Annotated in this window: 94 protein-coding genes (2 of these 94 cut by a window edge); 52 read left to right on the top strand and 42 right to left on the bottom strand. The window is 72.0% G+C overall.

The window, feature by feature from the left end; all coding sequences use genetic code 11:
- Nucleotides 1–873 carry the 5' portion of an NAD(P)H-dependent oxidoreductase gene (locus tag WMF12_RS43795; protein ID WP_437854632.1) on the bottom strand. The gene continues 150 nt to the left of window position 1, outside the view, so 873 of the gene's 1,023 nt are visible here — the first part of the coding sequence; it begins with the start codon at nt 871–873; its stop codon lies off the left edge, out of view.
- 547 nt (nt 874–1,420) lie between these two features.
- Between WMF12_RS43795 and WMF12_RS43790 the strand changes: the two genes are divergently transcribed.
- On the top strand, nt 1,421–3,073 hold the full coding sequence (locus WMF12_RS43790; protein WP_437854631.1) for a ricin-type beta-trefoil lectin domain protein: 1,653 nt from the start codon (nt 1,421–1,423) through the stop codon (nt 3,071–3,073).
- A gap of 76 nt (nt 3,074–3,149) precedes the next feature.
- Nucleotides 3,150–4,403: a trypsin-like serine protease gene (locus tag WMF12_RS43785; protein ID WP_437854629.1), complete on the top strand. Its 1,254-nt coding sequence runs from the start codon at nt 3,150–3,152 to the stop codon at nt 4,401–4,403.
- On the opposite strand, the gene WMF12_RS43780 is transcribed toward WMF12_RS43785, so the two are convergent.
- The gene (locus tag WMF12_RS43780) at nt 4,384–8,163 is read right to left on the bottom strand and encodes a S8 family serine peptidase (RefSeq protein WP_437854628.1); all 3,780 of its coding nucleotides are present in this window, start codon (nt 8,161–8,163) and stop codon (nt 4,384–4,386) included. The two genes, WMF12_RS43785 and WMF12_RS43780, sit on opposite strands and share 20 nt — an antisense overlap.
- Nucleotides 8,164–8,724: 561 nt before the next feature.
- On the opposite strand from WMF12_RS43780, the gene WMF12_RS43775 reads away from it, so the two are divergent.
- Entirely contained in the window at nt 8,725–10,026 is a 1,302-nt protein-coding gene (locus WMF12_RS43775) for an L-fuconate dehydratase (RefSeq protein WP_437854627.1), read from the top strand.
- Between the two features lie 82 nt (nt 10,027–10,108).
- Here WMF12_RS43775 and WMF12_RS43770 read toward each other — a convergent pair whose 3' ends face one another.
- Entirely contained in the window at nt 10,109–10,675 is a 567-nt protein-coding gene (locus WMF12_RS43770) for a YaeQ family protein (protein WP_437326062.1), read from the bottom strand.
- 2 nt (nt 10,676–10,677) lie between these two features.
- Between WMF12_RS43770 and WMF12_RS43765 the strand changes: the two genes are divergently transcribed.
- The 4 genes from WMF12_RS43765 to WMF12_RS43750 all read left to right on the top strand — a co-directional run bounded on the left by WMF12_RS43765 (nt 10,678) and on the right by WMF12_RS43750 (nt 14,749).
- The gene (locus tag WMF12_RS43765; RefSeq protein ID WP_437742644.1) at nt 10,678–10,809 is read left to right on the top strand and encodes a hypothetical protein; all 132 of its coding nucleotides are present in this window, start codon (nt 10,678–10,680) and stop codon (nt 10,807–10,809) included.
- 167 nt (nt 10,810–10,976) lie between these two features.
- Complete coding sequence (locus tag WMF12_RS43760) at nt 10,977–13,190, top strand: CotH kinase family protein (protein ID WP_437854626.1); 2,214 nt, start codon at nt 10,977–10,979, stop codon at nt 13,188–13,190.
- 94 nt (nt 13,191–13,284) lie between these two features.
- On the top strand, nt 13,285–13,848 hold the full coding sequence (locus WMF12_RS43755; protein ID WP_437854625.1) for a deaminase: 564 nt from the start codon (nt 13,285–13,287) through the stop codon (nt 13,846–13,848).
- Nucleotides 13,849–13,879: 31 nt separating this feature from the next.
- Nucleotides 13,880–14,749, top strand: coding sequence for a phosphodiester glycosidase family protein (locus WMF12_RS43750; RefSeq protein WP_437854624.1), 870 nt, complete (start codon nt 13,880–13,882; stop codon nt 14,747–14,749).
- A 379-nt stretch (nt 14,750–15,128) separates the two neighbouring features.
- Here the strand turns inward: WMF12_RS43750 and WMF12_RS43745 are convergent, their stop codons facing one another.
- The 3 genes from WMF12_RS43745 to WMF12_RS43735 form a co-directional block, all read right to left on the bottom strand.
- Nucleotides 15,129–15,656 carry an RDD family protein gene (locus tag WMF12_RS43745; RefSeq protein ID WP_437854623.1) on the bottom strand — a complete coding sequence of 176 codons (528 nt, stop codon included), beginning with the start codon at nt 15,654–15,656 and terminating at the stop codon, nt 15,129–15,131.
- A 121-nt stretch (nt 15,657–15,777) separates the two neighbouring features.
- Nucleotides 15,778–18,945: a hypothetical protein gene (locus tag WMF12_RS43740; RefSeq protein ID WP_437854622.1), complete on the bottom strand. Its 3,168-nt coding sequence runs from the start codon at nt 18,943–18,945 to the stop codon at nt 15,778–15,780.
- Nucleotides 18,903–19,340: a transposase gene (locus WMF12_RS43735; RefSeq protein WP_437854621.1), complete on the bottom strand. Its 438-nt coding sequence runs from the start codon at nt 19,338–19,340 to the stop codon at nt 18,903–18,905. The genes WMF12_RS43740 and WMF12_RS43735 overlap by 43 nt, the downstream gene beginning before the upstream one ends.
- Nucleotides 19,341–20,388: 1,048 nt before the next feature.
- On the opposite strand from WMF12_RS43735, the gene WMF12_RS43730 reads away from it, so the two are divergent.
- Complete coding sequence (locus tag WMF12_RS43730) at nt 20,389–21,051, top strand: hypothetical protein (protein ID WP_437854620.1); 663 nt, start codon at nt 20,389–20,391, stop codon at nt 21,049–21,051.
- Entirely contained in the window at nt 21,027–21,650 is a 624-nt protein-coding gene (locus WMF12_RS43725) for an RNA polymerase sigma factor (protein ID WP_437854619.1), read from the top strand. The genes WMF12_RS43730 and WMF12_RS43725 overlap by 25 nt, the downstream gene beginning before the upstream one ends.
- Nucleotides 21,651–21,734: 84 nt before the next feature.
- Here the strand turns inward: WMF12_RS43725 and WMF12_RS43720 are convergent, their stop codons facing one another.
- The gene (locus WMF12_RS43720) at nt 21,735–23,345 is read right to left on the bottom strand and encodes a hypothetical protein (protein ID WP_437854618.1); all 1,611 of its coding nucleotides are present in this window, start codon (nt 23,343–23,345) and stop codon (nt 21,735–21,737) included.
- 480 nt (nt 23,346–23,825) lie between these two features.
- Between WMF12_RS43720 and WMF12_RS43715 the strand changes: the two genes are divergently transcribed.
- Together WMF12_RS43715 and WMF12_RS43710 are read left to right on the top strand one after the other, a co-directional pair.
- Nucleotides 23,826–24,260 carry a VOC family protein gene (locus WMF12_RS43715; protein ID WP_437854617.1) on the top strand — a complete coding sequence of 145 codons (435 nt, stop codon included), beginning with the start codon at nt 23,826–23,828 and terminating at the stop codon, nt 24,258–24,260.
- Between the two features lie 396 nt (nt 24,261–24,656).
- Nucleotides 24,657–25,430 carry a hypothetical protein gene (locus WMF12_RS43710; RefSeq protein ID WP_437854616.1) on the top strand — a complete coding sequence of 258 codons (774 nt, stop codon included), beginning with the start codon at nt 24,657–24,659 and terminating at the stop codon, nt 25,428–25,430.
- Here WMF12_RS43710 and WMF12_RS43705 read toward each other — a convergent pair.
- Nucleotides 25,427–25,834, bottom strand: a complete 408-nt coding sequence (locus WMF12_RS43705) for a transposase (RefSeq protein WP_437873952.1) — start codon at nt 25,832–25,834, stop codon at nt 25,427–25,429. The two genes, WMF12_RS43710 and WMF12_RS43705, sit on opposite strands and share 4 nt — an antisense overlap.
- Nucleotides 25,835–26,126: 292 nt before the next feature.
- On the opposite strand from WMF12_RS43705, the gene WMF12_RS43700 reads away from it, so the two are divergent.
- From WMF12_RS43700 to WMF12_RS43685, 4 genes are all read left to right on the top strand, one after another.
- Nucleotides 26,127–27,068: a DUF3829 domain-containing protein gene (locus WMF12_RS43700; protein WP_437742632.1), complete on the top strand. Its 942-nt coding sequence runs from the start codon at nt 26,127–26,129 to the stop codon at nt 27,066–27,068.
- Nucleotides 27,069–27,553: 485 nt separating this feature from the next.
- Nucleotides 27,554–27,949 carry a GFA family protein gene (locus tag WMF12_RS43695; RefSeq protein ID WP_437873951.1) on the top strand — a complete coding sequence of 132 codons (396 nt, stop codon included), beginning with the start codon at nt 27,554–27,556 and terminating at the stop codon, nt 27,947–27,949.
- 675 nt (nt 27,950–28,624) lie between these two features.
- Nucleotides 28,625–29,395, top strand: coding sequence for a hypothetical protein (locus tag WMF12_RS43690; RefSeq protein WP_437854615.1), 771 nt, complete (start codon nt 28,625–28,627; stop codon nt 29,393–29,395).
- A gap of 66 nt (nt 29,396–29,461) precedes the next feature.
- A complete protein-coding gene (locus WMF12_RS43685; protein ID WP_437854614.1) occupies nt 29,462–30,112 on the top strand; it encodes an NAD-dependent epimerase/dehydratase family protein in 651 nt (216 codons plus the stop codon).
- Between the two features lie 21 nt (nt 30,113–30,133).
- On the opposite strand, the gene WMF12_RS43680 is transcribed toward WMF12_RS43685, so the two are convergent.
- Nucleotides 30,134–30,355: a hypothetical protein gene (locus tag WMF12_RS43680; RefSeq protein WP_437854613.1), complete on the bottom strand. Its 222-nt coding sequence runs from the start codon at nt 30,353–30,355 to the stop codon at nt 30,134–30,136.
- A gap of 547 nt (nt 30,356–30,902) precedes the next feature.
- On the opposite strand from WMF12_RS43680, the gene WMF12_RS43675 reads away from it, so the two are divergent.
- The 4 genes from WMF12_RS43675 to WMF12_RS43660 all read left to right on the top strand — a co-directional run bounded on the left by WMF12_RS43675 (nt 30,903) and on the right by WMF12_RS43660 (nt 35,220).
- Nucleotides 30,903–31,490 (top strand): hypothetical protein, encoded by a 588-nt coding sequence (locus WMF12_RS43675; protein ID WP_437742628.1) that lies wholly within the window; start codon nt 30,903–30,905, stop codon nt 31,488–31,490.
- 65 nt (nt 31,491–31,555) lie between these two features.
- Nucleotides 31,556–33,124, top strand: coding sequence for an MYXO-CTERM sorting domain-containing protein (locus WMF12_RS43670; RefSeq protein WP_437854612.1), 1,569 nt, complete (start codon nt 31,556–31,558; stop codon nt 33,122–33,124).
- Nucleotides 33,125–33,249: 125 nt separating this feature from the next.
- Nucleotides 33,250–33,939, top strand: a complete 690-nt coding sequence (locus WMF12_RS43665; RefSeq protein ID WP_437854610.1) for a helix-turn-helix domain-containing protein — start codon at nt 33,250–33,252, stop codon at nt 33,937–33,939.
- Between the two features lie 120 nt (nt 33,940–34,059).
- Nucleotides 34,060–35,220 carry an epoxide hydrolase family protein gene (locus tag WMF12_RS43660; RefSeq protein WP_437854609.1) on the top strand — a complete coding sequence of 387 codons (1,161 nt, stop codon included), beginning with the start codon at nt 34,060–34,062 and terminating at the stop codon, nt 35,218–35,220.
- A 179-nt stretch (nt 35,221–35,399) separates the two neighbouring features.
- Here WMF12_RS43660 and WMF12_RS43655 read toward each other — a convergent pair whose 3' ends face one another.
- Nucleotides 35,400–35,885, bottom strand: coding sequence for a hypothetical protein (locus tag WMF12_RS43655; protein WP_437854608.1), 486 nt, complete (start codon nt 35,883–35,885; stop codon nt 35,400–35,402).
- Nucleotides 35,875–36,018, bottom strand: a complete 144-nt coding sequence (locus WMF12_RS43650; RefSeq protein ID WP_437854607.1) for a hypothetical protein — start codon at nt 36,016–36,018, stop codon at nt 35,875–35,877. Before WMF12_RS43650 ends, WMF12_RS43655 begins: the two co-directional genes overlap by 11 nt.
- A gap of 167 nt (nt 36,019–36,185) precedes the next feature.
- Between WMF12_RS43650 and WMF12_RS43645 the strand changes: the two genes are divergently transcribed.
- Nucleotides 36,186–38,291, top strand: coding sequence for a phosphorylase family protein (locus tag WMF12_RS43645; RefSeq protein ID WP_437854606.1), 2,106 nt, complete (start codon nt 36,186–36,188; stop codon nt 38,289–38,291).
- A 467-nt stretch (nt 38,292–38,758) separates the two neighbouring features.
- Here the strand turns inward: WMF12_RS43645 and WMF12_RS43640 are convergent, their stop codons facing one another.
- The 11 genes from WMF12_RS43640 to WMF12_RS43590 form a co-directional block, all read right to left on the bottom strand.
- Entirely contained in the window at nt 38,759–39,256 is a 498-nt protein-coding gene (locus tag WMF12_RS43640; protein ID WP_437854605.1) for a hypothetical protein, read from the bottom strand.
- Entirely contained in the window at nt 39,246–41,594 is a 2,349-nt protein-coding gene (locus WMF12_RS43635) for a glycosyltransferase (protein WP_437854604.1), read from the bottom strand. The genes WMF12_RS43640 and WMF12_RS43635 overlap by 11 nt, the downstream gene beginning before the upstream one ends.
- Complete coding sequence (locus WMF12_RS43630; RefSeq protein ID WP_437763236.1) at nt 41,591–42,007, bottom strand: hypothetical protein; 417 nt, start codon at nt 42,005–42,007, stop codon at nt 41,591–41,593. The genes WMF12_RS43635 and WMF12_RS43630 overlap by 4 nt, the downstream gene beginning before the upstream one ends.
- Before the next feature lie 14 nt (nt 42,008–42,021).
- Entirely contained in the window at nt 42,022–42,531 is a 510-nt protein-coding gene (locus WMF12_RS43625; protein WP_437742615.1) for a hypothetical protein, read from the bottom strand.
- Between the two features lie 75 nt (nt 42,532–42,606).
- Nucleotides 42,607–44,016, bottom strand: a complete 1,410-nt coding sequence (locus WMF12_RS43620) for a hypothetical protein (protein ID WP_437854603.1) — start codon at nt 44,014–44,016, stop codon at nt 42,607–42,609.
- An 80-nt stretch (nt 44,017–44,096) separates the two neighbouring features.
- On the bottom strand, nt 44,097–44,582 hold the full coding sequence (locus WMF12_RS43615; RefSeq protein ID WP_437547197.1) for a DUF4150 domain-containing protein: 486 nt from the start codon (nt 44,580–44,582) through the stop codon (nt 44,097–44,099).
- 12 nt (nt 44,583–44,594) lie between these two features.
- Complete coding sequence (locus tag WMF12_RS43610) at nt 44,595–45,656, bottom strand: hypothetical protein (RefSeq protein WP_437854602.1); 1,062 nt, start codon at nt 45,654–45,656, stop codon at nt 44,595–44,597.
- Nucleotides 45,653–46,672 carry a DUF2169 family type VI secretion system accessory protein gene (locus tag WMF12_RS43605; protein WP_437854601.1) on the bottom strand — a complete coding sequence of 340 codons (1,020 nt, stop codon included), beginning with the start codon at nt 46,670–46,672 and terminating at the stop codon, nt 45,653–45,655. Before WMF12_RS43605 ends, WMF12_RS43610 begins: the two co-directional genes overlap by 4 nt.
- Nucleotides 46,673–46,674: 2 nt before the next feature.
- Nucleotides 46,675–48,675 carry a DUF2169 family type VI secretion system accessory protein gene (locus WMF12_RS43600; RefSeq protein WP_437854600.1) on the bottom strand — a complete coding sequence of 667 codons (2,001 nt, stop codon included), beginning with the start codon at nt 48,673–48,675 and terminating at the stop codon, nt 46,675–46,677.
- Nucleotides 48,672–49,913: a TIGR02270 family protein gene (locus WMF12_RS43595; protein WP_437854599.1), complete on the bottom strand. Its 1,242-nt coding sequence runs from the start codon at nt 49,911–49,913 to the stop codon at nt 48,672–48,674. Before WMF12_RS43595 ends, WMF12_RS43600 begins: the two co-directional genes overlap by 4 nt.
- A gap of 31 nt (nt 49,914–49,944) precedes the next feature.
- The gene (locus WMF12_RS43590) at nt 49,945–52,122 is read right to left on the bottom strand and encodes a type VI secretion system Vgr family protein (protein ID WP_437854598.1); all 2,178 of its coding nucleotides are present in this window, start codon (nt 52,120–52,122) and stop codon (nt 49,945–49,947) included.
- 218 nt (nt 52,123–52,340) lie between these two features.
- Here WMF12_RS43590 and WMF12_RS43585 point away from each other — a divergent pair, with 218 nt between their 5' ends.
- The 8 genes from WMF12_RS43585 (at nt 52,341) to WMF12_RS43550 (ending at nt 62,173) form a co-directional block, all read left to right on the top strand.
- Complete coding sequence (locus WMF12_RS43585; protein WP_437854597.1) at nt 52,341–53,813, top strand: hypothetical protein; 1,473 nt, start codon at nt 52,341–52,343, stop codon at nt 53,811–53,813.
- Nucleotides 53,814–53,970: 157 nt separating this feature from the next.
- A complete protein-coding gene (locus WMF12_RS43580; protein WP_437854596.1) occupies nt 53,971–54,942 on the top strand; it encodes a hypothetical protein in 972 nt (323 codons plus the stop codon).
- A 29-nt stretch (nt 54,943–54,971) separates the two neighbouring features.
- On the top strand, nt 54,972–55,919 hold the full coding sequence (locus WMF12_RS43575) for a glycosyltransferase family protein (protein WP_437854595.1): 948 nt from the start codon (nt 54,972–54,974) through the stop codon (nt 55,917–55,919).
- A 206-nt stretch (nt 55,920–56,125) separates the two neighbouring features.
- A complete protein-coding gene (locus WMF12_RS43570) occupies nt 56,126–58,534 on the top strand; it encodes a glycosyltransferase (protein ID WP_437854594.1) in 2,409 nt (802 codons plus the stop codon).
- A 197-nt stretch (nt 58,535–58,731) separates the two neighbouring features.
- Nucleotides 58,732–59,652, top strand: coding sequence for a LysR family transcriptional regulator (locus WMF12_RS43565; RefSeq protein WP_437854593.1), 921 nt, complete (start codon nt 58,732–58,734; stop codon nt 59,650–59,652).
- A gap of 98 nt (nt 59,653–59,750) precedes the next feature.
- Entirely contained in the window at nt 59,751–60,677 is a 927-nt protein-coding gene (locus WMF12_RS43560; RefSeq protein WP_437854592.1) for a pirin family protein, read from the top strand.
- A 67-nt stretch (nt 60,678–60,744) separates the two neighbouring features.
- The gene (gene ycaC / locus WMF12_RS43555) at nt 60,745–61,368 is read left to right on the top strand and encodes an isochorismate family cysteine hydrolase YcaC (RefSeq protein ID WP_437854591.1); all 624 of its coding nucleotides are present in this window, start codon (nt 60,745–60,747) and stop codon (nt 61,366–61,368) included.
- A gap of 328 nt (nt 61,369–61,696) precedes the next feature.
- The gene (locus WMF12_RS43550; protein ID WP_437873950.1) at nt 61,697–62,173 is read left to right on the top strand and encodes a glutathione peroxidase; all 477 of its coding nucleotides are present in this window, start codon (nt 61,697–61,699) and stop codon (nt 62,171–62,173) included.
- A gap of 40 nt (nt 62,174–62,213) precedes the next feature.
- On the opposite strand, the gene WMF12_RS43545 is transcribed toward WMF12_RS43550, so the two are convergent.
- Nucleotides 62,214–62,771, bottom strand: coding sequence for a hypothetical protein (locus WMF12_RS43545; RefSeq protein WP_437854590.1), 558 nt, complete (start codon nt 62,769–62,771; stop codon nt 62,214–62,216).
- Nucleotides 62,772–63,056: 285 nt separating this feature from the next.
- Complete coding sequence (locus WMF12_RS43540) at nt 63,057–64,106, bottom strand: endonuclease/exonuclease/phosphatase family protein (RefSeq protein WP_437854589.1); 1,050 nt, start codon at nt 64,104–64,106, stop codon at nt 63,057–63,059.
- Nucleotides 64,107–64,388: 282 nt separating this feature from the next.
- Here WMF12_RS43540 and WMF12_RS43535 point away from each other — a divergent pair, with 282 nt between their 5' ends.
- A complete protein-coding gene (locus WMF12_RS43535; protein ID WP_437854588.1) occupies nt 64,389–65,210 on the top strand; it encodes an aldo/keto reductase in 822 nt (273 codons plus the stop codon).
- 191 nt (nt 65,211–65,401) lie between these two features.
- On the opposite strand, the gene WMF12_RS43530 is transcribed toward WMF12_RS43535, so the two are convergent.
- The 3 genes from WMF12_RS43530 to WMF12_RS43520 form a co-directional block, all read right to left on the bottom strand.
- Nucleotides 65,402–66,589, bottom strand: coding sequence for a hypothetical protein (locus WMF12_RS43530; protein WP_437854587.1), 1,188 nt, complete (start codon nt 66,587–66,589; stop codon nt 65,402–65,404).
- A gap of 288 nt (nt 66,590–66,877) precedes the next feature.
- Entirely contained in the window at nt 66,878–69,616 is a 2,739-nt protein-coding gene (locus WMF12_RS43525) for a Kelch repeat-containing protein (RefSeq protein ID WP_437854586.1), read from the bottom strand.
- Nucleotides 69,617–69,909: 293 nt separating this feature from the next.
- Nucleotides 69,910–70,053 carry a hypothetical protein gene (locus tag WMF12_RS43520; RefSeq protein WP_437854585.1) on the bottom strand — a complete coding sequence of 48 codons (144 nt, stop codon included), beginning with the start codon at nt 70,051–70,053 and terminating at the stop codon, nt 69,910–69,912.
- 334 nt (nt 70,054–70,387) lie between these two features.
- Between WMF12_RS43520 and WMF12_RS43515 the strand changes: the two genes are divergently transcribed.
- From WMF12_RS43515 to WMF12_RS43460, 12 genes are all read left to right on the top strand, one after another.
- Nucleotides 70,388–70,885, top strand: a complete 498-nt coding sequence (locus WMF12_RS43515) for a DUF2505 domain-containing protein (protein ID WP_012240946.1) — start codon at nt 70,388–70,390, stop codon at nt 70,883–70,885.
- On the top strand, nt 70,882–73,590 hold the full coding sequence (gene sppA / locus WMF12_RS43510; protein WP_437854584.1) for a signal peptide peptidase SppA: 2,709 nt from the start codon (nt 70,882–70,884) through the stop codon (nt 73,588–73,590). The genes WMF12_RS43515 and sppA overlap by 4 nt, the downstream gene beginning before the upstream one ends.
- A gap of 4 nt (nt 73,591–73,594) precedes the next feature.
- A complete protein-coding gene (locus tag WMF12_RS43505) occupies nt 73,595–74,593 on the top strand; it encodes an ABC transporter ATP-binding protein (RefSeq protein ID WP_437854583.1) in 999 nt (332 codons plus the stop codon).
- A gap of 30 nt (nt 74,594–74,623) precedes the next feature.
- On the top strand, nt 74,624–75,277 hold the full coding sequence (locus tag WMF12_RS43500; protein WP_437296130.1) for a hypothetical protein: 654 nt from the start codon (nt 74,624–74,626) through the stop codon (nt 75,275–75,277).
- Nucleotides 75,270–76,433 carry a glutamate 5-kinase gene (gene proB, locus WMF12_RS43495; RefSeq protein ID WP_437854582.1) on the top strand — a complete coding sequence of 388 codons (1,164 nt, stop codon included), beginning with the start codon at nt 75,270–75,272 and terminating at the stop codon, nt 76,431–76,433. The genes WMF12_RS43500 and proB overlap by 8 nt, the downstream gene beginning before the upstream one ends.
- 244 nt (nt 76,434–76,677) lie before the next feature.
- Nucleotides 76,678–77,214 carry a hypothetical protein gene (locus WMF12_RS43490; protein ID WP_437742592.1) on the top strand — a complete coding sequence of 179 codons (537 nt, stop codon included), beginning with the start codon at nt 76,678–76,680 and terminating at the stop codon, nt 77,212–77,214.
- 313 nt (nt 77,215–77,527) lie between these two features.
- Complete coding sequence (locus WMF12_RS43485) at nt 77,528–78,355, top strand: trypsin-like serine peptidase (protein WP_437854581.1); 828 nt, start codon at nt 77,528–77,530, stop codon at nt 78,353–78,355.
- A 72-nt stretch (nt 78,356–78,427) separates the two neighbouring features.
- Nucleotides 78,428–79,066, top strand: coding sequence for a signal peptidase I (lepB, locus tag WMF12_RS43480; protein ID WP_437742590.1), 639 nt, complete (start codon nt 78,428–78,430; stop codon nt 79,064–79,066).
- Between the two features lie 228 nt (nt 79,067–79,294).
- Nucleotides 79,295–80,353 (top strand): FHA domain-containing protein, encoded by a 1,059-nt coding sequence (locus tag WMF12_RS43475; RefSeq protein WP_437854580.1) that lies wholly within the window; start codon nt 79,295–79,297, stop codon nt 80,351–80,353.
- Between the two features lie 30 nt (nt 80,354–80,383).
- A complete protein-coding gene (locus tag WMF12_RS43470; protein WP_437854579.1) occupies nt 80,384–82,210 on the top strand; it encodes a DUF2169 family type VI secretion system accessory protein in 1,827 nt (608 codons plus the stop codon).
- Nucleotides 82,211–82,237: 27 nt separating this feature from the next.
- Nucleotides 82,238–82,789: a DUF3540 domain-containing protein gene (locus tag WMF12_RS43465; protein WP_437742587.1), complete on the top strand. Its 552-nt coding sequence runs from the start codon at nt 82,238–82,240 to the stop codon at nt 82,787–82,789.
- A 14-nt stretch (nt 82,790–82,803) separates the two neighbouring features.
- Nucleotides 82,804–83,928: a hypothetical protein gene (locus tag WMF12_RS43460; RefSeq protein WP_437854578.1), complete on the top strand. Its 1,125-nt coding sequence runs from the start codon at nt 82,804–82,806 to the stop codon at nt 83,926–83,928.
- 18 nt (nt 83,929–83,946) lie between these two features.
- On the opposite strand, the gene WMF12_RS43455 is transcribed toward WMF12_RS43460, so the two are convergent.
- The 5 genes from WMF12_RS43455 to WMF12_RS43435 all read right to left on the bottom strand — a co-directional run bounded on the left by WMF12_RS43455 (nt 83,947) and on the right by WMF12_RS43435 (nt 90,957).
- The gene (locus tag WMF12_RS43455) at nt 83,947–84,654 is read right to left on the bottom strand and encodes a hypothetical protein (RefSeq protein WP_437854577.1); all 708 of its coding nucleotides are present in this window, start codon (nt 84,652–84,654) and stop codon (nt 83,947–83,949) included.
- A 148-nt stretch (nt 84,655–84,802) separates the two neighbouring features.
- Nucleotides 84,803–85,765, bottom strand: a complete 963-nt coding sequence (locus tag WMF12_RS43450) for a S41 family peptidase (protein WP_437854576.1) — start codon at nt 85,763–85,765, stop codon at nt 84,803–84,805.
- Between the two features lie 19 nt (nt 85,766–85,784).
- Nucleotides 85,785–87,524 carry a pentapeptide repeat-containing protein gene (locus WMF12_RS43445; RefSeq protein ID WP_437854575.1) on the bottom strand — a complete coding sequence of 580 codons (1,740 nt, stop codon included), beginning with the start codon at nt 87,522–87,524 and terminating at the stop codon, nt 85,785–85,787.
- Complete coding sequence (locus WMF12_RS43440; protein WP_437854574.1) at nt 87,521–89,758, bottom strand: pentapeptide repeat-containing protein; 2,238 nt, start codon at nt 89,756–89,758, stop codon at nt 87,521–87,523. The genes WMF12_RS43445 and WMF12_RS43440 overlap by 4 nt, the downstream gene beginning before the upstream one ends.
- Nucleotides 89,758–90,957, bottom strand: coding sequence for a hypothetical protein (locus WMF12_RS43435; protein ID WP_437854573.1), 1,200 nt, complete (start codon nt 90,955–90,957; stop codon nt 89,758–89,760). The genes WMF12_RS43440 and WMF12_RS43435 overlap by 1 nt, the downstream gene beginning before the upstream one ends.
- Nucleotides 90,958–91,010: 53 nt before the next feature.
- On the opposite strand from WMF12_RS43435, the gene tssI reads away from it, so the two are divergent.
- Nucleotides 91,011–93,026, top strand: a complete 2,016-nt coding sequence (gene tssI, locus WMF12_RS43430) for a type VI secretion system tip protein TssI/VgrG (protein ID WP_437854572.1) — start codon at nt 91,011–91,013, stop codon at nt 93,024–93,026.
- A gap of 12 nt (nt 93,027–93,038) precedes the next feature.
- Here tssI and WMF12_RS43425 read toward each other — a convergent pair whose 3' ends face one another.
- The 5 genes from WMF12_RS43425 to WMF12_RS43405 form a co-directional block, all read right to left on the bottom strand.
- Nucleotides 93,039–93,737: a GbsR/MarR family transcriptional regulator gene (locus WMF12_RS43425; RefSeq protein ID WP_437854571.1), complete on the bottom strand. Its 699-nt coding sequence runs from the start codon at nt 93,735–93,737 to the stop codon at nt 93,039–93,041.
- A gap of 100 nt (nt 93,738–93,837) precedes the next feature.
- A complete protein-coding gene (locus WMF12_RS43420) occupies nt 93,838–94,488 on the bottom strand; it encodes a TlpA family protein disulfide reductase (RefSeq protein WP_437713126.1) in 651 nt (216 codons plus the stop codon).
- Between the two features lie 76 nt (nt 94,489–94,564).
- Nucleotides 94,565–94,813: a glutaredoxin family protein gene (locus WMF12_RS43415; RefSeq protein ID WP_272101817.1), complete on the bottom strand. Its 249-nt coding sequence runs from the start codon at nt 94,811–94,813 to the stop codon at nt 94,565–94,567.
- 38 nt (nt 94,814–94,851) lie between these two features.
- Entirely contained in the window at nt 94,852–96,327 is a 1,476-nt protein-coding gene (locus WMF12_RS43410) for a B12-binding domain-containing radical SAM protein (protein ID WP_437742577.1), read from the bottom strand.
- A gap of 98 nt (nt 96,328–96,425) precedes the next feature.
- Entirely contained in the window at nt 96,426–98,957 is a 2,532-nt protein-coding gene (locus WMF12_RS43405) for a DNA internalization-related competence protein ComEC/Rec2 (RefSeq protein ID WP_437854570.1), read from the bottom strand.
- A gap of 270 nt (nt 98,958–99,227) precedes the next feature.
- Here WMF12_RS43405 and WMF12_RS43400 point away from each other — a divergent pair, with 270 nt between their 5' ends.
- The 6 genes from WMF12_RS43400 to WMF12_RS43375 all read left to right on the top strand — a co-directional run bounded on the left by WMF12_RS43400 (nt 99,228) and on the right by WMF12_RS43375 (nt 105,380).
- Entirely contained in the window at nt 99,228–100,409 is a 1,182-nt protein-coding gene (locus tag WMF12_RS43400) for a trypsin-like serine peptidase (protein WP_437854569.1), read from the top strand.
- Nucleotides 100,402–101,475 (top strand): ABC transporter substrate-binding protein, encoded by a 1,074-nt coding sequence (locus WMF12_RS43395; protein WP_437854568.1) that lies wholly within the window; start codon nt 100,402–100,404, stop codon nt 101,473–101,475. Before WMF12_RS43400 ends, WMF12_RS43395 begins: the two co-directional genes overlap by 8 nt.
- Nucleotides 101,472–102,218 carry a TlyA family RNA methyltransferase gene (locus tag WMF12_RS43390; protein ID WP_437854567.1) on the top strand — a complete coding sequence of 249 codons (747 nt, stop codon included), beginning with the start codon at nt 101,472–101,474 and terminating at the stop codon, nt 102,216–102,218. The genes WMF12_RS43395 and WMF12_RS43390 overlap by 4 nt, the downstream gene beginning before the upstream one ends.
- A 330-nt stretch (nt 102,219–102,548) precedes the next feature.
- On the top strand, nt 102,549–103,748 hold the full coding sequence (locus tag WMF12_RS43385; RefSeq protein ID WP_437854566.1) for an ABC transporter substrate-binding protein: 1,200 nt from the start codon (nt 102,549–102,551) through the stop codon (nt 103,746–103,748).
- Nucleotides 103,749–103,821: 73 nt separating this feature from the next.
- Nucleotides 103,822–104,706, top strand: coding sequence for a branched-chain amino acid ABC transporter permease (locus WMF12_RS43380; RefSeq protein ID WP_437742571.1), 885 nt, complete (start codon nt 103,822–103,824; stop codon nt 104,704–104,706).
- Nucleotides 104,707–104,819: 113 nt separating this feature from the next.
- Nucleotides 104,820–105,380: a hypothetical protein gene (locus tag WMF12_RS43375; RefSeq protein ID WP_437854565.1), complete on the top strand. Its 561-nt coding sequence runs from the start codon at nt 104,820–104,822 to the stop codon at nt 105,378–105,380.
- Between the two features lie 12 nt (nt 105,381–105,392).
- Here the strand turns inward: WMF12_RS43375 and sdhB are convergent, their stop codons facing one another.
- Genes sdhB through WMF12_RS43360 form a run of 3 tightly spaced genes read right to left on the bottom strand, consistent with a single transcriptional unit; the run spans nt 105,393 to nt 109,120 of the window.
- On the bottom strand, nt 105,393–106,214 hold the full coding sequence (gene sdhB / locus WMF12_RS43370; protein ID WP_437325993.1) for a succinate dehydrogenase iron-sulfur subunit: 822 nt from the start codon (nt 106,212–106,214) through the stop codon (nt 105,393–105,395).
- A gap of 1 nt (nt 106,215) precedes the next feature.
- Nucleotides 106,216–108,249 (bottom strand): succinate dehydrogenase flavoprotein subunit, encoded by a 2,034-nt coding sequence (sdhA, locus tag WMF12_RS43365; RefSeq protein ID WP_437742568.1) that lies wholly within the window; start codon nt 108,247–108,249, stop codon nt 106,216–106,218.
- 55 nt (nt 108,250–108,304) lie between these two features.
- Nucleotides 108,305–109,120, bottom strand: coding sequence for a succinate dehydrogenase (locus tag WMF12_RS43360; RefSeq protein WP_437854564.1), 816 nt, complete (start codon nt 109,118–109,120; stop codon nt 108,305–108,307).
- A 59-nt stretch (nt 109,121–109,179) separates the two neighbouring features.
- Between WMF12_RS43360 and WMF12_RS43355 the strand changes: the two genes are divergently transcribed.
- The 4 genes from WMF12_RS43355 to WMF12_RS43340 all read left to right on the top strand — a co-directional run bounded on the left by WMF12_RS43355 (nt 109,180) and on the right by WMF12_RS43340 (nt 114,059).
- Entirely contained in the window at nt 109,180–111,228 is a 2,049-nt protein-coding gene (locus WMF12_RS43355; protein WP_437854563.1) for a hypothetical protein, read from the top strand.
- A gap of 148 nt (nt 111,229–111,376) precedes the next feature.
- Nucleotides 111,377–112,516 (top strand): hypothetical protein, encoded by a 1,140-nt coding sequence (locus WMF12_RS43350; protein ID WP_437854562.1) that lies wholly within the window; start codon nt 111,377–111,379, stop codon nt 112,514–112,516.
- Between the two features lie 3 nt (nt 112,517–112,519).
- Nucleotides 112,520–113,071: a tRNA (adenosine(37)-N6)-threonylcarbamoyltransferase complex ATPase subunit type 1 TsaE gene (tsaE, locus tag WMF12_RS43345; protein WP_437854561.1), complete on the top strand. Its 552-nt coding sequence runs from the start codon at nt 112,520–112,522 to the stop codon at nt 113,069–113,071.
- 187 nt (nt 113,072–113,258) lie between these two features.
- Entirely contained in the window at nt 113,259–114,059 is an 801-nt protein-coding gene (locus WMF12_RS43340; RefSeq protein ID WP_437296096.1) for an MlaE family ABC transporter permease, read from the top strand.
- Nucleotides 114,060–114,197: 138 nt separating this feature from the next.
- Here WMF12_RS43340 and WMF12_RS43335 read toward each other — a convergent pair whose 3' ends face one another.
- Together WMF12_RS43335 and WMF12_RS43330 are read right to left on the bottom strand one after the other, a co-directional pair.
- Nucleotides 114,198–114,644, bottom strand: a complete 447-nt coding sequence (locus WMF12_RS43335) for a hypothetical protein (RefSeq protein ID WP_437854560.1) — start codon at nt 114,642–114,644, stop codon at nt 114,198–114,200.
- A 484-nt stretch (nt 114,645–115,128) separates the two neighbouring features.
- Nucleotides 115,129–115,343 carry the final stretch of a GNAT family N-acetyltransferase gene (locus tag WMF12_RS43330; protein WP_437854559.1) on the bottom strand. The gene runs 265 nt beyond the window's last position, so the window shows 215 of its 480 coding nt (coding positions 266–480); its start codon lies off the right edge, out of view; the stop codon is at nt 115,129–115,131.

Below are 115,343 nucleotides of genomic sequence, written 5' to 3'. Positions count from 1 at the left end.
GTCGCCGCTCCGCTCGATCCGCTCCGGCGTCTTCCTGAACGACGCGAAGCTCGCGCTCCGGAAGAGCTCCGCTTCGCACGCGAGGAACCGCTCGCGGCCGGAGACGACATCATGCCCCGGGATCAGGAGCTGGATGTCGTCGGTGCAAAGCGCCGCGTAGGCCTCCGCGTCGCCCCGCTGGATGGCAGCGGCCTGCGCAGCCCGCAGCCCGCCGATCTCCCGGCGATCTTCCTCGGTGAGCGGCCCGAGCCACACCGGCTCTCCAGGAGAGGCGAAGAGATGGTCGATCTCGGCCCGCGCGCACGCGACGCGACGCGACCGAGAGGCCTCGTCTCCGCTCATCCCATCCAGCGAGATCACGTCGACCTTCGTGACGCCGATGAAGGCCAGTATCGCCCGCAGCGTGCGGGTCTGAAGCTCGTCCTCGGCGGCGGGCGAGGCGACGCCGCCGCGCGCCGTCACGATGGACGCCGACTTGCTTGTAAGGAGGCCCACATAGCGCCCTTCTACCTGTGCAAACGTACGGTCATTGCGGATGACGTGATCGAAGTAGGCCTTGAGGGTCGATGGCAGCGTGAGGTTGTACAGCGGGCTGCTGATCAGCAAGTGATCGGCCGAGCTCAGCTCATCGATCAAGGCGTCGGACAGCACGAGGCCCTCGGGCGGCGGCCCCCCGGAAGGCGGCGTGGGCGCGAGAAACGCAGCGATGGTCACGGCGTCGAGGTGCGGCACCGGATACCGGGCGAGGTCGCGAACGATGACGCGGCCGCCCGGATTCGATTCTGTCCAGCGTACCTGGAAATAGTCCGCCACGCTCCGCGAGATTGACCCTTGCGTACGGGCGCTTGCATCGATTCTGAGCAGTCTCTTCATGTCCTCTCCGGGTGGGGTCCGCTCCCAGGACAAGGCAGCCCCCCGGAATGTGACCGCCGGCGCAGCCCGGACGCAGGCGCTCACGCCCGAGCGCTGCGGCGATGGACTGCCGAAGGGGGCCAGCGGGCGATGTCACGTCGAGCCGCTGCTGCCGCCGGGCGCCGCGCGGGCGTCGGCTCCTTGCCCCGAGATCTCCCCGGAACGCGCTCCAGAAGAAAAAAAGATGTGCCCGTCTTCGAATCCATGAAGGCCGGCCGGGCTCGGCGGCATTCAAAGGGCACAGGTTGACGATCGCACAGAGGAGGGTCCCAGGGCGGGCTCGCGCTCGAGCGGGGCATCGCCGTGTCTCTCGAGGTCCTCCCGCAGGGAACCCCCCGCGGACGCGACGAGAGGGACGACCGATGATCCGCAGCCAGCGCCGCAGGCCTCCGCGGGCGCCTCCGGGCTCGCCGGAGCGCCGCTCGGATCCGAGGGCCGGGACGACGTGGCTGCGCGAGGGCGGAGATCTCTCGATCTCGGCGCATCGCTCGCCCATGGAGGAAGACTCATGATCATGCGGAGCAGGTTCGGTGTTCAGGCGATATTCGGTCTCGGGCTCGCGCTCCTCCCGGGGTGCGTCGGAGAGCCCGGCGCGGACGGGGAGGGCGCCGGGAGCTCCTTCGACGCGCGCACGGAGCTCGCGTTTCCCGGCGTGCGCGGCCGCGTCGAGGAGCGCATCGTCGATCTCCCCGGCCTGGGGCCGCGGAAGGTGGTTTACGAGCGGATCGGCGGCGTGGCGGTGCTCGAGGGCGATATCCTCCTCGACGAGCGGGACCGGCAGGCGCGCTCCGCGGCGCGGCTCGTCGGCGCCTCCCGGTGGCCGGGCGGGGTCGTCCCGTACACGATCGACGCGAGCCTGCCCAACCAGGCCCGGGTGAACGACGCCATCGCTCACGTGCAGTCCGTGACGCCGCTCCGGTTCAAGCTCCGCACGACGGAGGTCGATTACGTGACGTTCCGGCCGAGCACCGGGTGCTCGTCCCTCGTGGGGCGGAGCGGCGGCCAGCAGTTCATCGACCTGGCCACCGGCTGCTTGACCGGCAGCACCATCCACGAGATCGGGCACGCCGTCGGCCTGTACCACGAGCAGTCGAGGGCCGATCGCGACGAGACGATCACGGTGCACTTCGAGAACATCGATCCAGGCCACCAGCACAACTTCTTCTCGTACGTCGATAGCAACAGGGACGGCGTGGACCTCGGGCCATACGACCTCGGCTCGATCATGCACTACGACGCCTTCGCGTTCTCCGCCAACGGCCAGCCCACGATCACGAAGAAGGACGGGTCGACCTTCACGTCGCAGCGCGTGGGGCTGTCGAACGGCGACATCAGGGCGCTGGAGGCGATGTACGGCCGCCGCGTGCGGCTCCGGACCGGGGTCGCCTCGAACCGCTGCCTCGACGTGTCGAACAGCGGCACGGAGGAGGGGGCGACGGTGCAGACCTGGGAGTGCAACGGCACGAGCGCCCAGGAGTGGCTGCTCACGCCGAGCGGCGAGCTGCGGAGCAGCGTGGCCCCGAACCGCTGCCTCGACGTGTCGGGCGGCGACACGACGCCCGGCGCGCAGGTGCAGACCTGGGAGTGCAACGGCACGGACGCCCAGAAGTGGACCCGGAGCGCGAGCGGCGAGCTGCGGAGCGCGCTGGCCGCGAACCTCTGCCTCGACGTCGCCGGCGGCAGCACCGCGGAGGGCGCGGCCGTGCAGACCGGGACCTGCAGCGGCTCGAACGCCCAGAAGTGGAGCGACTACGTCGAGATCCAGAGCGACCTGAGCTGGAACCGCTGTCTCCACGTCGCCGGGGCCAGCTCGACCCCGGGGACCAACGTGGCCCTCTGGGATTGCGACGAGAGCAACGGGCAGCAATGGTTCTACTCGCCGAGCTTCGAGCTGCGGAGCGCCATCGCCGACGACCGCTGCCTCGAGGTCGACGCCACGGGCGCCGTCCAGTCCGGCACCAACGTCCAGATCGGCGTGTGCAACGGCAGCAACGCCCAGAAGTGGCTCTGGACGGCGGCGGGCAAGGTGCTGACCTTCCTCAACAGCGGGCTCTGCCTCGACGTGAGCGGCGGCGCGATCGATCTCGGGACGAACGTCCAGATCTTGCAATGCAACGACACGCGCGCGCAGCGCTGGATGAGGCCCAGCATCAGCTTCTGAGACGGTGAGAGGCGGTGAGGTGCCGAGGCGGCGAGAGGCGGTGCGGTTCATGATGTCGCGAAGGCGCCTTCGGCCCGTGTCGCTCCTCGCCCTCGCCGCCCTCTCCGGCTGCGCTCCCCGGGACGCGCTCGAGGGCGCGGCGGAGCGCGTCGGCGAGCATCGGGCCGCGATCCTCGGCGGCGCGCTCGACGCGGCGCGCGACTACGCGGTCGGCGTCGGGGACGAGGGCGGCGCCTCCTGCTCCGGCGTCCTCGTCTCGCGCCGCGTGGTGCTCACCGCCGCGCATTGCCTCGATCCCTCCGCCGGGCCCGGCGGAGGGATCACCCGGATCTACTTCGGCGAGGATCTCCGCCCGGGCGCGGCGCCGCTGCCGGCGGTCGTCCGCGCGGTCGCGGCGGTGCGGCACCCGGGCTTCGACGAGGCGACCTTCTCCAGCGACCTCGCGATCGTCGAGCTCGCCGCCGCGGCGCCGGTCGCCCCGGCGCCGCTCCTGCGCGAGGCCATGGACGGCGGCCCGCGGTACGTGGGCCCGCGCCTCGCGTTCGTGGGGCACGGCATCGACGAGGCGGGCACCTCGCTCGCGCGCCGCGTCGCCGTGTTCCCGATCGCCGCCGTGGGGCCCGCGGACGACGTCGGCCTGGACACGGACAGCGGCCCCATCGACGCGACCCAGCTCTACGCGCGGAGCGCCGGCGGCAACACCTGCTTCGGCGACTCCGGCGGCCCCGCGCTCCTCGCGCGGGGGGGCGTCGAGCGCGTCGCCGGCGTGAGCTCCTACGGCGACCCCCACTGCGAGATCGACGGCGTGAGCGCCCGCGCGGACGCCCCGGCGATCGAGGCGTTCATCCAGCCCGAGATCGACCGCATCGAGGCGGGCGATCCGTGCCGCGGCGACGGGATCTGCGGCGCGTCGTGCGATGTCGGCCCGACGCTGACCGATCCGGACTGCGCGGAGGCGCATTGCGGCAAGGATGGGATCTGCGCGGTCGCGTGCGTCGATCCCGTCGATCCCGACTGCGCCGGCCCGGACCGCTGCGGCCCCGACGGGGCCTGCGACCCAAGTTGCCCGGACATCGACGCGGATTGCGTGCCGCCGCCGGACGGCGAGGCCGCGGCGGGCGGGCGTGAGTCTGGCGCGGCCGGGGAGCCCGGTGGATGCGCGCTCCGGCCGTCCGATCGCGACGGCGAGGCCGCGCGCCGGCGGCGCGGATGGCTCGTCGTGGCGGCGCTCGGGGCGTGGGCGAGGCGGGCGGCCGGCCGACAGCGCCGCTGCCTCTTCTTGTTGTGCCTTCTCCCTGACAGCCTCTCGCTCAGGGAACCGTCGTGTTGAGCAGGAGCTGATTCGCCTGGCTATAATTCCCCAGCATGAGATCCAGGTCCCCATCGCCATCCATGTCGCCGACGTCCCCGTCGGCCGTCAAGAGGAGGGTCTGGGTGAGCCAGGGGGCGTCGATCTGGGCGAAGTAGCCGCCGGCGTTCGTGTACAGCGAGTGCTTGCGCGATAACATCGAGGGGATGTTGCCCCGCAGCATGACGATGTCCACGTCGCCGTCCATGTCGAAGTCGCCGAGCTCGACCTCGCGAGCGTCGGCGTCGTAGGCGTGCGCGCTGATCCGGCTCGCCGTCACGTTGGCGAAGTACCCGGTCCCGTTGTTCGAGAGCAGGACAGTCTGACCCCCGCTTGCGGGGGCGAACACCAGATCCAGGTCCCCATCGGTGTCGAGGTCCGCAGCCTCGACGTCGACCGACTTGAACGTCGTCACCGGCGAGCTAGCGCCCAGACGACCGTTGGCGTTGACGAACGGGCCTCCCTGGGTGTTGCGCAAGAACATGGTCGTGGTGCCGGCCAGGATGAGATCGGGATAGATGGCTTGACGGATCGCGAGGCAATCCGCCTGCTGGGCCGGCGTCACCGCGCCGCTCGCCACGAGCCCGGCGACCGATCGCTTGGGATCCGAGCAGATCCCACACAGGGCAGCAGGGCGGCCAGCGCACGCGGAAGCGTTGACGTCCGCGATCTCCACGCACAGCGCCTTCTCCACCGTGATGTTCTGCGTCGTGGTGCCGAACCAGAAGCTGCTCTGGTCGGTGAACACGCCGTTGCCCCCGTTGATGAGCAGCGTCGAGTTGCCCGGCGAAACGTTCCCGAAGAACGCGTCGAGATCGCCGTCGGCGTCCACGTCGCAGAGCTCGACCGCGCGATCCGACATCGTGGTCGATGGCAGGCGCCCGGTCGTGGCCACCGCGAAGGTGCCGCCGGAGTTGAGGTACAGGGCGGCCTGCTTCGACGCCGTCGTGCCCGTGACGGAGTCAGCTGCCGCGATGATGTCCATGTCGCCGTCGCCGTCCACATCGCCGGAATCCACATCGGTGTGAATGACCAGCACGCTGGGGAACTGCAGCGCCGTGACGTCCACGAGGTGGCCGCCGTCGTTCCTGAGCAGGCGCGGCTGCATGAGAGCGACCGAGTAGGGCGTGATGAACACGTCGAGATCACCGTCGTTGTCGATGTCGATCAGGTCGATGTCGCTGGTCGCGGTCGTCGTGCCCAGCGGGACGCGCCCCACCGTGCCGTCGGTGAACAGCGGCTGCGGAGGCAGCGGCGCGGTGAGCGCGGCGTGCGCGTCGACGATGCCGCCGGTGCGGGTGAGGCCGGCGAAGGCGGGCAGCGGCGCGGCGGTCTGCTCGATCATCTTCACCACGCGCACGGGGTCACCCCGCAGCTCGCTGTGCTGGGACAGGAGCAGCCCGGCAACGCCGCTGACCATCGGGGTGGCGAGGGACGTGCCGTTGGCGCCGAGGAAGGTGTTCGTGCCAGGCGCCGCGACCGAGACCGTCTTCGCGCCATAGGCGGACGATTGGCCGCCCGTCCAGACGGAGCGGTTGCCGGACTGGTCGCTCGCCGCGACCACGATCTTGTTGGGCAGCCCGAGATGAGCGGGGAAGTCGGCGACGAGCGGATTCCCAAACGAATCGACTGCGTCGAGGTTGGTCCCCCAGTTGCCCGCGGCGGTCACGAACAAGAGGTGGGAGACGCCGAGGTCCCAGACGGCCTCCGTCAGGTCATGAAGGGCGTCCTCGGGAGTGTACGAGATGCCCGTCCAGCTGTTGAAGCTGCCGCCGAACGAGCTGTTGACGATGTGCGCACCGTTGCGCGCGGCGTACTGGTACGCCTCGAGGATGGCATCGTACGTCGGGGCGGCGACGGTCGTTGGTGTGCCGTTCACGATGCGCGTCTCCAGGCGCCCGTTGCCCAGGGGCATGATCTTGACCCGCTGCATCACGCCGGTGTAACCGGCGCAGTCGTCTCCGATCTCGCCGAGAGCCCCCGCCACGATGTCTCCGTGCGTGTTTCCGGTGTCCACGGGCGACGGGTCGTTCGGCCTGAGCGGGCTGCCGCCGAGGTCTTGCCCCGGGCGCGCGAACTGGAAGCCGCGGCAGTCGTCCGGATAGCCGTTCTCGTCATCGTCTCGCGCGGCCCCGTCGCAGTCCTGTCCTTCGGGCGCGCCTAGCAGCGCGCCCGGGGGCAGGGCGTTGCAGGCGACGCCGCCGGGGCCGATCTCGTCGGCGATCGAGCCGTCGCCGTCGTCGTCCAGGTCGTTCGTGTAGATGCGCGCGACGTCGGGATCGAGCAGATCCGTCGCGCCGTCGCCGTCATCGTCCACCCCGCAGCCGCCGGGGCAGCCGTCGCTGTTCAGGTCCGACCGCGGGCAGGTCCCGCCCGTCGTGAGTGGCATGCAGTCGCTGCTGCACGGGGGCGCGGCGCAGCACTCGTCCGCGTTGAGGTAGATGTTGTCGACCAGCGGATGAGGGCCCGGGCCGCTGCAATTGTCCGTGCCGTAGTACGCCCCCTGATAGTAAATCACGCCGCTGTCGACCACCGCGACGACGACATCGTGGGATCCTCGCTGGATATCCCAGGCGGCGTCCACGTTCATCGCCTCGATGTACCAGTCCTGCGTATAATAGAATGGATCGTTCGGCACATAGGTCGGCACGGCGATCAGGTTGGGCAGGGCGAGCCGCACCGGCTCGCCGCCCGCGAGGAGCGCCGAGAGCGCCTCCCTCTCCGTCCCCTTCGGCACGGTGACCACGCCCATGTCCGGAGTGATCTGCCGCGCGAGCGCGCCCTGTACACCGGAGAGGACCCTCCCGCGCTCCTCCGTCGACGTGCCGGAGCTGAACTTCACGATGAGCTCGCCCGGCACCATGGACGCGAGGGACACGACCACGATGTCAGAAGCGCTCTCGTTGCCGTCGATGTCGGTCGCGACGATGTGGACCCGGTTGGGCGTCAGGAACTCACCCGGGTCGTTCCGGAGCGGCAGGTCGATGGAGAACTCTCCTGCCGGAGTGAGCGCCGACGCCTGCGCTGGCGCATCGCCGATGCTGACGCTGACCGATCGCGCCAGCGTGTTGTCCTCGACGCGGCCTCGCAGGGTGAATGTCCCCTGAGCCACGATGTCCCCCTTCGCCGAGGACCTCGCGTAGTCCTCGGCGACGCGGAGCCTCGGGGCCTCGTCCGTCGCGCCGAGGCGGATGGCGTCGAGCCGGCAAGGGCCCGTGGCGCCCCGCGGGAGATCCAGCGCGATCGTGAGCCGCAGGTCGTCGTACTCTGTCTTGAGCGCCGCCACCAACTCGGCAGGCAGCTCGAAATCGACGCGTGTGAACTGACCTGCCGCTCCCTGGGGGAGCGCGACCTCCTGGATGAACCGGCGCTCGATCCCCTGGGAGGGCAGCTCCACGAACAGGTGGACGTGCCCCAGCGGCTCCGCGCCGGGCGGCGCCTCCGGGAGCGACAGGCTGATGGAGAGGGTGGAGTGGACCGCCGCGAGGGTGCTGAGCGGCGCGCTCACCAGCTCGTGGTACCCGCTGCCGGGCACCTCGAGGCTCTTCTCGCCGTGCGCGCGCTGGTCGCTCGCCTGCGCGGCGCCGCCATCGAGCGTCCACGCGCCCGCGTCCTCGAACCCGAGGATGCTCTCGTTCGACGGTCGCGCCGCGCCGGCGCTCGGGGCGCCGCCCGGAGCGACGCTCGTGCCATCGCAGCTGCATATCAATGCTGCGGCGACGACCCATCGTCCACGTTTCATATCATTCTCTCGCTGATGCCCGAAGATTGAACCAAGATGGAAGTCGGCAGGTCCACGATGGAGGGCCTTCAGGGGGCGTGCTGCATGACGTGCCTGTCGCCGGCCCGTTGGACGCCGGCCCGCGTGTCGGGCGTGCACCGGGCGCCAGGCAGGCATGGCAATGCGCATGCCCGCCGGTTCTGCACGCGCGGCCATGTCTTTCGGCCGGCTTCTCTCGCGAGGGCGGGCGTGAGGTGGCGCGATGTCACGGTGCGACGGCCCGCTGTCACGTGACAATGTCACGTGACAGTCACGGGACACGAGCCGGCCCGCCGCTCCGGCCCCCGGCTGGCCTCGACGAAGCACGTCTCCGGCTTCGGCCTCGGATTGTGGATGACGCGGCGCATCTCCGTCCCAGCCGCAGCCTCCGCCGATCGCCCGGATCCGCCTTACGCCGCGCGTGCCCCTGCCGCACGAGCCGGTCGATCAGGGGTGTGGGGTCGTGCTCGGCTGGGCTCCATCGGCATCTGACACACGAGGCTATGCCCGCTGTCCGGCGTAGCCCACACGAAGGGGGACCCCATGTCCGTGTACATCACCGATGTCATCGCCCGCGACATCCGCTTTCCGACCTCGCGCTCTCTCGCCGGCTCGGACGCCATGAACCCGAGGCCGGACTACTCGGCGGCCTACGTCGTGCTCGAGACCGATGGCCCGGAGCAGATCGAGGGGCATGGCCTGACCTTCACGATCGGCCGTGGAAACGAGCTCTGCGTGGCGGCGATCGACGCGCTCCGCCCCCTGCTCGTGGGCAGGCGCGTCGACGCCGTGACGGCCGACATGGGCGCTTTCTGGGACGAGATCACCGGCGACAGCCAGCTCCGCTGGGTCGGCCCGGAGAAGGGGATCATCCACCTGGCGACGGCCGCCGTCGTCAACGCCGCCTGGGATCTGTGGGCGAAGACCGCGGGCAAACCGCTCTGGAAGCTGCTCGTGGACATGACCCCGGAGGAGCTCGTCCGCTGCGTCAGCTTCCGCTACATCACGGACGTGCTGAGCCCCGAGGAGGCGCTCGAGATCCTTCGCCGGAACGCGCCTACCCGCGCGGCGCGGGAAGACGAGATGCGGCAGCACGGCTTTCCCGCCTACACGACGTCGGCAGGGTGGATCGGCTACTCCGACGACAAGCTGCGCGAGCTCTGCCGCGAGGCGCTCGCGCGCGGCTTCTCGCATTTCAAGATCAAGGTCGGCGCGAGCATCGATGACGACGTCCGCCGGGCGCAGATCATCCGGGAGGAGATCGGGGCGCAGCGCCGGCTCATGATGGATGCCAACCAGGTGTGGGACGTGGGCCAGGCCATCGCCAGCATGCGGCGCCTCGCCGCGTTCGATCCGTGGTGGATCGAGGAGCCCACGAGCCCCGACGACATCCTCGGCCACGCCGCGATCGCCAGGGCGATCGCGCCGATCGGCGTGGCGACGGGGGAGCACACCCACAATCGCGTCATGTTCAAGCAGATGTTCCAGGCGGACGCGATCCGGTTCTGCCAGGCGGACGGCGCCCGGCTGGGCGGCGTCAACGAGGTGCTCGCCGTGCTGCTCATGGCGGCCAAGTTCGGCGTCCCGGTCTGCCCTCACACCGGCGGGGTCGGCCTCTCGGAGATCATGCAGCACATCTCGCTCTTCGACTACATCTCCGTGAGCGCGTCGCTCGAGGATCGCATCCTGGAGCATGTGGATCACCTCCACGAGCACTTCGTCGATCCGGTCGTCGTCCAGGCTGGCCGGTACATGCCGCCCACCGCGCCGGGGTACAGCACCACCATGAGGCCCGAGTCGCTCGATCGGTTCGAGTTTCCGACCGGCGCGGCGTGGGCGAGGTGAGGCAGGCTGACGACCTGCCGTGCGCCTGCCAGAGCAGCCGAGCGCTCCGGAGGCTAGGACCGGGCCCTTTGTCTCGACGCGATCACGGCTCTTCGAGCCGCGAGCGGACGACCTCGCCGTCGAGCGTGCTGCCGTCGGCCTCGATATAGAGGTGATCGCCCACGATCGTGACCGCCCATTGGCGCCGCAAACCCGTGTTCTCCGCGAGCGCTGCGACGAGGCGGTGGTCGACGGTGGAGAGCGAGATCGCGCCGGTGACCTTGCTCGCGCGCGAGGCGGCCTCACGCGCGCCGGACACGAGCTCGTCGCGCCGGCGCGCGTCCGAAAAGAGCGCGTGAACGGCCACGCCCGCGTTGTGCTGCACGACTCTCTTGAGCTTCTCGAACGGCGCCGCGCCGCACTCGATCCAGGTGAGGACGCGGCCCGCGGGATCGCGCGTCCAGAGGTCCGCCCCCTCGGCGTCGGCGAGCCCTGGGCCGAAGGCGAGGCCCTCCTCGTGAAAGAGGCAATACGCGAGCACCCGCAGCATGACGTGCTCGGCGCTCTCCGACGGGTGGCGGGCGACGATCACCCGCTCGCTCGCCTCGCGGCCGCGATCGACGTGCGAGAGGTCGATGCGGAAGTCCATTCGCGTCGAGGGGAGTGCCATCGATGCTCCCGCTAGCCTCGATGCGCCGCGCCGCCGTCGCCGAACGCGGCTTCGGGCAGCGCCGCTGCCGCTTCTTGTTGCTCTCGCCGCAGGCGGGCATCGAGCACGACAACCCCTGTGTTCAACATCGATGACCTCCGGAGCGCGCCGCTGTTCGCATCGCGCAGGACCGTGCTCCAGCCGAGTACCACGCGAGCGAAGGAGAGCCTATCTGGAACGTGCCTCACGGTCACGTGCTTCGCGCGGGTCTCCCTCGCACGGCTTCGCGATCGTCGGCCGGTGATGGTACAGGGCCTTGTCCATGATGTCCCGCCGCGCCGTGATCGCCGCAGCCGGCCTGTTCTCCGCCGGCGCGCTCGCCCCGGGCCTGGCCCGCGCGGCGGGGCGCGTGCCCGCGCCCCTCCCGGCGTTTCCCCTCTCGATCGCGGTGACGGAGGAGGAGGCGGGGAAGCCGGTGCGCGACGACGCCTGGATCGACGCGCAGATCGCCGAGGCGGTCCGGCTGTTCGAGCCCGCCGGTGTGGCGCTGCGCAAGGTCGGCTCGCGCACGCTCGCCCCGCGGTTTTCGCGGATCGAGACGCGCGAGGACCGGGACGCGCTCGCCTCCGTGCCCCCGCCGCTCAGCCCCCGCCCCGCGCGGCATCCTACCTACTCATCGCGAACCATGCGACACGCGCGGGAAAGGCCTGGATTTCGGCTCGATTCGAGGAGGACGCGAGACCCATCACGCGCTCGTTCGAAATCACGAGCGACCCGAGTAAACTGTGCGGGAATGTTCTACGTGTCGAAGCTCGCAGCGCTGCGGATCGCGGGGGTGTTCGTGTTGGCCTCGCTCGGGGGCTGCTCGAGCGAGGCAAGCAAGGCGAGCGAGGCGAGCGGGGCGAGCGATGACGGGAAACCGCCTGCGCCTGCCCCGAAGTCGCTGGCCGTCGTGTTCACGCCGAAGGGAGGCACCTTCCAGGCGTCCGAGCCCGTGGAGCTCACGGTCGAGGATGAGCGCGCCGCGGTGCACTTCACGACCGACGGCTCGCTGCCCACCGCGAGCTCGCCGGTCTACGTCGAGCCGCTCGTGCTCACCGCGTCCACGCGGGTGCGCGCCCTCGCCGTCGTCCCTCACGCCGCGCCTTCCGGGGCGGGGGGCAACGGGGGGGCGGGGGGCAACGAGGGGGCGGGAGGCAACGGGGGGGCGGGCAGCGACGGGGCCGACCTCCTCGGGCCGATCGCGAGCGAGGCGTATTTCAAGGTCGCCGCCGATAGCGCGGAGTTCAGCTCGGAGTTGCCGATCGTCGTGATCCACACCTTCGAGTCGAAGCAGCTCGACCCGCTCGGAACCGAGTTCGTCCCGGCCACGTTCATGCTGCTCGATCCCAACGCCGGGCAAACCAGGCTCCTGGGCCGCGCGAGCTTCGATGGCCGCATCGGCATCCACGTCCGCGGCGCGACGTCCCGCGAGTTTCCGAAGAAGCAATACGCCGTCGAATTTCGTGACGACGCTCTGGACACCGATCTCGACCGGGAGTTCCTGGGGATGCCGGCGGACTCCGACTGGGTGCTCAGCGATCCGGTGAGCTTCGACCGCTCGCTGATCCGCAATGCGCTCGCCTTCGAGATGAGCAACCGCATCGGCCGGTACGCGCCGCGCACGAGCTTCGTCGAGGTGTTCCTCGTCGACTCGGGGGCCGACGTGGCGAAGAAGAGCTTCCTCGGGTTCTACACGGCGATCGAGAAGATCAAGCGCGGTCGGGATCGTGTCCCGGTGGCCAAGCTCTCGGCCGACGATCTCACGGAGCCGAACGTGACCGGCGGCTTCCTCTTGCGCATCGACAAGGGCGACGATCAATTCAAGGCCGCCGGCCAGGACCTCCAGTTCGTGTACCCCGATCCCGAGGACATGCTGGCCCCCGCGCGAAGGCCGCAGCTCGACTACATTCGCGGTTACATCGACGACTTCGGTCAGGCCGTCGACGCGGATGACTTCAAGCAGCCCAGCAGCGGCAAACACTATTCGAGCTTCATCGATCAAGACGCCTTCATCGACCACAACATCATCAACGCCCTGACGAAGAACGTCGATGCCCTGCGGATCAGCACGTACTTCTTCAAAGATCGACAGGGCCTCCTCTCGGCCGGTCCCGTGTGGGACTTCGACCGGAGCCTCGGAACGCCCTACGATGAACGCGCGTTCGAGCCGGAGGAGTGGAAGCTCGAGGGCTCCGACGGGACCGACTACTTCACGGAGGGCTGGTGGGGGTCGCTGTTCCGCGATCCGGCGTTCAAGGCGCGGTACAAGGCACGTTTTTTGGCGCTGCTCCAGGGCGAGCTCGCGCGCGACAAGCTCGACGCCATGGTGGACGGCCTGGTGCGCAAGGCGGGAGCTCCGGCCGTGGAGAGGAACTTCGCGCGCTGGCCGGATTCCCCGCCTCTCAATGGGTCCCACGACGCCGAGATCAGCCTGCTCAAGGACTTTCTCCGCAGGCGGGCCAGCTGGATTCGCGACCAGCTCATGACGTGGTGAACGTGCGTTTCATGAGCGCGGCCCACGCGACGTAGCGCGACGTTGCGAACAACTCCCCGTCGAGCAGCCGCCCGAGGGCAAGACCGAGATCAGGATGAGCAACGACGTTGAGAAATGGATGCGCCTGGCGATCGAGGAGGCCGAGCGGGCGCGCGGAGGAACGGGCGACAACCCTTGGGTCGGCTGCGCGATCGTGAGCGCCGCCGGGGAGCTCCTCGGCAGCGGGCATACCCTGGGGCCGGGTGAAGATCACGCGGAGATCGCCGCGGCACGCGCGGCGCACGCGCGCGGACTCAGCGTGGTCGGAGCGACGCTCTATTCGACCCTCGAGCCCTGCTCGTTCCACGGCCGCACGCCGGCGTGCTCGCGATCGATCATCGAGCGCGGCGTGGCCCGCGTCGTGATCGGGATGAACGACCCGAACCCGCGCGTCGACGGCGAAGGCGTTCGCATCCTGCGCGGAGGGGGCGTCGAGGTCGTGGAGGGCGTATGCGAAGCAGAAATCCGCCGGCAGCTCGGGGGTTGGGTGCTCGATCACCATCCTCACGAGCCGCTGCGGCGCGCGCTGACCTTGCCGGCATCGGATCGCGTCCCGCGGCTCGCGGAGATCTACGGCGTCGATCAGCCCCGAATCGAGGCGCTGCTCGCGAAGCGGTAGAGATCGCACAGAGACCGAGCAGAGCAGGGTCGTGACGCTCCGCGCTTCCCCGAAGGCGCTTCTGTCGATGGCGGGGCTCGCGCTCCTCGGCGCCGCTGCGCTCGCGTCGCGGCGCCCCGCGCCGAGCGCGCCCGCTCTCCCGGGGGCGAGCGTGCTCGCTCCAGCTGCGCCGAGCGCGCCCGCTCCTGCGGAGCCCCCGCCGCCCGCTCCCGCGACGCTTTCCCGCCCGGAGGGCCCGGCGGCCGGCGCCCCCGTCCAGCCCGAGGTGATGACCGTCGAGGGAGAGGACTACCGCGTCCATGTCTTCGCGTTCCGCCTCGCGAACGCCCATTTCGAGGTCGTCGACGTCGCGATGTCGCGCGACGTGGCAGGGGTGCTCGAACGCACCCGCGCGTCGTTCGTCATCAACGGTGGCTTCTTCGATCGACAGAGGAGACCCGAGGGGCTCGTCGTGGTCGATGGCCGGGAGCTCGCGCCGCTCGCGCCCTCGCTCGGGGGCGGCGTGCTGGTGGTCTCCGGCGGCCGCGCCGCCCTGCACGACGCCGCCGGGTTCGTCCTTTCGCCCGGCGCTCACCTCGCGGTGCAGGGGCTGCCGCGGCTGGTGCTCTCCGGCAGCCGGAACGTGCGCAGCGACGGCGGCCCGCGGGCGGAGCGGACCGCGCTGTGCGTGCTCGACAGGGGGCGGCGCATGGAGGCCATCGTCGCGCGCGGGGACATGGCGCAGAGCGGGCCCACGCTGGGGCTGCTCGCCGACATGCTGGTGGCGCGCGGATGCGAGCAGGCCCTCAACCTGGACGGCGGACCCTCGACCGGCGTGGCGTGGCGCGAGGACGGCGGCGCGCGCGAGATGGCGCCGCGAGGGCCGATCCGGCACGCGATCGCGGTGCGGCTGGATCCCTGACAGGGGAATGCGGTTCTGAGGCCGGAGTGGACCGCTCGCGTCCTCTGCAGCGCGACGGCCAGCGGCTGGCCTGCCTGCGGCGCCTCTCCGGACGGCGCCTTCCGGGTACGATATGGGGCGCGGGTCAGGGCGCGGCGACGGGCGCGAGGACGAAGCGAACGGTCGAATAGATGTCGTTCCGGATGAAGAACCGGTAATCGCCGGCGGCGAGATCGTAACTCGCTGCATTGGACACCGCTTCACATGAGGTATTGCAGCCGGCGCACTTCTGGAAGCCCGCCGGCTCCGGGCCGCCGGAAAGACCTTCGAAGAAGCTGATGCTACGTGCGCGTGCTCGTAGCGGCTGCGCGCCCGCCGCTCGCTCGTATGCCGCTCGGGCCTACTCGCTTCGGTCCAGCTTCACGACGCGGGTGCCCGCGATGTGATCATGCACGCAGCGCCGATCCTTGCGAAAGATGAACAACACGTTGACGATGCCGAGGACGCCGCCCACGTACGGGATCAGAGCCACGACCGACATCGGCAGGAGCCGCCGCACGACGATCGTGCCGAAGGCCGCGCGCTTGCCGTCGCTGGCGTTGACGATCTGTATGCCCAGCGTCTTCTTGCCGATGGTCTGCGCGCTGCGGGCGAGGAACGTGCCGTGCAGAACCAGGGTGATCGCGAACCCCGCCAGCCCCCACAACAACGACTGCGGAAACGGCGGCTCGGAGACCTTCGGAAAGTCGCGATAGACGCCGGCAAAATACTGCAGCGGGACGATGATGATGATGGCCAGAACCCCGTCGATCATCGCCGCCCAGAAGCGCGACATGCGCGACGCGCTGCCATCGTAGGCTCGCTCCGAGTCAGCCATCGGCTCGAGCGAGGTCGGCGGTTGATACGGGTTGGGAGCGGAGTGGTCCATGGCTCATGCAACGCCGACCGCAGCCGCGCGTCAATCGGCAACCGGGGTTGCGTCCGTCACCGGCAATGAAACGCAACCCCCATCCCGCAGACCACGCCGACGCCGGCCGCGCGAATCGAAGCTAGGCGTCCGCCAGCAGCAAGCGCTCGGCGGCGTCGGCGTGCATTGCGCGGATGGCGTCGAGCCGAGCGCGCCATGCGGGGCTGTCTCGGAGTTGCTTCTCGACCTGCAGCGACAGCTCGGCAGCCGACAGCGCGGCCGCCAGCCCGCCATGCTGGATGAGCCAATCGATCAGGGAGGCTGCGAGCCCGGAGTCCTTCAGCTTGCCGGTGGAGGGGATCCGACGCGCAGGCTGTTCGTCTACAAGGGCCAGATACTCCGACCATAGCTCCTTGGCGAACCTGACCTCGACAAGATCGACGTCGAGGATCTCCTTCAGCGAGGCGGCAGCGATGAGGCGCAGGCCTGCAGCCTTCTGAGCCAGGCCGAGCGCAATCCGGAACGCCCGTGGCCTGGGCGCGAGCCGTGCCAGTCGGGCCGCGGCCCAGGTCCGACTGCCGCTCGCTGCGGCGACGAGCCGGGCCAGCGCCGCCTGCCAGTGGGGTAATCCGGCGTCGTCGGGAAGGCGGCTCAATGAGTCGACAGTCTGGACCAGGACGCGGCCGGAGGTGCGCGCCTCGGCGAGGAGCCTGGTAGCCAGACCGAGCCCCTCCGAGCACAGGTCATGCTGGGCAATGCAGACGCCCGCTGCCGTGGAAGCGATTCGCTCGTCGCCGCACTCGACCAGCACCTCGGCCAGGGCCACGAAGCCGCGCGCCACCGCGGGTCGCGCCTGCGACTCGTTCGGGAACAGGAGCCTCGACCCGGGGTTGAGCAGCGGCCACGTATCCGGCACCGTCGTGATGCCGTCGATCAGCACCTGTCGGACGTCGGCCTGGTCGACGAAGCGCAGCAACCCCGCGAGGATGTCCGGCCGGATGCTGGGGTGCAGGTCCTCGGACCGCCACGCCTCCATCAGGAGGTCGCGAGCCTCCACGGTCGCGGCGGCTGAGACCCTGCCGGCGGCGTTCTTGCGGTTGACCACCGCGCAGTCCTTCGACAGCAGCAGCTCACGGTACGGCGCCAGATCGAGCGGGCCGGGCATGCGCTCGGACAGCACGTTGAGGGCGCTCATCGCCGCGCGACCCACCACGCCGGATCTTCGCGCGCGCTCCAGGAACAGCCGCCGGAGCTCGGCGGTCGGCGGAGCGATCCGGGCGCACCGCGCCAGGATCGCGGCGGCGACCGGCCCGGCCGCTCCCGGCAGCAGCTCGAGCAGCAGCGGCGCGTCCTCGACGCGGCCGATGGCCTTGACGCGCCTCGAGAGATCGAGGCTGGCGTCCCGCGCCACCCGCAGGAGATGCTGCGTGAAGCGCCTGCGCTGGGAGGGCGTCCACCGCCCGGGGGCCGATCGTGAGATCACCGCCACCAGATCGGTCTTGTGGGGATCGGTCGTGTCGTCCCGATCCAGCAGCTCGTCGACCAGGGCAGTCTCCTTCAAGCTGATCTCCGGGACGTACCTCATCACCTCGTCCAGCGGCCCGCCGCACGTGACGGGCTTGCGCGGAGGCAGCGGCGTCTTCGGTGTTCTTCCGAGGAGCAGGTCCAGGATGAGCCGCTCCGCCTCGGGCTCGTAGCGACCGACCGCCACCGGTCCCAGCATGGGTGTGGTGCCGTCGAGGCGCACGCCCTCGTAGGCCGCATGGAGCTGGGCGGCGAGACCTTCGGCGATGCGCAGCGGGCTGGGCAGAACCTCCATCGACGGCTTCTGGCCGGGCGCCGGCGCCTTATCGGCGCGCCAGCGCACCCGGGGATCCAGGCGAATTTGAACCAGGAGCCCGAGCAGCTGCGCCGCGCGCGTGATGCTGTCCCGGAGGATCGCTTCGCCGATGGCCTTGTGCACGGCCCGCTCGGCCTGGGCCAGGGTGGTTGCGTTCGACTCGCGCGACTGCACGGTGGTGAGCAGGGCGTCCCTATAGGTCTGCACAGGGATCTCCGAGACCTGACGATCGGACAGCTGGGCCAGCTCGGCCATGACCAGATGGCGGCTGGAGCCATGCCATGCCGGCTCCACCTCGGCGAGAACGGACGCGCAGGTCGCCGGGTCGGCGCCGCGGCGGAGCGAACGCACCAGCGCGACCATCCGCGCCGCGCGCTCGCCCCGGTCCCTGGCCGCGCCCAGCGCCTCGTGCTCGGATCGCAGCTGGGCAAGGTCGAGGTGCTTCTCGATGGCCTGAAGCCGCTTGCGCCGGGTGTCCGGATCGACGGGAGGACTCAGGGCTGCCGCCGTGAGCCGCGTGACGCTCGCCGGTGGCATCGTGGCCAGCCGCGCGTCCATGCCACGACGGGGCGACCATGCCGCCTTCGCTGCCTGTTCCAGCTCAGCGCCAAGGAGACGTTCGCGCTCGGTGAGGGGCAGGAAGCGGAAGAGCGGATCGGCGGAGGCGTCGAGGGGCTGGCACCGGCTCCGGAGCTCCAGCACATCCTCGGCCGGCAGCGTCGAGATCGGCGGCGATCCGGAGGGAAGCGGACCGCTTGCGAGAGAGACAGTCCAGTCGTTCCGGCGCAGGACCTCGAGCAGCTCGGCCGGGCAAGCCGTCGCCAGGGCGTGGATCGCCCTTGCATGCAAGGCATCCCGCCGCACGAGCAGCGCCACGGCCTCCCTGGGAAATCGGGTGCAGAACAGCGTGCCCTCGTCCGCCGTGATCTTACGCCTCGTCGCCAGCGCCACCCGAAGGCCCCGCTCCGGCGCGCGCGTCACCAGCTCGCGCCACGCGGCCTCGTGCTCGGCCGCGTGATGTTCCAGCGTGTCGAGATCGCATATCGCGAAGAGGCGTGTCGCGAGCCCCACACCATGCCTGGCGATGACCAGGGGAATGACCGCCGTCGCCTGGGCGACGAGACGGTGCCTTTGCATGATCAAGACCACCCCGCGGGCCTCGCGGCGATTCCCCTCGCGCAGCACCTGGAGCAACGCTTCGTCCGACACCGGCACCCGGCGCGCCGAGGAAAGCGCGGCCCGACGCATCATGGGGTCGCGTAGCGCCCTCTCGATGCGCGCCACGTCCCGGCGATAGGTCGCCAGGTCCAGCGCCAGCCGCCGCTCGTCGCCGTCGCCCGCATCCAGCGCAGCCATGACTGAATCGGCCGTGGCCTGATCCCAGCCGCGTGCGAGCAGGGCAAGCGCCCGCCCCCGCTTCGCGAAGCTCAGGCTTCCGAGCCGACGGACCTCCGACAGCGGTTCCACCATGCGCCGAGTCTAGACGAACGCGACGACCACGTGTGGGGCGTCGCGGCTCCCGCTGATGCTGGTGCAGGCGACGCAGGCGCAGGCGCAGGCGCAGGCGCGGGTGCAGCGGGCCGAGGCACGTGGCCCGGGCACGGTTCAGGCTTCGCGGCGCGCGCGGGGGGTTTGGGCGTCGCGGGAGAGCGCAACGACGAGCGAGGCGCGAACACGCCATGGTACCTCACAAGCGGGAGCTTCGGCGTAGGAATCAAAGCCGCGAGCCGGGCCATGAACTCCGTTGGACTCATGACGCGGTGAGTGCGTCCCCGCCGAGGTGTCTTCAGCAAGTACGCTATCCGCCCATCGGGCATGAGCTCGATTCGATCGAGCGCGAAGGCCGTGCGGGTGCAGTACCGCACGAGCCTCTCGCGACCCTGGTGGCATGCACGTCCAATCCGTTGGTTCTCTTTATCGGCGCTCTCCTTTCTGGGTCCTTGTCTGCCAAACCCAAGGTTCCCCTCGACGGAGGGAGAGCGCCATCCTGCCGTTACCTGAGATCGCCCGGCCGACTGCTTTCCATGGCAGCCGACCTCGTGTTGCCCTCCCTCCTGCCCCGAGCCCGAGCCCTCAGCGAAGCGCCCCTCCGCCGTCGCCCACGCTGCCGTGCAGGGGCACCGCGCGGAGTGCGGATCCAGGCCGCCGCAGGCGCTCGCGCAGCGGCGCAGCGCCTGGAGGCGCGCGAGTACGGTGCCCCCCTCGCCAGGCGACGGCGGAGCTCCTCCGACGTGTCCGGTTGCGCGGCCTCGATCGGCAGCTGCGGGAACCAGCAGGCGAACTTCTGGACGAAGGCCGGCTCCTCGGCTCCGTCGCGGTGGCGCTGGCCGCGCAGCGCACCGGTGCTCCGCTGGCGCCCGCCCTGGCGCCTCTTACGGATACCCCCGATCCTTTCTCACGAAATCGTCACCCATCCGCCGGCAGCCCAGGTAGCCTCCGCGCGCTGCGCGTCCGATCGGCGGTCGCGACGCCGTCGAGGTGAGCGTGCGGCGAAGGTCGTCACTCGGGCACGATCTCCCGCTTGACACAGCGGCGTCGCCTCGCGCGCGTGCGCGCGTGTCACAGGTCGACCCGCCGGGCCAAGAAAACGGACGACATCCGCGGACCGGCCCTGGTACCCTCCCGGCCATGCTCTCCATCGAACCGCCGGATCCCCACATCGTTTCCCATTGGTTCGCGCAGTTCCTGGCCGTGTTCGGCTTCGGGCTGGGCATCGTGCGCCGCCACCGGCGCCCGCGCTCCTAAGGCACCTCTCCGCCGGCTGCTCCGGCGCCCGCCCGACTCGCTCTCCCTTCGCCGCCTCCCGCTGATCTGCCTCGGGTTTTTGGCCTCCTTGGCCTGGCCAAGTAGCCTCGCCCGCATGTTGCTCCCCACGTCCGGCCCTTCGCTGGCGGCGGGGCGGGTGGTTGGGCCATGAACCTGGTGCTCCTGGCCTATGCGGCGACCGCGGGGGCGGCCGCGCTCGCGTGGGCTATCGCGCGTCGGAAGCCCGATCACCGGCCGATCGCCTGGCTCCTGACTCTCTACCTGCTCGCGAACCTCGGTCGGCGCGCGCTGCGGGAGCTCGTCATCGCGCCGGCGCGCGACGCCATCCGGGCGCAGGGCCTTGATCCAGCGGCCATCCCGTTCATCGGTTGGGAGCGCGTGGCGGTCGATATCGACGGCGCTCTGTTCATCGCCTGGCCCGCCGGCGTCGCCGCGCTCGCGATCTGGGTCTTCACGAAGCGCCGGCCCTGGGGCGTCCTGATCGCCTACGCAACCGCCATGGCCTTCATGGTGGCGACCTACCCGCGCGGCGCAGACCTCCAGCGTCTCTATCTGGCCGTCGAGCTCGCGGCGATGTGCGCGTCGCTCGGATGTCTCCTGGTCTGGTTTCGGTCGCGTGAGCCGCTGTCGCTCAAGGCGGTTGCAACCGGCATCATCGTCTCTGTCGAGCTCGCGATGGTCACGGGTGGGCCCTACCGCGGCAACATCTTCCTGACCTGGCAGAGAGCCCAGCAGATCCTCATCGTGATGTTCATGGCCCTCATCGCGGTCCACCTGGCGAGCATATGGCGGTCTCGGGATTCGACGTAGCGCTATGCCATCTCGTCCTCTTCGCGCTCGCGGCCATCTACCGCGCGGGGCGGGACTTCGCGGCAAGGCGCCTTGCGTCTGCCGAGCTCGCCGCGCAGGTGGGCCTCGTCCGCGCCCTCGTCGCGCGTTACCTTCGAGGTACCCGGGCGACACGCGAGGACGTCAAAGACCTCGCGCAAGACGTCCTCCTCGCAGCGTGGGAGGCTTCGGAGGAGGGCCGCTACCGCCCCGACCCGGACGTGCAGCCCGCGGAGGCGCTTCGTGTCTGGCTGCGGGCGCTGGCCTATCACCGCGTCCGCCATCACCTCGAGAGTGCCCGGGTGCACCGCGAGGAGATCGTTGCGGCCCCGCCGCACGCGGTACACGAGGCGCCGACTCCCGATCAGACCATCGAGCGCGAGGAGATGCGCCGGGCCTTCCTCGAGGCCTTGCACCAGCTGCCCGAACACGAGGGCGCGGTGATCGCAGCTCACGACATGTTCGAGATGTCGATGGAGGAGGCTGCCGAGCAGCAGGACGCGCCGGTCAGCACGGCCTACCGCTGGCGCGCCCGCGGGATCGCGGCGCTAACCCGGGCGCTTCGTCCGCGGCGAGGATGAGGAGCGGCGCTGCGTCGAGAAGAGCCGGTGAGGCGCCGCCGCGGCGCTCCTCGCCGAGTGCGCGCCGAGATCCCGAGGCCGGCTTCAGTGCGTAGCTCCACCGTCCGCGATCGGGCCGCCCCCGGGCGCCGGCCGCACGTAGAGGGTGCCTTTCAGGCCCCCCGCAGCTGCCTCGCGGTAGTGGTGCTCGCGGGCGTACCGGAGGAGCGGGGCCTCGAGACCGTGCTCGGTCTCGAAGCCGACGAGGATGGCCCCAGGGGGCTCGCGCTCCAGGAGCTCACCAATCGTCAGGGGTGAGGTCGCCACCACGGCGGCACGGACGGATGCGGGGACGAGGTCGCCGACGCGGTAGAGGAACGCGCCCGTCGCGAGCTCCGGATAGACGGGGAGGCCCCCTTCCACGGCGTAAAGAGGGAAGAGCGTCGCCACCCTCCCCGACGCGGCGCGCGCGCCGCCCGCCGCGACGATCGCGTCGCGGAGCCTCAGGCCCTCGGCGTGGACCTCCGCCGGCCTCCAGCCGGTGGGCCGCGCGAGGTGCGGGAGGTAGCGAGCGAGCCGGACCCCGTGGAAGAGGGCCACGGCGATCGCGAGCGCCGACCAGACGCGCAGCCAGGGGCTCGCCGGGCGCTGCGCGAGCGAGCGATAACAGGCGGCGCCGGCGAGCAGCGACAAGGGGACGACCATCATGAAGTAATGTCCCCAGACCGGAGAGGTCACGAGGGCGGTCACGAAGGCGGCGCCGGCGAGCGATGCCAGGGCGGCTGCGTCGGTCGGGAACACGGTACGAAGGGGACGTCGATCCCTCCAGGCGGTCCAGGCAACGACGAGGACCAGCGCCGCCAGGAGGGCGACGAGCATGCCCGCCGTCGGCATCGCCAGCACGTCCCAGAGGGCCCTCGCCTTGCCAGACAGCGAGGTATAATGGTGACTTTCCATGACGCGCCACCGCGAGTTCACCGTGTGATACGTGATCACGTTGAACACGAAGACCCGCCCCTCGCGCGCGAGCTCGATGAGGACGGGGGCCAGGCCGAGCATCGCGCCGCCGAGGTAGGAGAGGAACGGCGCCCCGAGGCGATCCCGCGGCGGAGCCGCCTGCGAGCACGCGAGCAGCAGGACGGGTGACAGCGCGAGGAGCGGCGCGTGATAGATCTTGGTCGAGACCCCCAGGGCCACGAGGAACCCGGCCAGCAGCGCGCGGCCCAGGCGCGGAGGCGCGGGCGCCCCGGGGGGCGGGAGCAGGCAGCACACCCCCGCGACGCAGAGGGTGAGCGCTGCCATGTCGTTGCACGACGACCCCGCGCGCTGCCCGATGACATGGTTGCCGGCGAAGAGCGTGGCCGCGAGGGCGGGCGCCGCCCGGTGGGAGGGGCCGAGCAGCCGCCGCGTTGCCGCGTAGATCGCGACGACGCCCGTGAGCAGGAAGCAGAATGTCACCACGCGCGCGACGTGGAGGTAATCGTGGCCCGGCGCAGCGCTCCGGAACAGGGCGGCGTAGAGGAGCGGCAGCACCGGCGCTTGAAGATAGGCAAAATCGCCGTACAGCTCGCCGTCCTGGGCCAGAGCCCCGGCGGTGACGTACATGCTCTCGTCGCTGAGCAACGTGCCCGACATGCAGTAGGCGAAGAGCGCCGGGGCGATCGCGAGGAAGTAGATGCTCTGGACAGCGCGCGGGCTACCCACGTTAAGCTGCATGGCTCCCTCCCGATGGGACTCGTCATAGCTAGCCATTCGCCGGCGCACCGCGCAAGCGATGAGCGCTGCGCGACGGGCGGGACTCCGGCGGCGGCAGACTGCGCCCACGACACACACTCCAGCTCGTTGAGGCCCACGCGCCTCTGGAACCCAGGGTTAGAGCAGGTCAGTGCGCGTCGCAACAGGAGCAGGCGTCTTTGGGAGTGACGTCCGAAACGCTCTCCCGCCACGTCCGTGGCCGTCGCTGCTCGCGACGACGGAGACCGAATCCCCAGCAGCGTGGGCGCGCGGCACCTCGCGATCATCGCACGCGGAGCCCCTCGGAGGTGTCCACCACGAGCGAGTGATTCCCCATGGTGTAGCCCGGCGTGTGCATGAGGGCAACGCCGTCGCCGAGCATCACGCGCCGGGGCGCGGCCCCGCTGCTCCCGCGTCTGCTCGTCTGCTACGCTGCCGGGGAGTAAAGAAGGGGAGTTTATGATGAAACCGATGATGACCCACGTCGCGCTCCACGTAGGCAGCCTCGACGCGACGATCGCCTTTTATCGCGAGTTCTGCGGGCTCAAGGTGGTTCACGAGCGCAGCGACGCCGGCACGCGGGTCGCCTGGCTCGCCGAGGACGGGAAGGAGCGGACGTTCGTCCTGGTGATGATCGAGGGCGGCCAGCGCGCGCCGCAGGCGCCGGAGGACATGAGTCATTTCGGGTTTGCGCTCGAGAGCCGCGCCGCGGTCGACGAGATCGCGCGCCGCGGCGGAGCGCACCTCGCCTGGCCGCCCAAGGAGCTGCCCTATCCGGTGGCTTATTTCTGCGCGCTCAAGGACCCGGACGGCAACTACGTCGAGTTCTCCTACGGCCAGCCGCTCGGGCCCGGGGCCGAGGCGCACGACGCGGCGTTGCTGGAGGCTTCGGGTTGAACCAACCAGGGTCGACCCCACGTCGACCCCTCCGGGGCCCCTCCATGCCCCCGCCGCTCAGCCCCCGGCCCGCGCGGCGCGCCTTGGCCGGCCGGGCTCACGCCGCCCCTCCAAGGCGCCGCGCGCCTGCGGGAAGATCGCCGGCCAGCCCCGGCCATGCGCCGCACCGTCGTTGTAGGTTGGCGCGATGGGGCGGATAGGAAACCGTAGAACTTTCGCCCGTATCAAGCCCCGCCGGGACGGCGCCTGACGAGCTGCTTTTGTTTTGGCCCATCAGACACCCGCTTGCCCCGTCGCAGGGCTGGGGCGGCGTGCTCCAGGCCTCGTGGACCGCGGCGTGAGCCGCGCCTCGTTGTGCCAGATGGAAACGGGCTCCGCGTACTCGTCGCTCGTGACGTGCGTGACGCGATACACCATGGTGAAGCGGCCCGGGCGCGCCAGAGCTTCAAGCATAACCCGGAACGCCTCGGCCCTCGTGCTATTCTCGAGCGCGTGGGGCAGCCTACCCGCGTCGCACCCGCTCTGATCCTGGTCGGGGTCTCCGCGTTTCTCGTCCTCACCGCGCTCGCCGCGGCCGCGTATCCGGGCGGCACCTTCTGCGACGCGAACGCGCCCGGCTACGAATTCTGGGGCAACTTCTTCTGCGACCTCACGCAGCCCGTGACCCAGCGCGGGGTGGAGAACACGCGCGCGCGCTCGCTCGCGCAGGCCTCGTTCGTCTGCTTTTCCCTCGCGCTCGTCCCGTTCTGGTGGGTTCACGGCGCCCTGCTCGGCGGCCGGCTCGGCGGCACGGTTCGGGTGCTCGGGCTGCTCTCCGCCGCCGGCACGAACCTGATCGCGTGGCTGCCGTCCGTGGTCTCGCCGCTGCTCCACGAAGTGTCGGTATTCGTCGCGACGATCCCCGGGCTGCTGGCGACGCTCCTGGGCGTGACCGGCGCGTTTGCACGGGGCAATGCGGGCGAAAGCCGCTCGTCACCGTTGCGCTTTTCGGCGTGGCTCGGTGCGTTTTCGCTCGCGCTCGGCAGCGCGGACGCCGCGTACTACGCGTATGCGATCGCGGTGCCGGGCTGCCACGTCTTTTTGCCAGCGCTTCAGAAGCTCGCGGCGCTTTCGGTGATCGGATGGATGGGCACGATTGCGCGCGTGGGTGCCGCGCGTGGGGCGCGCTAGCGCGTCGGTGTCAAGCCGCGCGGGGACGGCGCCTGGCGAGCCGTTTTTGGCCCATCAGACCCCCGCTTGCCCCGTCGCAGGGCTGGGGCGGCGTGCTCCGGGCGCAGCCGTGCCTCGACGACGGCGGCCGGGGGTTTGGGCGTCACGAGAGAGCGCCACGACGAGCAAGGCGCGATCACGCCATGGTACCTCACAAGCGGGAGCTTCGGCGTAGGAAACAAAGCCGCGGGCCGGGCCATGAACTCCATTGGACTCATGACGCGGTGAGTGCGTCCCCGCCGAGGTGTCTTCATCAAGTACGCTATGCCCCCGCCGGGCAGGAGCTCGATTCGATCGAGTGCGAAGGCCGGGCGGATGCAGTACCGCACGAGCCTCTCGCGACCCTGATCGTCATCCGCGGCGATGGCCAGACTGTTTCGTCATCGGCCGTCACCTTGAGGCAGGCGCGGTTCTTGCATCAGGCTCGCTGGCCCGCATTGTTGGGTACGACTCACGACTGAAGTGAGCGAGGTGCGCGTTTCTTTATGTCTCGATCCACCGGCCGGCCATGTGCCGAGCGGCGCTCGCGAAAGGTGTGTAAACGCGGACGACTTTCGAGGTAATGTGGCTCGAGCAGGAAGACCTGCCTATCGACTTCGTACGATAGGCGGCTCTCCGATGGGCAGAAAACCACGAAAAAAAAGGGTGAGAGCAGCGATGCGTGCTTTGTACAGGGTGTTGGCGCTGGTGCTCGTGACGGCGGGCGCTCCCGCCTGCAAGAAGATCGCGGGCATGGCCACCGACGCCGTGCAGGGGAACTCGAACGATCCAGCGAAGAGCTCCACGGCGGTAGAGGCGATGGGTCACTACGCGACTGGCTTCAACGCGCTGATCGGCGACCCGCAGGACATGATCAAGAACTACTACCGGGAGTTCCCGGAGAGTGGGCCGGTGGAAGGCAAGAAGCATCACCTGTTTCCCAAGCACACGTCGGCCGAGGGCAAGATCGCCGAAGCGAAGAAGGAGTTCGCGGCGGCCGCGAAGATCGCGCCCGATTCGCTCAAGCACCTGGAACCGCTCGCGAGCGCGACGGTCACGGACATCGAGAAGGTCGCCGTCACCTACAAGTCCGTGCACGGCTACTTCCAGGCCGAGGACTTCAAGGACGACAAGGGCGCCAAGGGCAAGACGCTGCACACCCAGTTCCTGCAGGAGGCCGCTGCGTTTCGCGAGGACATCAACAAGTTCGAAACGGCGCTTTCCGAGATCGCGCTCAAGCAGGCCGAGGAGGAGCTCAAGGAACACACCGACAAGAACACGTACAGCTACCAGTTTCGCTACTTCAATCATCAGGCGAACAAGCTCGTGAGCGTGAAGCGTGACGGCTTCCTGGCGCTCTATCCGACGGTCGAAACCGCGTACAACGAGCTCCAGGCCTTCACCAAGGGGAAGGGCACGCCGCAGGCGACGTTCAAGGCCTACGCGGACGCCGCCGACCGCTTCTTCGCCGAGGCGAAGAAGCTGAAGCGCGGCATCGAGGGCAAGGAAAAGGAAGAGCAGCTCGACTCGATCAGCGAGAGCATGACCTCGAACTACAACAACCTGGTCAGCCTCTCGAACTCGCTCCGAAGCCTCGAAGCGAACAACCTGCTGAAATAGCGCTGGATCCGGCACGCGCCCTGGCCGGCACCGTGAAACACGGTTCTCGTCCGGGGCGTGACTGTGTAGCGTGTCCAAAAAAAGAGCGGGCGAGCGCCCACGGGAGGGAAGGGGCCCAGATTGTGGTCATGCCGCTGATTGGCAAGCTGGGCGGGGGGTTTGGGCGTCACGAGAGAGCGCCACGACGAGCGAGGCGCGATCACGCCATGGTACCTCACAAGCGGGATCTTCGGCGTAGGAGCGCGTCCGCCGTTCCCCTCCACCCGCCCCCGGCCCCCTGGAAAGGCAGCGACTGCCGCCGGTGTTAGACGGGTCTACCCTATGGCGCGGGACAGCATTTGAGCCTTGCGGCGCAGAGCCGATCCGTGAGACTTTCCGTGGGGGGAGGTTACAAAAGGCGACGAGCTAGACGGACCTGGTCCGGCGGTTTCGGTTGACCAATCGACTGATAGTTAGGCGGCGCAATGGAAACCACTTCACTGCCCATGACACCTCGAATAGCATCCTGCAGCTGCGGCCAACTACAAGCGAGAACTGCTCGCGAGCCTGTTCGCGTTTCGGTGTGCCACTGTCTAGCGTGCCAGCGCCGTACCGGCAGCGTCTTCGGTGCTCAGGCTCGCTTCTCAAGCGAAGCAGTCACCATCGTCGGCGAGAGCGTCGAGTACGTCCGCGTCGGAGACGAAGGCACAAGAAGCACATTCAGATTCTGTCCTCGCTGCGGTGCCACCGTCTACTACACCCTCGAAGGTCATCCAGAGTCCGTGGCAATACCCGTTGGCGCATTCGCCGATCCTGAGTTTCCAGCCCCAACGTTCTCGGTCTACGAGGAGCGCATGCACTCTTGGGTCAACATGCCCGCTGGCATCGAGCACATGGCATGAGCCTCACAGCGCCGCCTAACCCCTCCGGCGAGTCCAAGGAGCAGCTGGCTTCTGAAAGAACGAAGTTCTCCTGATCGCGGAGCAGCTGGCCGCTCCAGAGCGACCTCGGCGGCGCTCGTCGGGGTGTCGTGGTCGCTGGCGTTGCTCGCGCATGCTGCCGCCGCGATTGCAGCTTGGGAGCTGCTTCCCGGCGGTTTTCCCCTCCTTCACGCGCGTTTCTTCGCGAACCGCGCCCTGCCGGCGGTCGCGGTCGGGAGCGTGATCGCCGTCGGTGTTCTGGCCGCGCGACGGTCGACGGGTGCGCGTGTGTTGCTGTTGCTCTTTCCGGCGGCGTGGCTCGGGGTTGCTCTCGCTGCGGGGACCATGTTTTCGGAGAGCGGCGGGACGGTCGCGTTCGGTGCGGGTTGTCTGGCGGTGGTCTTGTCGCTGGGCCTCGCGATGGCGTGGTGGCGGTTCGGGGTCCCGCCGCGGCTGACCTGGCTCGCTGCGCTGCCCGGTGTCGTTTGCGGTGCGGGGTTCGTGGCCGCGCAGCGGGCGCCGGAGCCCTCGACAGCTCCGTTTGCTGCGCCCGAAGTCGAGCTCGGCGGCGATCGTTGGACGCGAGCACTCGCTGGGCCCGCTTCGTTCGACGTGGCTCCGTGGCTTCGAGCGGTACCGGACTCGGGTGAGGTCTCGGTGCAGGCGGGTGCGGTGGGCATCGTCGTCGAGCCGCGGCTCGAGTTCATTTCGCGCTCGCCGGATCGTTTCTGGACCGTGTTCGCGCCCCTGCAATGGCGCGGCGACTCGCCCGTTCGTCGTCTCGAGCGCGCCGATCGCGAGCTCGCGGTGGACTACGCGGACGAGGGGAGCCTGCGCGTGAGGGCCACTTCGGATCAATCTGCCGCCATCGACGCACGAACCGCGCTTCAGGTGCCCGTGTTCTCGCACCTGAACTCCTTCACGCGCGTCTCGATCACCGGCCATCGCCGGCTCGGCTTGCGGTTCTCGCCTTGCCCCGAGGTCGTTGTCGAGGTGATCCACTTCGACTATCCGTTCGGCGCGCCCGCGCGCTTCGCGTACCTCGACGCCGGCGGCGCGTTTCGCGTCGTCCAGGCGAGCGATGCCGAGAAGGGGCCGTTCACGACGCTCGGCGAAGGCCGGCTCGCCCGCGGCGAACCCCTGAGTGTCGTGCTCGTCGAGAAGGGAGAGTCGCCACCCCGCGAGCTCGCGACGATCGTCTTCCGCGACTGGTCACGGCAGCTCTCGACGGAGCTCTCACCCACCGCCGGCTGGGGCCTGCCCCAGAATGCGTTCGAGTTCGGGCTCGCCTCGAACGCCCCTTCGTCCGCGGCCTACCTCACGCTCACGTTGGCCGGGACGAGCGTGGGGCGCGGCTGGGACAGCGTGGGTCACGCCGCCGGCAGCTACACGAATCGGATCGAGATCCGGAGGCCGCCATCCAGGTGAAAGAAAGGGTACGCTCGCTCGTTCCAGGGTTTACGCCGTCGGCGCTTCGTGTCGAAGATGGCGGCCATGAAGGTCATCGTCACCGGAACGACCGGCATGGTCGGCGAAGGCGTGATGCTCGCTTGTCTCGCGGATCCCACGGTCGAGCGGGTCCTGTCGGTGGCACGCCGGCCGTCGGGGCACGCGCACCCGAAGCTCGAGGAGTGCTTGATCCCCGACTTTCGCGAGCTCGGCGCCTTCGAAGCGCGGCTCTCGGGCTACGACGCGTGCTTCTACTGCGCCGGCGTGAGCTCGGTCGGCATGAGCGAGGCGGACTACACGGCGATCACGTACGATACGGTGCTCGCCTTCGCGACGGCGCTCGCGCGCCTCAATCCCGGCATGGTGCTCACGCACGTTTCGGGCGCGCACACCGACTCGAGCGAGCAGGGCCGGGTGATGTGGGCGCGCGTGAAGGGCAAGGCCGAGAACGCGCTCATGCGCCTGCCCTTTCGCGGCGTTTACAACTTCCGGCCGGGCTTGATGACGCCGGTGCCGGGACAGAAGAACCTGAAGCGAGCCTACCGCTTCCTGCTTCCGCTCGTCCCGCTCATGAAGCTCGTGTTCCCGGCCCTGAAGCTCGAAGAAGTGGAGCGCGCGATGGTGCGTTCCGTGACGAGCGGGGCGCCGAAGCAGGTGCTCGAGGTCGCCGACATCAAGGCGCTCGCTTCGGCGTAGCTCGCGCGCCCCTCACCGGGATCAGCCGACCACGGCGAGCGTCCGCTTGAGCATCCGTTCCCCGTCGCGCCGCGCCGCCGCCCACGTCTCGTCCCACGCGGCGTCGGCCTCGGCGCGCGCGATCTCGCCGAGCGCCGCGCGCACGCCCGCGTCCTTCGCGCCCGCGAGCGACCGGCGCGCCCGGGTCGCCGCCGCGCCCTCACCGAGACAGCCGTCGTGCCACGCCTCGAGCGCCATCCGCACGAGCGCCGCTTGCCGGCCGGCGTCGCGCGCCGCCGGAGGCGGGAGCAGCGCTGGCCTCAGGCGCCACCGCCGCGCGGAGGTCGGCGCCCAGGCCGAAGGCGAGCTTCTGGCCGAACGAGAGCGACACGGAGACCCCGCCCGAGAAAGTGTATTGCCCGTCGGCGCGCGCCTGGCCGGGCAGCGAGACGAGGGCGGCGACCCCGAGGGCGGCGAGCGCGGGCGGGAGCGAGCGGGAACGAGAGGACATGGAGCCTCCGAAAGCCAAAAGGCGGGCAAAGGATCGATCTCGGCTTCGAATGTACCAGAGGGCGCGAACCAGCACGATCGCGGTGGATGACGGAAAGCGGCTCTGGACGGCGAGCTGAAGCATCCCCCCGAATTTGTCGGGAAAATTCACAAGGAGGCGGGGAGACGAGGAATAAAATCCCACCAATTTCCCCGTCTCCCTGTTCAATTTCCCGCTAAAAATGCCAACAAAGCTGACGGCGAACGGTCGAGCTCTCGCTTTGGGCCACGCGCTCCGGCGCCCGGTGATAGAACGACCGCCGTGAATCCGCACACCGACGCTGGCCCAGCGAGCAGCGACTACCTGGATCGCCTGATGCGTCGAGGGTCGTTCGAAGCCCTGTGGCCGCTCTTCGCCAAAGCCACGCGCCCCGCCAAAGAAATGACCGAGAGCTATTCGGCGCTCGAGCACCTGCGGCCCTTCATGTCCGGCGCGCCGTGCCGGGTCATCCACGTCGGCGACGGCGCCCACGCCCGCACCGGGGCGTTGTTCGCGCTGAAGACGGAGGCTGAGAACGTCAGCGTCGATCCGGTGCTCAACGAGCCGCTGGTCGAGGCCTGGCGCACCAGATTCGGCGTCCGCCGCTTCGCCTGGCAACGCGCCGACGTCTTCACGGCCATCGAACGGCTCAACGCGTTGCCCGACATGCCCGTGCTCGTCACGTTCGTGCACGCCCACGTCCCCATCGACGATGTCCTCGCCCGGCTGCGCTGGAACGTCGCTTACACGCTCGCCTGCTGCCAGCCGGGTCATCAGCTGAGCCAGCGGCACGACGTGCTCGCAACCGGCGAGGACCCGTACGTGTTATCCAGCGGACGGCGCTTTCAGGTGCTCGCCCCGCGCGCGTGAGCACGGCCGTCACACGTCGCACGCGCCGTCTTGACGGACGAGCGCACCCGCGCATTCTTGCAGCCATGTCGCTACGCCGCGCGCCCGTCGCTCCGCTCGCCCTGCTCACCTCCCTCCTCCTCCTCGCCGCCCCCGCCGCGGCGGCCGTCGTGCCGGTCGGCACCACCGACGAGCTCGTCGCCGCGATCGGCGCGGCCAAGGCCGGCGACGAGATCGTCCTCGCCTCGGGCACCTACGCCTTCGACGGCGTCTCCTGCGCGGCCGCAGGCACCGAGGCCGCGCCGATCGTCGTGCGCGCCGCCGAGCCGCTCGGCGCGATCGTCGAGCTGTCGGGCCTCGAAGGCTTCAAGGTCAGCGGCCCGAACTGGCACTTCGAAGACCTCGATATCCGCGGCGTCTGCGCCGACGACTCGGACTGCGAGCATGCGTTCCACGTGTTCGGCGCTGCCAGCCGCTTCACCCTCCGCCGCTCGAAGGTGCGGGACTTCAACGCCCAGCTCAAGATCAACGCCGCGCAGGTGGAGGGCGTCTGGACGGCCCCCGACGACGGGCTGATCGAGCGATCGGAGCTGTTCGACACCCACCCGCGCAGGACCAGCAGGCCCGTCACCAAGATCAACATCGACGGCGGCAAGCGCTGGACCGTGCGCGACAGCTACCTGCACGACTTCCAGAAAGACGGCGGCGACACCGTGAGCTACGCCGCGTTCATGAAGAGCGGCGGCTCGGACGGGCTCTTCGAGCGCAACCTCGTCGTCTGCACCACCGCCGGCTCGCCGGACGGGGCGCGCATCGGGCTGTCGTTCGGCGGCGGCGGCACGGGGGCGCAGTACTGCGCCCCGGCCTACGACCCCGACGTGCCCTGCGAGGTCGAGCACACCGGCGGAACGATGCGGAACAACATCATCGCGAGCTGCTCGGACGTCGGGATCTATTTGAACCGCGCGACGGACACGCGGCTTCATTTCAATACGCTGATCGCGACGAGCGGGATCGACTTCCGCTTCGCGACGACCAGCGGCGTCGCGCGCGGCAACGTGCTCACGGGCAAGATCCGCGACCGCGACGGGGGCACGCATCAGGAGAGTGACAACCTGGCCGAGGTGGGACTCGCGACGTTCCAAACGTGGTACGAAAATCCGAGTCTCGGCGACCTGCACCTCAAAGGAGATGTGGCGTCGCTCGTCGGCGAAGCGCCCGCCGAGGCCGCGGTGACCGACGATTACTGCGCGCGCGGGCGGCCGGGCAGCGGGAGCTTCACGCTCGGCGCGCTCGAACATTCGCTCGGCGACTGCGCGACGGTGCCGCCGCCGGGGCCCTCCGGCGACGGGGGCGCGGGCGGCGGCACCGCCGGCTCGGGCGGGATGGGCGGCGGCACCACCGGCTCGGGCGGGATGGGCGGCGGCACCACCGGCTCGGGCGGGGGTGAGGCAGGCGGCACGGGCGGCACGGGCGCAGGCAGCGGCACCGGCGCGGCCGGCGGGGGCGGCGACACCTCCAGTGACGGCGGGGGCTGCAGCTGCCGCGCCGCGGGCGTCGGCGGGAATCACACCCTTGGCCTCCTGACGGCGGTCCTCGCCGCGTTCGCCCTCCGGCGACGACAGGCCTCCTCATCGCTGAGCGACGCCAGTTAGCTGGAGAGGGGCGACTGCGATCCACCCGGGCTCGCGGTGGACCGCAGCCGCCCGCGCCCGGCGTGGGAATTCGCCTGGCGGCGCGGGTCGGCCATACTGCGCAGCATGACGAAGGGAAGCTGTCCATGAGGACCACGCGCTCCATCCGCGGCAGCGACCATGCGCTGGTGCAGCGGATCTCGCACGTCGCCTACGGCGACGACGCGCAGGACCAGTCCCTGCCCGACGGCTGCTGGGACCTGGTGTTCATGAAGCGCCGCGGCCGGCTGCAGGTGCTACATACCGGTCTGATCACGCACCCGGTGACGCTGGGCTACGAGACCGGCGACGAGTACCTGAGCATCGCCTTCCGGCCAGGCGTGTTCATGCCGGGGGTGCCCGCGACGGGCATGCTGGACCAGGGCGTGCTGCGCCCGCTGGCGAATTCGCGCTCGTTCCTGCTGGGGCCGCAAGCCTTCGAGGTGCCCGACTTCGAGAACGCCGACGATCTGGTGGCACGCCTCATCGGGGCCGGCCTGCTGGTGGCGGATCCGGTGGTGTTTCGCGTGCTGCAAGGCGATCCCGCCGGCACCAGCCTGCGCTCGGTGCAGCGCCGGTTCCTGAGCGCCACCGGTCTCACGGCGAAGCAGCTGTCGCAGATCCACCGCGCGCAGGCGGCGCTGCAGCAGCTGATGCATGGCGATGCGCCGGCCGACGTGGCTGCCGCCTGCGGCTACGCCGACCAGGCGCACCTGGGCAATTCGCTGAAGCGGATCATGGGCAGGACGCCCGGCGAAGTGGCGCGGGCTGCGGCCCGGCCCCGGCCTGGGCGCTGAGGGCCCAGGCGGTCCGGCGAGGCGTGAGCCTGTCGTTTTCTTCCAAGACCGGGCCCACGCCGGTGGATACGGTCGCGTCGCCGGCTCGCACCGGCGATATCGACCAACCCGAGGACGCCCATGCACCGCGACTCCGAGATCCACCCCTTCCGCATCGACATTCCGCAAGCCGACATCGACGACCTGCGCGAACGCCTGGCGCGCACGCGCTGGCCGGCGCAACTGCCGGGCGGCGACTGGGTGAGGGGCGTGCCGGTGGCCTACCTGCAGCGGCTGGCGGCGCACTGGCAGCACCAGTACGACTGGCGGCGCTGCGAGGCCCATTGGAACAGCCGCCCGCAGTTCACCACCCGGATCGATGGCCAGACGATCCACTTCGTGCACCTGCGCTCGCCCGAGCCGGACGCGCAGCCCCTGCTCTTGCTGCACGGCTGGCCCGGCAGCTTTGCCGAGTTCGACCGCGTGGTGGACGCGCTGTCCGACCCGCGCCGCCACGGTTGCGACCCATCGCAGGCTTTCCACCTGGTGATCCCGTCGATCCCGGGTCACGGGTTCTCGATGCCGCTGGCCGACGCCGGCTGGAACCACGGCCGTTGTGCCCGTGCGCTGGCGGCGCTGATGCAGCGCCTGGGCTACACACGCTACGGCGTGCAAGGCGGCGACGTGGGCGCGTTCATCGCGGCGGAGCTGGGCCGCATCGACAGCGAGCATGTCAGAGGCGTGCACTGCAATGCGCTGGTGACGTTTCCCTCCGGCGACCCCGCCGAGCTGGAAGGCCTGACGGCCTCGGAGCAGCAGCGCCTGGAACGGCTACAGAACTTCCGCGACCGGATGATGGGCTTCGCGCACATCCAGGGCACGCGGCCGCAGACGCTCAGCTACGGGCTTCATGATTCGCCGGTGGGGCAGCTGGCCTGGATCGTCGAGAAGTTCAAGGAATGGACCGATCCCGCGGCCGCGCTGCCGGAGGACGCGGTGGGCCTGGACGCGCTGCTGGACAACGTGAGCCTGTACTGGTTCACCGGCACCAGCGGCCCCTCGGCCAACCTGTACTATGAAGCCTTCAACGACCCGTCCGGCTGGGTGCCCAAGCCGCGCGGCACCGTGCCCACGGCCGTGGCCGTGTCGCTGACGCAGGACGTGGCGGTGCGCCGGCTGGCCGAACGCGACCACCACATCGTGCGCTGGACCGAGCTGGCGCGCGGCGGGCATTTCCTGGCGACGGAGACGCCCACGGCGCTGGCCGTCGATCTGCGGGAGTTCTTCGGTTCGCTGTCCTAGGGCCTGCCTGTCCACACGACTTGCGCGCCCACGCCGGCGGGGGGAGCCGGGCCGCCGGCCCTGCCATCACGGCTGCGCGTCGAACCCGAGCGCCGTCGGTTCCCACGTTGGGTCGCGTGGCGCAGCTCCGCGGCTCACGCCCTGCGCGCTCGGCCGTGAATGGCGTGCTCGCGCTCGGCTCACACGGCGGCGACGCGCAGCACGTCGGACCGGAGGTGGAGAAACGATGCGTGCACATAGCGCACGAACGGCGCCTTCAGGCCGAAGAAGGCCGCCAGATCGACCTCGGCCGCCGCGCGGAACATCCCCTGATCCAGCACGGGAGCCTCGGTGCGGAGCGCCCCGCTCGCGAGGCTCCGGCAGGCGGGGGACGCCGACGCCGGGTGGATGGCGACCACGAGCGTGGCGGCCCACGGCGCAGCGGTGAAGCGCTCGCCGTGGGAGCTCGGATACCGGTAGCGGAGCGCGAGCACGGCGCCCCGCAGCGTGGCATCGAGGACAGGCGCCGCGCCCGCCACGCCCGATGCCGGAGGGGCGGCCTTCGCCCCCGCAGCCCTCGCGATCGCGCCCCCCGCCCCGGGAGCGCCGCCGCACCCCCCGAGCACGACGAGGCCGGCCCCCGCGGTGACCTGCGCGATGAACGCGCGCCGCCCCTCAATCGCCATGCGACGGCCCCTGGAACCTGCGCCTGCGCGCCTGACCCACCAGCATCCGCCCCGGCGTGATGCGGCCCAGCGCCGCGGCGCTCTGCTCCGCCGTCGGGCGCACCGGGTGCCCCGGCGGGAGCTCCGCGACCATGCTCTGGCGGTTGAATATGGCGTTGCTCCTCCTGGCGCGTGTCGGAGCGAAGAGACGAATGTTCTGTCAGCCCGAGGCAAGTCGCGCAGTTCGAGCCCGTGAGGAGCCTCCCACGTGGGCGAACTCCCCTTGACGCGGGGAGTCCGGCTGCGGTCCAATCCTGCCGGATGGACGCGGCTGAGTGGAAGGGCGGGATCGACTTCGGGATCATCACGATCCGGGAGGACGAATTCGAGGCCGTGCTCCAGCGCCTCCCGGAGAGGATCGGCATCGCCCGCGGCCGCCGCGTCTATAACCTCCGCCGCATGACTCTCAACGGATCCAGCTCGTACTCGCTGGCCGTCATCCGGTGCCTCGAGCAGGGCAATGGCGAGGCGCTCGATGCGGCGCGCGATCTGCTCGAGGATCTCGCTCCCCGCTGGCTCCTCGTGACCGGGATCGCGGGGGGAGCGCCGGCCCACGAGCTCACGCTCGGTGACGTGGTAGTCTCGACGCGCATCATCGATTTCAGCGTCGAGGCCGTCCTCAAGGATGGATCGCACGAGTACGTGGCGGGCGGCGGGCCGATCCACCGCGAGGCGGCCATGCTCGCGGCCAACCTGCCGGCCATTAAGGACGAGCTCGGCGCCTGGAACACACCGGAGTCCATCGGCGCTCCGCGCCCGCGCGTGGAGCTCACCCCCGAGCGCTTCTACGGGGACCAGGACTGGCAGGAGAAGGTCCGGGCGTCGCTGGAGCGCCATTTCTGGAGCGGGGATCGCACGCCGAAGGTGACCGCCGGAGCCCTTGCATCGAGCGATAAGCTGGTGAAGGACGCCGAGCGAATCCAGGTGTGGCTGCGGGCGGCGCGGCAGTTTCTCGCGATCGAGATGGAGTCGGGGGGCGTGCACCGGGCCGCGCAGGGCCGCGATGTCCCGTTCCTCGCCATCCGGGGCATCAGTGACATCGTCGGCTTCACGCGAGATCCGGCTTGGACTGAGTACGCCTGCCACTCGGCGGCGGCGTTTATGGCGGCGTTCCTGCGCACATGTCCCATCCCGCCGCGGGAACCGGCGGGGGTGGCGCCCGAGCGCGCGCTCTCCGGCGCGCCCCCGCTGCTCTTCTCGCCGGCGCAGCCGCCGCGCCCCACGGCGGCGCCGCGCGCGCAGCCCGCAGCCCCGAGCCCCGCAGCGCGGGCGTCGCCGCTCGACGGGTACGACGTGCTTCGCACCGTGTACCGTGGCCATTACAGCGAGGTCCTCCGGGTCCGCGCCGAAGAGACAGGCCGGATCTGCATCGTGAAGCGCTCGGAGCGCGGCCGGATCTCGATCAAGGCGCTGGAGCGGCTCGCCGGTCTGGGCGGCGGAAACGTCCTTGCACCACAGCGGATCTGGCACGACGCGAATCATGTGTACGAGGAGATGCCGTATATCCGGGGGACCCGCCTCTCGCAGGCGATAGTGCGCGGCGTCGGCGGACTGACCGGCTCGGTGCTCGAGTGCTTCTGCGAGCAGCTCGACTCCACACTCGAGAAGCTCCGCGGCGCGGGCCTCATTCACCGCGACGTCCATCCGGACAACATCTTCCTCCTCGCCACGCCTGAAGCGCAGGCGGCGGGCCTCCTGCGCGATATGCCAGGAATCAAGTACGGAGTCTTCGGCCCGGAGAGCGAGCAGTTCCTGCTCTCCTTCCTCCTCGTGGATAGCACATTCGTGATTACGGCCGACGAAGCGGCGAGCGCGGCGCCGGTCGGGCACGGCAGCTACACGCCGCCGGAGCAGCTCCGCGGTGAGCCTAGCGCGGCCAGCGATCTGTACGCCCTCGGGGCAACCATTTATTATGGCATCACCGGCCGGGAGATCCCGCCGGCATCGCGGCGTCTCTTCGATCCAGTCGCGCTCGGACCGATGCCCAATGGCCGTCACTCGAGTCGCGATTTCCCCGACATGCTCGGGCAGCTCCTGTCCATCGACCCCGAGAAGCGGCCGCGCTCGCTGTGGTGTGATCCGAACACGGTCCGGGCCTCGGGCACCGGGCTGCTCCGGCTCTCCGACGGCGCGGAGGTCCTCGTCATCAATGTCTTCCCGTCAAAGACGACGATCGAGCTCGCCGCGGAGCTCGCCGCCCGCCTGAAGCACAAGCGGTCGCGGCTTACCGCAGCGATCGCGGCGCTAGCCTCCCCCGCTAGCGACGAAGATGAGTGGAAGCGTGACAACGCGGTGACGTCTCTCAACAAAGTCGAGGACGAGCTGGAGCGCCTCTACCGCGCGCTACCCCTGCTCAAGCCGCGCTGAAGTCACCTTCATCGCCCCCGCGGCCCGCGGCGTTACGAGGCGCCCGACGCTCAAGAGAATCGACGGCTGAGCACCGGCGACCCCGCGCGCTGGCAGAAATCTAACCACGAAGATCCGCGGAAACCGAAGCTGACGGCACAGAGCCCGCAGCGGGCGAGCGCGGATAGAAAACCGTAGAACTTTCGCCCGTGTCAAGCCGCGCGGGGACGGCGCCTGGCGAGCCGTTTTCGTTTTGACCCATCAGACACCCGCTTGCCCCGTCGCAGGGCTGGGGCGGCGTGCTCCGGGCGCAACTGTGCCTCGACGACGGCGGCGTGCGCTCGCCATGACGGGGGCGGGGCGTGTGTTCACGCTACGCCCAGCTCGGCACGGTACTCGTCGACGACGTCGCGGTGCCGCTACCGCTCTTGCCGGAGATGTTCAGCGCCGCTCAGATGAGCGAGAGCCGGCGGTGCGTCCCTCATGGCTCACCCGGCCGCGACGCGCAGCACGTCGGACCGTAGGTGAAGAAACGACGCGTGCACATAGCGCACGAACGGCGCCTTCAGGCCGAAGAACTCCGCCAGATCGACCTCGGCCGCCGCGCGGAACATCCCCTGATCCAGCACGGGAGCCTCGGTGCGGAGCGCCCCGCTCGCGAGGCTCCGGCAGGCGGGGGACGCCGACGCGGGGTGGATGGCGACCACGAGCGTGGCGGCCCACGGCGCCGCGGCGAGCCGCTCGCCGAGGGAGCTCGGGTACCGGTAGCGGAGCGCGAGCACGGCGCCCTGCAGGGCGGCCTCGAGGACAGGCGCCGCGCCCGCCCCGCCCGTTGCCGGAGGGGCGGCCTTCCCCGCCGCAGCCCCGCCCCTCGCCCCCGCAGGCGCACCCGCCGCCCCGGGCGCGCCGCCGCACCCGCCGAGCGCCACGAGGCCAGCCCCCGCGGTCACCTGCGCGATGAACGCGCGCCGCCCCTCAATCGCCATGCGACGGCCCCTGGAGCCTGCGCCTGCGCGCCTGCCCCACCAGCATCCGCGCCGGCGTGATGCGGCCCAGCACCGCGGCGCTCTCCTCCGCCGTCGGCCGCACGGGGTGCCCCGGCGGGAGCTCGGCGACCATGCTCTGCCACAGCGCGAGCGCCCGGTGCTGGTAGATCTGCGCCAGGCTCGATCGCGGCGAGAGGAAGCGCTGGCCGAGCACCATCGCCCTCTCGAGGAACGCGATCGCCTCGTCGTCGCGGCCGTCGTTCAGGAGGTGGAGCCCCTCGTTGTACCAGGGCATCGGATCCGCCGGATCCTCCTCGCGCATGCGCTGGTTCGCCTCGAGGTAGCGCGACAGCTTCTCTTCCATGACGCCGTCGTCCTTCAGGAAGCCGTAGTGCTGGATCTCCACGCCGGCCGGGCGGACGACGAGCTCCGGGTGGCGGTCGAGGCTCGGCTGCACCGTCTCGTGGACGGCGCGCCCGTACCGGATCCGCGCGTCGTTGCGGAACAGCCGCACGGCGATCGTCATGACGGGCGGGCCGTCCTTCTGGTGATTGGCGATCTCGAAGGAATACGCGTGGACGTCGAGGTCGTCCATGAGCCGCACGACGCGCGGCAGATCCCAGTGCGCGAGCTCCTCGTCCGGGTCGAGGCTCAAGATCCAGGGCCGCGTGGCCATCTCCAGGCCCACGTTGCGCACCTCGGCCAGGTCCAGCCGGTCCGTCCGGTGGACGCGCACCCGGTCGGTGAACCTCCGCGCGATCTCGACCGTCGCGTCGTCGCTGCCGTTGTCGACGATGCAGATCTCGTCGACGAACGGCTCCAGAAACGCGAGGAACCGCTCCAGCCGCTCCGCCTCGTTCCTCGCGATGATGCAGAGCGATACGCCGGACGCGGGCGCATACCTGCGCAGCGTCACCGTGTTGCTCGCGAGATCGGCCAGCTCGGGGGGCGCGCCCACGCGCGCCGCGCCCGGCCGCCCGTGGAGCGCGATCCGCGCCTGCCGCGACGCCTCGGTGTCGTAGCCGAGCCGCCGCACGCGGACGTCGGTGAAGCGCCCGCACCCGTCCGGCATCTCGGGGATGCCGCCGCCGGGCAGGCCGCCCTCGGCCCCCCGGGCGACGCGCAGACCCGGCTCGTTCCGGTACATGCGGTACCCCGACATGGCCCCGAGCGCGCCGTCCGCCCGGAAGTACGTGCGCGTCGGCTCCCAGAACGTGTACCAGTGGAAGCCGAGCGCCTTGATGTGCGGATCGGCGAGCTGCATGAGCCGCTCGGCGCGCGCGCGGTCCATCTCGAACACCTCGTCCCCGTCGACCGCGAGGATCCAGTCCGGGGCGAGCTCCGCCGCCATCTGCAGGGCGCGATCGCGCCGTCCATCCACGCCCGGCGGCAGCTCCGTCCGCTCGTACCTGGCCACGGCGGGGTGCGACCGGGCGATCGCCCCCGTCCCGTCCGTCGATCCGTCGTCGAGCACGACGATCGCGTCGGCGAACCGCGCCGTCGCGTCGAGGCTCTCGCGCAGCGTCGCCTCCGCGTCCCTGACGCGGTACGCGGCCACGAGCCGCGTCTTCCCGGCGCGGCGGGCGCGCCACTTCTCGAAGAAGAGCTCCGCGGCCCCGAGGCCGCCCTGCGCGCCGGGGAACGCCTTGCTCAGCGTGGCGCTCCCCTCGTGGTGCACGTACACGTCGCTCGCGATCATGCACTCGAAGCCGCGCTCCTGCGCCCGCAAGGCGAGGTCGGCGCCCTCGTGGCCCACCGGGAAGAAGCGCTCGTCGAGCCCGCCGATCTCGGCGACCACCTCGCGGCGCATCATCAGGCAGAAGGTCGAGAGGGCGAACGACGGCGCCCACCGCCGGCGGAACGCCTCGCGGTGCTCGGCAGCGAGCTCGTTCAGCGCCTCCGGCTGGAACGGCGGCGGGTTCTGCACCTTCTGCGGGCCGCGCGCGCTGTTCGTCACGGGCCCGACGAGCCCGACGCGCCGCGCGCCGGGCACGGCCCGCGGCGCCTCCTCCATGCACTCCCGCAGCCCCTCCAGCCACCTCGGGGTCACCACGACATCGTTGTCGAGCAGCACCAGGTACTCCCCGGCCGCGACCTCGAGTCCCCGGTTCGCGCCGCCGGCCAGGCCGAGGTTCTCGTCCAGGAAGACCGTCTTGGCGGCGTCCCCGAGCCGGCGCGCGACGTCGGTGAGGTAAGCGGGCGTGCCGTCCTCCGAGCCGTTGTCGACGAAGACCACCTCCGCGTCCGAGGGGAGCGTGCGGAGGAGGGCGTCCACACATCGCGCCGTGTACTGGAGGTTGTTCCACGTGACGACGATAACGGAATAAACAGGCGTCATCGGGCACCGGGCGGGGCCATGAGGCGAACCACGTTGGAGACGTACTGGCGATACGCCGCGTGCAGATAGAACGCCCCGACCCGGGGTGCCAGGACGATCTCGCACCGGAAGCTGCCCACGAGGTCCGCGCCCACGTCGTCGATGTCGTCGGGGAAGACCAGCCTCGGCCCGAGCAGAGGCACGGTGACGCCGCCCTGCGCGGGGGCGTAGATCAGCGTGAGAAAGACGCCGCGGAGCACCTCGGCGCGCTCGACCTCGATATCGACGGCGGGCACCCGCGAGCTGCCGTGGACGACGTGGACGAGGGCGCCGCCCTCGACGGTGGGCGGGCCCGGCTCGGCGAGGACGACGCCCGCGCCGGAGGTCGCGGGTGTCTCCGCGGTCAGGCCGAAAGAGACGGATCGGACGAGCATGGGTTCACCGCCGGTCAGAATTCGATGGCCTTCTTGTCGACGAGATCGATGCCTATCACGTTCGACACGTAGTTCTCGAGGACGAGGTACACATAGACGCTCGGCCGGTAACGGGGCACCGCCACGGCGCAGGGGAACGCGACGGTGACGTTGAGCCAGGCGCCCTGGTACCCCTCGGACGCCAGGCTGCCGCGGCCCGGCATCGGCAGCGCGGGCTCGGCGAGCTGGTTCGGGCCGTCGCGCTCGCCGGCCGGGAACTCGATGAACGTGTTGCGCGCGAGCAGGGCGCCGCCGTCCGCCTGCTCGATGTCGTGGACGACGAGGACCATCGACTCCTCGACGTCACGGTAGCGGCTCGCGACGGCGTCCGGGAACAGGAACGAGGCCGAGACGTCGAGCTCCACCGTGCCCGCCGCGAAGGACACCCGCGAGATCGCGAGTCGGATGGCCTCCTTGCCGGCCGCGATCTCGGGCGAGCCCGCGTGGGGGGCGAAACCAAAGGGTGTCCGGGGTTCGATCTCCATGGGGTCCTCTCGACGTGGGCGCGGCGCGGGGCGCGGGGTCGAGAGAGCAGCGCGCCCCCGCCCCGCCCGCGAGGTTCAGCCAAAGTGGTTCCAGTTGCGGGAGGTCTGCGCCGGCGTGTCGAGGCGCACGCGGCGGATGCGCGGGGCGCACACGGGGCAGAAGACGCCGTCGTCGCGGTTGTTATGGCCGGCGTGGTAGATGGTGCAGAGCCGCCCACCGAGCGCGGGCCACCAGTCGTACCGCTGGCCCGACGTGGTGGACGGGTCCGGCGTGAGGCCTGCGTTCGTGTTGCAGTGCGGGCCCTGCCCGCCGAACTGGTCGGTGTACCAGCGGGGGTTGGCGAGCTGCGTGGCGAGCGCCACGCCGGTCGCGCTGTACTGCGGCTCCTGCCGGACGGTCTGCCCGATGCCGTGCCCCATCTCGTGGACGAAGGTGCCGAGGACCGCCGTCTCGCTCCGGCCGGGGCCCGTGCACCCGACGACGCAGAAATTGCCCCAGCTGTAGCCGTTGATCGAGCTCTTCCAGATGAACGAGAACGTGAGGTTGTACGTGTTGCCCGGCGTGGCGAGGTGGGCCGTGAGGCCCGGCAGCGTGGTGAGGTTCCAGTTCACGCGGTTCGGCGACCCGGGCGTGAAGGTGAAGTACGCCCGCACGTCGGTGGCGCCGGCCGCCGGCCACGACGCCTGCGCCGTCCACATGAAGTTGTTGCCGTTCGTGGGGTCGCGCCACACGGTGCGGAACGTGGTGATGCTCCCGACCGCGTTGTTCGCCGTGGGGAACGCGCGCCGCTCCAGCTGCGTGTAATAGCAGTTCGGCACCAGCAGGAAGGCCATGTGAAGCGGCTTGTCGGTCAGCGTGCCTCCCCCGGGGGGCACGCCGCCGACGCGCAGGTTGAGCAGCGCGTTCGGGCCGCCGTTCATGAACGGCCAGTCGAAGGTCGGCGAGCTGACCGCCTGCTGCGACAGGCTCTGGAAGTCGACGCGGGCCGAGTCCACGGTCGCGAGCGCCGGGAGGACCGCCCTGCGCTCCAGCTCGATGAAGTGCCGCGCGAACTCGCCCACGAACCGCGGATCGATGTTGTTGTACGTCGCGAGCGTCTGCGCGCCGGAGTACCAGACCGTATAATAGAGCTTTCGCCACGTCTGGAACTCATCGGTGGCGAGGAACTGCGCCCGCTGCCCGTCGCGCGACGCCTTGATCGTGTACTTGTCGCCGCCGATGTGCGTGAACGTGAGCGTGTTGTCGAAGTGGTGCCCGGCGCCGACCGTCACGCCGGGGGCCGCGCCGTGCGCGAGCCGCGTGCGCTCGGTCAGCGACTGGAATGCGAGGTTCTCGTTGCCCGGGTCGGGCTCGATCCACCAGTCCACGCGATCGCCGGGCGCGACGTTGGGCACCTGGTTGGGCGTGACGCGCAGCTGCCGCACAGGGCCGTTCACGCCCGTCGCGGCGGCAGGGAGGTTCACGTATTGCTTGATCGTCGGCATGCGAGAGCTCCAGGACGAATCAGCGGGGAGTCCGGTCCATCAGCGCGGCGCGGGTCGAGGCTCGCTCCGCGGCCGCCCCCTCAGAACACCTCGATCTTGTCGACGCCCCAGTCCTTGGGGTTCTCGGGCGCGGGCGGGGGCTCCTCCATGACGATGACGATGAGCGGCGGCTGGACGAGCGGCGTGGGCGGGGTGTTCTTGCTGTTGTGGAGCATGAGATCGAGCGCGCGGGCGCAGCCCTTCCCCTCGACCTTGACGTCGAACGAGTAGCTGATGAACTCGGCCTTGTTCATGTTCACGCCGGAGACGACGCCCCCGTTCGTGCCCGCCTCGTCGCCGCTGCTGCGCGAGAAGTTGCTGTCCTGATGGCAGACGGGGTTGCCGTCGGCCTTGACGTTCTTCGCAGTGCTCGCGGCGTCGGACGACATGGCGATGTTGGGATAGGGGATGGGGACCGGCGGCGCGGGCGGCGCGGGGGTGAGGCACACGTCCGGAAAAGCGATGGTCATTCCATTGCTCGCGGCGTGGACGACCGTGCGTGAGTTGACTCCTACGGTGACAGGCATATCGCTCCTCCTTCACGCCTTCTTCGCTGCAGCCGAGACGAGGCACACGGCGGCGCGCGTCCCGTCGCCGGAGCCCGCGAAGAGCGCGGCGCGCGCCTCGGGGGACGCGCCGCGCTCGAACGATCGCACGCACGCGGCCGCGAGGCACCCGCCGGTCGCGGCGCCGACGTCGCCGTAGCCGTCGGCGGGGTGCCACAGCGCCCGGACGCCCCCGAGGAGCGCGGGCGCGCGGACGCGCGCGAGCCCCCACTCCTTGGCCCGGTAGCTCTCGCCGTTGAGATCGCAGAGGACCCACGCGGGCGGGCCGCCCGCGGCGCACGCGGCGGCGAGCGCCGCGGCGAGGGCCTCGCCCGAGGGGGGATCGCCGCTCTCGATGGGGCTCTGCTCCTCCCCGGCGCCCGAGCCCTCGATCTCGGCCAGGATGGGGGCGCCGCGGGCCTCGGCGCGGCGGCGGTGCTCGACGAGCAGCGCGGCCGCGGCCTCGCCCGGGATGAACCCGTCGAGGTTGCGGCGGCTCTTGAGCCGGCGCGCGTGGTCGAGCGCCTCGAGCAGCCCCACGTCGACCTGGGAGTCGGCGCCGGCCACGATCCAGGGCGTGCCGGGGTCGGCCTCGACCGCGCGCGCCGCGTGGGCCAGGCCGAGGAGCATCGCCGCGTGCCCGTCGGGGGCGAGGAGGCCGCGGGTCACGGCGTCGACCCCGGCGGCGTCGGCGAGCCGCTCCCGGAAGGCGTCGCGCAGCTCGTGGTGGTGCGCGGCGGGGCCGGGCGAGGGGCGCGCGAGGAAGAACGAGGCGTCCTCCAGGTCGGCGCGCGCGAGGTCGCCGGAGGTGGCGAGGTCCTGGAGCGCCAGCGCGAGCAAGCGGACCGGGAGGTCGAGCGCGCGGGGGAGATCGGTGTACGCCGCGACCACGGAGAAGGGCTCCTCCGGGCGGGGCGGGTCGGCGGGGAGGCAGGGGTAGCTCGGCCACTCGCGGAAGCGCGTGAGGCGGGCGCGGACCGCGGCGGTGGTGGACGCGGCGGTGTCGCCGAGGGCGGTGACCATGCCGGCGGCGGTGATGACGGCTCCGGTGCTCATGCGGGCGCGGGCTCCACCTCGATGCGGCGCACGCGGAAGAGATCGCGACCGACGGACATGGCGCCGCGGTACACGAGCACGGCGCGGAGGTCGTCGGGCTCGAGGACCACGGTGTCGAGGACCAGCGGGAGCGGGCGGCGCTCGGAGTCGATCAGGACCACGGCGCGAGGCGCCGCGCGGGGCAGCGAGAAGCGCTGCGGGCCGAGGGGGCTCAGGTGCACGAGCTCGACCGGCTCGCCGCCGCGCAGGTGCGGCGTGGCCACGAGGCGCGGGTGCGCGCCCTGGTGGTAGCGAGGGTCGAAGGCGGCAGGCAGGAACGGCGACGGGGCGGGAGGCGGCGACCCGGCAGGAGGCGGCGACGAGGGGTCGGGCGCCGTGGCGGCGTAGCGCAGGCGCGGCTGCCAGCTGCGCCCGATGAAGCCGAGGCCGACGGGCTCGGGGCGATCGTCCGGCGAGCGGAGCGGCTTCCTGGGATCTTCGAGGTTCGGCATGGCGAGCTGCGCGAGGTCGACGAGCGAGCGGCGGGCCCGGAACCCGCGCCCGACGGGGTTGCGCGGCTCGACCTCGTGGTCGGCGGCGGACTCGGCGGACTCGTCCCGCCCGCCGAACGCGCGCTCGTACACGAGCGGCATCCGCTCGAAGGGCGCGGGGGACGCGGGGCGCGCCCAGGTGCGGTCGCCGAAGACGGCGAGGGTCGTGCGGATCGGGCCGACACGCACGGAGACCTGGACCTCGGCGTCGCGGCGGCCGGGAGGGTACGCGTGGCCGAGAACCACGACGTCCGTGCCGACCTTGTGCGGCGCGAGGTCGCTCTCGTAGCGCACGCTCGAGAGGCCCGGCTCGCCGTGGAAGGCGTCGGCGTGCTGGAGCGGCACCTGCTCGGCCGCGGGCGCGAGGCGGCCGCCAGCGTGGATGGCGAGCGTCGCCTTGACGAGGACGACGAGCACCTCGGCGCCGGCGGCGTCGACGTGGACGATGCGCTCGGCGACGAAGGGGGTTCGATTGCGGAGATCCATGTTCAGCTGGGCGTGGGCGCGGCGTCGGGCACCGAGCGGAGGAACGAGGCGCCGAGGCCGTCGGCCGCGACCTTCGCGGGGCGGCGCTTGCGCGGGGGGATGAGCGGCTCCGACGAGGGGCGCGCGTCCGGGGCGAGGCGCTGCCGGCGCGGGCGCGCGGGGCGCCGGGCAGGGGCGGCGGCTGCCGCGGCGGGCCAGGGTGGGGCGGCGGGCGACGATCCCAGGGCGTACGACGGCGCGATGCGCGGCTGGGCGAGGGTGTACGACGGCGCGACGGGCGGCGGCGAGGCGGCGGGCGCCGAGGCCGCGGCCGCGCCCGACGCCCACGGCGAGCGCGGCTCCGAGGCGGCGTGGGGCGCCGCGCCCGACACCCATGGCGAGGAGCGCTCCGGCGCGGACGGCGCGGGAGGGGGCGCGGACGGCGCCTGGGGAGCAGCGGGGACGGGCGCGGACGGCGCTGGCGCGAACGGCAGCGCGCCGGACGCTGCCGCCGGCGATACGAACGGCAGCACGCCGGACGCCGCCGGCGCTCGGACCGGCGCCGCAGGCGACGCCGCGGCCGGGGCGGCGAACGGCAGCGCCCACGCCGCCGCGCCATCGCGGGCGCCCGGGGGAGACGGGGCGGCGGGCGCGAACGGCAGCGCCTTGGAAGCTGCGCCCGCCGCCGGCGCCACGAAGGGCAGGCCGCCGCGCCGCGGCTCCGCGGGCGGTGTCCCCGCTGCGGCGGGCATCTCCGCCGTGCCAGACCTCGCGAGGTGCGGTCCTCCCACGGAGGCCGCGGGCGACCGGAACGGCAAGGCGGGGTTCGGCTGGACGTCGTCCGGATCGACCGACACGGTCCCGGACAGCGGATGGTCGGTCGCCCCGCGCGCCGCCCGCTGCGGGCTCGCCGCCGCCGACGCCTCCTCCGGATCGAGCGCCACCGTCCCCGCCAGCGGATGCTCCGCCGCCCCGCGCGCCGCCCGCTGCGGGCTCGCCGCAGCCGGCGCCTGCGCCCGCTCCGCGCGGGCCGGCGGCGCTGCCGCGACGTCCCACGGCACCGCCTCGCCCGGGAGCGCGACCCTGGCCGTGACCCGGACGCTGGCGAGGGCCTCCTCGCCCGGCAGCAGCGCGCTGGCGCGCCACACGAGCGAGCAAAGCCAGCGATCGGCGTCGATCACGAGCATGTCGGCGACCAGCGGCAACGCCTGCGGCTGCGCCGCCCCCCCGAACGCGACCCGCGCCTCGGCGACGGGGCCCGGCAACCAGGCCTCGATGCGGTCGAGATCCGGGTGCATCCCCTCGATCAGGATCCACTCGTTCCCCCGGAGGTACGGCGTCTGCTGATCGGCCGGCGCTGCCTGGAAATACGCCCAGTCGAAGCCGTTCGGGACCACGGGCCACGGGGCCTGCACGCCGCGCGGATCGGCGTTGCCCAGCCGGCGCTGCCGCGCGGGCCAGTGCGCCGCGATCGGCCCGAGGCCGGCGGCGCGCGTCGGCTGCCGGGGGTCGATGATGTTGGGCGCGCGGCCGGCGCGCGGATCGACGCCGGCCGGGTTGTCGGGGTCGGCCGCCCCGCCGAGGGCGCGCTCGTAGCCGAGCGGCATGGCGAGGAACGGCTGCGGGGCGCCGCGGCCGTTGCCGCCGCGGTCGCCGTAGACGTGCAGGGCCTTGTCGAGGAGGACGGCCGCGTCGAGGCCGACCCGCAGGCGGACGGGGACGAGCGGCGCCGGGCTCCGCCCGCGGGCCCAGGCGTGGCCGCCGAGGAGGATGTCCGCGCGCGGAAGGAACGGGGCCATCTCCGCGGCCGCCGAGATGGCGGCGCGCGGGTCGGCCGCGGCGCGCGCCGCGCGCACGTCCGCCGCGACGATCGGCGCGGGCGGGAGCGGCGACATGGCGCGCTTGTGCTCGAGCTGGAAGGTCGCCTTGACGACCACCGCGAGCATCACCCGCCCCCGGGAGCGGAAGGGGCGCACCGCGGCCGCGGCGTGCCCGAGGGCGCGCGGCGCGGGCGGCGCCCTCACGGCGACGCCCCGAGCGCGGCCCTCTGCCGCTCGACCCGCGCGGCCACGTCGAACAGCGGGCGGCCGGGCGCGCGCGCCGCCCGCTCGAACGCAGCGCCCGCGCGGCGCCGCTGGCCGCCGAGCCGGAGCACGCGATCGAGCGCCCCCTCGTCCAGCGGGCGGCCGTCCACGTGGCGCACCCCCGACGCGAAGCGCCCGCGGTGCGCCGCCCAGAGCGCCCGCGCGTTCGCCCCGTGCGGCCACGGCAGCTGCGTGTCCGGATCCATCTTCACGCTCGTGTCGCGCGGATCGTCGCTCGGCCCCGCGTCGAAGCCGGGCGCCGGGGCCCCGCGCAGCGCCCCCTCGATCGGCGCGCCGGTGATGCGCGAGAGCGCCTCGCCGGCGAGCCGCGCGAGCGGCGCGACGTCCAGCCGGTCGAGCACCCACGGCAGCAGCGCCGGATCGCCCAGCGCCCCCGCCGCGACAAGGCAGACCCGCCCGAGCCCGGGCGATCGCATCAGCGCCTCGATCCGGCGGCGGGCCTCACCCGGCGGGCTCACACGGGCGGCGCAGTCGGCCGCCTCCTCGGCGAACGCGCCGCTCCGCCCGGCGACGCTCCACAGCGCCTCGTCCGCGCCGCGCGCCCCGAGCAGCGCGCCGGCCCACGCCGACCAGAACCGCTCGGCCTCGTCGTCCGAGCCCCACGCCCCGCGGAGCTCACCCGCCAGATCGGCGCGGCCCAGCGCGCCGGCCGCGCGGAAGGCCAGCGCGCGGACGGCCGCGTCGCCGTCGCAGAGCGCGTAGCCAAGGAACTGCCCGGGATCGCGGCGGTGCGCGACGCACGCGGCCAGCGCCAGGCGGCGCAGCGCCGGCGGCTGCGCCCCCGACAGCATCGGCGCCACGATCGCGAACGCGTCGGCCGGCGACGCCCACGCGAGGGCGCCCGCGACGCCGGCGGCGGGCTCGTCCGCCTCCTCCGTCGCGTCGAGCACGGCCGCGAAGCCCGGGTAGTCGCGCGCCTCGACCGCGGCGATGGCCGCCGCGAAGAACGCGCCTGGATCCTTCGTCGAGAGGGCGGCCAGCGTGAGCTCCCAGCCGGGCTCCCCCGCGATCCGGAGCCCATCGAGGTGGGCCTCGACGCGCTCCTCGAGCTCCGCGAGATCGGCCAGCGTGTAGTGGTGCGACCTCACGGCCATCTCGCGGAGCTCCCAGAGGAACGACGCCATCTCCGCGTGATCAGCCACCACCTCGTGAACCATCCGCCTCGGCTCCGATCCTGCGCGACGCCGCTCAGTTGATGTCGACCCCGCTGCCCGAGAGCTTGATGTTCGAGCCCGCCTTGACGCTCACGTCGCCGTCGCTCTTCACCTCGACCTTGGCGCCCTCGACCTTGACGGTGCCCGAGCCCTTCACGGTGATGTCCGACCCCTCGACCGTGATCTTGCCGGAGCTGTCGACGATGATCTTGCCGCTCCCGCACTCCAGCGTGAACTTCTCGCCGACCTTGACGGTCTTCTTCGCGCCGACGGACTCGGTCGCGTCCACGTCGATGTTCCGGGTCTCGGTCCCGCCGACCGACAGCGAGTCGTCGCTGCCGACGGTGGTGTTGCGCTTCGAGCCGACCTCCAGCGTCGCGCGATCACCCACCTTGACGGTCTCCTCGCCGCCCACCGAGAGCTCGCGCTTGCCGCCCACCGACTCGATGTCGTCCTTCCCGACATCGGTCTTCCGGCCCTGCCCGATCTTCAGGCTCGCGTCCTCGCCGATGTCCACGCTCTCGCTCTTTACGACGCCGAGCGTGCGGTTCGCGCCGATCTTCTCGTTGTGATCCTTGCCGACCTCGGTGGTCTTGAAGGCGCCGATCGACTCCCACTGGCTGTTGTCGATGCGCTTCTTCCGGTCGTGGCCGACGGTCAGGCGCTCGTCGTGGCCGACGGACTGGGTCTTGTCGTTCTCGACCTCGATGTTCCAGTCCTTCTGCGCGTGCAGGTAGATCTCCTCCGCGCCTCTCCTGTCCTCGAACCTGAGCTCGTTCGAGCCGCCGCCGCCCGGCGAGGTGTCCGACTTGATGGTGCTCTTCGTCTTCTCGGCCGGCAGCGCGTAGGGCGGCACGTTCGCGCCGTGGTAGACGCGCCCGACGATCAGCGGGCGATCCGGGTCGCCCTCGAGGAAGTCGATGACGACCTCGTGGCCGATGCGCGGGATGTACATCGAGCCCCACGCGGCGCCCGCCCAGATCTGGCTCACCCGCATCCAGCACGAGCTCTGCTCGTTGCGGCGCCCCTTCCGGTCCCAGTGGAACTGCACCTTCACCCGGCCATAGATGTCCGTGTGGATCTCCTCGCCCGCCGGGCCCACGACGATCGCCGTCTGGATGCCGCGGGGCGTCGGCTTGGGCGTCTGCACGGGCGTGCGGTAGGGCACGTCGTCCGGGATGCACTGGAATCGATTGGAGTACCCCACGACGGTCTCCTGCGATTCTCCCCCGACGGCCCGCGAGCCGAAATGGTCGACGCGCGTGATCAGGTATCCGCGGTTGAAGCTCTCGCGGCCGTGGTCCTCGAGCGTGAAGGTGGCCCCGGGCATGAACCGGAGCACGCTCCCCTGCCCCTCCGCGGTGCGGCGCACGAGCTGGAGCTGCTCGAGCCGGAGCTTCGCGAGCTGCGTGCCCTCCTCGGGCAGATCGTGCTCGGTGGCATACACGTACACCTCGAGATCGGTGTCGCGGTCGGCCTCCGCCTCCCCCTCGAGGCTCAGGCTGGGCTTCTGGAAGTTGTAGTCGCGGACGGTGACCTTGCCGGGCCGGACCTCCTCGGCCATCGAGAAGCGGGAGACGGCCTCCTGCCAGGCGAGCGCCCCGCCGCCGGTCCGGTACGGCACGACGGCCGGCCCGTCGATGGGCTCGTGGACGAACGGCGCGTCGCCGAAGACGAGCACGTGGTTGTCGGCCTTGTGCTCGAAGAAACAGAACATGCCTGTCTCTTCCATCAGGCGGCTGATGAACGCCCAGTCCGTCTCGGCGTACTGCACGCTGTACTCTCGCCGATCGTGGGTCATCGCCGTCGAGATGCGGAAATCGTCGGAGGACAGGCCCGCCGCGCGGAGCACCTTGTCGATGATCTCCGGCGCCGTCGCCTCCTGGAAGATGCGGTAGTCGTGCCGGTGCTGCAGGCGCCACGCCCGCGGGACGACCGTCGCCAGGTACGTGGTGACCGAGCGCCCCTCCTCGTGCTGCTCGAAGCGCGCGACGATGCCGTGGATGTACCGAGTCGACGCGTCGTTCCGGATCGTGAGCAGGCATGTTTGCCCGACCAGCCCGTCGAACGCCAGCGCGGCGTCCGTCGACGCGAGGGTCACGCGGAAGTGGAACAGCCGCGATATGCCCTCATGGCCCTCGATCCGCGCGACGCGCCACGGATCGGTCGCGCCTTCCACAGCGAAATCAAACTCGATCGCACCGTCCGCCATCGGTCGCCTCGCCCTCGCACGTCCCGGAGCCCGAGCCGTCGAGCCTACCATCGCTCGCCGGCGGGGTGGGCACATTCACGCGCGCCGACGTCGTCGACATGCCGGCGCACATGCCGGCGCTGCTTGACGCACGGTGGACGAACGGTTGACGCACGGCGAGGGCGGGCCTAGTCAGATCGGGCGCCGGGGGAACAGCGGACAGCGGATCGCGCGGATTCATGGGCAACGTCTGGCAGGTCGTCGATGCGTACGGAGACGTCGGCTTCGTCCGCGCAGCCGGCGCGGTCCTGCCCGAGGGCGCGGAGCCGATCGAGCCGCACCTGGCCGCCCTCGAGGTGCCCGCGTGGTTCCCTTCGGAGGAGCCGGACCGCGAGCGCGTCGATCTCCTGAGCGAGCTGTGCGCCGCGGGCGCCGGCATCGTGTCGCTCGACGCGGCGCGCGAGCTCGACCTGCTCCGCGAGCGCGTCGCCGAGCTGCTCCGGACGGGGTGCATCCTCGCCTTCCGCGGCCCGCCGCCGCGCGCCCCCGAGGCGCGCAGGCCGCTCGAGGTGCCGCCGCCGGTGCAGCCGTCGCCGAAGGCGCCCGACATCGTCCATGCGCTGGTCGGCGTGATCCAGGTCGACTTCGCGGCGAACCACGCGGTGGAGCGGGACTCTCTCGGGAACTTCGCCTCCCCCGAGTGGCTGAGCACCCGGCAGGCAACGGATCAGTCGCCGGTCTGCTACGTCCGCGGCGCGCGTGTCCCGCTCGCCGTGGTGCTGCGCGTGCTCCGGCCGCCCACCGGGACCGAGTCCGTGCAGCTGCGCGGCCGCGCCATGGCCGGCGGCGTGACGCTCGAATGGACGTGCACGGTCAGCGTGTCGCCCGGGTCGGTCGACGTCTCCACGCCCTCGATGACGAGCAGCGCGCCGCTGCCGAACGTCGTCGCCTGCTACGATCCGCTGACGATCGCGTGGGAGGCGAACGCCGCCGGCACCGGCTGGGTCGGCGCGGGCACGACGGCGCACCTGGTCTACGCGGTGCTCGGCGCGCCGGCCGGCACGGTTTACTGGACGCTCGTCGACATCTCGTGCCGCGCGGCCCAGGGCGAGACGACCGAGGGGCGCGTCGTGTCCCAGAGCTTCGCGCCCTTCGCGACGCGGGCGCTCACGCGCAAGCGCGACGGCGTGGGCCTCACGTACTGGAACCCGAACACGACAACGTGCACGAACACCCGCCTGCTCCTCGCGAGCGCCGACGGCAGCGGGCAGTGCGGCTCGTGGGCCGAGTTCTTCATCGACATGCTCAAGGTCCACGGCATCACCAGCGCCGACAAGGTGGTGGTCGTCGTCACGGTGACGGCGTGGACCTCGGGATCCCAGGGGTTCCTCGTGAAGAACTGGCAGTGGAACGCGGCCACGCAGCCCGCCCCGTGGACCCACCGCATGTGGACCGACGTGGTCAACCTGCCGGGGATCCCCGGCCAGCGGAACCCCGAGCCCCCGCCCGCGTTCTTCAACCATTTCATCGTCGTGCACGGCGGCCAGCTCTACGACCCCTCGTATGGCGGCGGGCCGTTCGCCGACGCGGCCGCGTGGGAGACCGGCGCGATCGACGGGCTCTTCGCGGCCGCGCTCGCCGGCTATCCGAAATCGTCGAACCCGCAGGCCCTCGTGCAGCTGTGGAACATGCGCACGAGCGCCCGCATCTAGCGAGGCGCGGAGGTCGACCGGCATGCCCTCGCCCCTCTCGACCGCCGCGCCCCGCTCGACCAGCACCCCCAGGAGGCCGCGCCGCGGGCCTCCCGCGCCCGCGCTCCTCGTCTGTCTCGCCGCCGCCGCGTGTCGCCCCGCCCCCGGATCTGCGCCCATGAACGAAACGCCCCCTCCGCCTCTCGCGCTCTCTCCCGCCGCGCTGCCCGACGCCCCGCTCGCGGACACCCTGCGCCTCGTCGCGCTCGACGGGGCGCCCGTGCTGCTCGCGTCGTCGACGCACAGCGCGGCCCCGCCGCACCGCACCGACATCTGGGCCTTGCCGCTCGCGGGCCGCGGTCCGTCGGGCGCCGTCGCCACGATCCCGCAGCTCTTGCCCGCGCTGCCCCGCTGGGACGCCGCGGCGGCGGACGGCGGCGCGCTGTCGTTCGTGGTGGAGGTCGCCGGCGGCGCGGTGAACGCGCTGGTCCGGCTCGACGGCGCCTCCGGTGTCCGTACCTCGCTCACGGCGCACCGGCCGTTCGCGAGCTTCAGCGGGCCTCGGTTCGTGCGCGGCGCGGGCGCCGGCTCGCTCCCCGCGCCCTCCCCCGGCGTCCCGGGCGCCGTGTCCGCCGTCGTCGACAACGCGACGGCGGTCGTGCTGGAGGCCGCGGCGGCCGGCGGCGGCTCGGTGGACCACCCGATCGGCGAGTGCATCGATGTCGTGGTCCTCGCCGGGTCACCGGGCCCCACCGCGGTGTGCAAGCGCGTCGCCCCCGGCGCCTCGCGCGGCGGCGCGCTGCCCGGCACCGTGCGCGTCTCGGCCCGCGACGCGGCGTACGGCCCTGCCGGCGCCGAGGACGCGCCGTTCGGCGACCGCCGCGTCTTCGAGCTCGACGCCGACCGCGCGGGCGGCGGGCTCGTGATCGTCGCGACGTCCGCCGCCCATCTCCTCGTCGCGCACCGGCCGGCCCCGGGCGCCGCGTTCCGCGTGCTCCCCGTGGACGCTGGCGGCGCCGATCCAGCGACGTTCTCGGCGCCGTGTGTGCTGGTCACGGATCGCACCGTGACGCTCGCGGTGCTCTCGAAGGCGCGCACGCCCGACGCGCGCGCGCTCGTGGCCACGTGGCCGCTGGACCCGCCGCCCTGACGGGCGCCGCCGTCGTGGCCCCCTCCCCCATGCGCCGTCGCATCCTGTACATCGGTAATTTCGGCCCGTCGTTCTCGACCGAGAACCACGTCGGCGAGAGCCTGCGAGCGCTCGGCGTCGAGGTCGTCCAGGCCCAGGAGAACGCGTTCACCCTGGGCGAGCTCGACGGCATGGCGCGCGACGTCGATCTGCTGCTCTACACCCGCACCTGGGGCCTGCGCGGCGACGCGCTGCGCTGGATCACCCAGCTGCCCATCCCGACGGCCTCGTACCACCTCGACCTGTACGCCGGCCTCTCGCGCGGCCGCGATCTCCGGTTCGACCCGTTCTGGCGCACGCAGCACGTGTTCACGCCCGACGGCGGGAGCGAGGCGTTCTTCCGGGCGCAGGGGATACGCCACCATTACATCAAGCCCGGCGTGTACGGCGCCGAGTGTTATCTCGCGGAGGTCGATCCCGGCGTCGCGTCCGACGTCTGCTTCGTGGGCTCGTACGATTATCATCCGGAGTGGCCTTATCGGAGGCGGCTCGTGGATTTCCTGTCGGAGACGTACGGCCGCCGCTTCGTGAAGCACGGAGCGCCGGAGAGCTGCGTGCGCGGCGACGCCCTCAACCGCCTGTACGCGTCGGCGAAGGTCGTCGTGGGCGACAGCCTGTGTGTCGGCTTCGATCACCCGCATTACTGGTCCGATCGCATCTACGAGACGCTCGGCCGGGGAGGCTTCATGATCCACCCCTACATCTTCGGCCTGGAGGAGGAGTTCCGGGATCGCGAGCACGTGGTCTTCTATCCGTTCGGCGACTTCGCGGCCTTGCGGCGCCTCATCGACTATTATGTGAAGCACGACGACGAGCGCGAGGTGATCCGGCGGGCCGGGCACGCGCGCGTCAAGGCGAGCTTCACGTATGTGCACCGCATGCGCCAGATGCTCGGCATCCTCGGCGAGCACCACGCGGCGCTGAGGGGCTGGGTGTGACCCTGGCCTGGCGGAGGGCCCTCGCGGGGCCGCGGCTGGATCAGGCGACATCGAGCTGAGATACGGCTCCTGACAAATCCCTCACATTGCTGGCATTTTCAGGGGAATTAAACAGGGAGGCGGGGAGACGGGGAGATTCATGGGATTTTACTCCCCGTCTCCCCGCCTCCCTGTGAATTTTCCCGAAATTCGAGGGGATGCCTCAGATGCGGATCCACATCGTCACCAACATCGACAACGGCAAGGGGCTCGAGCGCGACTACCGCCTTCTCGGCAGCCTCCTGGAGAGCTGGGGTCATCGGGTCACCGGCCTTCACTTCCAGCACCCCGAGAGCGTGGGCAGCGTGGGGGGCGCCGATCTCGTCATCTTCCTCGAGGTCTACGAGCCGCGCCTCGCCGGGGGCGCGCCACGCCGCTGGCTGATCCCGAACGCCGAGTGGTGGCGGCCGGAGGCCCGGCCCGCGCTCGACGATTTCGAGCTCGTCCTGTGCAAGACCCGGGACGCGCTGTCGCACTTCGCCCCGCTCACGCCGCGGGCCCGCCACCTCGGCTTCTTCTCGGAGGACCGCTGGGACCCGGCCGTTCCTCGGGCGCGGCGCTTCCTGCACGTCCCTGGCGGCTCCGACGCGAAGGGCACGGACTCCGTGCTCCTGGCCTGGGAGCGCCACCGCATCCCGTATCCGCTGACGGTCGTGTCCTCGCTCGGCTGGCCGCTCAGACCGCGGAACGTCGAGTTCGCGGGGCGCGTCGACGAGCGGCGGCTTCGCTTTTATCAGAACGCCTCTCGATTCCACCTCTGTCCGTCTCGTTACGAGGGCTGGGGCCACGCGCTCCATGAGGGCCTGTCGGCCGGCGCCGCGGTCCTCGTGCCCGACACCGAGGCGATGAGCGAGATCGACGGCTGCGCGCTGCGCATGCCGGCCGCGCCGCACGGCGCGCAGGGCCTTGTGCGCACGCACGCGGTGGCTCCGGAGGACGTGCGCGACGCGGTCGAGCGCTCCATGGCGTTCACGGAGGCGGATCTCCGGCGCATCCAGGAAGCGGCGCGCGACGCGTACCTGACCGAGCGCGAGCGGTGCCTCGCCAGCTTGTGGGAGGTGCTCGGCGAGCGGCCGGCGCTGAGGGGCGGCTCCGCGGCAGGCGCGGGCCGCAGCGGCGCGTCCGCGGGTGATGCGACCGTCGGAGGCGGCGCTGCGGGCGATGCGGCCGGCACGCCCGGCTCGGCTGCGGAGGCTCACGCGACGGGCGCCGCTCCGCCGCGCATCGCCCTCGTGATCCCGTGCCACCCCTCGACCGCGCCCCTCCTGCGGCGCGCCGTGCTCGCGCTGCGCGCGCAGACCGCCGCCCCGTCGTCGTTCGAGGTCGTGGTGGTGTGCGACGGCGGCGACCCGGGCGGCGCGATCCGCGCCGCGGCAGAGCCGGGCTCTCAGCCCTTCCGGGTCGAGATCGTCGACAGCCCGCGCCCGCGCGGGCAGTTCCCGCACTGCAGCCATGCCAGGAACGCGGGCTTCCGCGCCGCCCTGGCGCCCTTGATCTGGTTTCTGGACGCCGATGTCCTGCTCCCGCCCGAGGCGGTCGAGCACGCGCTCTCGGAGCACGACGCGGCGCTCGCGCGCGGCGTGCCGGCCGTGCTCACGCCGGCGCTGGCCCGCGTCGCATTGCCGCCGGCCGCGTGGATCGAGCGCTCGGCCGCGTGGGCGGCCTCGGGTGCGGTCGAGGGGCTCGCCCCGCTCCTCGCGGCCACGCCGCTCGACGGCGGCGTGCCCGGCGCCGACGGCGATCGGCCCCGCCCCGGCGCCCCGTTCTCCGAGCCGCTCTGCGATGTGCGGGACGGGCTACCCATCGTCTGGCGAGGCCTTGTCGATGCGCTCGGCGGCTTCGACGAGTGGTTCATCGGCGGTGGCGCCGAGAAGGGAGCCTTCGTCGATCTGCTGGAGGGCGTGCGGCGCGCGGACCTCATCGACATGCGCCTGCTCACGAGCGTTCGCGCCCTGCGCCAGCCGCAGAAGGCCGCCACGGAGGCGTTTCAGGTCCACGTCCATCGAGGGCGGGAAGAGCGCGAGCGCCGCGCCCGGGAGATCGGGCATGGCGCGCGGTGGTGGCGGGCGCGGCTCGCCGCGATCCGGGCGGCGCTGTCGCCGGCCGTCATGGCGGCTGCCCCCGACGCGCCGGCGGCGGAGCGCCTGCCGGACTGCTCGCCCGACGCGATCGAGGCGCGCGCGCGGCTCGTGCGCGGCGTGAGGGCGGTCGCCGCCCCCGCCTTGCGCGGTCTGTACGGCGGCGTCGTCGTGGTCGGCGAGGCGGCCGAGCTGCTCGCGCGCGACGTGGCGCAGGTGTGCGGCCTCGCGGCCCGCGTGGCGAGCGTCACAGGGCTCGCCGCGCTGCCGGCGAACCGCGCCTGCGGGGTCATCCTCAGCGGTATCCTCGCCGGCGCGACGGAGGAAGAGAGGGCGCGCGTGCTGGACCAGGCCCGCCGCATCGTGAAGGCGACGGGGCCGCTCCTCATCGCGGAGATCGCGGGCGGCTCGGTGGAGCGCGGCGCAGGGACGGCGGGCGGCGATGCGGCGCTGACGGCCGCCGAGGTGCGGGTGCGCGTCGAGCGCGTCGGCGTGTGAGCCTCCCAGCGCTGCTCTTCCTCGGTTGCAGCTCGGGACTCGATCTGACAGCGCTGCGTCGCTGGCCGGAGCCCCGGCGCGCTCGAGCGCGTGCGGGGTTGCGCCCGAACCATCGGGGCGCGGCTTCGCGCAGGCGGATCGAAAGACATCGCGATCCCTTGGAACAATTCGCGCATTTTTCGTAAATTGTCCCACCCATGGACCCTCGCCTACCCAACGTCGCTCTCGACGAGATCGTCCTCTTCACGAGGGTCGTTCAGGGAGGCAGCTTCACGGCGGCGGCGACCGCCGTCGGGATGCCGAAGTCGACCGTGAGCCGGAAGATCTCCGATCTCGAGTCGCGCGTCGGCGCGCGGCTGCTCCAGCGGACCACGCGAACCTTGAGCCTCACGGACGTCGGTCGCGTCTACTACGAGCACTGCGTTCGCATCGTCGCCGCGCTCGAGGAGGCAGAGCTCGCGGTCTCGCAGCTCCAGTCGACGCCCCGGGGGCGCCTGCGGGTGACGGCCCCGCTCGCCTTCTCCGTTCTCGGGCCGATCTTCGCCGAATACCTGCGTCTTTTCCCTGATGTCCAGGTCGACCTGGTGTGCACCGATCGCAGGGTCGACGTCGTCGAGGAGCGCTTCGACCTCGCGCTGCGGGCCGGTACCACGCCGGACACGAGCCTCGTCGCCCGGCGTCTCGGCGCCGTGCGGCGTCGTCTGGTCGCTGCGCCCGAGGTCAAAAGGGCGCTCGGCGAGCCGAATGACATTGCCGAGCTCGCGGACCACCCGTGCATCGTGTTCGCACCGGAGGGAAGCTCCTGGGAGCTCAGGTCGGGGCCCAGGATCGCCGAGATCACGGTTCACCCGCGGCTCGTCGTCAACGACTACGAGATGCTTCGCTCGGTCGTTCGCGCGGGTTTCGGCGTCGCCCTCTTGCCGGAGTACCTGTGCGCGGAAGACCTCGCCGCGGGACGGCTCATGCCGGTGCTCGCGTCCTGGTCGGCGCCCGAAGTGCCCGTGTTCGCGCTTTATCCGAGCACACGGCACCTCTCGCCGAAGGTGGTGGCGTTCCTCGACCTGCTCCGCCAGCGCCTCGTGTTGTCCACCACGCCGAGCGTGGCCGCGAGCGTGTGACAAGATTGTTCCAATTATTGGAACAGTTCTTCCAGTTCTTGCACATTGTTCTATGAGCTCGGCATGTCTATTCCTCCTCGTGTCAGGAGAACGCAGCCATGACCACCACGAACACGATGCAGACGCGGACGAGCGCCACCCGAGCAGCACGGTCCGAGCTCCGAGAGATCGAGGGAATCTACCGGGCCCCTGACCTGCACTGGGTGGGCAACGGCTTTCGGGTCGCGGGGTTCTTTTCGGCGATTCCGGAGGCTGCGCGAAAGCTGAACCCGTTCCTGCTGCTGGATTATCACCCGACGTACGAGTACGCGCCGACGGCGAGGCCGCGGGGCGTCGGCGTGCATCCCCACCGAGGCTTCGAGACGGTCACGCTCGCCTGGCAAGGGAGCGTCGCGCACCACGACAGCGCGGGCGGCGGCGGCGTGATCGGTCCGGGCGACGTCCAATGGATGACGGCGGCGTCCGGAATCCTTCACAAGGAGGTTCACGAAGAGAGCTACGCGCGCCGCGGCGGCCCGTTCCAGATGGCGCAGCTATGGGTGAACCTGCCGAAGGCGCACAAGATGTCGCCGCCTCGGTATCAAAGCATCACCAGCGATCGGATGGGCATCGTGACGCTCCCCGAGAATGCGGGCTCCGTCCGGGTCGTCGCAGGCGAATACCAAGGCGTGAAGGGCCCCGCGCAGACCTTCACGAAGATCGATGTCCTCGACGTCCGCCTGAATGCGCGAGGCAGGGTCGATTTCACCTTCCCGGCGCGCCATAACCTGGGCCTGCTCGTCATGAAAGGCGACATTGCAATGAACGGGACGCACGCTGCGGCGCACGACCTCGCGGTGTTCGAGAACGCCGGCGAGCGCTTGCTCATCGAGGCCGAATCGGAGGCCCACCTGCTCGTCCTGAGCGGCGAGCCGATCGACGAACCCATCGTCCAGTACGGCCCGTTCGTCATGAACAGCGCGCAAGAGATCCAGCAGGCGTTCGCCGACTTCGCGAGCGGCAAGTTCGGCCACCTGGACGATTGAACGACTTCCACGCTCGGGCGTCGCCATACAGACGCATCACCCACGACGACAGAAGAGGAGACAGCCCATGATCAAGCCGTACGTTCGACTCGACAAGAACAACGCCGCCGTGTTGCTGGTCGATCATCAGGCGGGACTCTTGTCGCTCGTGCGCGACATCCAGCCGGACACGTTCAAGAACAACGTGCTCGCGCTCTCCGATCTCGCGAAGTACTTCAAGCTGCCGACGATCCTCACGACCAGCTTCGAGTCCGGCCCCAATGGCCCGCTCATGCCGGAGCTGAAAGAGCAGTTCCCGGACGCGCCGTACATCGCGCGCCCCGGCAACATCAACGCGTGGGACAACGAGGACTTCGTCAAAGCCGTCAAGGCCACGGGCAAACAGCAGCTCATCATCGCGGGCGTCGTGACCGAAGTCTGCGTGGCCTTCCCCGCGCTGTCGGCGATCGAGGAGGGTTTCCAGGTCTTCGTCGTCACGGACGCGTCCGGGACCTTCAACGAGATCACCCGGCACTCCGCCTGGGATCGCATGTCGCAAGCCGGCGCGCAGCTCATGACGTGGTTCGGCGTCGCCTGCGAGCTGCACCGCGATTGGCGCAACGACATCGAGGGATTGGCGACGCTGTTCTCGAGCCACATCCCCGACTATCGCAACCTCATCACCAGCTACAACGCGCTGACGAAGAAGTGACGGCGAGCGTCCTGCCCGTCCACCCTGCTGCCGTCGCGATGGCCTCCTTCCAGCAGGCCAGGTCACCGAGCCCGACCGCCGCGTGCCGCGTCCAGGCCGACGTTCTCCAGCCGCATTCGGCGGCGTCGCCTCGACGCGGAGCGCGTTCCTGCTCGACGCGGCCCGGACGCGCGGCTATCCATGCGCCATGGAACGCTCACCGCGCGTGCTCCGGTGTGGACTCGCCCTGATCAGCTCGCTCGCCCTCGCCTGTGTGTCGGGTTGTGGGAGGGATGTCGAGCGCACCGCGCCGGAGCACACGCCCGGCGCTGCTCAGGAAGGAAAGGCCATGTCGCTCTACGACTTCACCATGAAGACCATCGACGGACAGGACCGCTCCCTCGGTGATTACCGAGGCAAGGTGCTGCTCATGGTGAACACCGCATCGGAATGCGGCTATACGCCTCAGTACGCGGGGCTCGAGGAGCTCCATGATCGGCTCAAGGATCGCGGCTTCGCCGTCCTCGGCTTCCCGTCGAACGATTTCGGCGCGCAGGAGCCGGGAACCGACGCCGAGATCGCCGCCTTCTGCTCCACGAAGTACGGCGTCAGCTTCCCCATGTTCTCGAAGATCCCGGTCAAGGGGGGCAGCAAGCACCCCCTCTATGCCTTCCTCACGCAAGCCGCGCCTGCCGGTGAGGTGAAGTGGAACTTCACCAAGTTCCTGATCGGCAAGGACGGGTCGGTGATCGCGCGGTTCGAGTCGTCCGTGGCGCCGGACGACCCGAAGCTCACGCAGGCGATCGACAAGGCGCTCGGCGGGTGAGCAAGGCGGCGCCCGAGCCACCGGCCCGACGAGGCGGCCGTCAATTGCAGTCGAGGCACCTCCACTCGACCTGTCCAGACGCCGAGACCCCGAACCGCTGAGCGGTGTATTTCTCGATATCGATCAGGTACCCCGACGGCTGCGCGTTCCGCGTGCAGCACCCGCTGCAATCGGAGTCGGAGCACATGTCGTACACCTTGACGTCGATCTCCTTGCCATTCTTCCGAAGGCGCAGGGTCTTGAGCTTGTACCTCTCGAAATCCTTCGAGTGCACCGCGGCGATGTTGTTCTCTCTGACCCAGCTCTCCGGCTGCTTTCCGTCGAGCGCCGCGAACTGACCGGCCCACGTGCACCCGTTGTACTCGATGCACTCCTCGCTGCCGGGGTCGGGGTAAGACTCGAACTCCGTCAGGCTGGCCGTCTGCCACACCACGCCCGAGCCCCCGCTACCGCCGCCACCCGTGGTGCTGCCGCCGCCGGTCGCGCTGCTGCCGCCCGTGCCCGTGGTGCTGGCGCCGCCCGTGGTGCTGGCGCCGCCCGTGCCTGTCGTGCTGGCGCCGCCCGTCGTGCTGCCGTCCTCCCCCTCAGCGCCGGACACGTGGGATGGGTAGCACTGCCGCGTTGGGCTGTCGAGACGAGGAGGCCGGGATTTGCAGCCAGGCGCCGCGTGAGCCTTGGATACCCGCGACAGGGACCTTCACTCGTCACCCCCATCGCGTCGTCGCATGGAGGGGCTCAACCCACGTTCTCTGGTATGCAGCCTGCGCCGGCTGCATCGGATCGCTCAACAGATCTGCCGGTGTTTATTTTATATGGTCTCGTTGCACGCGCATCGTCCACCCATCGCCGGTTCGCCCCCAACCACCCGGGACACGCTGTGCATTCAGGGCTGAAGGCGCAGCCTGGCGGTGACGGGAAAGTGATCCGACGGATAGAGGCCGTCGCGGTGTTCGCGGATGATCCGGGCCATCAGCACCTCCGCGACCGGCGCCGGCTGAGCGAAGATGAAATCGATCTTCTCTCCGTCCTCGTCTCCGCTGAACGAGTGGAACGTGCCGACCGGCGCCTCGTCCGGGTAGAGGACGCGAAACGTGTCGACGAATCCCGGAGGGGCGGGCACCGGCGCGGCCCCTTCGCTCGCGCGCGTCGCCTCTCCCTTGACATAGAGGACGGCTGGATTGCGCTCGCCCGCGTTGAAGTCGCCCGTGAGAAACACCGGGTCGGCGTGGGCACGCTTCGCGATCCTGTCGGCGATGAGCTCGACGCCGCGCGCGCGCGATGGCTGGGATTCGTGGTCGAGGTGTGTGTTGAAGAGATAGAAGGCGCGGCGGGAGCTCTTTTCGACGAACCTCGCCCATGTACAGATCCGCACGACCGCGTTCCCGAAGCTCGTCGACCCAGGCACCTCCGGGGTGTCGGATAGCCAGAACGTGCCGCTCTCGTCCACATCGAATCGATCTGCGTTGTAGAGGATCGCCGAGTATTCACCCGCCTCGACGCCGTCGTCCCTGCCTACCCCGATCTCCGAGTGCGGGAGCGCGCCGCCGAGATCATCGAGCTGCGACCTGAGCGCCTCCTGAAGCCCGAGCACATCGGGGTGTGCGTCACGGATGACCTGATAGAGCATGTCGCGGCGATTCGGCCAAGCGTTGTCGCCGTCCGCGCGGTTTGCGTAACGGATGTTGAACGTCATCAGGTCGAGCTCCATCGGCGGCGCCGCGACGGCGCCGCCTACGCCGCCTACCCCGGCTATACCGCCTGTGCCGCCCGCTCCGCCTGCGCCGTCCGCGCCGCCCCGTCCACCCATACCGTCCCCGCTGCCTGTGCTGCCCGTTGCGCCGTGCTGCTCCCCACCGCCGGGCTCGCTGCTGCATCCGGCCAGAAAGAGGACTGCCCCCACGGCGAGGATCAGCGCTCCCTTCGATTTCGTCATTGTGCCCTCGTTGTACAACAACCCGTCCGCCAGCCTGCGACTTGCGCCGAAGGTGCGAACCAAAGCGCAAGCACCGGCGCTCCTGTCAAGCTTTGCCTATTCTGCAGGAAGCGCTCGCTCTCTTCAGCGATATCGGCTTGCCCGCGCACGCCGTCCGCACAGTCGCCACAGAGTTTTCTTGCTCTTGCCGTCGACCTTCACCGTGACTAGCGTGTCGACTTCGTCAGCACACACTTTGCGCTCGGCCGAGCCGAGCGACGGACGAAACCAGGGGGCCCGGCAATGATCGAATCACCACGCCTGCAGATGATCGACGGTCGCCACATTCCGCAGCTCGGGCTCGGGGTGTATCAATCGGCGCCCGGCGGAGAGACCGAGGGCGCCGTCCTCGAAGCGCTGCGCCTCGGCTATCGCCACGTCGACACCGCCCAGTACTATGGCAACGAGGCGGACGTCGGCAGCGCGTTGCGCAAGAGCGGCCTCGGGCGCGACGCGGTGTTCGTCACGACGAAGATCGCGAATTTCAACCAGGGGCGCGACACGACGCTGCGCTCGCTCGAGCGCTCGTTGAAGGAAGCCGCGTTCGACGCCTACGATCTCGTGTTGATCCACTTTCCCGTCACCGGCAAGCGCGGCGACACCTGGCGCGCGCTCGTCGACGCGCAGAAGCAAGGCCTCGCGAAATCGATCGGCGTCAGCAACTACACAGTGCGTCACCTCGAGGAGCTCCTCGGCGAGAGCGCGGTGGTGCCGGCGATCAACCAGGTCGAGCTCAGCCCGTTCCTCGGGCAGGCCGAGCTGCGCGCGTTCTGCGCAAAGCACCGGATCCTCGTGCAGGCGTACAGCCCGCTCACGCAGGGCGTGAAGCTCGGGCACAAAGACATCGTCTCCGCGGCGACAAAGGCCGGGCGCACACCAGCGCAAGTGATGCTGCGCTGGGCCGTGCAGCACGGCTTGATCGTTCTGCCGAAGTCGGTCACGCCCGCGCGTATCGCCGAGAACGGCGCGATCTTCGACTTCGCGCTCGACGCCGACACGATGCGCACGCTCGACGGGCTCGATGTCGGCTTCCGCGCGAGCTGGGACCCGACAGACGTCCCCTGATCCACACCGTCAGCGAAAGGCGCTCAGCGGAAGGCCGCATGGGAGCCGGCGTTCTTCAACGTGGTGCCGAGGGCAGAGATGCGGCGGCGTTCTCGTCTGGTTCGTGACGGATAGGCAAGCCCTCGCGCAACTGCGTGTGATGCAATTCCGAATGCGACCGGCTACCCTCCTGGGAAGGCGACGCCGGCCGCTCACGGACACGTCGTCGGGCGGACCACCGCATAGACGAAATCGTGAAACCCAGCCGCCGCGAACCCACCGCCCGGGAGTGATGTGATTCCATTGATCCGGCTCGGCGTGCCAACATCCCCTTCGTACTCCCAGCGCAGCTCCCCGGCGGTGTCGACGGAGAGCAGCCAGATCCGCTGCGTTCCTCCGTCCGTTCCCCGCGTCGCCCCGCCGAGGTGCAAGAGCCCCGTGCTCGGATCGTGCGAGATGGCGTGAAGCTCGGTGTCGAGCTCAGGGTGATAGGTCCTGGCCCAGATCACCGCTCCCTCGGCGTCCAGCAGGATGACATGACTCTGACCGAGGCTGATCGCGGCGATCGCGATACGGCCATCGGGCAGGGCCGCGATGTCTTGTGGCCACGCTCCGCCGACCTCCTCCAGCACACGGTCGAACACCGGCGCCGTCTGCTCGGTGCTGCGGACGACGCGCAGGTAACCGGCGTGCGCGGTCAGCTGAACCACGTCACCTCCCGGCAGCAGCGCGGCCCCGCCCCGACTCCAGGACTCCGTGATCGCGGACCCGGGAGCGATCGGCATGAACCGTTCGTGGACGATCTCGCCCGCGTCGTCTAGCCGCACCAGGCGCAGCCGAGGCGCCGCGCCCTGGGCCTCGCTGTCGTGGGTGGAGAGCACGTACCCCCCGGTCGGGTGCCGGAGCAGCTCGATGTCGACGTGCGCGCTGAAGGCCGATGGTCCGAGCCGCCGGCTCGCCAGCAGCTGACCGGCTCCGTCGAGCCGACCGAGCCACAACCCCGTGCGGGAGGGAGACGTCGAATCATCCACCTGGCCCGCGACCATGAGGCCCCCGTCCTCGGTCTTGGCGCCGGTCTTCAGAAATCCACCGGGCAGGGGGATCGAGCTCCACACGACGTGGCCCGCCTCGTCGAGCTCCGCAACCCCCCCGTTCGCTGGTGCTCCAACCGCGATGAGCCGTTCCCCATCGACCGGAAGAAGCCAGTCGGCGTCCATTCCCGAGGGCGCAAAGAACGATACCTCCGTGCCTTCAACGCAGCTCTCGGGCTCGCTATCGACAGGGGCCGGTGGCTCGACGTCCTCGGAGCCCGGTGGCTCGACGTCCTCGGAGCCCGGTGGCTCGACGTCCTCGGAGCCCGGTGGCTCGACATCCTCGGAGCCCGGTGGCTCGGCATCCACAGAGCCCGGTGGCTCGACATCCACAGAGCCCGGTGGCTCGACATCCACAGAGCCCGGTAGTTCGATCGTGACTTTGCCACAGCCCGCAATCATCGCGAGCGCGACGAGGGAACCCGCAGGGAAACCAGTGCGTCCCGAGTTGGTCTTCATGAAGCGCCTCCTGCAACCAGCGTGCCCTACATTCAAGGATGGCGTGAACCTCGATGACATCGAGCTGTTCTGAGCCAAAGCGCCCGGCGGGCGATCATGCCGGGCGCGCGAGCGGAGCGAGCCCCTCGTGGAGAGCTTCTATGCGGCGTCGCGAGGGGATTGCGCTCGGCGGGCCCGCCGGCGGCGCGCGCTGAGGAGCAGCGCGAGCCCGGCGGCGGCAGGCTGCCAGTCGGAGCCCGAGCCGGCCGCGCTGCAGCCGCTGCTGGAGGGCGGGGTCGTGGCGGGACTCACGTCGCTCGCGCCGGCGCTCCCCGCGCTCGTGACAGCTCCGCCGTTGCCGGTTCCGGCGCCCCCCTCGCCAGCATCAGCGCCTCCTGCGCCAGCGTTAGCGCCACCATTGCCGGCGCCAGCGCCTCCCGCGCCGGGGCCGCCATTGCCGGTGTCTCCAGCGCCGGCGCCTCCCTCGCCAGCATCGGCGCCGCCGTTGCCAGCGCCTCCTGCTCCAGCGCCAGCGCCGGCGCCGCCGTTGCCAGCACCGGCGCCTCCCTCGCCACCGCCGGCGCCGCCGTTGCCAGCACCGGCGCCTCCCTCGCCAGCGCCGGCGCCGCCGTCGCCTCCTGCTCCAGCGCCACCACTTCCAGCGCCACCACCTCCAGCGCCAGCGCCTCCTGCACCAGCGTTAGCGCCGCCATTGCCGGCGCCAGCGCCTCCAGCGCCACCGCCGGCGCCCCCCTCGCCAGCGCCAGCGCCTCCTGCACCAGCACCAGCGCCGCCGTTGCCGGCGCTAGCGCCTCCAGCGCCAGCGCCAGCGCCAGCGCCGGCGCCCCCCTCGCCACCGCCGGCACTTCCCTCTCCAGCACCGCACTCCGCGCTGCTCGATAGAGCTCCGGCGCACACCCCGGCGTCGCAGGAATCGCCGAGCGTGCACGCGTCGCCGTCGTCACACGGGACGCCGTGGGCAGGCGTGCACACCCCGTCCACCGTGCCCCCCGCCGCGATGGAGCAGGCGCTGCACTCACCATCGCTGCACGCCGACGCGCAGCACACGCCGTCCACGCAGATCCCGCTCGCGCATCGCGTGGCGGTCGAGCAGGGCGCGCCGTTCGTCAAGGGGTCGCTGGCATACACGACGGCGCTGCCCGTGCTGAGGCCCTCGCGCGTCGACCAGAGCCACGTGTACCCACCCGCCACGAGGACTCCGCCGTCATCGAGCGACGTGGCGGAGTGATAGCCTCGCGCAGCTGGGATATTGCCGCCCGGCGACCACGCGTCCGTGACCGGGTCGTAGAGCTGGACTCGATCGTAGGTGTCGTGGGCGTGCGCAAGATAGAGCGAACTGCAGATGGTCCCTCCCCAGGGGTCCGCATAGTAGATCGCCTCGATGCCTCCGCTGATCATGACCTGGCCGCCGGGGAGCCGCGCCGCCGCCTCGCCGAGCACGCCGAGCCCGGTCACGTAGGTCCCGTCATCCAACGAGCCCGTCGCGGGCGTGTCGCCCCACTTGCCCGGGGCCGCGGTCCAGGCGTCCACAGCAGGATCGTAGACCTCGGCGGCGCCTGCGAGGCCCGTGACCAGCACGCGTCCGTCGAGGAGCAGCGTCGCCGTCAGCCATGGAGTGCCGCCGCCGAGCGGCGCCGCGGCCGACCAGGCCGCTGTCGCCGGGTCGAAGATCTCGACGGCGCCCGCGGCCGCCCCGTGGGTGCCGCCCGTGACCAGCACGCGTCCATCGAGCAGCCGCGTGGCCTTGTGAGCGGCGCGGGCATTCCGCATGGAGGGTCCCGGGGCCCACGTGTCGGTCGCCGGGTCGTAGATCTCGGTGCTCTCCGTATCCGCTGACCCGACCCTTCCGCCGGTGAGGAGGACCCGCCCGTCGTCGAGCAGCGTGACCGTGGGTCTCGACCGCGACACCGATGGCGACGAGGCCGCTCGCCATGCATCGAGCGCGTCGTCGTAGAGCTCGGCGCTCGTGCCCCCGGCCTCTTCGCCGATGACCAGCACCCTCCCGTCCGCGAGGCGTGTCGCGGTGTGACCGCCGTTCACAGCAGCCATCGGCGCGGCCGCCAGGAACGCGCCCGTCGCGGGATCGTAGATCTCCGCGCTGCCGAGCGGCGTCGTCGAGAACATCGGATCGCAAATGATCCCCTCGTCCCAGCTCAGGAACCCCCCTGCGATGAGGACCCTGCCGTCGTCCAGCAAGGTCGCGGTGTGCTCGGCGCGCGGCGTGATCATCCTCCCGGTCGCCACCCACAGGGGGTCCACGAGCACGGCCTCCTCCGGCGGGGCGTCGACCCAGAGCGAGAGCGTCGAGCCCTCGGCGTCGAGGCGCGTCGAGACCCTCCGGCCCCCGCGCGCGAAGGCCGACGGCGCCGTCACGGCGAGGCGCGCGACGCCTGCCTCGTCGGCGAGCTCGATCGCCGCGCCGCGCCGCCGCAGCGTCGCGCCCTGAACGGACCACGCGGCGACCGGGGCGTCCGGCCGGAAGGTGCCCGGCCGGAGGAGGAGCCACTCTTCGTATCCCCCGTGCGCCGCCGTCCAGAAGGAGTACCCATCTTCGTGCGCATAGGCGACGGCATCTCCGCCGGCGACCTCACGCGCCCCGACGAGCCGCCCGGCGCCGAGCCCCCTGCGCTCGCGGACGCGCACGCGAAAGCCGTCCGGCAGCTCGATCCGGATCTCATCGCTCCCGTGCTCGGGCAGGTGGACGACGAGCCCCCGCGACGACGAGCCGCTGCCCGGCGCGGCCTCGCCGCGCGCCGCCGTCACGGAATAGCCGCGCTCGCCGCGCGCCAGGGCGCCGTCGGCGGCGAGCACCAGCCCGGCCTGCTCCGGGAAGAGGGCGCGCAGCTCGGCCTCGGCGGGGTCGAGTTCGTCCTGCATCTCGCTCGCGCAACCGGCGGAAAACACGGCGGTGAACGCCATGAGGCAGAGCCGGAGCGCGGTCGAGGTCGAGGGCCCCGCGCCGCGGCGGCGAGCCGGCGCGGCGCAGGGCCGCTGCAGCGCGCGCGCCTCGGGCTCGCGGGAGCGCGGCGGGCGCCGCGCACCGCCAGGTGACGGGCCGCCGGTGGGAGATGGAGACGGTCGCACGGCGGGCGTGGGGTCATCGAAGCGATGCATACGGCTGCTTCGATGCGCCCGCTCGGCCAGCATTCACGCCGGGCACGGGCTCGACGTCACGGCACGCTCCACGCGCGCGCCGGCCACGCGCTCGATCGCGGCGCGGCCCCACGCGCGCTCAGCCGCTGCACGCCGTGCGTGAGGCCGGCCCGCAGGTCGGTGTTGGTCACGATGGCGCTGAGGTCGAGTCCTGGCGCCACGGTGCGCCTGGTTGCCGACGCAAGGTATGTGGAATTCGCGGCCACCTATGGCCGGAAGGTGGAAACCGCCCTGGAGCAAACAGCGCCGATCTGAGGCGCCTCCGCACCCGTCCCCGATCGCTCCCGTGCCCGTCCCGATCGCTTCCGCGCCCGTCCCGATCGCTTCCGCGCCCGTCCCGATCGCTCCCGCGCCCGTCCCGATCGCTCCCGCGCCCGATCCTCTCGCCAGGCGGCTCGCAGCCGCCATCGCGCCGGGCGCCCCACACCGTTGTGCCCTCATCCGCCCCGTTCCGACCTGCCCGCGACCGGCCTCCGCCGCGTGTTACAAGGCCGCGTGCACTTCACCATCTCGCACGAGCTCGACGCGCCCCTCGACGCCGTGGAGCTCGCCGTGCTCTCGCCGGACCTCGGGCCTCGGCTCGCCACGCGGGTCGCCTCGCTCGAGAGCGTCGTGACCGTCGAGCACGCGCTCCGCGACGGCGAGCTGCTCCGCGTCCTGCGCTTCCAGGCGAGCGCGCCGCTGCCCATCTTCCGGAGCTACCCCGTGGCGAAGGACGCCATGTCCTGGGAGGAGCGCTCGACGTACCGCCTCTCGGACCACGCCTCCACGTGGCAGGTCAGCCCGAAGGAGCAATGGCGCAGCTACTTCCGCTCCGCGGGGACGTACCGGCTCGAGCGCCTGCCACAGGGCCGCACCCGCCGCCGCGTCGATGGCGACATCCAGATCCGGCTGCACCTGCTCGGCCCGCTCGTCGAGCGCCTCGCCCTCGCCGAGGTCCAGCGGACGTACGACGCGGAAGCAGATACGCTCAGGGAGCTCATCCGCGCATGAACAACCTACCCCGCCCCCAAAGCCCCGCCCGCTCCCCGCGCCCCGCCCGGCCGGGGCGGCTCGCCAGCATCACGCACCCCGCCATCGCCGCTCGCTCGGCCAGCGCCGCTCGCCCCGCCAGCGCCGCCGCCGCGCTGCTCGGCCTGTGCGCGGGCCTCTGCGCGCTCGCCGGCCCGACCGCCGCGCACGCCGCGCCGGGCGACGGCCCCTCGCAGCCGCTCCCGGATCCCGGCAAGCCCGTCGCCAGCAGCGACGACACCTCGGCGATCGCGGTGAACCCCGCGAACCTCTCCTTCCTCCCGGGCACCGAGCTCCGGTGGACCTGGGTCCACACGGGCTCCGCCTCGCCGCTGCCCGCGCGTGGCCACTCGATCGCGCTCGGCGTGCCGCTCTGGTACGTGTCGACCGGCCTGCGCTTCGACTTCCTCGACCCGCCCGACGCCGCGCCGGCGCCGTTCGACAGCCCGTCGCGCTGGGTCCGCTGGGGGCTCGCCCTCGACACCGGCCCCACCTTCGCCTTCGGCACGACGCTCGGCTGGGGCAGCTCCGACGCGCCGGCGCTCGACGGGTACTTCTCGCTCACGAGCGGCGTCACGCTCCGGCCCTCCACGTGGCTCTCGCTCTCGGCCGTCGCGCGCGACTGGAACCGCCCCGAGAACCGCCTCCGCGAGGCCATCGAGCGCAGCTACGACTTCGGCGTCGCCGTGCGGCCCGCGGGCGGCAGGCGCGCGCTCGAGATCGGGCTCGAGACCTCCTACGTCGAGAACAGCGACCCCGACGAGAGCGGCACCTGGACGCCCCGGGCGACCCTCGGCCTGCGCGTGCCCTACGTGGGCACGCTCCGGGGCGACGTGGCGCTGCGCGACCTCACGGCCGACGGCGGCCCGAAGATCGCCGCCATGGCCGGCCTCGACGTCAACGTCGACGAGCTGCAGGTCTCCGCCGGCGGCGTCTTCGGCAACGCCATCACGAAGAGCGGCACCGGCTTCTACACAGGCGTCGCGCTCCGCAGCTTCTCCGAGCCGGGCGTCCGGCTGCCGGCCCGCGTCGTCCGCGTGCGCCTCGACTCGACCCCGGGCGTGCGCAGGCACACGCGGCTCCTCCAGCAGCTCTGGCGCCTCGCCGAGGACCCGGAGGTCTCCGGCGTCGCGCTCGTGCTCCGCGCGGAGCCCGCCAGCTCGCTCGCCCACGCCGAGGAGGTCTCCGACGCGATCCGCAACCTGAGGAGCCACGGCAAGAAGGTCCTCTGCCACCTCGAGGACGCCGGCGGGCGCTCGCTCCACGTGTGCTCGAGCGCCGACGCCATCGCCATGAACCCCGCGGGCGGGCTGCGCTTCGCCGGCATGTCGTCGAGCTACTTCTACTTCGGCGGCCTCCTGAAGAAGCTCGGCGTGCAGGCCGACATCGTCCGCATCGGCGCCCACAAGCTCGCCGCCGAGCAGTTCGCGCGCGAGACCAGCACCCGGGTCGGCAAGGACGACCACCAGGCGCTGCTCGATCAGCTGAGCGGCGCCTTCCTCGCCGAGGTGAGCGCCGGGCGCCGCATCCCCGTCCCGGAGCTCGCGCGGCGGATCGCGCGCGGGCCGTTCCTCGCCCAGGAAGCGCGGCAGAGCGGCCTCGTCGATCAGCTCGCCTACGACGACGAGCTCGGCCGCGTCGTCGACGAGGTGATGGGGCGCGCCTCCCGCGTCGTCGACGACGACCCGGGCGACGAGGCGCCCGAGCGCTGGGGCCGCTCGCCCAAGGTCGCGCTCGTCTACCTCGACGGCGACATGATCGACGGCGAGAGCCGGTCGATCCCGTTCGTCGGCGTCAAGCTCGCCGGCTCGTACACCGTCGCGGGCGCGCTGCGCCGCGCGCGCGAGGACCAGAGCGTCCGCGCCGTCGTGCTCCGGGTCGAGACCGGCGGCGGCTCGACGCTCGCGGCGGACGTCATCCTGCGCGAGGCGATCCTCACGGCGCGCGTGAAGCCGCTCGTCGTCTCGATGGGCTCGTCGGCCGCGAGCGGCGGCTACTACGCGTCCGTCGCCGGCGCCCCGATCTTCGCGAGCCGCTCGTCGATCACCGGATCCATCGGCGTCTTCTACGGGAAGGTCGACGTCACGGGCCTGCTGCAGAAGCTCGGCGTCAGCATCGAGACGTTCCGCTCATCGCCCCGCGCCGACGCCGAGTCGCTCTACAGGCCGTACACCGACGACGAGCGCGAGCAGCTCGGCGTCAAGGTGAAGCAGTTCTACGATCGGTTCGTCGCCCGCATCGTCGAGAACCGGCACATGAAGGCCGAGGAGGTCGACGCGCTCGGGCGCGGGCAGGTGTGGACCGGCGCCCAGGCCCTCGAGCGCCGGCTCATCGATCGCCTCGGCGGGCTCCGGCAGGCGATCGCCGAGGCGCGCCGGCTGGGCCAGCTGCCCGACGACGCGCCCATCCAGTCGCTCCCCGAGGAGGACACGTCGCTCCTCGGCTACGCGCTCAGCCTGGTCGGCTTCTCGGCGCAGGCCCAGGGCGAGCTGGCGAGGGCGACCATCCCGCCCGTGATGCTCGACGCCGCGCGCGCCCTCTCGCCGTTCTTCGTGTTCGGCGCGGACAGGCCGCTCGCGCGCAGCGAGTTCGCCGGGGAGATCTCGTTCGGCGCCCCCGCCACGGCCCGGGAAGACGAGCCCGGAGGATCCGCGCCGCCAGCGTCGCCTGCGTCGAAGGAGCGCTGAGCCCATGGAGCAGCTCGAGCCCGCGTCGCCCAGGACCGCCGAGCCCGCGGAGCAGGCCGGGCCCGCCGCGCCGCCGCTGCTCCACGCCCGCGCGGCGCGCATCGCCGTGGACGACGTGGTCGCCATCGACGCGCTCACCGCTGCGACGCGCGGCGATCGCGTGCTCTGCGCCGGCGACGCGGGCGCGCTCTTCGCGGCGCTCACGGGCGTCCCTTTCTCGTCCCTCCGGAGGCCGGCGCAGGCCGGCGCGGCGGACGACGCGAGCGGGGGGGCGCCCGGGGAGGCGCGCGTCGTCGCCGGGCGCCTCGAGGTCGCGGGCCGCGACGTCGCGCGCACCGCGCACCGCGCGGCGAGCGGGGCGGCGCCGCTCGATCCGCCGCTGCCGCTCGCGTGGACCGCGGACGCCTACGTCGGCTGGGGCGCGCGCCTCGCGGGGGCCTCGCCGCGCGCGGCGGCCGAGATGGTGGCCCCCGCCCTGGCCCGGGTCGGCCTCGCGGCCTCGCGGAAGCGCGCGCTGAGCGCGCTCGCGCTGCCCGAGCGCCGCGCGCTCGTCCTCGCCCAGGCGATCGTGACCGCGCCCGCCGTGCTGATCGCCGAGGATCCGCTCGTCGGCCTCGACGGCGCCGCGGCCGCCTTCGTCCTGGCCGCGCTCGCGGGCGCCACCGAGGGCCGCGGCGCGCTGCTCACGGCCACGCGGCTCGACGTCGAGGGCCCGCGGGGCGCCCTGGTCCGCGGCGCCACCGACATCCTCGTGCTCGCGGGCGGCGAGCTCGCCTTCTCGGGCACGTTCGCGGAGATCGCCGCCGGGAGCCGCCTCTACGCCGTCACCGTCCGCACCAACGCGGAGCTCCTCCGCGAGGAGCTCGCCGCCCGGGGGATCGCGCTGCGGGGCGGGCCGGTGCGCTTCGCCGCCGCGCTGCCCGAGGGCGCGACCACCCGCGACGTCGTCCTCGCCGCGACGCGCTGCCGCGCCGCGATCGTCGAGCTCACCCCCCTCTTCTGACCTGCCGCCCGCCGTAGTACCGTGCGCGCGATGTCATCCGAACCCGCCGCGAACAAGCCGACCGCCGCTCAGGTCACCCCGGGCGGCCCGCCTCCCGGAGGTCGACTCGCCGTGCTCACCGCCTTCGCGGTGGGCGCCTCGTGGATCCCGGTCCCGGTGCTCCCCGCGCGGATGCTGCTGCGCATCCGCGGGGCCATCGTGCAGGACACCGTCGCCCGCCACGGCCTCAGCCTCACCACCGACGCGCGCGCGCTCCTCGTCGAGCCCGGGTCGGAGCAGACCACGCTCCGCAAGGCCGCGCAGCTCGTCACGAAGGAGGTCCTCCGGCGGCTCAACCCGGCCCTGGCCCTCGCGGCGGCCGCGCGCGGCCTGGAGGTCTACGCCCTCGGCCACCTCCTCGACCGCTACATCACGCGCTTCCGCCGGAGCACCGCCGTGCGCGTCCACGCCGAGGAGGCGCGCTGGGTCCGCGACGCCGTCGATCGCGCCGTGCGCCGCGCGCTGTCCCCCTCCCTCCAGGCGAGCTTCACCGTCCTGCCGAGCGGCACCGAGGACCTGCGCGACGAGTTCACGCGCTGGATCGACGCCTTCCTGCTCGCTGGCGCTTCGGTCCCGGAGTACATCGAGCGCCGCCTCGACGCGGCGTTCGACGAGATCGCCGCCGCCGGCATCCCCCATGACTGACACCGAGGACCGCACCGCCACGAAGGGCGGCGCCGCGGGCCGCGCCGCGGCCGACGCCGCGCCGGAGCTCGATCCGCAGGCCGCGCGCGCCGCGCTCCGGCGCTGCCGCCGCATCATCATCAAGATCGGCTCGAAGAGCCTCTCCGGCGACGCCTGGGACCGGCTCGCCGCCGAGGTGGCCGCGCTCCGCGGCCGCTCCGGCCGGAGCCTCGTCATCGTGTCGAGCGGCGCCATCGCCCTCGGCGTGGCGAAGCTCGGGCTGAAGTCGCGCCCGAAGGACATGGCCTGGCTCCAGGCCGCCGCCGCCGCCGGCCAGAGCGTGCTGATGCAGCGCTACGAGGAGGCCTTCGGCAAGGTCGGCCTGCTCGTCGCGCAGGTGCTCCTCACGCACGCCGACCTCGCGGACCGCACCCGCACCAACAACGCAAGGAACGCCCTGGCCGCGCTGCTCGAGGCGGGCGCGATCCCGATCATCAACGAGAACGACGCCGTCGCGGTCGAGGAGATCAAGTTCGGCGACAACGACCAGCTCGCGGCGATGGTGACCCCGCTCTGCGAGGCCGATCTCCTCATCCTGCTCTCGGACGTCGAGGGCCTGCTCGACGGCGACGGGCGCCGGGTGCCGTTCGTGCGCAGCGTCGCCCGCGAGGCGCGGCACCTCGCGGGCGCGTCGACCTCCGGCGTCGGCACCGGCGGCATGGCCAGCAAGGTGGAGGCCGCCCGGCGCGCCACGCTCGCGGGCTCGCACGTGGTCATCGGCGCCGCCCGCGAGGCGGGCATCATCACGCGCATCGTCTCGGGCGAGGACGTCGGCACCCTCTTCGCCGCCGTCCCGCAGCGGCTCAGCGCGCGCAAGCACTGGATCGCGTACACGCTGCGCCCGCGCGGCGCCATCCTCGTCGACCGGGGCGCCGCCGAGGCGATCGGCTCGAAGAACCGGAGCATCCTCGCCGTCGGCGTCCTCGGCGTGCGCGGCACCTTCCTCCCCGGCGACGCCGTGGCCGTCGTCGACCCGGACGGCGCCGAGATCGCGCGCGGGCTCGCGCGGATGTCGGCGAGCGACGCCGCGCGCACCGCGCGGAAGAAGCGCGAGGAGGCCGGCGATGACGACGTCGTCGTCCACCGCGACGACCTGGTGGTGCTCCCGAGCGAGTAGCCCCGCGGCCCCGGCCGCCCTGTAGGTGCGCCGACCACCCGGACGATGCCCCGGCCAATCATCGGCCCAACCTCTGGGCCAACCATCGGGCCAACCCCTGATTGCGCGCCGCTCGCGCTTCGCGGGAACCTTCGCGCCGCCCCGCTGTCGCTTGGGTTTACCGCATGTTGCCGCGCGCGACTGCCCGTCACCGCCGGCCGCCGCCGACGGCCGGGGGTCCCTGCCGGTTCCTGGAGGTCGTGTGATGCGCTTCGGGTTGTTCGTCGCGAACGGCTTGGTTCTCGCGGGGGTCGTCTGGACGATCGGGCTCGGGCCGAGCGTCCGGGCGTCGCAGCTCCTGCCGTCGCGCGCCGCGGCGGGGGCCGACGAGCTCGCGGCGCTCGAGGCCCGCTACGCCGAGGGCAGGACGCCGGCCAGCGTCACCGCGCTCGCCGCGGCCTACCTGGAGCGCGATCAGCCAGGACTCGCCTCCTCGGCCCTCGACGCGGCGCCCGGCGAGGTGCGCGCGCTCCCGGAGGCGGCGCTCCTCTCGGCGCGGGCGCTCCTCCGCCGAGGCCGCGTCCAGGACGCCCTCGCCGCGTCCGAGCAGGCGTCGGCGGCCTGCGCGGCCGGCGCCTGCCCCGCGTGGCTCGCGGCGAAGTCCGAGCACCAGCGCGCCTTCCTCGAGCAGCTCGTCGCCGCGGGCGTCGAGGATCCGCAGGTCGACGCGGCAGCCGCCCGCGCCGCGCTCGACGCCTACGCGCGCAGCGCGAGCCAGGTGCGCCTCGTCGCGGTGCGCTAGCGCGGCGCGGGGAACATCGACGCACGCGCGAACGTAAGCGCAGGCGTAAATGTACAGAGCAACTACAAACGAGGCGGCGAGACGGCGAGACGCGCAACGTGATCTGCGATCGTCGAGGCCGTATCCAAGCTTGGAAACCCTGTCGTTGTCGAATGACGGTCACCGCCTTATGTCGTAGTCTTTGGCATTGCTCGGCGCGTTCGTACCGGGGGCGCTGTCCGAGAGAACAACCGGTTGCGCTTGGGAGGGTCTCCCTCAGGTGGAACAGCCGCAAGCTCGCACGCTGGGCGCCCTGGCGACCGCATGGACAGGGTTGTACCGACGCGGCGCCGCCGTGGCGGCCGCGCTCGCCCTCACCGTCGCCGCGGGCTGTGCGCGGCCGATCACCAACGCGGGGCTGCCGATCCCCGCGGCGAAGCCGGGCATGGAGCAGCGCCCGTTCGAGCTCCGGCCGCCGTTCGAGCTGGCGACGAACGAGGACGCGATCGTCCGGATCGTCACCGACGTGACGTGCACGGGGACGCTCATCACCGAGGACCTGGTGCTCACCGCGCACCACTGCGTCGCGGCGCGGGACGACAACGGCAGGACGCTGCGCCGCGATCAGGATCCCGAGGTGATCTCGATCGAGCTCGGGGGCGACCACCTGCCGTGGGGCGACGTGAAGGTCCGCGCGGTGGTGTCGCCGGACTGCGGGTACACGTCGGGCGAGGGCGACATCGCCATCCTCGTGCTGTCGCGGCGCCTCGTCGGGATCCCGACGCTCCCGCCGCGGATCGAGGCCGAGCCGGTCTCCAGGGAGCAGGTGACGCCCTATGGCTTCGGCCGCTGCGCGCTCTCGCGCGACCCGATCCACCTCGCGCCGCGGCCGGGCGGCGCGATCGACGCCGTGAGCCCGGGGCACTTCGTCGCGATCGCCTCGATCTGCCCCGGCGACTCGGGCGGGCCGGCGCGCAGCGATCGGGGGGGCGACGTCGTCGGCGTCATCTCGTCGAGCGTGATGGACGGTGACGAGCACACCACCGGGACCTCGTATTTCAGCCGCCTCGACGTGTGGCCCGAGCTCTTCTCCGCCGCCCGCGAGATCGCGGCGGGCGCGAGCCCGAGCGAGCTGCCGCCGTACAGGGGGTGCCTGCGTTGACGGCGCCGCGGCGCCTTCGCGCGGTGCTTGCCCGCCGCCCGCGACCGGAGCTGCGCTAGGCTGCGCTGCTGCATGCGGAAGCTGTTCAACGGGCTGCTCTGGATCGTGGGGACCCTGCTGTTGCTCGGCGTCGTGCTCCGCGCGCTCGTCCTCGACGTCTGGGTGGTGCCGAACGACCCGATGCTCGGCGCCGCGCTCGCGCCGAGCCTCGCCCCGGGCGACGCGGTCGTCGTGCTGACGCGGGGCACGCCCGGCTTCGGCGAGCTGGTGCGGTGCCCGGATCCCGAGGCCCCCGGCAGCCACATCGTCGGCCGGATCGCGGGCTTGCCGGGCGACACGGTCGACGTCGACCACAACGTCCTCCTCGTGAACGGGCAGCGCTACGACGCCGAGACGGCGTGCGCCGAGCCCAAGGTGAGCATCACCGACCCGGCCACGGGCAACCCGGTGCAGCTCTCGTGCGACATGGTGATGATGGGCCCCGGCCTCCACCCCCGGGCGACGGGGCGCAGGCCCCCGCTCGAGCGCCGCTACCACGTCGAGGTGCGGCCCGACACGGTCTTCCTGCTGAGCGACAACCGGAGCTACCACGACGACTCGCGCGACTTCGGCCTGCAGCCGCGCGCCGCGTGCAACCAGCGGATCGTCTTCCGGCTCTGGGGCGGCGCCGGCTGGAGCGACGACCGGCGCCGCTTCACCTTCGTGCGCTGAGCAGGGCCGGCCGTCGCCCCCACCGGCGTCACCTCAGAGCTTGACCCCTCCGCTCATCGACGTCTAGAACCGTGTCTCTCTCCACCCGGGTCAGGGACCCCGCGCGAGCAGCGGCCCGGGTTCCCCGTCCTGGCTCGCTTCATCGGTCGGAGGTCCGCCACGGCGGCCTTCCACTGGCGCGGGTCGGAGAACCGCGATCCGCGGTCCTCCAATGCACCGAGGAGACGTTTGCACACCGAGCAGAACGAGATTGGCATCGTCTGTGGCCAGTGCGACCTGTGGAGCCCGATGGGCACCGCGCGTTGCACTGAGTGCGCGAACGACTTGGCCCTGTTCACGACGCGCCGGGCGAGCTCGACGACCACGCCGGCCCGGCGCTCCCCCACGCCCGCGGCCGGCAGCGCGAGCGCCCGGCTCGACCCGACGAGCGCGCGCGGTCAGGGCCGGGGCCCCAAGACCACCTCGTCCAAGAGCGAATTCGCCGAACTCTCCCAGGAGGAGCTGATGGAGCAAGCCCGTAACTACGTCTGCCGTTCCTGCTCGAGCGGTGTCCCCTCGGGCCACAAGTTCTGTGGGAGGTGCGGAACGGCGGTCCCGCCCGAGATCCTCAACGCGCAGACGCTGTTCTTCGGGGACATGCAGAACCCGGCGAAGGCGAAGCTGATCCTCATCCGCGGCGAGGGCATGGACGGCCTCTCGTTCCACCTCAAGGCGGAGCAGCACATCGTCGGCCGCAACGGGCAGCTCGTCTTCCCGGACGACCCGTTCGTCTCGCCGAAGCACGCGAACTTCTTCTACCGCGACGGCAAGCTGGTGGTGCGCGACGAGGGCTCGCTGAACGGCGTGTACATCCGCGTGCGCGGCACGATCGACATCACGCCGGGCGACACGTTCCTCGCGGGCGAGCAGCTCTTCCGGCTCGATCCGACGCCGCGCGCCTCCGACGGCCAGGATCCGGACGGGACCTTCTTCTACTCCTCGCCGAAGCACCCGAGCCCGTTCCGCCTGACGCAGGTGCTCCAGGGCGGCGCGGTCGGCATGACCGTCTGCGCGCGCGGCACCTCGCTGCAGATCGGGCGCGAGGGCGGCGACCTGAACTTCCCCGTCGACCTGTACATGTCGGGCTCGCACTGCCGCCTCGAGGAGCACAACGGCAAGTTCACGCTGACCGATCTCAACAGCCGCAACGGCACCTACGTGCGCATCAAGAGCGAGCGCGAGCTCGCCCACGGCGACTACCTCTTCATCGGCCGCAAGCTCCTGCGCGTCGAGCTCAACACGAACTAGCGCTGGCCCGCGGGCGCGGCGCCCCTCGCCATGACCACCGCGCGTCTTGCCCTCGATGTCCTCCGCGCCGGCCCGGTCGCGGCGGGCGCGACGCTGTGGCGCAGCCGCGGCCAGCTCCACGTGACCCTCGTCGCCAAGGCGACCTTCGCGCTGGTCCCCGGCGGCGAGGCGCGGCGGATCGAGCCGCTGGAGCTGGTGCGGAGCGAGGTCTACACGCGGGGCAACCCGATGAAGCCGCTGCTCGCGGCGAGCGATCTCGCGCCCTGGCTAGCGCGCGCCGAGGTGGTGCTCACCGGGCACGCGTGGGCGCCCGGCGGGGCGCCGGTCCGGGGAATGGCGGTGCGGCTCGCGATCCTGCGCGCGGGGGCGGCGCTGGTGGACAAGCGCCTCGAGGTCGTGGGCGATCGGGCGGGCGGCGCGGCGGCGGCGGGGGCGCTGCCCGAGCCGTTCGTGAAGATGCCGATCGAGTACCAGCGCGCGTATGGCGGCCCCGGTGAGCCGGAGAACCCGCTCGGCGTCGGGGCCGGCGCCGACGAGCGCGTGGGCGGCGGCGGCGCGCTGCCCAACCTGCTGCCGCCGGGCGGGGGGCGCGCGCCGGTCGGCCTCGGGCCGATCCCGCCGATCGTGCCGAGCCGGGCGCGGCTGCTGCGCGGGCTCGCGCGCGCCGAGCTGGAGGGGATCGCGTCGATCCCGGACGATTTCGACTGGTCGTACTTCCAGTCCGCGCCGGCGGATCAGCGGTTCGATCGGGTGCTCGGCGGCGAGGAGATCGTGCTGGAGGGCCTGAGCCGGCACCACCCGGCGCTGGCGACGCGCCTGCCGGCGCTGCGGGCGCTCGCGACGATCCTCCTGCCGAACGGCGCGGCGCGGTGGCTGCCGCTCGTGGGCGACACGCTGATCGTGCAGCCCGACGCCGAGCGCTGCGCGGTGGTCTTCCGCGGGAGCTTCCAGGTGGCCTCGGAGGAGGTGCTCCCGGCGCTGCGCGCCGCGGTGGGCGTGGAGGTCGGGGACGAGCCCGTGCCGTGGCCGGACCTCAGCGAGGCGCCTGCAGGCGCGGCGGGCGCGGCGGGCGCGGCTGCGGGGGAGAGCGCGAAGCGGACGGACTGGAGCTCCACGGTGCGGCTCGGCGAGGACGACGTCGTGGATGCGCCTGTGAGCGTCGCGGGCGTCGCGACGGGGCGAGAGCCGGCGCGCGAGGGGGCGCACCCGCTCGAGGGCACGTTCCCGCTCGATGACACGCTGCCGCCGACGGGGAGCCAGCGGAGGCCGCGCGAGGCGCGCACCGTGCCGCTGCCGCCCGTGAGGGTCCGAGGCCCGGGCCAGGACGACGCGGTGAGCGCGCCGTTTCCGATCGCGCCTGCCGGGGCGCGTGGCGAGCGGGAGGGCGGCGAGCGCCCGAGCGCGCCGTGGGCGGCGGGCGGCGCGGCGGCGATCCCGGCGATCGCGTCGCCGCTGGAAGGGACGGTCGATCTGAGCGAGCCGGAGGCCACGCCTGCGACCGCGCAGGACTCCGCGCGTGCACCTACGCCCGTGGAGATCGCCGCGCCTACACATGCGGAAGGCGCCGCGCCTGCCCCTGCGCCAACGCAAGCTCCCGCGCCTGCCTCTGCGCCAACGCAAGCCCCCGCGCCCGCGCAAGCCGCCGCGTCTGCCCCCGCGCCCGCGCAAGCCGCCGCGCCTGCGCCGGTCGCCACACCCGCGCCCGCGCGCGCCTCCGAGCCGCTGCCCGCGCCGGAGCGCGGTCCCGAGGTCGAGCGTTCACCCGAGCCGCGCGCGCCGACTCCGGCGCCGTCCGCGCCGAAGCAAGAGCGGCCCAACCTCCTCGGCAGCCTGTACAAGCGCTTCCGCAAGGACTGAGCCGGAACAAGGATGGAGGGACCAACCATGTCGGAGGGAGCCGTGGTTCGGGAGCGCGCCACGTCCGCGCGCGCCGAGGAATACCTGGGGCCGGCGCACGTGCTGGAAGCCCGCGGACAGGCGGCGGTGGTCGAGCTGCCGGACGGGGAGAGCGCTGAGGCGACGATGGCGCTGGCGATCCCCTATGCGCCGGCGGTGGGCGACGTGCTGCTCGTGATCGGCCGAGGCGCGCGCCTCTATGTCATCGGCGTCCTGCACGGGACCGGCAAGGTGACGCTGGAGCTCCAGGGCGACGTCGACGTCCGGGCCGCGGGCGGCGCGCTGCGCCTCTCTGGGGACCGGGGCGTGGAGCTCCGGGGTCCGGAGGTGGACCTGCACGGCGACAAGGTGCGGGTGTTCGCGGGGTCGCTCGTGCAGAAGGCGGCGTCGCTCGTCCAGCGCGTGACGGACCTGTTCAGCCTGCACGCGCGCGAGAGCCACACGGTGGTGGACGGGTCGGCGACGACGAAGGCGAAGAGCGCGACGGTGCTGACCGAGGAGACGATGACGATCAACGGGAAGGAGATCCACCTCGGGTAACAGGGAGGACGCGCATGAAAAAAGCCAGGCGGTTGAGCCACAACGGGCACAAGCTCGGGACGGACGCCGCGACCGAGACGGAGGGCGGCGCGGCGACCATCCGCAATTCACAATCGATCCAGGCGCAAACCGAGACCCGGACCGACGCCCCCGATGCGAAGGAGATCGGCGAGACGAAGGACGAAGAGAGCGAGCCCGAGCCGCCGAACCAGAGCACGCCAGGCTCCGTGCTGGATCTGGCCCAGAAGACGGCGATCGAGGCGTACCATGCCTCGTCGAACAGCCGCGGAACCGGGCTCGAGCTCGCGGTGCTCGACCTCCGGGCCGATCGGAGCGGCGCTCTCCTCGACGTGGCAGAGCGCATCATGAAAGCTGCGCGCAAGACGATCTCCGAACCGACCGCTCCGCCCATCGCGGAGCTCACGTGGTGGCCCTTCAAGTCCATCAACAAGCGAGAGGACACGAGGGACAAGGCACGTCAGAAAGAGCTCTCTTATGCGGCCTGGGTCAACGCAAGGCAGATGGCGTATACAAGGGCCAAGACGGGCACGTCGCCGCTGCACATGAGCATGGACCAGGTGCGGGCCTTTGGAGCGCGGGTCGCGCAGGAGAAGGTCGGCAATTGCCTCGAGCTCTCCGCGTTGACGATCTGGCTCCTCTCCCATCCAGAGGAAGCCCACGGCGCGGAGGTGGACATGGTGCGCCTCGGCAAGCGGCTGCCCACCGCGGATAACGGCGGCTTCGCGAGCGGAGATCACGCCTTCGTCGTCCTGAACCCGCCGGAGGCCGACGAGAACGGCGGATATCCGGGCGACTTCGACGACTGGGGCGAGGCGATCATCATCGACCCCTGGGCGAACATCGCCTGCAAGGCGCGTGACTTCCCGGAGCGATGGCAAGAGAAGATGCGGAAATGGAAGCGCAAGGGGAAGGAGATCGACACCGTGACGAAGGACGGCGCGGGCACGAGGCCGCCTGACCAAGAGCCCTGGATCGACGGCATCGTCGTGTTCGAGAAGATCTCGGTCACGAAAGCGCCGAAGCCCGATCCGGCCCCCGAGAGCGGGGCGACGGCCACGCACGACGCGGATGCGGGCGATCATCACGATCGGCATTGCGCCATGTGCAGTGTCATGTGAGCGCGAGACCGGTCTTTCTCACTCCGCAGGCCGGAAGATCTTGATGCTCACCTGCTGGTCCTCATTTCTATTTTTGTCCAGGTAGATGCCCCCCTGCAGGACCCTCATGACCTCGTCCCAGGACGAGCAGGACACGATCCCTGTCTTCTCCGTCTCGACGACCGTCAAGACCAGGCCTCGCGCGGTCCGCTCGATCCGCACGCTCATGTGGTGAGCGTCGGTCTCGATGTGCACGATGCTGCGGGTGTTCTTCTCGCCGATCATCCTCTGGATCTGCTCGACCACCTCGCGGCCAGCGTGGTCCTTGCTCACGGTGATATTGCTGGAGCTGCCGCCCCGAGGGGCCTCGCCCAGCTGGCCCGTCGTCTGCACCGAATCCGGCACCGGGCCATAGTTGGCATTGGGCTCGAGCTTGTCCATGATCTGGTAGGCTGTCTTCAACAGGAGCACGAGCTCCTGCGCGCCGCGGCCGGATTTGCACCACGCGATCTCGGAGGACATGTGGTCGTTGAGGTGCTCCAGGAGGTCCCCCGGGTCGCCGTCCGGAGGGGTCCACGACGCGATGGCCCGCCACAGGTCCTCGATCCACACCGGATCGCGCTTGTGGATCTCGACCCATCCTCCGCACAGGCCGTTGATTTTGACGCTCTTGTACCACGCGTCCGTCGCCTCATCGGGGTCGCCCTCACCCTCCCGTTGCTGTCGGACCCATTCGCAGACGTTCATCAGAGTCGCCTGAATGACGTCCTGGGATGCCGGCGTCCCGCTCGGGTTCGCTTCCTCCACCGGAGGGCCCTTGTGCTTGGAGGTCGAGAGCGTCTTGGTGGAGGCCTTTCTCCCCTCGGACGTCATCCTGCCGCGCGGTCTCGACGTCTTACGCCCCACGACCCCCTCCCGCGGTCCCCACGTCGCGCTCCGGTCCCACGCCCACCCCCTGCACCTCCGCCCCGCCCGGCAAGGTCACCCGCACCGCCGCCGCCATCCGCGCGCCCCCCTCGCCCGCGCAGAGCGCCTGCCCCACGCCTTTGCCGTGAGTCCTCTCGCCCGCGATCCCCGCCCGCCCGTGCACCTTGAGGCACCCCGCGAACAGCTCCGACGCCGACGCCGTCCCTCGGTTCACCAGGATCGTCACAGGCACCGTATACGGCTCCTCCTGCCGCGAGCGATAGACCACCTCGTCACCGTCGCCATCCGCCACCGTCGCCACGACGCTCCCCGCCGGCAGGAAATCCCCCGCCAGCTCGACGAACGCCCGCAGCTCTCCCCCCGGGTTGTCCCGTACATCGATGACCAGCTCCCGCATCCCCTCCGCCTCGAGCGCCCGTATCGCCCGGTACACCAGCGCCGGCACGTCCAGCGAGAACACCCGGATCCGGATCACCCCGACACCATCGCTCAACAGCGCGTGCTCCACGTTCCCCGCGGCCGGGAGCACCTCCGCCGGCGCCGCCGCGCACGTGTAGAACACGTTCACCGCGCTCGGCACCAGCACCGCGCCCACCGCGTTGTTCCCGGCGTTCCCGGTCGTGGGACACGTGAGGTTGATCGCCGGCAGCCCCTCGATGATCACCTTGGAGTTGCCCGCCACGTAGGCGCCGAAATCCATGTAGAGCGGGTGCGCCACCCCGGGCTCCATCCCGAAGGTCATCGGGATGGTCGTGCCGAGGTTCAGCGCGTTCATCATCGACACCTTCACCTTCACCGAGAAATTCACCGCCATCGCGTTGAGCGCGAAGTTCGGGTACGGAATCGGCACCACCACCGGCCCCACCGGCGTCAGGCACACGTCCGGAAACCCGATGTTCATCCCGGCGCCGTTGTTGCTCGCAGGCAGCACGCGTCCGCTCCTTCCGCTCTTATCGCGGCGGACGCGGGGGCGTGTACGCCTCCGCCTCCAGCCGGTCGACGTCCGTCCGGCGCGCGCCGAGCAGCCTCGCGCCGGAGAAGCGCGCGCCCTTGTCGTGGAGGGCGTGCAGGTTGGCGCCGCCGAGATCGGCCTCGCTGAAGTCGGCCTCCTCGACCCGCGCGTGCGACAGGTCGGCGCGCTCGAGGCGGGCCGAGAGGAAGAGCGCGCCGCGGGCCTCGGCATGATCGAGCATGGCGTCCCGAAGATCCGCGGCGGCGAGGTTCGCGCCGTCGAGATCCGCCCGGGTGAACGTGGCGTACCGGAGCATCGCCCGCGAGAGCTTCGCCCCGCGCAGCGAGGCGCCGCCGAAATAGGCGGCCTTCGCCACGACATGCGGCAGGCTCGCGCCGTCCAGCGCGGCCTCGCGGAGCCTGGCCTGGGTCAGGATGGATCCCTCGAAATCGGCGCCGCGCAGGTTCGCCTTCGAGAAATCGCTGCCCATGAAATCGCAGTCGCGGAGGCTCATCCGCTCGAGGTTCGCCTCCATGAAGGCGCAGCGGTGCACCGTGAGGCCGGCGAACGAGACGGCGCGCAGATCCACGCCGGTGAAATCGACGCGATCGAAGATCGTCTTGCCAAGCACGGCGCCCTCCAGCGCGGCCCCGCGGAGGAGCGCCTGCTGGAGCACCGCGCGCGTCAGGTTCGCGCGGGAGAGCCGCGCCCTGTCGAGGATGCAGCGGACGAGGCGCGCGGCCGTGAGATCGGCGCCCTCGAGATCGGCCTCGATGAGGATCACCGACTCGAGATCGCGGCCCGAGAGGTCCACGCCGCGGAGGATCGAGCGCGAGAGGTCGCAGCCGAGGAGGCTCGCGCCCCGGAGGTCCGCGCCGGTGAGATCGCAGTCCGAGAGGATCGAGCGCTCGAGGCGGGCGCCGCGGAGGCTCGCGCCGCGCAGGTCGGCGCCGCGCAGCGAGCAGAGGGAGAGATCCGCGCCTGTGAGGTCGAGGCCGGAGAGATCCGCGCCCGTGAGATCGGCCCCGGCGAGGTCCTTGCCCGCGAGCTCGGGCCGGCCGAGCTTTGCCTCGTCGAGGACGACGCCGTGCATGCGCTTCGGGAAGCGGGCGCCACGAAGGTCCGCCTTGACGAAGACCGCGCGATCGAGCTCCGCGCCGTCGAGGTCCGCGCCGGTGAGATCGGCCCCCACGAAGGCGCCGGCCTCGACGCGGGCGCGGGCGAGGCGCGCGCGGCGGAGGTTCGCGCGGGTGAAGGAGGCGCGCGCGACGCGGGCCTCCGTGAGATCCGCGCCCTCGAGGTTCGCGAGGTCGAGGCGCGAGCCCGAGAGGGTCGCGCCGATGAGCCGGGCGCCAGACCAGTCCGAGCCCACCGCCTCGACCTCGACGATCGTCGCGCCGGAGAGATCGGCGCGGGCGAGGCGCTGGTACGAGAGCTTCGCGCGGGTGAGCGTCGCGCCGGCGAGGCGCGCGCCCTCGAGGTTCGAGCCGAGCACGAGCGCGCCGTCCAGCGCGCAGCCCGCGAGGTCCGCGTCGCGCAGGTCGCACTCGACGAAGTGCGCGCCCGAGAGCGCGCTGCCCGCGAGCCGCGCGCCGCGCAGGCTGGTGCGGAGGAACTTGACGCGGGCGAGATCGAGGTTCGTGAGATCGCGGCCCGAGAGGTCGAGGCCGTCGAGGCGGGCGCCGTGGAGCGGCGCGCCTGCGCGGATGCGGTCGAGGAGCTCCTCGACGCTCTTCACGCGCCCTCCAGGCTCGAGCGCCGCAGGTTCGCCCCAGCGAAGTCGCAGCCGGCGGCGCTCGCGCCCTCGAGGCGGGCGCCGTACAGGCTGGCCCCGGCGAAGGAGGCGCCGTCGAGGCGCGCCTTGCACAGGTCGGCGCCGAAGAGGTCGGCCTGCGCGAGGTCGGCGCGCTCCAGCGAGGCGCGGTAGAAGCGGCTCCCGCGCAGGACCGCGCACGCGAAGCGCGCGCCCCGGGCCGAGGCCCAGGAGAGGTGCGCCCGCGGGAGGGACGCATACCGGAGATCGGCGCCGTCGAGCTTCGCCCGGAGCAGCGCCGCGCCCTCGCCGCGCGCTTCCACGAGCGTGGCGCGCTGGAGATCGGCGTCGGCGAAGCTCGTGCGCGGCAGGGACGCGCCCGTGAGATCGGCGTCCGTCGCGGAGGACCCGGCGCACATGCACCCGACGAGCGCCGCGCCCCGCAAGGAGGCTCGATCGAGCTTCGCCCCCTGGAGGACGGCGCCGTCGAGGTGGAGCTCCTCCCCGTCGATCTCGCGCAGGTCGGCCTCGTCGAGCAGCGCGCCGCGCCCCCGCGCCCTCGCCAGGCGGGCGCGGGCGAGATCGGCGCGGGTGAAGATGGCCTGGTCGAGCGTCGCGCCGCGCAGATCGGCGCCCGCGGCGCGCGCGCCGGTGAGGTTCGCCTGGGAGAGATCGGCGCCCGGGAGCGCGGCGCCCTCGAGGTTCGCCTCGAACAGCACGGACCGCGAGAGATCCGCGTTCGAGAGGTTCGCCCCCGCGAGGTTCGCGCCCGAGAGGAGCGCGCCGGAGAGCTTCGCCCCGGAGAGGTCCCGGCCTGAGAGGTCCTGCCCGGAGAGATCACGCCCCGAGAGGTCGGCGCCGGGGCCGGGCTCGGGCGGCGGCGCCGCGGCCTCGCCGGGGAGCCGGTAGCCGGGGACGATCTCGCGGAGGCGGGCATCGCGGAGCAGCGCGTCGAGGCGCTCGACGCCCTCGAGCGCCGTCCCGCGCGCGGCCGCGTCCCGCCGGAGCTTCTCGACGCGCGCGACGAGCGCGTCGAGCGCGCCGCCCATGGGGACGCGCGGCGTGCCCGCGGGCGCGGCCGGGAGGTACGCGGCCTGCCGCTGCGCCGGGAGCCGCGCGAGCGCCTGCGCGACGGTGCGCTCGAGGTCGACGCCCTCGGGGGTACGCAGGGCCCGGAGCTTCGCGACGAGCTGCCGCACGCGGTCCTGCTCCGGCACGTGGAGGCCGCCGAGCCGCTCGGCGAGGAGCTTCGACACCGGATCCACCTCGTCCGCGGCGGCGCGCGGCGGCCGCGGCGCGCCGTCGCGGACGAGGTCGTAGGCGTCGCGCACCTCCGGCGGGAGGTCCTCGAGGCCGCGCGGATCGCGGGCGAGCTGGGCGAGCTTCTCCCGGTAATCGTCGAGCGGCAGCGGCGCAGCCGAGAGCGGCTCGGCGGCGATGACGACGGCGCGCACGTCGGCGAGATCGTCCTCGGCCACCTCGGCGTGGCCGCGCCAGGTCAGCGTCACGAGGCCCGCGTCCGGCTCGACGAAGAGGGTGTCGAGGCTCATGCGGGCGTCCTGCACGCGGCCCTGGGCGCCCTCGACGACCGCGCGGATCCGGAGGCCCGGCAGGCGGAAGGAGGCGGTCTGCGCGGCGGGGTGGAGGTTCAGGAGCGTGACCTCCTCGTCGCCGCGCAGGTGGCCGGCGAGGCGCTGATCCGGCGGGGCGGCCTGGAAATAGGCCCAGTCGAAGTCCTCGGCGTACCAGGGGGCGCGAGCCTTCCGGTACGAGGGGCCGTACTCCTTGCCGAGCATCCGGCGGTGCTCGGGCGAGTCCGGGTGGATCGGCCCGAAGGGCGCGGGCACCTGGCGGCCCTCGCGCGGCGCCGGAACGAGCAGCGATTTCGACCAGCTCCCGACCGCGAACCCCACGGGGTGCTCGCGCTGCGGCTCGCCCGGCGGCGGGTGGCAGGCGCCGCGGAGCAGGAGATCCGCGGCCGGCTTCCAGTCGGCGAAATCGCCGGGGTACGTGCGCTCGCCGTCGCGCTCGCCGTCGCCTCCCTCGAAGGTCTCGGCGGTCAGCGCCCCCTGCGCGAGCTGCCCTTCCAGCGGCGCGAGCGGCTCGCCCAGGCGGAGCGAGAACCGGCCGCGGACGACGAGGACGACCTCGGGCTGCGGCGGCCTGCGCGAGCAGACCTTGGCGCCGAAGGGGAAGGGCGTGAGGTTCCGGGTCTGCATCAGAACAGGTTGATGACGCCGGACATCACGCTGTACGCCCCGGTGCTCACCGACTCGGCCGACGAGACGCTCGCGCAGATGTTCTTCACGTTGGTGCGGAACTGGGAGAGCTCCTGCCGGTTGGTCAGGTTGAGCTCGGCCTTGGGGCCCATGTTGATCGAGACCCCCGCCGTGAGCGAGACCTCGAGCATGGCCGCGATCGTCAGCTCGACCAGGCCGCCGATCGTGACCTCCTCGGTGGCGCCGACGGTGATCGACGCCGCATTGCCGATGGTGACGTCGCTCGTATTGCCGAGGGTCACCGACTGGACCTCGCCGATGGTGGTATCCGACACGAGCGAGGCGGTCGTCGTGCTGGACACGGTGCTGGCGGCGGTCTCGTCGCTGATCGACGTGGCGCTCGTGGTGCTGGAGATGGTCTGCGCGGTGGTCTCGTCGCTGATCGCGGTCGCCGTCGTCTTGCTGGCGATCTGATCGGCCCAGGTCTCGTCGGAGATCAGCGGCACAGGGCAGGCCGCCGAGCCGGTGTACGACTCGATCCGCTGCGCCCAGGTGGAGCTCAGGCAGGTGGGGTTCGGTCGCTCGGCCGTGGGGGCCTCGGAGCCGGTGATGCTCGTTTGCTTGTTGCCATAAAAGCGATCGAACGTGTCGCCGTGATAGGTCGTGTCGACGTCGCCCTTCTCGGTCTTCTCGGTGACCTTCCAGGTGCCGTTGTAGTTCTGGACCCATTCGATGGTGGTGGCGGCGGTCCAGAGATCGGTGGCGTCCTGGATATGGCCGCCGGAGACGTCCCAGCCGGCGGTGTCCTCCTGCCGGCCGAGGACGAGCATGCGGTAATTGCCCTTGATGACCTCGACCTTGTCGCCGCGCGTGGTGGTGATGCGGTTGCCGTCGGAGTGGTCGCGCCAGCCGCCCTTGGTGTGGAGCTTTGCGGTCTCGGCCTGCCGCTCGGCCTCGGGGAGGAAATCGGGGCAGCCGTCGCGCTTGCGGGTGTCGTCGATGAACGAGGTGACCCGGGCGGCGAGGTCCTCGCCGGTCGCCCTCGGCGCGCCCGGGTTTCCGGCGAGGCTCGGGTCCTTGACCGCGCCGAGGCGCAGATACGAGCCCATCGCCTCGGCGTCGGACGCCGCGTCGTTGAAATTCGGGACCTCGATGAGGAGGTATTTCCCGTCGATACCCTCACCCTCGCGCGTACCCATGCGTGCCTCCGCGTCGGGTACAGTACCAGGCGAGCCGCGGAGGAGGCGCGACGATGAACCGAGAGCCGACGGAACCCCTGAGGTGCAGCGAGCCGTCCCCACCCGCCGCCGCCCCGCCGTGCGGTGAGCCCACGGCCGCGACGGCGCACCGCGCGCCCAGCGCCGTGACGATGGCCACGGCATCCCCCGCCGCGCGCATCCGCGAGGCCCCGGACGCAGGGCCCCCGTGCAGCGAGCCGATCGCGCGCGCGGCGTGCGCCGAGAGCCCGGCGGAGGCGGCCGGGCCGGTGGAGGATCCCCCGCCAGCGCCGTCTCCGGACGACCGAGAGCTCCTCGAGGCGCCGGCGCGAGCGAGCGCCGGAGGGCCTCGCGAGGTGCCGCCATCGCCGCCGCGGGCGAGCCCCGGAGGGCCGCGGGAGCTCCCGCCGTTGCGCCCGGGGGCGAGCGCCGGAGGGCCGCGGGAGCTCCCGCCGTCCCAGGGCGGCCCAGGGGCGCCCGATCACCTGCCGTTCCGCGGGCTCGGCGCAGCGGAATCAGCGCTGCGCCCGCCGCGCGCGACGCCGATGGAAGCGCTTCGAGAGGCGAAGGCCGCGCTCCGGGACCGGGCACGGCAGGCGCCGATCCTGCGGCTCGACTCCAGCGATTTCTCCTGCGACCTCCTCCGGGTGCGCGGGGTGCACGGCAAAGAAGCCATCGGCCAGCTCTTCTCGTTCGACATCGATGTCGTGTGCAGCGACGGCGCCGAGCTCTCGATCGAACAGGTGCTGGGGGCGGCGGCGTCGCTCGTGTTCGAGGTCGAGGGCGCGGACGAGCGGACCGTACACGGCATGATCGCCGAGGTGGAGGACCGGCACGAGACGGAGACGGCTCTCCGCTCCTACCGGCTCCGGCTCGCGCCGCGGGCGTTCCGCGCGACGCTTGTGGAGCTCCAGCAGGTCTTCCTCGACATCAGCGTGCCAGAGCTCATCCAGCACAAGCTCGCGATGGTGGGGCTCGGGCCCGAGGACGTGGTGATGCGCCTCTACCGCGATCACCCCCAGCGGGAGATGATCGTCCAGTACAAGGAGACGGATCTGGCCTTCATCTCGCGGCTCGCCGAGCACCTCGGGATCTCGTTCTTCTTCGAGCACGAGTCGGGCCGCGACGTGATGGTGTTCACCGACGAGCCGACGGGCTTCCAGCCGCTGCCGGGGGGAGACGCGGTGGTGTTCCGGCCGCGGGGCGAGCGGCGCGACATGTTCGAGCTCAGGGAGCAGGCCAGGGCCTTCCCCGCGACGTACGTCATGCAGGAGTACAATTACCGGACGCCAAGGCTCGACATGACGGCGGCGCACGAGTCGCCGGCGGGCCTCGGGGGCGGCGTCGTCGAGTACGGCGCCCACCACAAGACGCCGGAGGAGGGCCAGCAGCTGGCGCGGATCCGCGCGGAGGAGCGGGCCTCGTCGAGCCGCTATTTCGAGTGCCAGAGCGACGAGCTCCGGCTGATCCCGGGGGCCGTCTTCGCGCTCGAGGGCCACCCGCGGCTCGACGGCGAGCGGTTCCTGGCCGTCGAGGTCGAGCACCGCGCGGTGCAGCCGGTGGCCATCGAGGGCGGGGCCGGCGGCGAGCAGGAGTACGTCAACCGCGCGCGCCTGGTGCGCGCCGGGCAGGCCTACCGCCCGCCGCGGGCGGCGCCGCGGCCGAAGATCCACGGGGTGGTGACGGCGCTGGTGGAGCCGCTCCCGGACGGCGAGATCGGGGAGGTCTCGCCGATCGACGAGCAGGGACGCTACCGGGTGCGCTTCCACTTCGACGCGGGGGATCCCGCGTCGCGCGCCTTCCCCTCGCGGCTCGTGCGGATGATCCAGCCGCACGCCGGGCCGAACTACGGGATCCACTTCCCGCTCAAGCCCGGCATCGAGGTGCTGATGGTCTTCGTCGACGGCGACCCTGACCGGCCGATGATCGTGGGCGCCGCGCCGAGCCCGATCACGCCGTCCCCGGTGGCGCGGGAGGTGAACCTGATGCACCGGATCGAGACGTCGACCGGCATCCTCATCGAGATGCGGGACTGCCCGCCGCGCGGGTGACGCGGGCCGCCGCTACTTCTTGCGCCCCGATCGGCCGCTCAGGCGGCTGATCGCGTCGCCTGCGGCCCAGGCGACGCGGGCCGCCGCGTTCAGGGAGCGGACCATCGCCTCGGGCACCTGCGCGATCAGCCGCTCCAGATCGACCGGGCCGTCGATCGACGGCAGGAGCTGCTCCATCAGGTCGGCGAACAGGTCGTACTTGCGCGACAGGTCGTCGAGCCGCGAGCGCATCGCGTCGGCCTCCGCGCCCTGCGCGTCGCCGAGCAGCGAGAGCGCGCGCCGCGCGAGGGCGCGCTTGTCCTGCACCACGCGGCGCAGGCGGCCGAGGTACGCGCCGACGATCACGTCGGGGTACTTGCCGCGCAGCGCGAACGAGTCGTGCCGCGCGCCCGACTCCCGCCGGCGCTCGATGATCCCGGCCGCCTCGAGGCCACGCAGGTTGGCGAAGATGTTGCTCTTGGAGCGGCCGAGCTCCTGGCTGAGCTCGTCCATCGAGCGCGGCACGTCCGCCAGGTAGAGCGCCGCCACGACCTGCCCACCCAGCCGGGTGATGCCGGGGAACGACGCGGCGATCTCGGCGCCGACCCCCTCGAGCAGCGCCTGCCGCGCCGCCGCGACCCGCTCGTCCGAGGCGCTCCCGTCGCCCCCCTCGCCCGTTGCGGGCGGCTGCGGCGGGTGCGCTGTCGGCGACGTCGGCCTCCGGGCGGTCATGATGGGTGACTCACATAACGATCTTTCACGAATGCGCCAAGCGGCGAGCGCGCCCACACCCCGTATGCCTGGCCTGATCGCCCCGGCGCGGGAAGCCCGCTCAGGAATCGTCGGTGCAGACGTCGACGGACCCGGCGCGCGGCTTGCTCTTGTAGATATCGGCCGGGCAGCTGCCCCAGCGCGAGACCATCTCGCCCACCTCGATGGCCAGGCTGCTCGACCAGTCCCGCGCGCCGTCGAAGCGGGCCCGGATGATCCCGTTCGGGTCGATGATCCACGTCTCCGGGTAGAGCTGCGTGCCGTACTGGTCCATCACGACCTTGGACTCCGGGTCGAAGAGGACCGGGAACGGCGGGTCTCCATTCAGGGCCACCTTGAGCGCGTCGCGCACGTCGTCCGGACCCTCGTCGGTCGAGACGGTGAGGACGACGATGTCCTTCCGCGACTGGGCGATCCGGCCGAGCTCCGCGAGCGCCGGCATCTCCTGCAGGCACGGAGCGCAGGTCTTGGTCCAGAAGTTCAGGAAGACCGTCTTGCCCCGGAAGGACGACAGCCGGACGGGCTTGCCGTTCATGTCCGGCAGCTCGAAGTCCGGCGCGAGCCGGTTCCGGCCGGCGTACGCGGGGCGCAGGGCGCAGATGGCCTCGCAGCCGGTGGTGCGCTGGTCATTCTGCGCGGCGTGCACGAAGCCGTAGACGGCGACGGCAGCGACGAGGATGAAGGCGAGCTGCGCGATGGTCGTCCACTTCACGGGGGTTCGCATAGCGTAGCGCGGCGCAGGGCGAAAGCGGGCCGAAACGCCCCGCCCCGCTCCTCGACGCGGCGCTTCACTCCGGGCCGGAGAGCAGCCGCTCGAGCCGCCGCTCGTCGACGCGGTACTTCATGATCTTCCGCCCATCGAGCTCGACCACGGGGACCTCCCAGTCGTACAGCGCTCGCTTCTCCGGGCCGGCCTCCCGGTCGAGGTCGACGACGGCGAGCTCGAACGGCAGCCGGGCGCGCACGCGCTCGAGCGCGGCGTGGGCCTCCTCGCAGAGGTGGCAGCGCTCGCGCGTGAAGAGGGTCAGCGTCTTCATCGTCACGTGGCACCCTCCGGGCCGGGCTGCCGCGCCGCTCACCCCGCCGCGAGCAGCGGCAGGCTCTGGCGGCGCGGCGGCTCCGGCCGCTTGATCTTCTCGAACGCGCGCTCGTAGTCCCGGAACGAGCCGCCCGCGTGCACCGCCTGCAGCACGGCGTGCCCCTCGGCCTCGCCGCCGGCGGCGAGCACCGCCTCGACCCACGCCCAGCGCGCGCTCGTGGCCCGCACGTCCGCGCGGCCCCGCAGCCCGCGGCGGAGCCGGTCGAGCCGCTTGTTCACGACGTCGATCCCGGCGAAGCGCGCGCCGTGGAGCGGCGTGTTGCGCTTCGGGCAGAACGGCGCGATCCCGAGCGCGACCGGCACGATCCGGGACAGCTCCGTGACGAAGGAGACGCACTCGTCGACGTCGGCGTCGGTCTCGCCGGGGACGCCCACCATCAGGTACAGCTTGAGCCGATTCATCCCGTGCTGCCGCGCGAGCTCCGCGGCCCGCTGGAGGTGCCTGGGCCGGGCGCGCCGCTCGAGCGTCTCGCGGACCCGCTCGCTCGTGCCGTCCATCGCCGTCGTGAGCGTCTTGTAGCCCGCGAGCCGCAGCGCGCCGACGAACTCGTCGGTCAGCCGGTCCGGCCGGAGGCTGCTCAGCCCGACCTCGCAGCCCCGCTCGGCGAGCGTCCGGACCACCTCGACGATCTTCGGATGATCGCTGACCGCGGCGCCGACGAGGCCGACGCGCCTCGCGTCCTCGGGGATGAGCTCGAGGAGGCGCTCCTTCGGGACGATGCGCATGCCGCCGTTGGTCGAGCGGCGCATCACGCAGTAGGTGCACCCGCGCGAGCAGCCCCGCTCCGCCTCGATGAGGAACATGTTCGAGAGCTCGGTCTCCTCGGCGCGGATCGGCGACCAGGCGGGAAGGAGCGCGTTGTCGCACTGCGCGACCGGGGGCATCTCCGCGCCGTGGCGCGCGGGGACGAAGACGTGGGGGAGGGCCGCCAGCGCGTCGAGCGCCGCCTCCCGCGAAGAGGCGTCCCGCAGCACGCGGAGCGCCTCCACGGCCAGGGTGTCGGCCTCGCCCATGATGATCGCGTCGGCGAACACCGCGAGCGGCAGCGGGTTCGAGAATGTGAGCGGACCGCCCGCGAGGACGAGCGGATCGCGAAAGGAGCGCTCCTCCCGGAGCGCCGGTATCCCTGCCAGCTCGAGCAGGCGGACGACCCCGGCGAGCTCGAGCTCGTAGGCCACCGAGAGCGCGATGACCGGGAAATCGGAGATGGGGCGGAGCCCCTCGTACGTGATCGGGGGGCCGTCCGCGCCCTGGCCCTCGTCGTCCGGCAGGAAGGCCCGCTCACACGCCATCCCGGGCTCGGCCTGGATGGTCTTGTAGATCTGGAGGAAGCCGAGCGAGCTCATTCCGGCCCGGTACGGCGAGGGGTAAGACAGCGCGACGCGGAAGGGCGCCTGCTTGTCGATACGACCGATCTCACCCGCCAGGCGGCGGCGGATCGTGGTCGTCATCGCGCTTCGAGACATCGACCCAGCGTCGCTCAGGGGACGTCCAGGCGCAAGGATGGGAGGCCAGCTGACAGCCGTCCGGAGCGGGGATTTTTTCCAGCTCACGGCCCACCGTTCTCCAGGGCATGTCCGGCAGCGGCACCCCCGCCGCGGGGACCGGGGGCCGGGCGCGGCGGCTCGCCCGGGCGGGACCAGAGGACGCGCTCGCCGTCGGTCTCCCAGGTCAGGGCGCCGCCGCGGTCCGTGCGCGCGATCGCGATGCCGCCGGCCGAGAGGCGGGAGAGCACCTCCGGGCTCGGGTGCCCGAAGCGGTTGCGGACGCCCGAGGACACGGCGGCGATCGAGGGGTCGACGGCCGCGAGGAGCGCCGCGCCGGTCGACGTCCGGCTGCCGTGGTGCCCCACCTTGAGCAGATCGGCGTGGAGCGCGGCGCCGTAGCGCGCCACGAGCGCGTCCTCGGCCTCGTGCTCCGCGTCGCCAACGAGCAGCGCGGAACGCGCCCCGTAACGGATGCGCAGGACGAAGGAGTTGTCGTTGGCGCCCCGGTCGGGGTGGAGCTCCGGGCACGGCGCGAGCACCTCGATCGTCGCCCCCGAGAGGACCCGCGGCCTGCCGCAGAGCGAGTCGGGCCGCACGATGGGCACGCCGCGCCGGCGCAGGTCCGACAGGAGCTTCCGGTAGACCGGGCCCGCGCCCTCGGCCTCGCCCTGGCCGGTGTCCCAGAGCTCGCCGACCTCGACGCCCTCCACCGTGGTCGGCAGGCCGCCGAAGTGATCGGGGTGCGGGTGCGAGAGGACGACGGCGTCGAGGCGCGCGCGGCGGCGCGCCCGCAGGAGCGGCCGGAGCACGCGCGCGCCCGTGTCGACGGGGCTGCCCACGAAGCCGCCCGCGTCGACGAGCATCGCGCCGCCCTCGGGGAGGTCGATCAGGATGGCGTCGCCCTGCCCCACGTCGAGGACGTTGACGCGCAGCACGCCGCGCGGCGCGCCCGCGCGCGTGGCGACGCCCTCGAGCAGCAGCCACGCGCCGGCGCCGGCGGCGAGCGCGGCGAGCCGGCGGCCGCGGCGCTCCGCGGCCCACGCGAGCGCGATCGCGGCGGCGAGCGCGGCCAGCTGGGCGGGCGACGGCTCGGGCAGGCGCAGCACCACGCCGGTGTCCGCCGAGGCGCGGGCCACGGCGCGGACCGCGAGCAGCGCGCCCGACCCGACGAGCGCGCACCCGCGCTCGACCGGCGGCGCCCACGAGAGCACGGCGTGCGCGAGGCAGAACGGGAGCGCCGCGAGCTCGCCGATCGGCGCGGCGACCACGTTCGCCGCCACGCCGAGCAGCGGGAACGTCTCCCCGTTCATGAGCAGCAGCGGCGCGCACCCGAACATGGCGGCGAGCGTCGTCGCCAGCGGCGCGAGGACCTTGCGCGCGAGCTCCCGCGGCGGCGACGCGCCCGGCCCGCCCTCGGCGCCGCCGTCGCCGCGCTTCCCCTCGCCGGGCACGAGCAGCGCGGCGAGCGGCCGCTGCAGCCAGAGCAGCCCGGCGGTGGCGGCCGCGGACAGGCCGAACGAGAGATCCCACGCGACGAGCGGATCCACGGCGGCGGCGCCCGCGAGCGACAGGGCGAAGCAGCGGACGCCCACCGGACGGAGGCCGAGGAGGCGGGCGCTCATCGCGCAGCTGAGCATCGCCGCGGCGCGCATCGCCGAGCCGCCGCCGCCGGCGAAGTCGGCGTACAGCCACGCGGCCGGCACGCACAGCGCCGCGGTGATCCGGCCCGCGTCCCACCGGGCGGCGATCGGCCCGACGCGGACGAGGATCGCGCGGAGCGCCGCGGCGAAGCCCGCCACCGCGAGCACGAGGTGCGTCCCCGAGACCGCGAGCAGGTGCGCGAGGCCGCTCTCGCGGAACGCCTCCTGGTCCTCGGGCGCGAGGTCGGTCTCGCCGAGCACGAGCGCGCGCCCGAGCGCCACCGCGTCGGGGTGGAACGTCGCCTCGATGCGCCCGCGCACGAAGGCCCGCGCGCGATCGACGGCCGCGCGCGCGTCGATCGAGCGCCCCTGCGACGTCCGCCGCGCCTCGACGATCGTCCCGCTCGCGACGATCCCGCTCCGCGCGATCGCGGCGGTCGCGTTCCGGAGCCCCTCGTTCCGGAACAGGTGGATCGGCGCGAGGTCCACGGTGACCTCGAGCCGGTCGCCCCGGGCGAGGTCCAGCGGCGCGCCGTAGAGGCGCGCCCGGAGCGGCCCCTGCAGCGCTCGCCCGCCGCACGTCCCGCCGGAGAGCTCCACGTCGATGCGCGAGGCCGGCGGCTCGTCCTCGCCGCGCTCCGCCGCGGAGCGCTGCTGCGCCGCCCCGACCACGACCGGCGAGCCGACGACGGCGCACGCCACCTCGCAGCGCGCCGGCGGCTGCAGCAGCGCGAGGGCGCCATCGTAGGCGGCGCCCGCGCCGTCGAGCAGCGCGCGGGCGCGGAGGCCGCTCACGACGAGCGCCACCCCGGCGGCGGCGAGCGCGGCGCGGCCGGCCCGGCGGCGGAGCGCCGCCGCGGCGAGCGCGGCGCCGAGCGCCGTGGCCAGCGGAGAGAGGGCGAGCGGCGCGCCCGCGGCGAGCGCGAGGCCGAAGAGCAGGACGGGATCGATCACGGCCCCGCCGCCCCGCAACACCTGGGCCGCGCGCGTTTCCGCGGAATTTCACGGGGGAGCGGCCGCCGCGCCCCTGGCGCCGCCATGGCGGCGCCGGGCGCGGCGGCGCGCCGGCCGATCCTGCAAGAGCTCTCTGTTATGTGGGGGGAGCAACGAGCCGAGTCGGTCATCGTGCCCGGTGCGCGTGCACGACCGCGGCTTCGCCTCTAGAATCTTTGCTCCTTGCGGCACCCCGCGGCGCGCAGACATTGCAGTATCTGGAGGCTTTCGATGTCGTTTTGCTTGCCCAGAGTCACCTGGATTCTCGCCCTGGGACTCGCTGCGACAGCGTGCAGCTCGGCCCTGGAGGCGCCTCCTGACGAGATCGGTGAGGCGCGGGATGCCATTCAGGACGGATATCTCGACGACGGCGACAGGGCTGTCGTGGGCATCTACAACGACGTGATCGGCGCGATCTGCACCGGCAGTTTGATCGCCCCGAACGTGGTGCTGACGGCCCGTCATTGCGTGTCGGACATGGCCAATGAGCTCGACGGCCAGATCACCTGTCGATCGACGAAGTTCACGGACACGCACCTCGCGCGCCGGATCCTCGTGACGCCCGACGCGGAGATCGGCAGGTACGCGCGCTTCTACGGCGGCAGCGAGGTCGTGCTGCTCCCCGGCGAGGGGACGGACGCGTTCTGCGGCAACGATCAGGCGATCCTGATCCTGGACGAGCCGATCCCGGAGAGCGAGGCCGTGCCGCTCGTGCCGCGCGTCGACGTGCCGCTCGTGGAGGGCGAGGAGTACTACGCGGTCGGCTTCGGGGCGACGAACGACGAGAGCACGGGCGCGGGCCTGCGGCGGCGCCGCGACAGGCTGTTCATCGACTGCGTGGCTGACGGCTGCCCGTCGTCGCTGGTGAAGGCGACGGAGTGGGTCGGGGACACCGGCATCTGCGAGGGAGACTCGGGCGGACCCAGCCTCGATCTGATGCACCGCGTGATCGGCGTGACCTCGCGCGGGGCCGCGGGCTGCGAGTATCCGATCTACGGCTATGTGTACGGCTGGGCGGAATGGATTAAAGAGACGACCGTGCGCGCCGCCCGTGCCGGAGGATACAAGGAGCCCCCCTGGGCGACCGGCTACCCCACCGATCCCGCGTACTCGGCGGAGGTCGGCGCCACGTGCGAACAGCCGGAGCAGTGCCCTGCGAACGCGTGCCTCGACGGCACCTGCACGCGGCCCTGCAACGAGGCCGCGGCGTGCCCTGATGGCTACAGCTGCAACGGCGAGCCCGGCTTCTGCGCGAAGGTCCCCGAGCCGCCCGCAGACGACGAGGCGAGCGGGTCCTGCAGCGTGAGCCCGCGGCCTGATCCGACGCAGCCGGTCCCCTGGGTGCTCGGGGCCGCGAGCCTGGGCGCTCTCACGAGCCTGCGGCGGCGGCGCAGCCGGGAGCGGCTTGGCTGACGAGCGGCGCTCCTCCACGCGGAGCGCCGCCGGCGCGGCGCTCCTGCCGGGCGCCGCGAGGCCTGCGCTCCTGCCGGGCGCCGTGCGGGCCTCGCTCCTGCCGGGCGCGCCGGGCCGCGCGCTCTCGCGGCGGGCCGCGCTCGCCGGGCTCGCGGCGCTCGGGCTCGCGGCGTGCGGGCGCACCGCCCCGGCGCGCGCGGCGGGTGCGCGCGTCGTCTCCCTGTCGCCCAGCACCACCGAGGCGGTCTGCGCGATCGGCGCCGGCGCGGCGCTCGTCGGCCGGTCCCGCTACTGCGACCACCCGCCCGAGGTGCTCGGACTGCCGAGCGTCGGCGGCTACGCCGATCCGAGCATCGAGGCGATCATCGCGCTCTCGCCGACCCTCGTCGTCGGCGCCCGCGGCCCCGCGGGGCCCGCGCTCGACGAGTCGCTGCGCGCGCACGGGATCGCGACCTGCTTCCCCGGCACCGAGTCGCTCGCGCAGATCGAGGACATGCTCACGGAGCTCGGGCGGCGGCTCGACGCGGCGCCCGGCGCGGAGCAGGCGATCGGCCGGATCCGCGCCCGGCGCCGCGCGGTCGAGCAGGCCGTCGCCGCAAAAGGCGCCCCGCGCGTCCGGGCCGCCCTGCTGTTCGACACCTCGCCCCTCTTCGTCGCGGGCCCCGGCAGCTTCCCCGATGAGCTCATCCGGCTGGCCGGCGGCGAGAACGTGATCGCCCGCGGCGGCGCCTACCCGTCGATCAGCGTCGAGCAGCTGCTCGCGCTGGATCCCGATGTCCTGCTCGACGGCACGTCGAGCGACGCCGACGCGCAGGGCGCCTCCAGGCTGGCGGCGCTCCGGGACGCGCCCGGCTGGAGATCCCTGCGCGCCGTGCGCGAGGGGCGCCTGCGCCCGCTGAACACCGATGTCGCGCTGCGCCCGGGCCCGCGCATCGGCGACGGCCTCGCTTCCGTCGCGCGGGCGCTCCACGGCGACGCGCTGGCGCTCTCCGGCGACGCGGCCGTCCCTCCCTCGCCCGGCGGCGCAGGCCTCGCCGCGCCCCTGCCCAGGACGGAGGCGCCATGACCCGCGTGCGCGCCGACGCCCTGCTCGTCGCCCGGAAGCTCGCCGGCTCGCGGACCGAAGCGCAGGCGCTGATCATGGCCGGCAAGGTCACCTCGGGGCCGCGCCGCATCGACAAGCCGGGCACGCTGCTCGCGGAGGACGCCGAGGTCCACGTCGCCTCCGGCCCCCGGTTCGTCTCGCGCGGCGGCGAGAAGCTCGAGCACGCGCTCGCGGCCTTCGCCGCGCACGGCCTCGACGTCGCCGGGAAGACGTGCGTCGACGTGGGCGCCTCGACCGGCGGCTTCACCGACTGCCTGCTCCAGCGCGGCGCGGCGCGGGTCTTCGCCGTCGACGTCGGCTACGGCCAGCTCGCCGCCAAGCTCCGCGCCGATGCGCGCGTCGAGGTGCGCGATCGGGTCAACGCCCGCGAGCTCCAGCGAGAGGACTTCGACGTCCCCATCGATCTCGTCGTCGTCGACGCGTCGTTCATCAGCATCTCCCGCCTCATCGACGCGATCGCCCGCCTGCTCCGCCCCTCGGGGGATCTCGTGGCGCTGATCAAGCCGCAGTTCGAGGCGGGCCGCGAGGCCGCCGCCCGCGGCCGCGGCGTCATCCGCGACGAGGCGACCCGCCTCGCGGCGATCGCCGACGGGCGCCAGGCCATCGAGGCCGCGGGCTTCTCGGTCGTCGGCCAGGTCGACAGCGCGGTGCGCGGGCCGAAGGGGAACGTCGAGCACTTCGTCCATGCGCGCCGCACCGGCTAGCCGCCGCGTTGATCAGCCGCCACGTTGATCAGCCGCCAGGTGCACCCCGTTGACCAGCCGCCGCATCGGCTAGTCGCCATGCGCACCGCGTTGGCTGGCCGCGGCGCGCGACGCCGCGCGCCACGACGCCGGGCTCGGTCGCCGGAATCCGTGGAAAATCGAACACTTAAGATGCTCCACGCCGACCGCATCGCGGCCCGACGGTGCTGACGTGCCGCGTAGACAATGGTAGACGCGGTGAGTACACGCGCTCTGAGCCGCTCCGTGGGCGGCCATGGCCACCGCGGGCGACCCCACGCGAGGCAGCCCGGCGACAGGGAGGACGACGACATGCTCGGACGACGGGGTTTGGTGAAGATGATCGCCGGGGCGCTCGCGCTCAGCGCGATGACGCTCGGTTGCGACAAGAAGAGCGAGGGTTCGGCCGACAACGCGGCCCAGCACGCCAAGGAAGACGCCGAGTGGAAGGTCGGCGCTTACTTCAGCCTCTCGGGCGAGGAGACGGCGTTCGGCGTCGACTCGAAGGAGGCTATCGATCTCGCGATCGACGAGATCAACAAGGCCGGTGGGGTCAAGGGCAAGCCGATCCACGTCCTCTACGAGGACAACAAGTCGAAGCCCGAGGAGGCGACCAACAAGGTCCTGCAGCTCATCGATCGGGATCACGTGCTGGCCCTCCTCGGCGAGGTCGCCTCGTCGCGGTCGCGCGCCGGCGGCATCGTCGCCAACAAGAAGAAGGTGCCGATGATCACGCCGTCGTCCACGAACCCGGACGTGACGAAGGTCGGCCCGTTCGTGTTCCGCGCCTGCTTCACGGACGACGTGCAGGGCCAGATGGGCGCGCAGTTCATCGTGAACACGCTCGGCAAGAAGAAGGTGGGGCTCTTCTTCGCCTCCGACGACCTCTACTCGTCGGGCCTCGCCAAGGTTTTCCGCGACGAGGTGAAGCGCCTGGGCGGCGAGATCGTCATGGAGAAGAGCTTCCTCAAGAAGGAGACCAACTTCACGACGTACATCAACGAGCTCAAATCGGCGAACCCCGAGATGATCTACGCGCCGATCTATTACACGAGCATGGCCCCTGTCGCGCGGCAGGCCAAGGCCGCGGGCGTACCAGGGAGCATGTTCGTCGGCAGCGACGGGTGGGACGCGAACGAGCTCCTGCGCGACGCCGCGGAGGAGCTCGACGGCGCGTACTTCACGAACCACTACGCGCCGGACGTCCCCTGGCCCAACTCGCAGGCCTTCGTGAAGAAGTACAAGGAGCGGTACAACCGCACGCCGTCGAGCATCGCGGCGCAGGGCTATGACGCGGCCAGGCTGCTGGCCGACGCGATGGGCCGCGCGAAGGCGATGACGCCGGACGACATCCGGGCGGCCATCCAGGACACCAAGGGGTTCCAGGGCGCGACGGGCGTCATCACCATCGATGCCGAGCGCAACGCGGACAAGCCGGTCGTCATCGTCCGGATCAAGGACAAGCAGTTTACCTACTACGCGACGGTCAACGAGAAGGCTGCGAAGCAGTAGCGGTCGTTCCCGCGCGCTGGCTCGGACGTGAGGAGCGCGCGGAACGTGCGGAACGTGCGTTAAAGAGGTCTCCATGGAGAAGATCGTGAATGCCCTGATCACGGGGCTCGCCCAGGGGTCGATGATCGCGCTGGTCGCCCTCGGCTACACGATGGTTTACGGCATCCTCAAGCTCATCAACTTCGCTCATAGCGAGATCTTCATGATGGGCGCCTTCGCCGGGCTCTTCGGGATCGCGGCGTTCGGCGGCGGCAGCGCGCCGCTGTTCGCGGGCGTGGCCGGCACCCTCTGCGCGATGGCCTTCGCGGGCGTCCTCGGGGTCCTCGTCGAGAAGGTGGCTTACGCGCCGCTGCGCTCGCGGGGGCGGGGCCTCGCGAACACCCGGATCACGCCGCTGGTCACGGCGCTCGGGATGAGCGTGCTCCTCCAGAACCTGGCGCAGCTCCTCTTCACCGCCCGCTACCGCGGCTATCCGCAGCTCCTGCCGATCGAGAACACGCGGCAGGTGATCTTCGTCACCTCGATCCTCGTGATGATCGGCCTGGAGCTGCTCGTGCGGCGCACCTGGACGGGCAAGGCGATGCGCGCGCTCAGCGTGAACGTCGAGGCCGCCCGGCTGATGGGCGTCCGCACGAGCCGCATCATCGCGCTCACCTTCCTCACGGGCTCGATGCTCGCGGCGGTGGGCGCGGTGCTGTACTGCCTCGATCAGTCGCAGGTGTACCCCACGATGGGCGTCGTGATCGGCAACCGCGCGTTCGTGGCGGCGGTCATCGGCGGCATCGGCAACATCACGGGCGCCATGCTCGGGGGCATGCTGATCGGGATCATCGGAGAGATGACGAAGCTCACGCCCTACTCCGGCTTGCAGGACGTCCTTGTGTTCGCGGTGCTGATCGGGGTGCTCCTCGTGAAGCCGACGGGGCTGCTCGGCACGACCGGGACCGAGAAGGTGTAAGGCCGCCCTGGCCCGCCGGCCCACGCGCCGCGCTTCCATCCATCCTCCAGAACAAGCAGGCCACCCTGGCCCGCCGGCCCACGCGCCGCGCGTCCTTGCGGTATGCTCGGCGCATGCGACGCCTCGCTCTCGTCGTACCGCTCTCGCTGCTCGCGGCGTGCGCCGCGACGCCCCCCGCCAACTGGGTGCGCGGCGGCGCGCTGCTCGACATCCCCCGCGCGCGCTGGGCGCTCGCCGACCTCACGATCGACGTCATGCCGGACGGCAAGATCCTCGTGAACGGCGAGCACCAGCTCAGCGTCGATCGCGGCGGGCGCGTGTTCGGCCTGGAGGCCGAGCCGGTGGCGCTGCTCGAGCCGGACGGCCGGGTCACGGGCCCGAACGACGATCCGCTGGGCCAGGTCGGCGTGCTGCACGCCTCGCTGCCGCGCCAGGCGAACGCCTGGATCACGGTCGCCGAGGGCGGCGCGGTGATCCGCTACAGCGAGGAAGGCGAGCGGGAGCCGCTCGGCGCCTGGATGGGGTGCGAGGCGACGGCGCGGGCGCACCAGGCCTGCACGCTGATCACGCACCTCGTCGGGATGCGCATGGGCAAGCTGGCGCGGCCGCGCGCGCCGGACGCGTTGCAGATGGGGCTCGGGAACGGGCTCGGGACGGGGTCGCTGTTTCCTTAGAGGGGGGCGCGCCTACTTCAGCAGCCAGCCGAACAGCATGCGCTTCGTCGTGTCGCGGGAGACGGCCGCGAGCGAGTCGACGAGCGGGATCTCCTTCGGGCACACCTCGACGCAGTTCTGCGACTTGCCGCAATCGGTGATCCCACCCTCGCTCATCACCGACTCGAGGCGCTCGCCCTCGTGCATCGCCCCCGAAGGGTGCATGTTGTAGAGCCGCACCAGGTTGATGGCGAAGGCGCCGACGAACTTCGTCCCGTCGCTGTACTGCGGGCACGCCTCGACGCAGCAGCCGCACGTCATGCAGCGGGAGAGCGGATATCGCTCCTGCTGCCGCTCCGGCGACTCGCGCGGACCCGGGCCGAGCTCGTGCGTGCCGTCGATGTCAATCCACGCCCGCACGCGCTTCATGTCCTCGAACATCCGGCTCCGGTCGACGAGCAGGTCGCGCACGAGCGGGAACTTGGACATCGGCTCCAGCGTGATCACCTCGCCCTTCGGCGCGATCTGGTCGATGAGCGCCGAGCAGGCCTGTCGGACTCGACCGTTGATCACCATCGTGCACGAGCCGCACACCTCCTCCAGACACACCGCCTCCCAGACGACAGGAGCCACCTCCTTGCCGTCCACGGTCCGCGGATCCTTCTGGATCTGCTGCAGCGCGCTGATCACGTTCATCTGCGGCAGGTAGGGGACCTTGAACTCCTCCCAGCGCCGCGACTCCGTCCGATCCGCGGTGTCCTGCCGCCGCACGCGCAGGTGCACAAGCCGGCCCTCGCCCTTCGGCTGCGCCGGCGCCGCCGCCCCGTTCGCCTCGTCTCCGCTCGCCTTGGCCATCCTACACGCTCTTCTGCGACAGCTTCCCTGTCGCTTGCGCGCTCGCCGCGCTCGCCGCGCTCGCCGCGCCCGCCTGCTCGTACTTCCGCTCCCGCGGCGTCACGAGCGACGTGTCCACCGCGTCCGTCACGTGGATCGACTGGCCGGCGCACGCGTAGTCGAACTCGCGGACGAACCTCACCGCGCCCTTCTCCTCGTGGCGCGCCAGCGTCGTGCGCATCCACGCTGCGTCGTTCCGCGCCGGGAACTCCGGCTTGTAGTGCGCCCCGCGCGACTCGTCGCGGTTCCTCGCGCCCTGCGCGATGACCCGCGCGAGCACCAGCATGTTCTCGAGGTGGCGCACGAACTGCGCCCCCTGGTTCACCCGCGGGGCCGTGTCCGTGCACTTGATCCGCCCCGCCCGCTCCTCGAGCTCGCCGAGCTTCTCGAGCACCCGGTCGAGCGTGGCGTTGTCGCGCTCGATCGTGCAGTCGCGCAGCATCGTCTCGCCGAGCTCCTGGTGCAGCCGGTACGCGTTCTCCGGCTGCTTCGCGTCCTGGTTCTGCGTCAGGATGCGCTGGTAGCTCGACTCCGCGCGCTTCTCGGCCTTGTCGAAGATCGAGCGCGGCAGGTCGAGCGCGCTCCGCTTGATGCTCCGCTGATAGGTCGCGACGGCCGGCCCGCACACCATGCCGGCGTAGATGCACGAGAGCAGCGAGTTGGCGCCGAGCCGGTTGGCCCCGTGGTACTGATAGTCCACCTCGCCCACCGCGTAGAGGCCCGGGATGCTCGTCGCGTGGTTGCGCGGCGACCCGGCCTTGAGCGAGCCCCGCGCGTCCGCCTCGTAGTCGACCCACAGGCCGCCCATCGAATAATGGACCGCCGGGAAGACCTTCATCGGGTTCTTGTACGGGTCGGTGCCCGCGAACTTCTCGTAGATCTCGAGGATGCCCGCGAGCTTCGACCGGAGGAACTTCTCGTCCTTGTGGGTCAGGTCGAGGTAGACCTCGTTCTCGTTCCGGCCCGTCGCGGGGCTCCAGATGCCGCGCCCCTCGTGGAAGCACGTCTTGAAGATCGCGCGCGCGGCGATGTCGCGGGGGACGAGGTTGCCGTAGCCGGGGTACATCCGCTCGAGGAGGTAGTCGCGCTCCTTCTCGGGGATGTCCCGCGGGCTCCGCGCGTCGGTCTTGTCCTTCGGCACCCAGACGCGGCCGCCCTCGCCGCGCGCGCTCTCCGAGATGAGCCGCAGCTTGTCGGCGCCCGGGATCGCCGTCGGGTGCACCTGGATGAACTCGCCGTTCGCGTACACCGCGCCCTGCTGGTAGACCGCCGACGCCGCCGTCCCCGTGCAGATGACGCTCAGCGTGGAGCGGCCGAAGACGATGCCGCAGCCGCCCGTCGCGAGCACGACCGCGTCGCCCGTGAAGGCGCGGATCTGCATCGATTTCAGGTCCTGCGCGACGCAGCCCACGCACGTGCCGGAGTCGTCGAGGATCGCCTCGAGGAAGTCCCAGAACTCGAACTTCCGGACCATCTTCTCGCCCGGGATCGCCACGCCGTGCTCGTCGGTCACGTCGGCGAGCTCGTACCGCCGCACCTGCTCGTCGAGCGCGTAGAGCAGCTGCTGCCCCGTCGTGGCGCCGGCGAACGCCGTGCGGTGATAGAGCGTGCCGCCGAAGCGGCGGAAGTCGAGCAGGCCCTCCGGCGTCCGGTTGAACGGCACGCCCATGCGATCGAGCATGTTCACGATGCCCGGCGCGGCCTCGGCCATCCCCTTGACGGGCGGCTGGTTCGCGAGGAAATCGCCGCCGTACGCCGTCTCCTCGAGGTGCACCTGGGGGCTGTCGCCCTCGCCCTTCGTGTTCACCGAGGCGTTGATGCCGCCCTGCGCGCACACCGAGTGCGAGCGCTTCACCGGCACGAGGGAGATCAGGTCGACAGGGACCTTCGCCTCGCACAGCTTGATCACCGTCATCAGGCCGGCGAGCCCGCCCCCGACGACGATCACGCGCCGAACCTTCCCCCCCTCGCTCCTCGTCGTGCTCTTCGCGGCCATGTTCGATCCCGATGCTCCCGCGCCGCTCCCCGGAAGGGCGCGGCCGATACGATGGTCAGTGCGAGGCCGGCGCGCCCACGTCGGCGCCGGCGCCGACAGCCGCGCGCGCGGGGGCGCCGGTGGAACCGGTCGACGACGACGCGATGTCCGCGCAGGTGCGGCCCCCCTCCGCCGACGGGCCCGGCGTCCCCGGGAACGGCGCGCCGGTGGCGAAATAGATCACCGTGTTGGCGCCGAACAGGAAGACCACGAGGCCCACCGCGCCGAAGACCACCGCGGCCATCCGCTGCGCCCGGCGCGACACGGTGATCCCCCACGAGAAGCAGAAGCCCCAGAGGCCGTTGGCGAAGTGGAACACGCTCGCCGCGATGCCGAAGAGGTAGACGAGCGCGATCACCGGGACGCCGCCGACGGTCGACGCCATGTCGGCGCACAGCCGCGGGTAGAACTCCTCGGGCGCCATCCGGCCCAGCCACTTCTGCGCCCAGTACGACCAGAGGTGGAAGCCGATGAACGCGAAGGCGAGCACCCCCGTGACCCGCTGCAGCGTGTACATCCAGTTGCGCGAGAACGTGTAGCTGCCGACGTTCGGCTTGCCCTCGAGCACCAGCTTGACCCCGTAGAGGGCGTGGAACGCGAGCGGCAGCACGACGAGCCCGATCTCGAGCACGGGCAGGTACGGCATGTGCGAGATCTCGCCGACGGCCGCGTCGAACCGCTCCTGCCCCTGGAGCGCCTTCGCGTTCGTCCAGAAATGGAAGAGCAGGAAACCGCCCACGGGGAGGGCGCCGGTGAGAGAATGCAGCTTGCGCAGGAGAAAGGACCGGCGGCTCTCGTGAAAGAGCGATCTCGCGGGGGTTGCCTCGGACACGCTGACCTCGATGGAAGGCGGGCGCGGCGGGTGTATGGGATGCCCCGGGTGACGTCAAGGTGAACGCAGTCAACAGTTCCGGCCGGTTTTCCGCTGCCTTTGGCGCGTCGAGCGGCGGCGCGGCATCTCGCCCGCGCCGCGGCGCCGCCGGGCAACGTCGGCCACTTCACGCCCGCGCGGCCGCGATCGCGGCGACGGCCCTGCTCGCGCTCGCCGCCGCGACCGCCGGCGCCGGCTGCGGCGCGCAGGAGGGCGGAGCGCCGGTGAGCCCGGCGCTGGCCGGGTCGCCCGCGGCCCAGGCCGAGCTGCGCCCCCTCCTCTCGCGCTTCGCGAACGGCGCGCGCGCGGAGCGCATCGCGCTCGAGCCGGAGCTCCTCGCCTTCCGGGGGCGCCACGCCTCCGACGACCTCGCGCGCGTCGCGACCGTCCACCTCGCGTGGATCGCCCTGGAGCGCGGGGACCTCCGCCGCGCCGAGGCGCTCGCGACCGAGATCGAGGCGGCGGGGCGGAGCGCGATCGGAGATCTCGCGCGCGTGATCCGCGGCGCGGCGCTCCGGCGAGCCGGCAAGCCGAGGCCCGCCTTCGGGGCGCTGCGCCCGCTGGTGAGCAAGATGATCGACGCGTACGTGCGCGCGCTCCTCAACGAGGAGGTCACCGCCGCCGCGATGGAGGCGGGCGCGTGGACGCAGGCGGTCGAGCTGATGAGCGTCTGGCTGCGCGAGGCCGACGACGACCGGCGCGCCGCCGTCCGGGCGCAGATCGGGGCGCAGCTGCGCGAGGTGCCGATCGATCACCTCGTCCGTGCGCTCCGCGCCGGGCGGGCGACCGGCGAGGTCGTGAGCCCGGAGGTCGACCTGCGCTCGCTGGTCGCCGAGCGCCTCGCGATCGTCGCCCGCGAGCGCCGCGACGTGGCGCTCGCGAAGGAGCTGCTCGATCGGGCCGACGCGGCGCTCGGCACCCAGCGCGACGCGATCTTCGAGCTCGCGGCCGGCGCGGGGGCCGCGCGCGTCGAGCCGCCCACGGTCGGCCTGCTGCTGTCGACGCGCACGGCCGCGTCGCGCCGCCGGGGCGTCGAGATCGCCGCCGGCGTGGCGCACGGGCTCGGGCTGCTCCGGCCGGGCTCGGACGCGCGGCTCGTGAGCCGCGACGACGGCGGCGAGGGCAGCGTGGACGAGGCGCTGAACAGCCTCACCGCCGAGGGCGCCGCGGTGCTCATCGCCGGCTCCGATCGGGAGCAGGCGACCGAGGCGGCGAAGTTCGCGCGGACGCACGCGATCCCGGTGCTGCTCGTCCACCCGCCGGAGCCGGCGGCGCTGGACGGCGCGTTCGTCTTCGTCGTGGGCGAGGAGCCCGCGAGGAGCATCGAGGTGCTCGCCGCCGCGCTCGCGGAGCGGGGCGCGAAGCCGGTGGCGCTCGTGGGCGGCGATGCCGATGTCCGGAAGGACGCGGCCCCCGCGCCGGCGGGCGCTGCGGGGGCCACGCCGGCGGGCGCTACCGGGGCCGCGACGGCGGGCGCCGCCGGGGCCGCGCCGCTGGCCGAACGCGGCATCGCGCTGGCGCTGCCCTGCGACGGGACCTTCGACGCGCGCGCTCTCCGGCCCCCGGCCATCCGCGGGATGGTCCTCGCCGGCGACGCGCGCTGCGCGGACCAGGCGCTCCGCGCGGCTCCCCGCTCGGTGACGATCGCGCTCGCCTTCGAGGCGGCCGTCGCGCCGCCGCCGGGATCGCTCGTCGCGACGGCGGGGCTCTTCCCGCTCCTCGCGGCGCCCTCCGGCGCGCAGCCTCCGCCGGGCGCGGGCGATCCCAGGGCGACGCCTGCCTCGGGAGCGGCGGCCGCGCTCGCGGCGTGGCTCGCCACCCATCCGTCGCCGCCGAGCTTCTGGGCGGCGCTCGGGCGCGACGCCGGCGTGCTCGCCTGGGCCGGCGTGCAGCGGCTGCCGAAGACGGGCACCGAGGACCCGGCGGAGGTGAAGGCGCGGCGCCTCGCTGCGGCGAGCGCCATGAGCACCGCGACGGCGGAGCTCTGGACGACGGCGGCGGACGGCTTCGGCGGGCGGCGCGTGCTGCCGCGGGTGATCGGCCACCGCGAGAGCGGGAAAGCGCGATGAGCGGGGCGAAAGCGCGGTGAATGACGCGGCTCACGTGGCCGGCGCCCGGCCAGCGCGGGGCACGACGCGCGAGGCCGCGCGTGGAGACCGTGCCGGCGCGTCGCCCCGGGGCTGCTCCGGCCTGCCGGCGGGCGTAGCATGGCGCCGCATGATCCGCCGAGCCCTCTCCTGTGCCGCCGCCGCCGCGCTCCTGGCGATCGCCCCTGCCGCGCTCGCCGATCGGGTGGCGTTGCTCCCCACGCGCGGGGGCACCGACGAGGCCGCCCGGAGCGCCGCCCAGGCCGAGGTCGCGCGCGGGCTCGCCGCCCTCGGCCACGCCACGGCGCCGGACGGCGCGGTCGCTGCCGCGCTCAAGGACGTCGCCGATGGCGTCGCCGACAGCGCGGACGAGTACCGCGCGGTGGGCGCGCGGACGGGCGCGGAGTGGGTCCTGACCGGCACCGTCGATCCTGCGGTCACGACCACCCGGATCGAGCTCACCGCGTACCTCGCGTCGACGGGCCGGGTCGAGTCGGTCGCCAGGGAGGTCGACCGGGGTAAAGAGGCCCGGCAGACGCAGGAGATGCTGGCGGTCCTGCTCCGCCCGGAGGGCGTCGGCGCCGGCGAGCTCCCCTGGGAGCGCGCCGCGCGCTCCGCTCCGGCGAGCGCGCCTCCGCCTCCGTCCGCGGGCGGGGCGATCGTGCTGCCCCCGGTGCCGGCGCCGCCGCCCGCGCCGCCCGCGAAGGAGGTGCTGATGGCGTATCCCCTCGGGCCGGAGCGCGGTTGGCCGGCGTACTCGGGCGGGCGCCGGGTCGCCCTGTCCGCGTCGCTCGGGCTGGCCGTCGCGGCGGCGCGCCTCCCGGGCGCGAGCGGCAGCGCGGCCTCGCTGGTCGGGGAGGCGCGCGTGGCCTATGCGCCCGGCGACCGCGGGCTCGAGCTGTTCGCCGGCGGCGGCGGCAACCTGGCCGGCCCCTTCGCCGGCTGGATCGAGGGCGGCGCGCGCCTGCTGCTGACGCCCAGCCTGACGCCGCACGACGGCGCGTGGCGCGCGTTCCCGCTCCACCTCGGCCCGTCGCTCCGCGCGGGCGCGTTCTTCAGGTCCGCCCCCGGCGCCGTGGGCCCCGATCTCACGACATACCACGGCGATCTCGAGGTCCACCCGGTGCTCGGGGCGTCGCTCGACGTCGCGCTCGCGCTGAGCCCCTCGGTGCAGCTCGAGGCCCAGCTCGGCAACCTCCGGTGGGTTCCCACGGGGGGCGGCTCCCTGTTGCTGGTCGGCGCGACGCTCGGCGCCGGGGTCCGGTTCTGACGCATGCGCATCGAGCTGCCGAGCCGCCGCAGCACCATCCGCCTGGCACGGGCGCTCGCCGCGCGCCTCGCGGGCGGCGATCTGGTCGTCCTCGCCGGCGATCTCGGCGCCGGGAAGACGTTCTTCGCCCGCGCCCTCTGCCGGGCGCTCGGCGTCCCGCCGGCGCTCCCGATCACCAGCCCGACGTTCACGCTGGTCCACGAGCACGAGGGCCGGGTCCCCATCGCGCACGCCGACGCCTACCGCCTCGGGGGCGCGTCCTCCGCGGAGGGCGCGCGCGACGGCGCGGCCGCGGAGCTCGCCCAGCTCGGGCTGCGCGAGCGCCGCGCGGAGGGCGCGCTCGTCGTGGTGGAGTGGGGCGAGCCGTTCGTGGAGGCGCTCGGGGGCGACGCGCTCCTGATCCACCTCGCCGCCCCCGAGGACCCGGCCGCGCCCGGCCGCGCCGCCGAGATCAGGGCGACCGGCGCGCGGAGCGGCGAGGTGCTCGCGGCGCTGGAGGACGAGCTGCGGCGCGGCTCCGTCGGATCGCGCGGAGCCGGACCGGGCGCTGCGTGAAGCGCGTCGAGCGGCCGGAGCCTGGCGAGGGCGAGCGGGGGATCGCTGTGCCCTCGGGCGGGCTCGACCGGCGGCTCGATCCACGCGCCGGCGCGAAGCGCGCGTCGCAGCGCGGGCGAGCGGGCGCGCGGGGTCGTCGCGAGCCCGGCCCCGTGCGCGGCGGCGTTGCGTGGTACAAGAGCGCACCGTGAAGGAAGGCGCTGAGACCAGCCGCGGCCAGCTGCTCGACAGGGCGCTGGAGCCGGTCCTCGCGTTCCTCGACAACATCGGCAACATCGTCACGCTCACCTTCCAGACGATCGTCTGGCTCGTGCGCCCGCCGTTCCGCCCCGCCCAGTTCCTCGCGGCGATGGACTTCATGGGCGCGCAGTCGGTCTTCATCGTCGGCCTGACCGGCGTCTTCAGCGGCATGGTCGTCACGCTGCAGACGTCCTACGCGCTGCGCGCGTTCAGCGCCGAGGGCCGCGTCGGCGGCCTCGTCGCGGTCTCGCTGGCCCGCGAGCTCGCGCCGGTCTTCTCCGCGATCATGGTCACCGCCCGCGCCGGCAGCGCGATGGCCGCGGAGCTCGGCAACATGCGCGTCACCGAGCAGATCGACGCGATCGCGACGATGGGCGTGAGCCCCGTGCAGTACCTGCTCTCGCCCCGGCTCTTCGCCGCGACGGTGATGCTGCCGCTGCTCTGCATCCTGTACACGAGCGTCGGCATGTGCGGCTCGTACCTCGTCGCCGTGCTCTGGCTCGGCGGCGACGAGGGCGCGTTCTTCCAGAGCATCCGCGACTTCGCCCTCCCCAAGGACATCTCCATGGGGCTCATCAAGGCGTGCGTCTTCGGCTTCATCGTCTCGTCGGTCTCGTGCCGCCACGGCTTCTACGCCTCGGGCGGCGCGCGCGGCGTCGGCGTCGCGACCACGCGCGCGGTCGTCGAGAGCTGCGTCACCGTGCTCGTCACGAACTACATCCTGACGCAGCTCTTGCTCGACATGTGAGCCGCGACGGAGGACCGTCGGCTTCCTGATGCACAGGGGCCGCCTCTCATCGCGCGCTCAGCGAGGGTTGCGCCTGGTACTTCACCACGGTCGAGAGGAAGGACGATGAGAGATCAAGACGAGGCGCGGCCGCCTGCTTCAACAGCTTGTTGGGTGGCTACCGTCGATACGCTGCGACGGCGCTGGAAGGCGATGACGCGCCGCGATGGCGTCAGCAAGGTATTGCTGTTGCTCAGGGGATAATGGCTGCTTGCGTTTCACGCGCGTCCAGATCTCGTCCTCGAGCCAGAACCGATAGAGAAAGTGCTCAAGACTTTGGGCACACCAGAAGTACTGCTGCGGATCCAGCGCCGATTGTTCGTCGTCGCCGCCATCGAGCCATTGGTCGGACGCAAGGATGCAATGATCGCCGCTGGGGGTCATATAGAGGTACCAGAAGGCGCAACCCTGGGAATCATTCAAGAACCGCAGCATCCCACCGCGTGACGATGAAGGGTCCCTTACCACGCCCATCGAGAACTCGAGGAAGCAGCCAGTGATGCTGGGAACCCGCTCGTAGATGGCAGGCGTCGCAACGAATCGCATGAACACTTCGGGTATTTCGAGTCCCCGACCTCGCGCTTCGGTACGCAATCGGGGTAAGGACGCCAGTGAGCCATCGCCGTGCTCTTCCTCGTAGGTGAGCGGGCTCCTTCGAGCGGGGAGAGGGGGTAGCCAACCGAACGAACCATCGAACGGTACAGCAGGCAATACTGGGAGGATCTCGTAGGGAACGAACCCGTAGGTCGAAGACATGCCCCAAAGCACGTCGGGACCGGACGTGAACCAACCAGCGGGAAACATCGACGCGCACCTGTCCATTGTCCTGCCCACCCAACGTACTGGCGTTCAGCTGCGGGCGCCAGAGGGAGGCCGAAGGCCGACCGACGGGATCGACAGCCGCAACGCCTTGTTGGGCGGCAGTCCATTTGCTCACATGTCACGTACTCACCACGCAAGGTCCTCGATGTCCCAGGGCAACCTGCAGAGGTGTGTTGGCAGCGTGCCGCAAGCGTCTTCAGCTCACCGACTACGTCACCAGTGACCGGACAAGGCGGATCTCGCTTGGGGCGAGCTCACCCATCGACGCGCCGTCCAACCGTAGAAAGCCGGTGCGCTCGTACAGGGCGACGGCGGGTGCGTTGGCCGCGACGACGTCGAGCACCAGCGCGGTGGCGCCGACGGCCTTGGCCCACGCCGCGACACTGTCGATCAGCTGTGCGCCAATTCCCTGGCGTCGCGCGG

The organism is Sorangium sp. So ce363 (assembly GCF_051520435.1).
GTDB lineage: Bacteria > Myxococcota_A > Polyangia > Polyangiales > Polyangiaceae > Sorangium > Sorangium cellulosum_B.
This window is presented reverse-complemented; position numbering and strand designations above follow the sequence as displayed.

What these genes read in the sequence shown, in the direction of transcription:
- WMF12_RS43375 (WP_437854565.1), top strand. Translation starts at nt 104,820, where the DNA reads ATGCGACGCCTCGCTCTCGTCGTACCGCTCTCGCTGCTCGCGGCGTGC.
- WMF12_RS43435 (WP_437854573.1), bottom strand. Translation starts at nt 90,957, where the DNA reads ATGGGTACGCGCGAGGGTGAGGGTATCGACGGGAAATACCTCCTCATC.
- WMF12_RS43575 (WP_437854595.1), top strand. Translation starts at nt 54,972, where the DNA reads ATGCGCCGTCGCATCCTGTACATCGGTAATTTCGGCCCGTCGTTCTCG.
- WMF12_RS43460 (WP_437854578.1), top strand. Translation starts at nt 82,804, where the DNA reads ATGAAAAAAGCCAGGCGGTTGAGCCACAACGGGCACAAGCTCGGGACG.
- WMF12_RS43625 (WP_437742615.1), bottom strand. Translation starts at nt 42,531, where the DNA reads ATGGAGATCGAACCCCGGACACCCTTTGGTTTCGCCCCCCACGCGGGC.
- WMF12_RS43665 (WP_437854610.1), top strand. Translation starts at nt 33,250, where the DNA reads ATGAGGACCACGCGCTCCATCCGCGGCAGCGACCATGCGCTGGTGCAG.
- WMF12_RS43500 (WP_437296130.1), top strand. Translation starts at nt 74,624, where the DNA reads ATGTCATCCGAACCCGCCGCGAACAAGCCGACCGCCGCTCAGGTCACC.
- WMF12_RS43410 (WP_437742577.1), bottom strand. Translation starts at nt 96,327, where the DNA reads ATGACGACCACGATCCGCCGCCGCCTGGCGGGTGAGATCGGTCGTATC.
- WMF12_RS43415 (WP_272101817.1), bottom strand. Translation starts at nt 94,813, where the DNA reads ATGAAGACGCTGACCCTCTTCACGCGCGAGCGCTGCCACCTCTGCGAG.
- WMF12_RS43560 (WP_437854592.1), top strand. Translation starts at nt 59,751, where the DNA reads ATGACCACCACGAACACGATGCAGACGCGGACGAGCGCCACCCGAGCA.
- WMF12_RS43455 (WP_437854577.1), bottom strand. Translation starts at nt 84,654, where the DNA reads ATGAACGTCTGCGAATGGGTCCGACAGCAACGGGAGGGTGAGGGCGAC.
- WMF12_RS43380 (WP_437742571.1), top strand. Translation starts at nt 103,822, where the DNA reads ATGGAGAAGATCGTGAATGCCCTGATCACGGGGCTCGCCCAGGGGTCG.
- WMF12_RS43660 (WP_437854609.1), top strand. Translation starts at nt 34,060, where the DNA reads ATGCACCGCGACTCCGAGATCCACCCCTTCCGCATCGACATTCCGCAA.
- tssI (WP_437854572.1), top strand. Translation starts at nt 91,011, where the DNA reads ATGAACCGAGAGCCGACGGAACCCCTGAGGTGCAGCGAGCCGTCCCCA.
- sdhB (WP_437325993.1), bottom strand. Translation starts at nt 106,214, where the DNA reads ATGGCCAAGGCGAGCGGAGACGAGGCGAACGGGGCGGCGGCGCCGGCG.
- WMF12_RS43425 (WP_437854571.1), bottom strand. Translation starts at nt 93,737, where the DNA reads ATGACCGCCCGGAGGCCGACGTCGCCGACAGCGCACCCGCCGCAGCCG.
- WMF12_RS43620 (WP_437854603.1), bottom strand. Translation starts at nt 44,016, where the DNA reads ATGCCGACGATCAAGCAATACGTGAACCTCCCTGCCGCCGCGACGGGC.
- WMF12_RS43775 (WP_437854627.1), top strand. Translation starts at nt 8,725, where the DNA reads ATGTCCGTGTACATCACCGATGTCATCGCCCGCGACATCCGCTTTCCG.
- sdhA (WP_437742568.1), bottom strand. Translation starts at nt 108,249, where the DNA reads ATGGCCGCGAAGAGCACGACGAGGAGCGAGGGGGGGAAGGTTCGGCGC.
- WMF12_RS43610 (WP_437854602.1), bottom strand. Translation starts at nt 45,656, where the DNA reads ATGAGCACCGGAGCCGTCATCACCGCCGCCGGCATGGTCACCGCCCTC.
- WMF12_RS43780 (WP_437854628.1), bottom strand. Translation starts at nt 8,163, where the DNA reads ATGAAACGTGGACGATGGGTCGTCGCCGCAGCATTGATATGCAGCTGC.
- WMF12_RS43730 (WP_437854620.1), top strand. Translation starts at nt 20,389, where the DNA reads ATGAACCTGGTGCTCCTGGCCTATGCGGCGACCGCGGGGGCGGCCGCG.
- WMF12_RS43670 (WP_437854612.1), top strand. Translation starts at nt 31,556, where the DNA reads ATGTCGCTACGCCGCGCGCCCGTCGCTCCGCTCGCCCTGCTCACCTCC.
- WMF12_RS43550 (WP_437873950.1), top strand. Translation starts at nt 61,697, where the DNA reads ATGTCGCTCTACGACTTCACCATGAAGACCATCGACGGACAGGACCGC.
- WMF12_RS43745 (WP_437854623.1), bottom strand. Translation starts at nt 15,656, where the DNA reads ATGGACCACTCCGCTCCCAACCCGTATCAACCGCCGACCTCGCTCGAG.
- WMF12_RS43685 (WP_437854614.1), top strand. Translation starts at nt 29,462, where the DNA reads ATGAAGGTCATCGTCACCGGAACGACCGGCATGGTCGGCGAAGGCGTG.
- WMF12_RS43615 (WP_437547197.1), bottom strand. Translation starts at nt 44,582, where the DNA reads ATGCCTGTCACCGTAGGAGTCAACTCACGCACGGTCGTCCACGCCGCG.
- WMF12_RS43645 (WP_437854606.1), top strand. Translation starts at nt 36,186, where the DNA reads ATGGACGCGGCTGAGTGGAAGGGCGGGATCGACTTCGGGATCATCACG.
- WMF12_RS43440 (WP_437854574.1), bottom strand. Translation starts at nt 89,758, where the DNA reads ATGCAGACCCGGAACCTCACGCCCTTCCCCTTCGGCGCCAAGGTCTGC.
- WMF12_RS43640 (WP_437854605.1), bottom strand. Translation starts at nt 39,256, where the DNA reads ATGGCGATTGAGGGGCGGCGCGCGTTCATCGCGCAGGTGACCGCGGGG.
- WMF12_RS43770 (WP_437326062.1), bottom strand. Translation starts at nt 10,675, where the DNA reads ATGGCACTCCCCTCGACGCGAATGGACTTCCGCATCGACCTCTCGCAC.
- WMF12_RS43595 (WP_437854599.1), bottom strand. Translation starts at nt 49,913, where the DNA reads ATGGTTCACGAGGTGGTGGCTGATCACGCGGAGATGGCGTCGTTCCTC.
- WMF12_RS43490 (WP_437742592.1), top strand. Translation starts at nt 76,678, where the DNA reads ATGCGCTTCGGGTTGTTCGTCGCGAACGGCTTGGTTCTCGCGGGGGTC.
- WMF12_RS43650 (WP_437854607.1), bottom strand. Translation starts at nt 36,018, where the DNA reads ATGGTCGCGGAGCTCCCGCCGGGGCACCCGGTGCGCCCGACGGCGGAG.
- lepB (WP_437742590.1), top strand. Translation starts at nt 78,428, where the DNA reads ATGCGGAAGCTGTTCAACGGGCTGCTCTGGATCGTGGGGACCCTGCTG.
- WMF12_RS43390 (WP_437854567.1), top strand. Translation starts at nt 101,472, where the DNA reads ATGACCCGCGTGCGCGCCGACGCCCTGCTCGTCGCCCGGAAGCTCGCC.
- WMF12_RS43740 (WP_437854622.1), bottom strand. Translation starts at nt 18,945, where the DNA reads ATGGTGGAACCGCTGTCGGAGGTCCGTCGGCTCGGAAGCCTGAGCTTC.
- WMF12_RS43585 (WP_437854597.1), top strand. Translation starts at nt 52,341, where the DNA reads ATGGGCAACGTCTGGCAGGTCGTCGATGCGTACGGAGACGTCGGCTTC.
- WMF12_RS43655 (WP_437854608.1), bottom strand. Translation starts at nt 35,885, where the DNA reads ATGGCGATTGAGGGGCGGCGCGCGTTCATCGCGCAGGTCACCGCGGGG.
- sppA (WP_437854584.1), top strand. Translation starts at nt 70,882, where the DNA reads ATGAACAACCTACCCCGCCCCCAAAGCCCCGCCCGCTCCCCGCGCCCC.
- WMF12_RS43535 (WP_437854588.1), top strand. Translation starts at nt 64,389, where the DNA reads ATGATCGAATCACCACGCCTGCAGATGATCGACGGTCGCCACATTCCG.
- WMF12_RS43570 (WP_437854594.1), top strand. Translation starts at nt 56,126, where the DNA reads ATGCGGATCCACATCGTCACCAACATCGACAACGGCAAGGGGCTCGAG.
- WMF12_RS43725 (WP_437854619.1), top strand. Translation starts at nt 21,027, where the DNA reads ATGGCGGTCTCGGGATTCGACGTAGCGCTATGCCATCTCGTCCTCTTC.
- WMF12_RS43635 (WP_437854604.1), bottom strand. Translation starts at nt 41,594, where the DNA reads ATGACGCCTGTTTATTCCGTTATCGTCGTCACGTGGAACAACCTCCAG.
- WMF12_RS43525 (WP_437854586.1), bottom strand. Translation starts at nt 69,616, where the DNA reads ATGCAGGACGAACTCGACCCCGCCGAGGCCGAGCTGCGCGCCCTCTTC.
- WMF12_RS43755 (WP_437854625.1), top strand. Translation starts at nt 13,285, where the DNA reads ATGAGCAACGACGTTGAGAAATGGATGCGCCTGGCGATCGAGGAGGCC.
- proB (WP_437854582.1), top strand. Translation starts at nt 75,270, where the DNA reads ATGACTGACACCGAGGACCGCACCGCCACGAAGGGCGGCGCCGCGGGC.
- WMF12_RS43350 (WP_437854562.1), top strand. Translation starts at nt 111,377, where the DNA reads ATGATCCGCCGAGCCCTCTCCTGTGCCGCCGCCGCCGCGCTCCTGGCG.
- WMF12_RS43605 (WP_437854601.1), bottom strand. Translation starts at nt 46,672, where the DNA reads ATGGATCTCCGCAATCGAACCCCCTTCGTCGCCGAGCGCATCGTCCAC.
- WMF12_RS43700 (WP_437742632.1), top strand. Translation starts at nt 26,127, where the DNA reads ATGCGTGCTTTGTACAGGGTGTTGGCGCTGGTGCTCGTGACGGCGGGC.
- WMF12_RS43465 (WP_437742587.1), top strand. Translation starts at nt 82,238, where the DNA reads ATGTCGGAGGGAGCCGTGGTTCGGGAGCGCGCCACGTCCGCGCGCGCC.
- WMF12_RS43720 (WP_437854618.1), bottom strand. Translation starts at nt 23,345, where the DNA reads ATGCAGCTTAACGTGGGTAGCCCGCGCGCTGTCCAGAGCATCTACTTC.
- WMF12_RS43630 (WP_437763236.1), bottom strand. Translation starts at nt 42,007, where the DNA reads ATGCTCGTCCGATCCGTCTCTTTCGGCCTGACCGCGGAGACACCCGCG.
- WMF12_RS43385 (WP_437854566.1), top strand. Translation starts at nt 102,549, where the DNA reads ATGCTCGGACGACGGGGTTTGGTGAAGATGATCGCCGGGGCGCTCGCG.
- WMF12_RS43590 (WP_437854598.1), bottom strand. Translation starts at nt 52,122, where the DNA reads ATGGCGGACGGTGCGATCGAGTTTGATTTCGCTGTGGAAGGCGCGACC.
- WMF12_RS43790 (WP_437854631.1), top strand. Translation starts at nt 1,421, where the DNA reads ATGATCATGCGGAGCAGGTTCGGTGTTCAGGCGATATTCGGTCTCGGG.
- WMF12_RS43335 (WP_437854560.1), bottom strand. Translation starts at nt 114,644, where the DNA reads ATGCGATTCGTTGCGACGCCTGCCATCTACGAGCGGGTTCCCAGCATC.
- WMF12_RS43470 (WP_437854579.1), top strand. Translation starts at nt 80,384, where the DNA reads ATGACCACCGCGCGTCTTGCCCTCGATGTCCTCCGCGCCGGCCCGGTC.
- WMF12_RS43695 (WP_437873951.1), top strand. Translation starts at nt 27,554, where the DNA reads ATGACACCTCGAATAGCATCCTGCAGCTGCGGCCAACTACAAGCGAGA.
- ycaC (WP_437854591.1), top strand. Translation starts at nt 60,745, where the DNA reads ATGATCAAGCCGTACGTTCGACTCGACAAGAACAACGCCGCCGTGTTG.
- WMF12_RS43540 (WP_437854589.1), bottom strand. Translation starts at nt 64,106, where the DNA reads ATGACGAAATCGAAGGGAGCGCTGATCCTCGCCGTGGGGGCAGTCCTC.
- tsaE (WP_437854561.1), top strand. Translation starts at nt 112,520, where the DNA reads ATGCGCATCGAGCTGCCGAGCCGCCGCAGCACCATCCGCCTGGCACGG.
- WMF12_RS43715 (WP_437854617.1), top strand. Translation starts at nt 23,826, where the DNA reads ATGAAACCGATGATGACCCACGTCGCGCTCCACGTAGGCAGCCTCGAC.
- WMF12_RS43505 (WP_437854583.1), top strand. Translation starts at nt 73,595, where the DNA reads ATGGAGCAGCTCGAGCCCGCGTCGCCCAGGACCGCCGAGCCCGCGGAG.
- WMF12_RS43580 (WP_437854596.1), top strand. Translation starts at nt 53,971, where the DNA reads ATGAACGAAACGCCCCCTCCGCCTCTCGCGCTCTCTCCCGCCGCGCTG.
- WMF12_RS43400 (WP_437854569.1), top strand. Translation starts at nt 99,228, where the DNA reads ATGTCGTTTTGCTTGCCCAGAGTCACCTGGATTCTCGCCCTGGGACTC.
- WMF12_RS43765 (WP_437742644.1), top strand. Translation starts at nt 10,678, where the DNA reads ATGCTCCCGCTAGCCTCGATGCGCCGCGCCGCCGTCGCCGAACGCGGC.
- WMF12_RS43760 (WP_437854626.1), top strand. Translation starts at nt 10,977, where the DNA reads ATGATGTCCCGCCGCGCCGTGATCGCCGCAGCCGGCCTGTTCTCCGCC.
- WMF12_RS43565 (WP_437854593.1), top strand. Translation starts at nt 58,732, where the DNA reads ATGGACCCTCGCCTACCCAACGTCGCTCTCGACGAGATCGTCCTCTTC.